107 protein-coding genes and 1 tRNA gene (2 of these 108 running past the window's edge) are annotated in these 113,603 nt (G+C 65.9%); 46 read left to right on the top strand and 62 right to left on the bottom strand.

Going from position 1 to position 113,603, the window contains the following annotated elements:
* From AC3WUF_RS08845 to AC3WUF_RS08855, 3 genes are all read right to left on the bottom strand, one after another.
* Nucleotides 1-696, bottom strand: the 5' end (the start) of a protein-coding gene (locus AC3WUF_RS08845; protein ID WP_492424584.1) for a flavin-containing monooxygenase. The gene continues 762 nt to the left of window position 1, outside the view; 696 of the gene's 1,458 nt are visible here — the first part of the coding sequence; its start codon is at nt 694-696; its stop codon lies beyond the left edge, outside the window.
* Between the two features lie 96 nt (nt 697-792).
* Nucleotides 793-869, bottom strand: a tRNA-Arg gene (locus AC3WUF_RS08850).
* A gap of 125 nt (nt 870-994) precedes the next feature.
* Nucleotides 995-4,327, bottom strand: a complete 3,333-nt coding sequence (locus AC3WUF_RS08855; protein ID WP_492424586.1) for a M36 family metallopeptidase — start codon at nt 4,325-4,327, stop codon at nt 995-997.
* Between the two features lie 202 nt (nt 4,328-4,529).
* Here AC3WUF_RS08855 and AC3WUF_RS08860 point away from each other — a divergent pair, with 202 nt between their 5' ends.
* On the top strand, nt 4,530-5,396 hold the full coding sequence (locus AC3WUF_RS08860; protein WP_492424588.1) for an AraC family transcriptional regulator: 867 nt from the start codon (nt 4,530-4,532) through the stop codon (nt 5,394-5,396).
* A 4-nt stretch (nt 5,397-5,400) separates the two neighbouring features.
* Here AC3WUF_RS08860 and AC3WUF_RS08865 read toward each other — a convergent pair whose 3' ends face one another.
* Nucleotides 5,401-6,423, bottom strand: a complete 1,023-nt coding sequence (locus AC3WUF_RS08865) for an AraC family transcriptional regulator (RefSeq protein WP_492424590.1) — start codon at nt 6,421-6,423, stop codon at nt 5,401-5,403.
* A gap of 119 nt (nt 6,424-6,542) precedes the next feature.
* On the opposite strand from AC3WUF_RS08865, the gene AC3WUF_RS08870 reads away from it, so the two are divergent.
* Both AC3WUF_RS08870 and AC3WUF_RS08875 read left to right on the top strand, forming a co-directional pair.
* On the top strand, nt 6,543-7,943 hold the full coding sequence (locus AC3WUF_RS08870; protein WP_492424592.1) for a fatty acid desaturase: 1,401 nt from the start codon (nt 6,543-6,545) through the stop codon (nt 7,941-7,943).
* Between the two features lie 5 nt (nt 7,944-7,948).
* Entirely contained in the window at nt 7,949-8,116 is a 168-nt protein-coding gene (locus AC3WUF_RS08875) for a rubredoxin (protein WP_492424594.1), read from the top strand.
* Here the strand turns inward: AC3WUF_RS08875 and AC3WUF_RS08880 are convergent, their stop codons facing one another.
* The 8 genes from AC3WUF_RS08880 to AC3WUF_RS08915 all read right to left on the bottom strand — a co-directional run bounded on the left by AC3WUF_RS08880 (nt 8,117) and on the right by AC3WUF_RS08915 (nt 12,855).
* Nucleotides 8,117-9,358, bottom strand: a complete 1,242-nt coding sequence (locus AC3WUF_RS08880; RefSeq protein WP_492424596.1) for an RNA polymerase sigma factor — start codon at nt 9,356-9,358, stop codon at nt 8,117-8,119. It lies immediately after the preceding gene.
* A 38-nt stretch (nt 9,359-9,396) separates the two neighbouring features.
* The gene (locus AC3WUF_RS08885) at nt 9,397-9,759 is read right to left on the bottom strand and encodes a DUF1428 domain-containing protein (RefSeq protein WP_492424597.1); all 363 of its coding nucleotides are present in this window, start codon (nt 9,757-9,759) and stop codon (nt 9,397-9,399) included.
* A 31-nt stretch (nt 9,760-9,790) separates the two neighbouring features.
* On the bottom strand, nt 9,791-10,195 hold the full coding sequence (locus AC3WUF_RS08890; RefSeq protein ID WP_492424599.1) for a VOC family protein: 405 nt from the start codon (nt 10,193-10,195) through the stop codon (nt 9,791-9,793).
* Between the two features lie 12 nt (nt 10,196-10,207).
* Nucleotides 10,208-10,612, bottom strand: coding sequence for a YciI family protein (locus AC3WUF_RS08895; RefSeq protein ID WP_492424601.1), 405 nt, complete (start codon nt 10,610-10,612; stop codon nt 10,208-10,210).
* A gap of 70 nt (nt 10,613-10,682) precedes the next feature.
* Nucleotides 10,683-11,051, bottom strand: a complete 369-nt coding sequence (locus tag AC3WUF_RS08900) for a YciI family protein (protein ID WP_492424603.1) — start codon at nt 11,049-11,051, stop codon at nt 10,683-10,685.
* Nucleotides 11,052-11,053: 2 nt separating this feature from the next.
* Nucleotides 11,054-11,386, bottom strand: coding sequence for a YciI family protein (locus AC3WUF_RS08905; RefSeq protein ID WP_492424605.1), 333 nt, complete (start codon nt 11,384-11,386; stop codon nt 11,054-11,056).
* Nucleotides 11,387-11,583: 197 nt separating this feature from the next.
* Nucleotides 11,584-12,216, bottom strand: a complete 633-nt coding sequence (locus AC3WUF_RS08910; RefSeq protein WP_492424607.1) for a Synuclein family protein — start codon at nt 12,214-12,216, stop codon at nt 11,584-11,586.
* Between the two features lie 144 nt (nt 12,217-12,360).
* Nucleotides 12,361-12,855, bottom strand: coding sequence for an Mpo1 family 2-hydroxy fatty acid dioxygenase (locus AC3WUF_RS08915; protein ID WP_492424609.1), 495 nt, complete (start codon nt 12,853-12,855; stop codon nt 12,361-12,363).
* A gap of 142 nt (nt 12,856-12,997) precedes the next feature.
* Between AC3WUF_RS08915 and AC3WUF_RS08920 the strand changes: the two genes are divergently transcribed.
* Nucleotides 12,998-13,819 carry a helix-turn-helix domain-containing protein gene (locus AC3WUF_RS08920; RefSeq protein WP_492424611.1) on the top strand — a complete coding sequence of 274 codons (822 nt, stop codon included), beginning with the start codon at nt 12,998-13,000 and terminating at the stop codon, nt 13,817-13,819.
* 36 nt (nt 13,820-13,855) lie between these two features.
* Here AC3WUF_RS08920 and AC3WUF_RS08925 read toward each other — a convergent pair whose 3' ends face one another.
* The 3 genes from AC3WUF_RS08925 to AC3WUF_RS08935 are packed head-to-tail and all read right to left on the bottom strand — an operon-like array spanning nt 13,856 to nt 17,048.
* A complete protein-coding gene (locus AC3WUF_RS08925; protein WP_492424613.1) occupies nt 13,856-15,094 on the bottom strand; it encodes a CaiB/BaiF CoA transferase family protein in 1,239 nt (412 codons plus the stop codon).
* A gap of 2 nt (nt 15,095-15,096) precedes the next feature.
* Nucleotides 15,097-15,897 carry an enoyl-CoA hydratase-related protein gene (locus AC3WUF_RS08930; RefSeq protein WP_492424615.1) on the bottom strand — a complete coding sequence of 267 codons (801 nt, stop codon included), beginning with the start codon at nt 15,895-15,897 and terminating at the stop codon, nt 15,097-15,099.
* Between the two features lie 11 nt (nt 15,898-15,908).
* A complete protein-coding gene (locus AC3WUF_RS08935; RefSeq protein ID WP_492424617.1) occupies nt 15,909-17,048 on the bottom strand; it encodes an acyl-CoA dehydrogenase family protein in 1,140 nt (379 codons plus the stop codon).
* Between the two features lie 219 nt (nt 17,049-17,267).
* Here AC3WUF_RS08935 and AC3WUF_RS08940 point away from each other — a divergent pair, with 219 nt between their 5' ends.
* From AC3WUF_RS08940 to AC3WUF_RS08950, 3 genes are read left to right on the top strand one after another with little or no spacing between them, the layout of a single operon-like run.
* Nucleotides 17,268-18,035 (top strand): 3-hydroxyacyl-CoA dehydrogenase, encoded by a 768-nt coding sequence (locus tag AC3WUF_RS08940; protein ID WP_492424619.1) that lies wholly within the window; start codon nt 17,268-17,270, stop codon nt 18,033-18,035.
* Nucleotides 18,036-18,076: 41 nt separating this feature from the next.
* Nucleotides 18,077-19,012: an NAD(P)H-dependent flavin oxidoreductase gene (locus AC3WUF_RS08945; protein ID WP_492424621.1), complete on the top strand. Its 936-nt coding sequence runs from the start codon at nt 18,077-18,079 to the stop codon at nt 19,010-19,012.
* The gene (locus AC3WUF_RS08950) at nt 19,012-19,515 is read left to right on the top strand and encodes an RDD family protein (protein WP_492424623.1); all 504 of its coding nucleotides are present in this window, start codon (nt 19,012-19,014) and stop codon (nt 19,513-19,515) included. Before AC3WUF_RS08945 ends, AC3WUF_RS08950 begins: the two co-directional genes overlap by 1 nt.
* Before the next feature lie 18 nt (nt 19,516-19,533).
* Here AC3WUF_RS08950 and AC3WUF_RS08955 read toward each other — a convergent pair whose 3' ends face one another.
* From AC3WUF_RS08955 to lptF, 3 genes are all read right to left on the bottom strand, one after another.
* Nucleotides 19,534-20,052: a CC0125/CC1285 family lipoprotein gene (locus AC3WUF_RS08955; RefSeq protein ID WP_492424625.1), complete on the bottom strand. Its 519-nt coding sequence runs from the start codon at nt 20,050-20,052 to the stop codon at nt 19,534-19,536.
* 119 nt (nt 20,053-20,171) lie between these two features.
* On the bottom strand, nt 20,172-21,236 hold the full coding sequence (lptG, locus tag AC3WUF_RS08960) for an LPS export ABC transporter permease LptG (protein WP_492424627.1): 1,065 nt from the start codon (nt 21,234-21,236) through the stop codon (nt 20,172-20,174).
* Nucleotides 21,233-22,336 carry an LPS export ABC transporter permease LptF gene (lptF, locus tag AC3WUF_RS08965; RefSeq protein ID WP_492424629.1) on the bottom strand — a complete coding sequence of 368 codons (1,104 nt, stop codon included), beginning with the start codon at nt 22,334-22,336 and terminating at the stop codon, nt 21,233-21,235. The genes lptG and lptF overlap by 4 nt, the downstream gene beginning before the upstream one ends.
* A 267-nt stretch (nt 22,337-22,603) precedes the next feature.
* Between lptF and AC3WUF_RS08970 the strand changes: the two genes are divergently transcribed.
* The 3 genes from AC3WUF_RS08970 to AC3WUF_RS08980 all read left to right on the top strand — a co-directional run bounded on the left by AC3WUF_RS08970 (nt 22,604) and on the right by AC3WUF_RS08980 (nt 27,516).
* Nucleotides 22,604-24,121, top strand: a complete 1,518-nt coding sequence (locus AC3WUF_RS08970; RefSeq protein ID WP_492424631.1) for a leucyl aminopeptidase — start codon at nt 22,604-22,606, stop codon at nt 24,119-24,121.
* Nucleotides 24,122-24,140: 19 nt separating this feature from the next.
* The gene (locus tag AC3WUF_RS08975) at nt 24,141-24,614 is read left to right on the top strand and encodes a DNA polymerase III subunit chi (protein WP_492424633.1); all 474 of its coding nucleotides are present in this window, start codon (nt 24,141-24,143) and stop codon (nt 24,612-24,614) included.
* Between the two features lie 85 nt (nt 24,615-24,699).
* Nucleotides 24,700-27,516: a valine--tRNA ligase gene (locus AC3WUF_RS08980; RefSeq protein ID WP_492424635.1), complete on the top strand. Its 2,817-nt coding sequence runs from the start codon at nt 24,700-24,702 to the stop codon at nt 27,514-27,516.
* A 48-nt stretch (nt 27,517-27,564) separates the two neighbouring features.
* Here the strand turns inward: AC3WUF_RS08980 and AC3WUF_RS08985 are convergent, their stop codons facing one another.
* From AC3WUF_RS08985 to AC3WUF_RS09010, 6 genes are all read right to left on the bottom strand, one after another.
* Nucleotides 27,565-28,635, bottom strand: coding sequence for an HD-GYP domain-containing protein (locus AC3WUF_RS08985; protein WP_492424637.1), 1,071 nt, complete (start codon nt 28,633-28,635; stop codon nt 27,565-27,567).
* A gap of 49 nt (nt 28,636-28,684) precedes the next feature.
* Nucleotides 28,685-32,605 carry a response regulator gene (locus AC3WUF_RS08990; protein ID WP_492425600.1) on the bottom strand — a complete coding sequence of 1,307 codons (3,921 nt, stop codon included), beginning with the start codon at nt 32,603-32,605 and terminating at the stop codon, nt 28,685-28,687.
* A 64-nt stretch (nt 32,606-32,669) separates the two neighbouring features.
* Nucleotides 32,670-33,518, bottom strand: coding sequence for an ADYC domain-containing protein (locus AC3WUF_RS08995; RefSeq protein ID WP_492424639.1), 849 nt, complete (start codon nt 33,516-33,518; stop codon nt 32,670-32,672).
* A gap of 9 nt (nt 33,519-33,527) precedes the next feature.
* Complete coding sequence (locus AC3WUF_RS09000; RefSeq protein ID WP_492424641.1) at nt 33,528-33,917, bottom strand: hypothetical protein; 390 nt, start codon at nt 33,915-33,917, stop codon at nt 33,528-33,530.
* A gap of 131 nt (nt 33,918-34,048) precedes the next feature.
* Nucleotides 34,049-34,783 (bottom strand): response regulator, encoded by a 735-nt coding sequence (locus AC3WUF_RS09005; protein ID WP_492424643.1) that lies wholly within the window; start codon nt 34,781-34,783, stop codon nt 34,049-34,051.
* Between the two features lie 61 nt (nt 34,784-34,844).
* Nucleotides 34,845-36,335, bottom strand: a complete 1,491-nt coding sequence (locus tag AC3WUF_RS09010; RefSeq protein WP_492424645.1) for a DUF3336 domain-containing protein — start codon at nt 36,333-36,335, stop codon at nt 34,845-34,847.
* 136 nt (nt 36,336-36,471) lie between these two features.
* Here AC3WUF_RS09010 and AC3WUF_RS09015 point away from each other — a divergent pair, with 136 nt between their 5' ends.
* The 3 genes from AC3WUF_RS09015 (at nt 36,472) to AC3WUF_RS09025 (ending at nt 40,359) form a co-directional block, all read left to right on the top strand.
* A complete protein-coding gene (locus AC3WUF_RS09015; RefSeq protein WP_492424647.1) occupies nt 36,472-37,383 on the top strand; it encodes an AAA family ATPase in 912 nt (303 codons plus the stop codon).
* 88 nt (nt 37,384-37,471) lie between these two features.
* Entirely contained in the window at nt 37,472-38,389 is a 918-nt protein-coding gene (locus tag AC3WUF_RS09020; protein ID WP_492424649.1) for a DUF58 domain-containing protein, read from the top strand.
* Complete coding sequence (locus AC3WUF_RS09025; RefSeq protein WP_492424651.1) at nt 38,386-40,359, top strand: transglutaminase TgpA family protein; 1,974 nt, start codon at nt 38,386-38,388, stop codon at nt 40,357-40,359. The genes AC3WUF_RS09020 and AC3WUF_RS09025 overlap by 4 nt, the downstream gene beginning before the upstream one ends.
* On the opposite strand, the gene AC3WUF_RS09030 is transcribed toward AC3WUF_RS09025, so the two are convergent.
* Nucleotides 40,354-41,112, bottom strand: coding sequence for a tryptophan 2,3-dioxygenase (locus tag AC3WUF_RS09030; protein WP_492424653.1), 759 nt, complete (start codon nt 41,110-41,112; stop codon nt 40,354-40,356). The genes AC3WUF_RS09025 and AC3WUF_RS09030 overlap by 6 nt on opposite strands.
* A 38-nt stretch (nt 41,113-41,150) precedes the next feature.
* Here AC3WUF_RS09030 and AC3WUF_RS09035 point away from each other — a divergent pair, with 38 nt between their 5' ends.
* Nucleotides 41,151-41,762, top strand: coding sequence for a lysophospholipid acyltransferase family protein (locus AC3WUF_RS09035; protein ID WP_492424655.1), 612 nt, complete (start codon nt 41,151-41,153; stop codon nt 41,760-41,762).
* On the opposite strand, the gene AC3WUF_RS09040 is transcribed toward AC3WUF_RS09035, so the two are convergent.
* The 3 genes from AC3WUF_RS09040 to AC3WUF_RS09050 are packed head-to-tail and all read right to left on the bottom strand — an operon-like array spanning nt 41,751 to nt 44,326.
* On the bottom strand, nt 41,751-42,995 hold the full coding sequence (locus AC3WUF_RS09040; protein WP_492424656.1) for an MFS transporter: 1,245 nt from the start codon (nt 42,993-42,995) through the stop codon (nt 41,751-41,753). The genes AC3WUF_RS09035 and AC3WUF_RS09040 overlap by 12 nt on opposite strands.
* A gap of 3 nt (nt 42,996-42,998) precedes the next feature.
* A complete protein-coding gene (gene rimI / locus AC3WUF_RS09045; RefSeq protein WP_492424658.1) occupies nt 42,999-43,463 on the bottom strand; it encodes a ribosomal protein S18-alanine N-acetyltransferase in 465 nt (154 codons plus the stop codon).
* Nucleotides 43,460-44,326 (bottom strand): uracil-DNA glycosylase, encoded by an 867-nt coding sequence (locus AC3WUF_RS09050; protein WP_492424660.1) that lies wholly within the window; start codon nt 44,324-44,326, stop codon nt 43,460-43,462. Before AC3WUF_RS09050 ends, rimI begins: the two co-directional genes overlap by 4 nt.
* 270 nt (nt 44,327-44,596) lie before the next feature.
* Between AC3WUF_RS09050 and AC3WUF_RS09055 the strand changes: the two genes are divergently transcribed.
* Both AC3WUF_RS09055 and AC3WUF_RS09060 read left to right on the top strand, forming a co-directional pair.
* Nucleotides 44,597-45,898, top strand: coding sequence for an ammonium transporter (locus AC3WUF_RS09055; protein ID WP_492424662.1), 1,302 nt, complete (start codon nt 44,597-44,599; stop codon nt 45,896-45,898).
* A gap of 43 nt (nt 45,899-45,941) precedes the next feature.
* Nucleotides 45,942-46,268 (top strand): hypothetical protein, encoded by a 327-nt coding sequence (locus AC3WUF_RS09060; protein ID WP_492424664.1) that lies wholly within the window; start codon nt 45,942-45,944, stop codon nt 46,266-46,268.
* A gap of 38 nt (nt 46,269-46,306) precedes the next feature.
* Here the strand turns inward: AC3WUF_RS09060 and leuA are convergent, their stop codons facing one another.
* The 4 genes from leuA to ilvN form a co-directional block, all read right to left on the bottom strand.
* Entirely contained in the window at nt 46,307-47,995 is a 1,689-nt protein-coding gene (gene leuA / locus AC3WUF_RS09065; RefSeq protein ID WP_492425602.1) for a 2-isopropylmalate synthase, read from the bottom strand.
* A gap of 262 nt (nt 47,996-48,257) precedes the next feature.
* On the bottom strand, nt 48,258-49,061 hold the full coding sequence (gene pssA / locus AC3WUF_RS09070) for a CDP-diacylglycerol--serine O-phosphatidyltransferase (RefSeq protein WP_492424666.1): 804 nt from the start codon (nt 49,059-49,061) through the stop codon (nt 48,258-48,260).
* Between the two features lie 95 nt (nt 49,062-49,156).
* Nucleotides 49,157-50,173 carry a ketol-acid reductoisomerase gene (gene ilvC / locus AC3WUF_RS09075; protein WP_492425603.1) on the bottom strand — a complete coding sequence of 339 codons (1,017 nt, stop codon included), beginning with the start codon at nt 50,171-50,173 and terminating at the stop codon, nt 49,157-49,159.
* Nucleotides 50,174-50,237: 64 nt separating this feature from the next.
* Complete coding sequence (gene ilvN, locus AC3WUF_RS09080; protein WP_492424668.1) at nt 50,238-50,747, bottom strand: acetolactate synthase small subunit; 510 nt, start codon at nt 50,745-50,747, stop codon at nt 50,238-50,240.
* Nucleotides 50,748-50,955: 208 nt separating this feature from the next.
* On the opposite strand from ilvN, the gene AC3WUF_RS09085 reads away from it, so the two are divergent.
* The 4 genes from AC3WUF_RS09085 (at nt 50,956) to AC3WUF_RS09100 (ending at nt 55,179) form a co-directional block, all read left to right on the top strand.
* On the top strand, nt 50,956-51,681 hold the full coding sequence (locus AC3WUF_RS09085; RefSeq protein WP_492424670.1) for a hypothetical protein: 726 nt from the start codon (nt 50,956-50,958) through the stop codon (nt 51,679-51,681).
* A 128-nt stretch (nt 51,682-51,809) separates the two neighbouring features.
* Nucleotides 51,810-53,639 carry a biosynthetic-type acetolactate synthase large subunit gene (gene ilvB, locus AC3WUF_RS09090; RefSeq protein WP_492424672.1) on the top strand — a complete coding sequence of 610 codons (1,830 nt, stop codon included), beginning with the start codon at nt 51,810-51,812 and terminating at the stop codon, nt 53,637-53,639.
* Nucleotides 53,640-53,744: 105 nt separating this feature from the next.
* A complete protein-coding gene (locus AC3WUF_RS09095) occupies nt 53,745-54,518 on the top strand; it encodes an enoyl-CoA hydratase (protein ID WP_492424674.1) in 774 nt (257 codons plus the stop codon).
* Between the two features lie 10 nt (nt 54,519-54,528).
* Entirely contained in the window at nt 54,529-55,179 is a 651-nt protein-coding gene (locus AC3WUF_RS09100; RefSeq protein WP_492424676.1) for a TetR/AcrR family transcriptional regulator, read from the top strand.
* Here AC3WUF_RS09100 and AC3WUF_RS09105 read toward each other — a convergent pair.
* The gene (locus AC3WUF_RS09105) at nt 55,176-55,742 is read right to left on the bottom strand and encodes an acyl-CoA thioesterase (protein WP_492424678.1); all 567 of its coding nucleotides are present in this window, start codon (nt 55,740-55,742) and stop codon (nt 55,176-55,178) included. The genes AC3WUF_RS09100 and AC3WUF_RS09105 overlap by 4 nt on opposite strands.
* Before the next feature lie 136 nt (nt 55,743-55,878).
* Between AC3WUF_RS09105 and AC3WUF_RS09110 the strand changes: the two genes are divergently transcribed.
* The 4 genes from AC3WUF_RS09110 to AC3WUF_RS09125 all read left to right on the top strand — a co-directional run bounded on the left by AC3WUF_RS09110 (nt 55,879) and on the right by AC3WUF_RS09125 (nt 58,741).
* Nucleotides 55,879-57,201, top strand: coding sequence for a dihydroorotase (locus AC3WUF_RS09110; protein WP_492424680.1), 1,323 nt, complete (start codon nt 55,879-55,881; stop codon nt 57,199-57,201).
* A gap of 2 nt (nt 57,202-57,203) precedes the next feature.
* A complete protein-coding gene (locus AC3WUF_RS09115; RefSeq protein WP_492424682.1) occupies nt 57,204-57,785 on the top strand; it encodes a DNA-3-methyladenine glycosylase I in 582 nt (193 codons plus the stop codon).
* A gap of 87 nt (nt 57,786-57,872) precedes the next feature.
* Nucleotides 57,873-58,532, top strand: a complete 660-nt coding sequence (locus AC3WUF_RS09120; RefSeq protein WP_492424684.1) for a class I SAM-dependent methyltransferase — start codon at nt 57,873-57,875, stop codon at nt 58,530-58,532.
* Between the two features lie 11 nt (nt 58,533-58,543).
* Entirely contained in the window at nt 58,544-58,741 is a 198-nt protein-coding gene (locus AC3WUF_RS09125; protein ID WP_492424686.1) for a DUF4169 family protein, read from the top strand.
* A gap of 47 nt (nt 58,742-58,788) precedes the next feature.
* Here the strand turns inward: AC3WUF_RS09125 and AC3WUF_RS09130 are convergent, their stop codons facing one another.
* From AC3WUF_RS09130 to AC3WUF_RS09150, 5 genes are all read right to left on the bottom strand, one after another.
* Nucleotides 58,789-59,538: a putative porin gene (locus AC3WUF_RS09130; protein ID WP_492424688.1), complete on the bottom strand. Its 750-nt coding sequence runs from the start codon at nt 59,536-59,538 to the stop codon at nt 58,789-58,791.
* 195 nt (nt 59,539-59,733) lie between these two features.
* The gene (cysS, locus tag AC3WUF_RS09135) at nt 59,734-61,107 is read right to left on the bottom strand and encodes a cysteine--tRNA ligase (RefSeq protein WP_492424690.1); all 1,374 of its coding nucleotides are present in this window, start codon (nt 61,105-61,107) and stop codon (nt 59,734-59,736) included.
* 83 nt (nt 61,108-61,190) lie between these two features.
* A complete protein-coding gene (locus tag AC3WUF_RS09140) occupies nt 61,191-62,567 on the bottom strand; it encodes an efflux transporter outer membrane subunit (protein ID WP_492424692.1) in 1,377 nt (458 codons plus the stop codon).
* Nucleotides 62,568-62,572: 5 nt separating this feature from the next.
* Nucleotides 62,573-64,519, bottom strand: coding sequence for a MacB family efflux pump subunit (locus tag AC3WUF_RS09145; protein ID WP_492424694.1), 1,947 nt, complete (start codon nt 64,517-64,519; stop codon nt 62,573-62,575).
* Complete coding sequence (locus AC3WUF_RS09150) at nt 64,516-65,691, bottom strand: efflux RND transporter periplasmic adaptor subunit (protein ID WP_492424696.1); 1,176 nt, start codon at nt 65,689-65,691, stop codon at nt 64,516-64,518. The genes AC3WUF_RS09145 and AC3WUF_RS09150 overlap by 4 nt, the downstream gene beginning before the upstream one ends.
* Before the next feature lie 173 nt (nt 65,692-65,864).
* Here AC3WUF_RS09150 and AC3WUF_RS09155 point away from each other — a divergent pair, with 173 nt between their 5' ends.
* Nucleotides 65,865-66,827: an MBL fold metallo-hydrolase gene (locus tag AC3WUF_RS09155; protein ID WP_492424698.1), complete on the top strand. Its 963-nt coding sequence runs from the start codon at nt 65,865-65,867 to the stop codon at nt 66,825-66,827.
* Here the strand turns inward: AC3WUF_RS09155 and AC3WUF_RS09160 are convergent.
* Nucleotides 66,821-67,882, bottom strand: coding sequence for an aminopeptidase (locus AC3WUF_RS09160; protein ID WP_492424700.1), 1,062 nt, complete (start codon nt 67,880-67,882; stop codon nt 66,821-66,823). The genes AC3WUF_RS09155 and AC3WUF_RS09160 overlap by 7 nt on opposite strands.
* 94 nt (nt 67,883-67,976) lie before the next feature.
* Between AC3WUF_RS09160 and AC3WUF_RS09165 the strand changes: the two genes are divergently transcribed.
* The gene (locus tag AC3WUF_RS09165) at nt 67,977-69,842 is read left to right on the top strand and encodes an alpha/beta fold hydrolase (RefSeq protein WP_492424702.1); all 1,866 of its coding nucleotides are present in this window, start codon (nt 67,977-67,979) and stop codon (nt 69,840-69,842) included.
* Between the two features lie 82 nt (nt 69,843-69,924).
* Here AC3WUF_RS09165 and AC3WUF_RS09170 read toward each other — a convergent pair whose 3' ends face one another.
* The 7 genes from AC3WUF_RS09170 to pilG all read right to left on the bottom strand — a co-directional run bounded on the left by AC3WUF_RS09170 (nt 69,925) and on the right by pilG (nt 80,084).
* On the bottom strand, nt 69,925-70,881 hold the full coding sequence (locus tag AC3WUF_RS09170; RefSeq protein ID WP_492424704.1) for a helix-turn-helix transcriptional regulator: 957 nt from the start codon (nt 70,879-70,881) through the stop codon (nt 69,925-69,927).
* Nucleotides 70,882-71,011: 130 nt separating this feature from the next.
* Nucleotides 71,012-71,524 (bottom strand): DUF1993 domain-containing protein, encoded by a 513-nt coding sequence (locus AC3WUF_RS09175; RefSeq protein WP_492424706.1) that lies wholly within the window; start codon nt 71,522-71,524, stop codon nt 71,012-71,014.
* A gap of 21 nt (nt 71,525-71,545) precedes the next feature.
* Nucleotides 71,546-71,998 carry a DUF2721 domain-containing protein gene (locus AC3WUF_RS09180; RefSeq protein ID WP_492424708.1) on the bottom strand — a complete coding sequence of 151 codons (453 nt, stop codon included), beginning with the start codon at nt 71,996-71,998 and terminating at the stop codon, nt 71,546-71,548.
* Nucleotides 71,999-72,030: 32 nt separating this feature from the next.
* Nucleotides 72,031-72,498 carry a chemotaxis protein CheW gene (locus AC3WUF_RS09185; protein WP_492424710.1) on the bottom strand — a complete coding sequence of 156 codons (468 nt, stop codon included), beginning with the start codon at nt 72,496-72,498 and terminating at the stop codon, nt 72,031-72,033.
* Complete coding sequence (locus tag AC3WUF_RS09190) at nt 72,495-78,896, bottom strand: hybrid sensor histidine kinase/response regulator (protein ID WP_492424712.1); 6,402 nt, start codon at nt 78,894-78,896, stop codon at nt 72,495-72,497. Before AC3WUF_RS09190 ends, AC3WUF_RS09185 begins: the two co-directional genes overlap by 4 nt.
* Nucleotides 78,893-79,435 (bottom strand): chemotaxis protein CheW, encoded by a 543-nt coding sequence (locus AC3WUF_RS09195; protein WP_492424714.1) that lies wholly within the window; start codon nt 79,433-79,435, stop codon nt 78,893-78,895. Before AC3WUF_RS09195 ends, AC3WUF_RS09190 begins: the two co-directional genes overlap by 4 nt.
* A gap of 295 nt (nt 79,436-79,730) precedes the next feature.
* Nucleotides 79,731-80,084, bottom strand: coding sequence for a twitching motility response regulator PilG (gene pilG / locus AC3WUF_RS09200; protein WP_492424716.1), 354 nt, complete (start codon nt 80,082-80,084; stop codon nt 79,731-79,733).
* A gap of 206 nt (nt 80,085-80,290) precedes the next feature.
* On the opposite strand from pilG, the gene gshA reads away from it, so the two are divergent.
* The 15 genes from gshA to AC3WUF_RS09275 all read left to right on the top strand — a co-directional run bounded on the left by gshA (nt 80,291) and on the right by AC3WUF_RS09275 (nt 95,117).
* The gene (gshA, locus tag AC3WUF_RS09205; RefSeq protein ID WP_492424718.1) at nt 80,291-81,598 is read left to right on the top strand and encodes a glutamate--cysteine ligase; all 1,308 of its coding nucleotides are present in this window, start codon (nt 80,291-80,293) and stop codon (nt 81,596-81,598) included.
* A gap of 3 nt (nt 81,599-81,601) precedes the next feature.
* Nucleotides 81,602-82,561 (top strand): glutathione synthase, encoded by a 960-nt coding sequence (gene gshB / locus AC3WUF_RS09210; protein ID WP_492424720.1) that lies wholly within the window; start codon nt 81,602-81,604, stop codon nt 82,559-82,561.
* Complete coding sequence (locus tag AC3WUF_RS09215) at nt 82,558-83,634, top strand: FAD:protein FMN transferase (protein ID WP_492424722.1); 1,077 nt, start codon at nt 82,558-82,560, stop codon at nt 83,632-83,634. The genes gshB and AC3WUF_RS09215 overlap by 4 nt, the downstream gene beginning before the upstream one ends.
* Entirely contained in the window at nt 83,631-83,993 is a 363-nt protein-coding gene (locus AC3WUF_RS09220; protein WP_492424724.1) for a NusG domain II-containing protein, read from the top strand. Before AC3WUF_RS09215 ends, AC3WUF_RS09220 begins: the two co-directional genes overlap by 4 nt.
* Nucleotides 83,994-83,995: 2 nt before the next feature.
* On the top strand, nt 83,996-84,535 hold the full coding sequence (locus AC3WUF_RS09225) for a Gx transporter family protein (protein WP_492424726.1): 540 nt from the start codon (nt 83,996-83,998) through the stop codon (nt 84,533-84,535).
* A gap of 30 nt (nt 84,536-84,565) precedes the next feature.
* Nucleotides 84,566-85,129, top strand: a complete 564-nt coding sequence (locus AC3WUF_RS09230; RefSeq protein WP_492424728.1) for a YqgE/AlgH family protein — start codon at nt 84,566-84,568, stop codon at nt 85,127-85,129.
* A gap of 26 nt (nt 85,130-85,155) precedes the next feature.
* Nucleotides 85,156-85,578, top strand: coding sequence for a Holliday junction resolvase RuvX (gene ruvX, locus AC3WUF_RS09235; RefSeq protein WP_492424730.1), 423 nt, complete (start codon nt 85,156-85,158; stop codon nt 85,576-85,578).
* An 80-nt stretch (nt 85,579-85,658) separates the two neighbouring features.
* The gene (locus tag AC3WUF_RS09240) at nt 85,659-86,684 is read left to right on the top strand and encodes an aspartate carbamoyltransferase catalytic subunit (protein ID WP_492424732.1); all 1,026 of its coding nucleotides are present in this window, start codon (nt 85,659-85,661) and stop codon (nt 86,682-86,684) included.
* Complete coding sequence (locus AC3WUF_RS09245; protein WP_492424734.1) at nt 86,681-88,087, top strand: dihydroorotase; 1,407 nt, start codon at nt 86,681-86,683, stop codon at nt 88,085-88,087. The genes AC3WUF_RS09240 and AC3WUF_RS09245 overlap by 4 nt, the downstream gene beginning before the upstream one ends.
* A gap of 221 nt (nt 88,088-88,308) precedes the next feature.
* On the top strand, nt 88,309-88,674 hold the full coding sequence (locus tag AC3WUF_RS09250) for a response regulator (RefSeq protein WP_492424736.1): 366 nt from the start codon (nt 88,309-88,311) through the stop codon (nt 88,672-88,674).
* A gap of 38 nt (nt 88,675-88,712) precedes the next feature.
* Entirely contained in the window at nt 88,713-90,713 is a 2,001-nt protein-coding gene (locus AC3WUF_RS09255; RefSeq protein WP_492424738.1) for a methyl-accepting chemotaxis protein, read from the top strand.
* Between the two features lie 177 nt (nt 90,714-90,890).
* On the top strand, nt 90,891-92,543 hold the full coding sequence (locus AC3WUF_RS09260; RefSeq protein ID WP_492424740.1) for a phosphoenolpyruvate carboxykinase (ATP): 1,653 nt from the start codon (nt 90,891-90,893) through the stop codon (nt 92,541-92,543).
* A 79-nt stretch (nt 92,544-92,622) separates the two neighbouring features.
* Complete coding sequence (locus tag AC3WUF_RS09265) at nt 92,623-93,249, top strand: fumarylacetoacetate hydrolase family protein (RefSeq protein ID WP_492424742.1); 627 nt, start codon at nt 92,623-92,625, stop codon at nt 93,247-93,249.
* On the top strand, nt 93,246-93,887 hold the full coding sequence (locus AC3WUF_RS09270; RefSeq protein WP_492424744.1) for a DUF502 domain-containing protein: 642 nt from the start codon (nt 93,246-93,248) through the stop codon (nt 93,885-93,887). Before AC3WUF_RS09265 ends, AC3WUF_RS09270 begins: the two co-directional genes overlap by 4 nt.
* A gap of 9 nt (nt 93,888-93,896) precedes the next feature.
* Entirely contained in the window at nt 93,897-95,117 is a 1,221-nt protein-coding gene (locus tag AC3WUF_RS09275) for an MFS transporter (RefSeq protein WP_492424746.1), read from the top strand.
* Here the strand turns inward: AC3WUF_RS09275 and der are convergent.
* From der to AC3WUF_RS09350, 15 genes are all read right to left on the bottom strand, one after another.
* A complete protein-coding gene (der, locus tag AC3WUF_RS09280; protein WP_492424748.1) occupies nt 95,114-96,523 on the bottom strand; it encodes a ribosome biogenesis GTPase Der in 1,410 nt (469 codons plus the stop codon). The two genes, AC3WUF_RS09275 and der, sit on opposite strands and share 4 nt — an antisense overlap.
* Before the next feature lie 79 nt (nt 96,524-96,602).
* On the bottom strand, nt 96,603-97,751 hold the full coding sequence (bamB, locus tag AC3WUF_RS09285) for an outer membrane protein assembly factor BamB (protein ID WP_492424749.1): 1,149 nt from the start codon (nt 97,749-97,751) through the stop codon (nt 96,603-96,605).
* Nucleotides 97,748-98,389, bottom strand: coding sequence for a YfgM family protein (locus tag AC3WUF_RS09290; protein WP_492424751.1), 642 nt, complete (start codon nt 98,387-98,389; stop codon nt 97,748-97,750). Before AC3WUF_RS09290 ends, bamB begins: the two co-directional genes overlap by 4 nt.
* A gap of 22 nt (nt 98,390-98,411) precedes the next feature.
* A complete protein-coding gene (gene hisS / locus AC3WUF_RS09295; protein WP_492424753.1) occupies nt 98,412-99,710 on the bottom strand; it encodes a histidine--tRNA ligase in 1,299 nt (432 codons plus the stop codon).
* A 3-nt stretch (nt 99,711-99,713) separates the two neighbouring features.
* Entirely contained in the window at nt 99,714-100,838 is a 1,125-nt protein-coding gene (ispG, locus tag AC3WUF_RS09300) for a flavodoxin-dependent (E)-4-hydroxy-3-methylbut-2-enyl-diphosphate synthase (protein ID WP_492425605.1), read from the bottom strand.
* Nucleotides 100,839-100,876: 38 nt separating this feature from the next.
* Entirely contained in the window at nt 100,877-101,797 is a 921-nt protein-coding gene (locus AC3WUF_RS09305) for a RodZ domain-containing protein (RefSeq protein WP_492424755.1), read from the bottom strand.
* A complete protein-coding gene (gene pilW / locus AC3WUF_RS09310) occupies nt 101,794-102,531 on the bottom strand; it encodes a type IV pilus biogenesis/stability protein PilW (protein ID WP_492424757.1) in 738 nt (245 codons plus the stop codon). Before pilW ends, AC3WUF_RS09305 begins: the two co-directional genes overlap by 4 nt.
* A 2-nt stretch (nt 102,532-102,533) precedes the next feature.
* Nucleotides 102,534-103,664: a dual-specificity RNA methyltransferase RlmN gene (gene rlmN, locus AC3WUF_RS09315; RefSeq protein ID WP_492425606.1), complete on the bottom strand. Its 1,131-nt coding sequence runs from the start codon at nt 103,662-103,664 to the stop codon at nt 102,534-102,536.
* Between the two features lie 51 nt (nt 103,665-103,715).
* Entirely contained in the window at nt 103,716-104,147 is a 432-nt protein-coding gene (gene ndk, locus AC3WUF_RS09320) for a nucleoside-diphosphate kinase (protein ID WP_492424759.1), read from the bottom strand.
* 138 nt (nt 104,148-104,285) lie between these two features.
* Nucleotides 104,286-104,609, bottom strand: coding sequence for a HesB/IscA family protein (locus AC3WUF_RS09325; RefSeq protein ID WP_492424761.1), 324 nt, complete (start codon nt 104,607-104,609; stop codon nt 104,286-104,288).
* Nucleotides 104,610-104,612: 3 nt separating this feature from the next.
* Nucleotides 104,613-104,993, bottom strand: coding sequence for an iron-sulfur cluster assembly scaffold protein (locus AC3WUF_RS09330; RefSeq protein WP_492424763.1), 381 nt, complete (start codon nt 104,991-104,993; stop codon nt 104,613-104,615).
* Entirely contained in the window at nt 104,990-106,144 is a 1,155-nt protein-coding gene (locus AC3WUF_RS09335) for a cysteine desulfurase family protein (RefSeq protein WP_492425608.1), read from the bottom strand. Before AC3WUF_RS09335 ends, AC3WUF_RS09330 begins: the two co-directional genes overlap by 4 nt.
* A gap of 8 nt (nt 106,145-106,152) precedes the next feature.
* Nucleotides 106,153-107,286: a cysteine desulfurase family protein gene (locus AC3WUF_RS09340; protein ID WP_492424765.1), complete on the bottom strand. Its 1,134-nt coding sequence runs from the start codon at nt 107,284-107,286 to the stop codon at nt 106,153-106,155.
* A 14-nt stretch (nt 107,287-107,300) separates the two neighbouring features.
* The gene (gene cysE, locus AC3WUF_RS09345; protein ID WP_492424767.1) at nt 107,301-108,041 is read right to left on the bottom strand and encodes a serine O-acetyltransferase; all 741 of its coding nucleotides are present in this window, start codon (nt 108,039-108,041) and stop codon (nt 107,301-107,303) included.
* Nucleotides 108,042-108,118: 77 nt separating this feature from the next.
* Complete coding sequence (locus AC3WUF_RS09350; RefSeq protein WP_492424769.1) at nt 108,119-108,949, bottom strand: RNA methyltransferase; 831 nt, start codon at nt 108,947-108,949, stop codon at nt 108,119-108,121.
* Nucleotides 108,950-109,010: 61 nt separating this feature from the next.
* On the opposite strand from AC3WUF_RS09350, the gene AC3WUF_RS09355 reads away from it, so the two are divergent.
* From AC3WUF_RS09355 to rfbD, 5 genes are read left to right on the top strand one after another with little or no spacing between them, the layout of a single operon-like run.
* On the top strand, nt 109,011-109,817 hold the full coding sequence (locus AC3WUF_RS09355; RefSeq protein WP_492424771.1) for an inositol monophosphatase family protein: 807 nt from the start codon (nt 109,011-109,013) through the stop codon (nt 109,815-109,817).
* A 30-nt stretch (nt 109,818-109,847) separates the two neighbouring features.
* Nucleotides 109,848-110,924 carry a dTDP-glucose 4,6-dehydratase gene (rfbB, locus tag AC3WUF_RS09360; RefSeq protein WP_492424773.1) on the top strand — a complete coding sequence of 359 codons (1,077 nt, stop codon included), beginning with the start codon at nt 109,848-109,850 and terminating at the stop codon, nt 110,922-110,924.
* Entirely contained in the window at nt 110,921-111,796 is an 876-nt protein-coding gene (gene rfbA / locus AC3WUF_RS09365; protein WP_492424775.1) for a glucose-1-phosphate thymidylyltransferase RfbA, read from the top strand. The genes rfbB and rfbA overlap by 4 nt, the downstream gene beginning before the upstream one ends.
* A gap of 9 nt (nt 111,797-111,805) precedes the next feature.
* Entirely contained in the window at nt 111,806-112,360 is a 555-nt protein-coding gene (gene rfbC, locus AC3WUF_RS09370) for a dTDP-4-dehydrorhamnose 3,5-epimerase (RefSeq protein ID WP_492424777.1), read from the top strand.
* Complete coding sequence (gene rfbD, locus AC3WUF_RS09375; protein ID WP_492424779.1) at nt 112,357-113,220, top strand: dTDP-4-dehydrorhamnose reductase; 864 nt, start codon at nt 112,357-112,359, stop codon at nt 113,218-113,220. The genes rfbC and rfbD overlap by 4 nt, the downstream gene beginning before the upstream one ends.
* 59 nt (nt 113,221-113,279) lie before the next feature.
* On the opposite strand, the gene secF is transcribed toward rfbD, so the two are convergent.
* A protein-coding gene (gene secF, locus AC3WUF_RS09380; RefSeq protein ID WP_492424781.1) for a protein translocase subunit SecF crosses the window boundary here: on the bottom strand, nt 113,280-113,603 show its 3' portion. The gene runs 606 nt beyond the window's last position; the window shows 324 of its 930 coding nt (coding positions 607-930); the start codon falls outside the window, past its right edge; it ends in the stop codon at nt 113,280-113,282.

A 113,603-nucleotide genomic window follows, 5' to 3' on the forward strand; every position in this document is an offset into this window, starting at 1 on the left:
GGGCAGAAAACGCTGCAGGCGCGACGACAGCGGATCGATCGCCGGCAGCGTCATGATGTAGGTCGGCGAACGCTGCAGCATCGTCACGTGCGCGGCCTTGCCGGCCATCGACGGCACCAGCGTGATGGCGGTTGCGCCGCTGCCGATGACGATCACGCGCTTGCCGGCATAGTCGAGATTCTCCGGCCAGTGCTGCGGGTGAATCAGCTGGCCCTTGAACTTTTCCTGGCCCGGGAATTCCGGCTGGAAGCCGGCGTCGTAGTTGTAATAGCCGGTGCAGCCCAGCAGGAAGCCACAAGTGAACTTCAGCGGCTTGCCGCCGCCTTCGCGCTGCGCGGTGACCGTCCAACGCGTCTCCGCGGTCGACCACGATGCGGCGGTCACCTTGATGCCGAACTGGATGTGCTTGTCGACGCCGTACTCGGCGGCGGTCTGCTCGACGTAACTCTTGATCGATGGCCCGTCGGCGAGAATCTTCGGCTCGGTCCATGGCTTGAAGTTGAAGCCGAAGGTGTACATGTCCGAGTCGGAGCGGATGCCCGGATACCGGAACAGATCCCAGGTGCCGCCGATCGCATTGCGCCGCTCGAGAATCGCGAAGGTCTTGCCGGGAACCATGCGCTTCATGTGGCAGGCGGCACCGATCCCGGAGATGCCGGCTCCGAGAATCAGTACGTCGTAGTGTTCGATGGTCATGTCGGAGTCCTGAAGACTGGCTTCCCGACGCAGCTTGCCAGATCGGACACCGGCGGCGCCGGTTGATGGCAAGCAAAGCCATGGCTGAAACTGAGTTGGCGCGCCCGACAGGAGTCGAACCTGTGACCCTCGGCTTAGAAGGCCGATGCTCTATCCAGCTGAGCTACGGGCGCGTTGCGCGGCATTCTAGGGCATGCGTCCGCGCAGGTCTCGTGCCGGTCAGGAAATGTTTGAGCACCTGAAACGAAAAAGCCCCGGACGAACCGGGGCTTTCCGCTTGCAGCGCAAGAAGTCCAGGCTAGGCGCTGCGCAGGCGCCGTGCGAACCCGAGCAGCCCCAGACCCAGCAGCATCAGCAGCGTGTTCAAGCCCAGGGCGCTGGCGCCGAAACGACCGGCGTCGGGCGTGCCGCCGCCATTGCCGCCGGTGGTGCCGCCGTTGTCCGTCTTGCAGACGAACTCCGAGTAGTCCTCGACGACACCGACGAGGTCGGTGCTCGAACGCGACGGCGCCACTGCATCACGGCCCATGCCGCGCTTGGCGAAGCCGTCCGAGCAGGCGCGGTAGTCCTCGAAGTCGGCGGCGAGCACGACCGACAGGATCGCATCGCGCGCCTCGGTGTAGGTCGCGTTGGCCGGCGTCATCTTCAGGCCGCCGATGACGTAGTCGCGCATCCGCGTACGCGCTTCGGTGAAGCTGTGGCGCGGCTCGTTGAGGATGCCGACGTAGCACTCGAACACGGCATTGGCCCAGACTTCACCGGCGTTGTGCACTTCGGAGTTGATCTGGCCGGGGCCGCCGTCGGGTGTCGGTTCGCCGTCGGAAATATGCTTGAACGTGAAGGCGTTCTTCGCGAAGTCCGTCGAATACGGCGCACGGCGGATGCCGTTGTAGAAGTTGTCGATGACATAGCCCGACAGGCCATACGCGCCCTGGTACTTGTCGTTACCCGGCAGGTCCTTGTCGCCTTCGCGCAGCGCCAGCATGAAGGCATCGATATCGCCCCAGCCTTCGCTCATCGCGCCGGACTGCTGGTTGCTCGAGTCGGTCAAGCGGTGATGGACGTAGTGGAAGTACTCGTGCGCGATGATCTGGTTGTCGAAGGTGCCGTCCAGATCGACGCTCGGCTGACGCTCCATGTGCAGCGAGACCGGGCCGCTCGCCAGCAGCGCCTTGATCGCCTCGCCATCGGCCTTGCGGATCATCACCGACGGCGGATACAGCGCATCGGTCGGCGAGATCGGCAGCGGCAGGCCGCTGACCGGGATGTCGGAATTGCTCATGCCGATCGGCTCGGCGTCGGTGTTGTTGACGACGATCATCGCCACCGCACCGGACAGCAATGCGAACTTGGCCTTGGCCGAGAAGTTGCAGCTGCCGCGATCGATCAGCGCGATCTTGCCGGCCAGCGAGGCCTGCGGCAGCGCCGGAATCGACGGCAGTGCGACGAGCGGCAACGGCAGCGCCGGCAGCGTCACGCCGCAGCCATCGGTGGTGAACTCGCCGTCGTTCTCGTCGGCCAGCACCACTTCCGCATCGAGGCTGTATTCCTTGGCGCCGAACGCAGCCGCAACGAACTTCAGCGGCGCACCTTCGGTCGGCAGGATCTGCCGGACGACGCCGCGCGTCGGGCCGTCGAACAGGTACTGCTGCATCGTCGGCGAAGCGCCGTCGGCCGGCGTGCCCATGTTGGCGTTGTTGCGGCCGGAAGCGTCCTGGCCCTGCGCGAGCAGACGATCGCCCTCTTCACCGCCACGACCGTAGTTGCTGGCCTGGGCGTTGCCGGCTTCTTCGTTGAAGCCGTGGTCGTACCAGATGTCGTGCAGCCAGTTGGTCATGAAGAAGATGTTGACCGCCGCGGCATAGCGGGCGTCTTCGGTGCTCGGATCGCTGTCGGCAACGATGGTGTAGTCGAAAGTGTTCGGGCCGGTCGGCACGGCGCGCGAGTCGCCGAGGATCGGCGTGCAGATGTTCAGCGGATTGGAAATGATGCCGCTGACCGGCGTGTCGAAGGTATCGATGCAGGCGTCGACATGGTTGCCGAGCGTCTCCGTCGCGTTGTCCGGCAGCCAGGGATCGCCGGTGCTGATGCCGGCATTCTCGAGCGTCACCAGATTGCTGGTGCCCGGCACGCGCTGCAGCGTCTCCAGCGGATCGGTGCCCGGGAACGGCGTGTAGCCGTTGCCCAGCGGCGAATCCTCGGGCTCGAAGTCGCCGTCGGTCTGCGCATAAGCGCGATACGTGTACGCGGCGTAGGACTTGAGGTTCTTGCGCGCGAGGATCAGGCCATCGCTGGCCGACATGACGAAGCCATAGGCAATCAGCTGGCCGTTGGCGCGTGCACGCGCGAACAGCTCAACGTAGTAGGCCGGCACCAGCTTGCCGGCGCGCGGGTAGTACAGCGCCTTGACGCGCGGTTCGCGCTCGAACACATGGCTGCCGTCCAGATCGGCGACCGCGAAGTGTTCATAGGCGCCCTTGAGCAGCGAGCGGGTTAGCTGACCAACCTGGAGGACGCCGCCGAGGTTGCGCCAGGCTGCAACCACCGCCTGCTTCGGCGTCTGCAGGAAGGCCTGCGCGGCATCGGTCTGCGTGTCGTAGTCGGTGGCGAAGTAGCCGGACACCGCAACCGGCCGGTTGGCGCGATCCAGCAGCACGTTGAGCGAGCGCTGATAGACGTCGCGACCGTTGAAGCGCTGACGGAAGCGCACGACGGCCGGACCCTTGCCGTTGTACTGCGCGTCGAAGGCGACGGCGTCGTCGATCATGGCGTGGCTCAGGCCCAGCTGCTTGGCCTCGCTGCGCAGATGCGCGCGGGCGCGTTCGACCAGCAGTTCGCGCGCATTGAGCGCGCCGACCGCGGCGACCGGCGCGTTGTCGCGCGCCCACAGGAAGCTGGTCTTGCCCAAGGCGCGATCGAACAGCGAATCGCCGCGCCGGCCCTGCAGGTTCAGCGGCAGCGGGCTGAGCTGGTCGAGCGTATCGACCGCATGACGATCGAAGTTCGCCAGGCCCGGCAGCTCGCGGTCCTTCAGCCCGCTCTGCGAAGCGGCCGTCGAATGCGTGAGCGCCTTGCTCGGGCCGCTGATGCATTCGGTGCCGCCGACGGCGGTCAGCGTCAGCTTGCCGGTATACGCGGTCGGCGTGCTTGCGAGGTACGGGCAGACGATCGCCTTGTAGGCGCCGCTCTGCGGATTGGTCAGGCCGACGCTTTCGGTCGGCGTGCCGCCGTCGCTGTAGGCCAGCGTCGTTGCGCCCTGCGCGACGGTGAGCACCAGGTCCGGATCGGTGCCGACGCCGGGAATCTCGGTGCCCTGCGCCCATTCGATCGTGATGTCGGCGGTGATGCTGATGTCTTCGTAGGTGCCTTCCGGCACGGTCAGGTTGATCGTATGCGCGTCGTCGATGCCCAGCGGCAGGCAGGGAATTGCCGCGGCGGGATCGGCAATGCCGCCGGTGGTGCCGGCGCCGCTCGCGCCCGGCAACGCGGTGCCGGTCCACTCGATGACAACCGTCTCGCCGGCCGTCGTTGGCACGGTGACGTCATGCGAGGCGGGCTCGGAAGCCTGCGCCAACGCAAAGGGTGCCAGCAGCAGTGCCGGCAGAAAATGCAGACAAGACGAACGCTTCATTGCGAGAAATCCCCAGGATCGGAACCGAAACCCGACTGGCTGTGCACACCCCGTACCAGGCCAGCGGTATGTCGATAATCTTACGCAATGTAGGATGATTCCGATGCAGGGAAAAATCCCCTAGCTTGTCGGCGCGCGCCTGACGCCAGCCGGCGCCACAATGCGACTCGACCCGATCCCCGCCCAGGCCCCGCAAACCGCAATGCAACCGTCCCGCGACGATGTCCTGGAAGCCGTGCTCAGCGCGCACCAGCTGCAGGCATCGATCATCGATGCGCCCGAGTATTGCGGCACCTGGTTCGAGGACGAGAAACCGACCCCGGAAGGCAGCTTTCACCTGATCGGCAGCGGCGCCTGCATCGTCCGCGGGACGATGTTCGAAACGCCGATGCATCTGCGGACCGGCGACCTGGTGGTTTTCCCGCGCGGCGCCGCCCACACCCTGAGCAACGATCCGGCGCAGGCGGCCATCGACCGCGGCTTCAGCACGATGATCTGTGGCGTCCTGGAGTTCCCGGACGCCCACCGCAACCCGGTATTGCGAGCCCTGCCGGACGCCTTCGTGATCCGCGCCGAAACCGCCGGCACGGCCTTCCGCGACCTGGCCAATGTGCTGATCTTCGCCGCGCGCCAGGGCATGCCCGGTCAGCGCGTCATCCTCAACAAGCTCGCCGACAGCCTGTTCGTCATGGCGGTCTGCGTGTTTGCCGCGCAGGAGAAGAGCCCGGCCGGTCTGTTCGCCGCGCTCAGCGACGTGCGCCTGGCGCGCGTGCTCGCGGCGATTCACAGCGAGCCCGGCAAGCCCTGGCGGCTCGACAGCATGGCGGCGCTGGCCGGCATGTCGCGCACCGCCTTTGCCGATGCGTTCACCGGCCTGCTCGGCATCGGCCCATTCCAATACCTCACCGAATGGCGCGTCACCGAGGCGCAGCGCCTGCTGCGCGACCGGCAGATCTCAGTGGCGACGGTGGCCGAGCGGCTCGGCTATCAAAGCGAGGCGGCCTTCCGGCGAACCTACAAGCGCGTCACCGGCGTGGGGCCCGGACAGACGCGGCGCCTGTCGCATTGAGCGTTCACTGACTCTGGTAAACGCTCGGACTCACGCCGGCCTCGCGGCGGAACGCCCGGGTGAAGTTGGCCGCGTCGGTGTACCCGAGTTCGTAGGCGATCTGCGAGACATTCAGGTCACCGGCCTTGAGCAGGCTGCAGGCACGCTCGTGGCGGATCTTTCCCGACAGCTCGCGAAAGCGCACGCCCTCGCGCAGCAGGTAGCGATCCAGCGTGCGCGGCGACAGGTTCAAGGTGTGCGCGAGTTCGACCATCGTCGGCATGCCGTCGCCCGCCCCGCGCAGCATCATGCCGACCCAGTCGGCCACCGTGCCGCCGGCGACCGCGCTGCGCACCAGACTCGCGCAACGCATCTCCGCCATCTTCAGCGAGGTCGGGTCCGACATGGCCAGCGGCCGCGCGTTGAAATCGGCGGCGAACTTCATGCGCAGGCCCGGCGTCGTCTCCCAGCCGAAATGGCAGCGCGCCTCCGGAAATTCGCGGTAACGCGCGGCGTGCGGCGGCTGCGGAATCGAATAGTAGAGATCGTAGTCCGGCAGACGGCCATCGAGCAGTTCGCGCACTTCGCAATGCGCGGCGATCGCGACCGTCTCAACGTGAAACTGGAAGCACAAATCGCTCATCGTCACGGTCGGCTGGAACAGCAGTTCCGCCTGCTGCGCATTGGCGCGGTAGCGCATGCGGAACGTCGGCATCACCAGCGGAAAGAAGCGCGACACCAGCCGCAGCGCATAGTCCGCATTGGGGCTGGTCAACATGCCGTAGCCGACCAGGCTGTGCGAGCTGAGCTTAAGCACCTTGCCGACGTCGATCGCCAGATCGCTGCGACCGGTCAGCTGCGCGACTTCCGCCAGCATCGCCTCGACCTGGCCCAGACGCAGCGTCGCGTCCGGATGGCTGATGCGCTCCAAGCTGATGCGCGCCGCCTTCAGCACCCGGCCGATATCGACGCCCTGGCGGATCAGGACTTCGGCGGCGCGCGCGTAGTAGCGCGCCGGCACTTCGAGATTGGCGGAGGAAATGGCCATGAGGCACTGTCCATAAATGACAAGTCGATGTCAAGAAATGACAATGCAGCGGCGGATGGCGAGGATAAGAATGCGCTCAGCCCGAACCTGACCTGATATCGGACGCCGGAGAACCGCAGATGAACACCCAAGTCCTCAACACCGCCGACACCCCCTGGACCGATGGCAAGCGCTACCTGTGGCTGCTCAGCCCGCTGGTCCCCGCGCTCGCCCTCGCCGGCCTTGGCCTGTATCTGCTGACCGGCATCGGCCTGTGGGCCTGGTCCGGCCCGATCCTGCTGTACGGGATCATCCCGCTGCTCGACTGGCTGATCGGCGTCGATCGCAACAATCCGCCGGACAGCGCCGTCGCCGGCCTGGAGAACGACCGCTACTATCGCGCCATTGTCTATGCCTACCTGCCCTCGCAGTACGCGTTGACGGTGCTCGGCGCCTGGATCGCGGTGACCGCGAATCCGTCGATCCTCGAATACGCCGGCCTGATCCTCACCGTCGGCGCGATCAACGGCATCGGCATCAACACCGCGCACGAACTCGGCCACAAGAAGGAGACCCTCGACCGCTGGCTCGCCAAGTTCACGCTGGCGCCGGTCGCCTACGGTCATTTCTTCATCGAGCACAACAAGGGCCACCATAAGAACGTCGCGACGCCGGACGATCCGGCGAGTTCGAAGATGGGCGAAACCTTCTGGGCCTTCCTGCCGCGCACCGTCATCGGCAGCCTGCGCTCTGGCTGGCATCTGGAGAAGGCGCGCCTCGACAAGCTCGGCAAGAGCGTCTGGAGCGCGGAGAACGAGAATCTGCAGGCCTGGGCCCTGACGGTCATCTTCTTCGGCGCGATCACTGTCTGGCTCGGCTGGGCGGCACTGCCCTTCCTGCTGCTGCAGGCCGCGTATGGCGCTTCGCTGCTTGAAGTGATCAATTATGTCGAGCACTACGGCCTGCTGCGCCAGAAGCTGCCGGACGGCCGCTATGAGCGCTGCCAGCCGCGTCATTCCTGGAACAGCAACCACATCGTCACCAACCTGTTCCTGTACCAGCTGCAGCGTCACTCGGACCACCACGCCAATCCGACGCGCCGCTTCCAGGCCCTGCGCCACTTCGATGACAGCCCGCAGCTGCCGTCCGGCTACGCCTCGATGCTGATCCTCGCGTACATCCCCTGGCTGTGGTTCCGCCAGATGGACCCGCTCGTCGTCAAGCACTTCAAGGGCGACATCAGCACCGCCAACCTGTATCCGCCGAAGCGCGCCGCATTGCTCGCACGCTGGAACAACGCGCTGATCGACGACGGCCACCCGTCGCTGTACACGACGGACCAGACCGCCGCTTCAACGATGAACGCAGCCATCAGCTCGCGCTATCAGTGCACCGACTGCGGCTACATCTACGACGAGGCGATCGGTTGCGCACGCGAGGGCTACGCACCCGGCACGCGCTGGGCGCAGATCCCGGACGACTGGGCCTGCCCGGATTGCGCGGTACGCGACAAGGTCGACTTCCGCAGCCTCGCGGCCTGAAGCCGATGAGCACGCGCAAGTGGCACTGCACGACCTGCGATCACATCTACGACGAAGCGCTGGGCGCACCCGACGACGGCATTGCTCCCGGCACGCGCTGGGAGGATGTGCCGGACAGCTGGACCTGCCCGGACTGCGGTGCGCCGAAATCGGATTTCGTGTTGCTGGACTGATCAGCCCAGAGTATCGAGCCGCTGTTGCAGCAGGCGCCGCTCCGGCGCCTGCTGCGCCCGTTTCAGGGCTTCGCCGAAATCGCGGCGCGCCGGTTCGATCTGACCGAGCCTGCGATGCAGCTCGCCACGCGCCGAATACGCCAAGTGGTAATCCAGCAGCTCGCGCCGCTCGAACAATTCATCGATCAGCGCGATGCCCGCCGCCGCACCGTCGCGCATCGCCACCGCGACCGCGCGGTTGAGCGCGATCACCGGCGATGCATCGGCGCGCAGCAGCAGATCGTAGAAGCCGACGATCTGTGCCCAGTCAGTCTCCGCGGCGCTCGCCGCATCGGCATGCACGGCGGCGATCGCCGCCTGGATCGTATAGACGCCAAACCGGCGCGTACGCAGCGCGCGTTCGACCAGCGCGCCACCTTCGGCAATCTGCGCGCGATTCCACAGCGCGCGATCCTGATCCTCGAGCAACACCAGATTGCCGGCCGCGTCGCTGCGCGCGGATCGCCGCGATTCCTGCAGCAGCATCAGTGCAAGCAGGCCGGCGACTTCCGGATCGGGCAGCAGCTCCAGCAGCAGACGCCCCAGGCGGATCGCCTCGGCGGACAGGTCGGCGCGCGTCAGGCTCTCGCCGGAAGACGCCGAATAGCCTTCGTTGAAGACCAGATAGATCACCCGCAACACGCTGTCGATGCGCTCCGGCAGCTGGTCGCGCGCGGGCACTTCGTAGGGAATCCTGGCGTCGCGGATCTTGCCCTTGGCGCGCACGATGCGTTGCGCGAGCGTCGAGGCCGGCGTCAGGAAGGCGCGCGCGATCTCCTCGGTCGTCAGGCCGCAAACCTCGCGCAGCGTCAGCGCGATCTGCGCCTCCGCCGGCAGCGCCGGATGGCAGCAGGTGAAGATCAGCCGCAGGCTGTCGTCCTCGAGGTCTTCGGTGTCGGCATCGGTCGGCTTGCCTTCGGCATGGATCTGCTCGGCGATGTCGAGCAGCGAGGCATCGAAGCGCGCGCGGCGGCGGATCGTGTCGATCGCCTTGAAGCGGCCGGCCGACACCAGCCAGGCGCGCGGATTGGCCGGCACGCCTTCGCGCGGCCACTGCTCCGCGGCCGCAATGAAGGCGTCGTGCACGGCTTCCTCCGCCAGCTCGAAATCGCCGAGCAGGCGGATCAGTGTCGCCAGTACACGCCGCGACTCCTTGCGGTAGACCTCATCGATCAGCGAGCGCGCCGCTGCCATCCCATCCATTGCACTGCCGTCTGCCATGGCCAGGACCGCAGCTTAACTCAGCCGCCGAGCGTGACGATGGGCTTGAAGCCGCCGAAGATCATGCGCTTGCCGTCGAAGGGCATCGCGCCGGTTGCCATGCCGGCCAGGCGAGGATCGGCCATGACCTTCTTGTTGACGCGATCGCGGTCCTTGCGCGACTTGTAGACGATCCACGAGAACAATACGACCTCGTCGGACTTGAGCTTCACCGCCTGCGGGAACGAGGTCCACTTGCCGGGTTTGACGTCGTCTTCCAGACACTCCTGGAAGAACAGCGCGCCGTGCTCGATCCAGATCTTGCCGCTCTTGCGCGCCAGCTTGCGATACGCGGCGACGCTCTTCTTCGGCACCGGAACGATGAATCCATCGATGTAAGCCATCAGCTGTTCTCCTGCGTGGTTGAAAAGCGGATCAGCCGCCGGTGGCTGCTGGATCCATCCAGAACACTTCCCAGATATGACCGTCCGGGTCCTGAAAGCCGTGCTGGAACATGAAGCCGTGATCCTGCGGCTCACTGTAAGTGTTGCCACCGGCGGCGACCGCCTTGCGAACGACCGCCTCGACCTCGGCACGGCTGTCGAAGTTCAGCGCGATCAGCACTTCGGTCGTCTTGCGTGCATCGGCAATCGCATTGGGGATGAAGCCCTTGAACTTCGCATGCGTCAGCAGCATCGCGTAGATGTCCTCGCTGATGACCATGCAGGCTGCCGTTTCGTCGGTGAACTGCGGATTGAAGGTGTAGCCGAGCGCCTTGAAGAAGGTCATCGACTTGTCGAGATCGGCGACCGGCAGATTGACGAAAATTTTCTTGGACATGCTGAACTCCGCTTATGACATCAGATCGTTGAAATCCTTGACGGCGGCCTGCAGGTCGCTCGGGAACTCCTCGAACTCCTGCACCTGGCGCACTTCGATGATCTCGTTGGCAGAACCCGGGCAGCGCTTGGCCCACTCGATCGCCTCTTCGCGCGAGTTGACGCGGATCATCCAGTAGCCGCCGAGCACTTCCTTGGCTTCGGCAAACGGACCGTCGGTGACCACCGGCTTGCCGCCGGCAAAGCTGACGCGCGCACCCGCCGCCGGCGGATGCAGGCCGTCGAGGGCAATCAGCACGCCGGCCTCTTTCAGTTCGGTGTTGTAACGCATCATCGCCTCGACGGCGCTGGCGTCCGGCATCGTTCCCGCCGGTGCCGACTCGTAACCCTTGGGAATCATCAACATCATGAATCGCATCGCTCTCTCCGGATTTGCAGTGTTGTCCTGAGTAGTCGACCGGCCGCTGCGGATTTCGACAGCCGGCGCATCAGTAGCGCGACTCTTCCCGCAGGCTGTCGCCGAGCGGCCGGACTTCAATGCTGCCGAAGCGTGCCGACGGCCAGCGCGCGGCAATCTGGATCGCCTCGTTGAGATCGCGCGCCTCGATCATGAAAAAGCCACCGAGGGTTTCCTTGGTTTCCGCAAACGGACCGTCGGTGGTCGCCAGGCGGCCGTTGCGAACGCGCACCGTCGTCGCGGTGCGCACCGATTCCAGCGGCGCCGACGCGAGGTGCTGACCGCTGCGCTGCAACTCATCGACGTAGTTGAGCGTCTCCTGCCGCAGCGCGGCCCACTGCTCGCGCGTCAGGGCATCGAGCTTGCTCTCTTCTTCATAGGCGAGGCAGATGTAGCGCATGATCAGGCCTTCAGGGTGCGGATCGGGCGGACTTCGATGCTGCCGACGCGCGCCGGCGGGATCGTCGCGGCGAGCTTCAGCGCCTCGTCGAGATTGTCGGCATCGACCAGATAGAAACCGGCGAGCTGTTCCTTGGTTTCGGCGAACGGACCGTCGGTGATCGTCACCTTGCCTTCGCGCACGCGCAGCGTCGTCGCGGTATGCACCGGCTGCAGTGCCTCGGCCGAGACCAGATGGCCGCTGGTCTGCATCGACGTCCCGCAGGCCATGCATTCGCGATCGTCCCAGCCTTCCAGGCGGGCTTCGTCGCTGTAGACCAGACACAGATACTTCATGGCGTGCTCCTGAGATTGATGAGGTACCGGCAAAATCTACTGCGCCCGCCGGCGGCGGTCACCCGGAATTGCCGGTCATTTGCCCATAGTCGAACCGGCCACGGGGATTTCGACAAGCCGCGCGACAAAAGTTTCGGGCAACAAAAAACCCCGTGCGTCGCCGCACGGGGCTTGTTCTGAACCGCCTTGCTCGCCGTTTAGTGGGCGTGGTGGGCTTCACCGTGTGCTTCCACATCGGCTTCAGCACCCGCCTTGGCGTCGACACCGGCATCGGCGTTCACCTTGACGGCCGCTTCCGTGCCAGTCACCGCACCGACCGTACCGGACAGCAGGCCGCCGACCGCACTGACGCCGCTCTTGGTCTTGTCGGCAACCACACCGCCGCCCTTGACCGCCGCTTCCTTGGTGGCGACCGCCGCCTTGACGGTGGCGTCCTTTGCCTTGCCGCCGAGCTCGACGCTCTTGTCCTTGGTGGCCACTGCCGCCTTGACGGTTGCGTCCTTGGCCTTGCCGCCGAGTTCGACGGCCTTGTCCTTGACTGCGACGCCGGCGTCGACCGAGACATCCTTGGCCTTGACCGCGCCGTTGACCGTGGCGTCCTTGGCCTTGCCGCCAAGCTCGACGGTCTTGTCCAGCGCCGCGCCGCCGACGGCCTTCGCCTTGCCGCCCGCTGCCTTGGCCGCGTCGACCGTGGCATCGACGATGCCGGTATCCGCGCTGGCGTTGGCGTCGACTTCAACCGCGACCTTGGCATCGGCACCGGCTTCAGCAGCCAGCGCGTTGTACGACGAAAGACCGGCAACCGTTGCAGCGATCAAAACAAGTTTCATGTTCTTCATGGTTCCTTCCCTGTATCTGTTCTGTGAATACGCGCCGCGGGCCAAACTCCCGGGCGGCGCGGTTGGCAATTACCGTGCCCGACAAAGACTACGGCAGCAATCTGAATTGAGCGTGAATAATCCGCGACAGCAGGATCAGGCGTGTTGGCTGGCGCCGGCGTCCGCGAGCAAGGGCACGCCGAACTCTTCCATAACGAACAGCGGACCGATCAGCAGGAACACCAGGTCATCGATGAAGCTCGGCTTCGCACCCTCGATATTGTGTCCGACCAGCTGCACCAGCCAGGCGGCGATCCAGACCGCCGCGGCGACCGCCCACAGCGGCAGCGGCGAAGCCTCCACGGCGAGAATCAGCGCGACCGAGATCGCGAACCAGACGATCATCAGCCCGGACGCGCGCCAGCCGAGGCGCGAGTAGAAGAACATCAGGATCAGCGCGCCCCCGACGGTCGCCGCATTAACCCAGCGTGCCCAGGGGGCCTCGACGCCGAGCAGCTGCAAATTCAGCAACCAGCCCAGCGCCAGCGTGCTCGCGAAGATCGCCGGCACGCAGATGAAATGAATGATCTGATTGGTCGGATTGCGGTGGGTCTTGCCGTATTCGATCAGATACTGCTTGAGGCTCAACATGGCTCTCTCCTCTTTCATGTTTACGATGGCCGTTATCCTGCGCGCCGGCAAGCCTGCCGCGCTTGCACGTAGCGACGGCGCTGCTTGTACCTAGCGACTGACCTTGCGCTGGCGCGGCCGGCCCAGATGTTAAATTGGGCCCATGGCGCTGAACCCACCTACCGCAAGCCCGCCGGCAACGCATCCCGCGCCGCAGGGCATGACGATCTATACCTGGCCCAGCGGGCTGCTGACATTGGCGCCGACGCTGATCGTCGAGCGCCCGTCGAGTCCGCTCGGCGCCACGCTGCGGATCGCCTGCGCCGAGCCTTACACGATCGAGACCGACGAGGGCACGCTGCGCACGCGGGCCTCGCTGCTCGGCCCCAAATCCGGCCGCCGGCGTGTCGTCGCCGTCGACAGCGACATTGCGGTGTTCTACCTGCCGGTCGAGGCGCCCGAACATGCGGGCCTGACCCAGGTTCTGGGCGATGCCAACCTGATCGAACTCGATTTCAGCCGCTTCGAACCGATGCTGCCCGAACTTCGCGCGGCGCTGGCCGGCGAGCTGGACGCCGGCCGCGTGAAGCCGCTCGTCGACCGCGTCGTCCATGCCGCAACCGGGCATGAGCCGGTGCCGCGCCAGCTGGACGCACGCATCGTCAAGGTGATTGAACTGCTGCAGGATCTGCCGCTCTGCGACTTCAGCCTCGAACAGCTGGGCGCCCAGGTTCATCTGTCGCCGTCGCGCCTGCGCGAGCTGTTCCGCGTGCAGACCGGCTACTCGATCAGCCAGTTCGCGCGCTGGCAGGCGGTCTGGCACGCCGTGCGGCTGTGGCAGGAAGGGCGGCTGCTGACCGACATCGCGCAGGAAGCCGGCTTCCACGACATGGCGCACATGAACCGCGCCTTCGTCGAGATGTTCGGCATCAATCCGGTCGCAGCGATCGATCCGCGCTATGTACGGCTGATCCGGTGCGGGTAAGTGGCGGTCTCTCGATACGCCGCCACAAACCTTGAATCAACGCCCCGCCCTTGCTCGCTTCGCAGGTTTCAGCACCGCTTCGCTGTCCGCACCCAACTCCGGCGCCGCAGACAGCGGCGCAAGCGCGTGATCGAAGCGGATCGGCAGCGCGAATGCCGGTTTGCCGTTGTCGTCCTCGATCATGCCGCGCGCGCGGACGTGCTCGTTGTCCAAGGCTTCGGCCAGTGACAGCACCGGCGTCACGCAGGCGTCGCGATGCGCAAGCAGCGCGGTCCATTGATCGCGCGTGCGGGTCAGGAACAAGCCGGACAGCGCGAACCGTGCGACCGCCATGATGCGCCTGGCGCGGCGTTCGTTGCCGAACAGCTTTTCCAGCTCGCCGAACTGATCCTTGCTCGCGGCCTTGGGCTTGCCGCCAGCGCCCGCGCCCGCGGACTTCTTGCCCGGCTTGCGCGCGATCAGCGCGCGCAGCGGCTTGGGCAGTTCGTCGCCGATCACCGACAGCAGACGCATGAAGAACTTGGGCTCCAGCGCACCGACAGCGAGATACTTACCGTCGCGGCAGCGATAGACGCTGTAGTTTGGCAGCGCACCGGTCAGCATCGCCGTGCCGCGCGCCGGAACGCTCTTGCCTTCGCGCAGGCTCGACAGTGCAATCGGCATCATCGCCATCGCACCATCCATCATCGACACGTCGACCATCGTGCCCTGCCCGGACTGACGGGCGCCGAACACCGCGGCAACGATGCCCAGCGCGCAGGTCAGCGCGCCGCCGGCAAGATCGGCGATCTGCAGGTTCGACTGCGCCGGCGCACCGCCGGCGATGCCGATCTGATCGAGCACCCCGGACAGTGCCAGATAGTTCATGTCGTGACCGGCCCAGTCGCTGTACGGCCCGGTCTGGCCGTAGCCGGTCAGCGCAGCGAACACCAGACGCGGGTTGCGCGCACGCAAGGTCTCGTAGCCACAGCCAAGCTTGTCCATGACGCCGGGACGGAACGATTCGATGACGACGTCCGCCGTGTCGACCAGCTTGAAAAACTGCTCGCGGTCGTCATCGACGCGCAGGTCGAGCGTGATCGATTGCTTGCCCCGATTGACCTGCGCAAACATCTCCGGCATGCCGCGCGCATAGTCGCCGCCGTTGGGCTCCTCGATCTTGATGACCTCGGCGCCGAGCTGCGCAAGGTACAGCGTGCAGAACGGCCCCGGCAGCAGGCGCGAAAGGTCGAGCACGCGGACGCCGGCCAGCAAGGTGTTTTGGGCTGCGGTCACGATTACTTCCCCTGGAAGTTGGCTTTGCGCTTCTGCAAAAAGGCCTGCACGCCTTCCATGAAATCCTGTGCGCGCCCGGCCTCGCGCTGCAGTTCGCGCTCGACCTTGAGCTGCGTCTCCAGATCGTTCTGCGCGGCGGCGTGGATACTCTGCTTGATCCGCGCGATCGCCAGCGTCGGACCGTCGGCGAGCCGCACCGCCAGATTCATCGCGGTCTCCATCAGCGCCTCGTCGTCGACGACGTCCCAGATCAGCCCCCACTGCAGCGCCTTCTCGGCCGGCAGACGCTCGCCGAGCAGCGACATGCCCATCGCCCGCTGCGGGCCGGCGAGGCGCGGCAGGATCCAGGTGCCGCCGGCATCCGGAATCAGCGCGATGTTGACGAAGGCCTGCAGGAAGTACGCCGAGCGGCCGGCGATGGTCAGGTCGGCGAGCAGCGCGACGTTCGCCGCCGCACCGGCCGCCAGGCCGTTGACGGCAGCGACGATCGGCTTGGGCAGCGCGCGCATCTTGGTGATGATCGGGTTGTAGCTGGTCTCCAGCGCAAGGCCGAGATCGAGCTTGCCGTCGTCGCCCAGCGGCGGGTTGGTCATGTTGGCGACCAGGTCGGCGCCGGACGAGAACGCGCGCCCTTCGCCGGTCAGCAGGATCGCGCGCACGCCGTCATCGGCGGCGGCACGGTCGAGCGCGGCGGCCAGCGCATCGAGCAGTTCGGGCACAAAGGCATTGAGCGCCTTCGGGCGGTTGAGGCGGATGACGGCGACGCGGCGGTCGACGCTGTACAGCACGGTGGAGTCGGTCATGGTGATCTGAGTCAGTCGAGGATCGAACGCGCGATGATTTCCTTCATGATCTCCGAGGTGCCGGCGAGGATGCGATGGATGCGCTCGTCCTCGTACATGCGGCAGATCTCGTACTCTTCCATGTAGCCGGCACCGCCGTGCAGCTGCACGCCGGCATCGACCATGCGTCCGGCCACCTCGCTGGTGAAGAGTTTGGCGCGCGCGGCGTCTTCGGCGCTGAGCTTGCGTTCGTTGTGGACCTCGACGCAGCGATCGACGAAGCACTGCGCCATCTCGATCTCGGTATCGAGCGCCGCCAGCACGAAGCGCGTGTTCTGCATCTTCGACAGTGGCTTGCCGAACACCTTGCGATTGCGGACGAATTCCTTCGTCACTTCCATCGCCCGGCGCGCGCCGGCAATGTTGCCGCTGGCGCCGATCAGGCGCTCCTCGGCGAGGCCCTTCATCAGGTGGATGAAACCGCCATGGACCTGACCAAGCACGTTGGTCTTCGGCACCTTCACGTCGCGGAAGAACAGCTCGGCGGTGTCCTGCGACTTCATGCCCATTTTCTTGAGCAGCTTGCCGCGTTCGAAACCTTCCATGCCGCGCTCGACGATGAACAGCGTCACGCCGTGCGGATTGTCCGGATGGGTCTTCGCCGCGACGATGACGACATCCGCATTGATGCCGTTGGAGATGTAGGTCTTGGCGCCATTGAGCAGCCAGTGATCGCCCTTGTCTTCGGCGCGCGCCTTCATGCCGGCCAGGTCGGAACCGGCATCCGGCTCGGTCATTGCGATCGCGAGAATCTTCTCGCCGCTGATGAAGCCCGGCAGCAGGCGTGCCTTCTGCTCATCCGTGCCGAAGTGCTGGATGTACGGCGCGACGAGACGGTTGTGCAGCGTGATGAAGTAGCCGCTGTCGCCGTGGAAGGCGTTCTCCTCGATCAGGATCTGCTCGTAGCGGAAATCCTTGAGACCGAGGCCGCCATAGGACTCGTCGGCCCAGATGCACAGCAAGCCGGCATCGCCCGCCTTCTTATAGGCCTCGCGATCGATGATGCCGGCTTCGCGCCAGCGCTCGCGATGCGGACGGATTTCCTGCTGAAAGAACTTGCGCGCGGCATCGCGGAACAAGTCCATCTCTGGCTCAAACGCCTTGCGTTGCATGGATGGCAATCCTGATTGCGGTGAGGGTCAATTCGGGAAGAGCGGCGGCGGTAACGATGAATACCGGTCAAAACCCTTGGGGAACTCATTATCTACAGTTTCCAGCGCGGATAGAAACAACTGCCATTACCCTCGTGCCAACCGCAGGACCTCCCTATAATCCCTGCCCTGTCATCGCGGCCCCGGCCGCCCCTCCGGAACAGCTTTAGGAGTCGATTCGTGGAAATGAAAGATCTGGTCGCGATCGTGACCGGCGGTGCATCGGGCCTCGGCGAAGCAACGGTCCGGCGGTTTGTCGGCGCTGGCGCCAAGGTCGTCATCGCGGACATGAACGTCCAGCGCGGCGAAGCCCTGGCCAAGGAACTCGGCGCCAACGTGCGCTTCGTCCGCTGCGATGTCAGCCAGGACGCCGATGCGCGCGCGGCAGTCGCCACCACGACCGAAACCTTCGGCAAGATCACCGGCCTGATCAACTGCGCCGGCGTTGGCGTGCCGGCCAAGGCAGTCGGCAAGGACGGCCCGCTGCCGCTGGAAACCTTCGAGAAGATCATCAAGATCAACCTGGTCGGCAGCTTCAACATGATCCGCATCGCCGCCGCCGCGATGCAGGCGCAGGCGCCACTGGCCGGCGGCGAGCGCGGCGTGATCGTCAACACCGCTTCGGTCGCCGCTTTCGATGGCCAGATCGGCCAGCCGGCCTACGCCGCCTCCAAGGCGGGCGTCGTCGGCATGACCCTGCCGCTGGCGCGTGAATTCGCGCGCACCGGCATCCGCGTCATGACCATCGCGCCGGGCCTGTTCCTGACGCCGATGATGGAGAGCCTGCCGAAGGAAGCACAGGATTCGCTCGGTCAGCAGGTGCCGTTCCCGCCGCGTCTCGGCCAGCCGGCCGAGTTCGCCCACATGGCGCAGTCCATCGTCGAGAACACGATGCTCAACGGCGAGACGATCCGCCTCGACGGCGCGATTCGCATGGCGCCGAAGTAAGGCCAGGCGTCCGCACCGCAACCCCCGACGAAGAAAAGCCAATGAGACTCCCCGACAGCTGGCGCGGCCGCGTTCGCATTCCGGCAATCGCGGCACCGATGTTCCTGGTATCCAATCCGGCGCTGGTCAGCGCCTGCTGTCGCAGCGGCATCGTCGGCACCTTCCCGGCGCTGAACCAGCGCACGACCGCGGGCTTCGTCGAATGGCTGGAAGAACTGCAGGGCCAATTGACGCCGAAAGATGCTCCTTTCGGCGTCAACCTGATCGTGCACAAGACCAACCCGCGTCTCAACGCGGACCTCGAGCAGGTCGTCAAGCACAAGGTACCGCTGGTCATCACTTCGCTCGGCGCGGTCACTGAAGTCGTCGACGCGGTGCACAGCTACGGCGGCCTGGTGTTCCACGACATCGTCAGTCAGCGTCATGCCGAGAAGGCCGCCAAGGCCGGTGTCGACGGCCTGATTCCGGTCGCCGCCGGCGCCGGCGGTCATGCGGGCACGATCAATCCTTTCGCGCTCGTCGCGGAAATCCGCAACGTGTTCGCCGGCTACATCGCGCTGTCCGGTTGCATCTCGACCGGTCGCGAGATCGCCGCCGCCCGTGCGCTGGGCGCGGACTTCGGCTACATCGGCACCCGCTTCATCGCGACGCAGGAAGGCAACGCGCCGGAACGCTACAAGGACATGTTGTTGAGCTCCACCGCCGCGGACATCCAGTACACGGCGGCGATCAGCGGCATCCCGGCCAATTTCTTGCGGCCGTCGATCGTCGCCGCCGGCCTGGACCCGGAGAACCTGAAGCCGAAGACCGAGATTGATCTCGGTGAGGAGCTCAGCAGCGCCAAGGCCTGGAAGGATGTCTGGTCCGCCGGCCAGGGCACGACGCAGATCAAGGATATTCCGCCGGCTGCCGAACTTTGTGCGCGCTTGATTCAGGAATATCAGGACACCTGCCGACGGCTCGGAACCGAGGCTTGATGCTTCCCGCTCCACTGCTGCGCCGCGTGATCGCGGCGATCTACGACGGCCTGCTGCTGCTCGGCATCTGGATGACGGCGCTGCTGATCGACATCGTCATCCGCGACCAGTTCGGCGCCGCCCGCGACTGGGCCGCGCTGCGCGCGTATCTGTTCCTGATCGGGGCCGCATTCTTCGGCTGGTTCTGGACCCATGGCGGCCAGACGCTGGGCATGCGTGTCTGGCGCCTGCAGGTCACGACAACGGATGGCGCGCCACTGCGCTGGCTCGACGCCAGCCTGCGCTATGCGCTGACCATGCTGTGCTGGGGCATCGTGCTGACACCGGCGATGGCGCAGCTGCCGCATCTGGCCGAGCATCCCTACGCCGGGATCACCGGCATCGCCTGCGGCGTTGCTGGTGCCATCGCGCTGCTGCTGCGCTGGCGCGATCCGCAGCGCCGCGTGCCGCAGGACTATTTCAGCCGCACGCGGATGATCCTGCTGCCGGCTGCGCCGAAATAGCGCAGCCGGCGCGGGACGTCATTTCGGCTGTGGCCTGACGATCAGCGCCTGCAGGTTCTGCTGGACCTCGAGCGCATCGTAGGCACCGGCGTCGTCCGCCGGCTTGGCGCCCTTGAACATCAGGATCATCGCCTGCGCTTCGTACTGCGTCTCGGCGGTGCTGGTCGTCGCGCCGACATCGAACACCGGCCCCCAGCGATAGAAGCCGCCGTACAGACCGCCATAGCCGCCGCTGAAGCTGTGGCGGTATTCGGTGTTGCGGTCGGTGTCCTGCTGGGCAACCTTGAAGTAGTTGTAGCCATGCCGCAGCGTCAGTTCGGCCGAGCGGAACAGCAGATAGTTCTCGACTGTCTCGCGCGGCGTCGAGCTGTTGCCCGTGTAGTTCACTCGGTAACGGTTGGATTCGAGCATCTGCTCGCTGTAACCGTAGCCGCGCTTGCCCTCGCGAGCCTGATACGGCGTCGTCGTCGCGCATGCCGCCAGCAGCAACGCCACGCCGGCAATGGCGCAAACCTTGTATCGGTGCTTGTAGCTCATGGTTTTCATCCTGACCTCCCGGCGTCTGTTTGCGCCTGTGATACCGCATGCCTGAACGCTCAATATACGTCCGTCGCGACCGCATGGATGCGGCATGGATGTAGGGACATCCCCGACAACTAGCGTGCGCGCCTGAGCCTTGTGACCGCGATCGCCGCCAGAAGTGCCGTCGGCGCCGCGGCCGCCAGCGCCGGCGGCCAGGCGTACAGCTGGCCCATGCTGGCGCCGACCTCATTGACGACATAGAACACCAGACCGACGAGGATGCCGATCAGCAGGCGCTGGCCGGCGCCGCCGCTGCGCTGCGAGCCGAGAATAAAGGGCACCGCGAACAGCATCATCACCATCACGGTCAGCGGTGCGATCAGCTTGCGCCACAGCGATAGCCGGTAGGCGCGGGCGTCGAGGCCGTTGTCGTCCATGTAGTCGATCAGGCGCAGCAGACCCGGGGTCGACAGGCTGTTCGCCTCGAGCACGAAGAGGCGCAGCACCTCGGGCGACAGCGTGCCCTGCCAGTCCATTTTCTCGATGCGCTCGGAACGGATGCCGTCCGCCTCGAAATGGCTGATCGCCACGCCCTCCAGCGCCCAGCGGCCGCCGCTGTAACGGGCAGTGCTGATGTGCATCGCCTGCTCGACGCTCAGGTCCGCAGCGAGCGTGTAGACGTCGACGTCGGCAATTTCAGCCTCGGACCGCAGCGCGCGGATGTGCAGGATGTTCGGCCCGTTGCGCAGCCACACCGGCTTGGCGGTGACGCCGCCGACCGCGGAATAACGCGACTCCGTCTTGAACGCGCGAGCCGCCAAGGTCCCCTTGGGCGCCAGCCAGTCGCCGAGAAACAGGGCGAGCAAACCCAGCAGGGCGCCGGCAACTAGCGTCGCGCCGCCCAGCCGCAGCAGCGTCACACCGGACGCGCGCATCGCGTTGATCTCGTTCTGCGCAGCAAGCGCGCCGAGCCCCATCAGCGTGCCAAGCAGCGCGATGATCGGCATCAGGGTGTACAGACCCGCCGGCACCATCATCAGCGTGTACAGCATCAGCTGCAGCATGCCGAAGCCGCCCTGGCCCACCTCATCGATTTCGGAAACGAAGCTGATGAAGGTATAGATCGCCACGAGCGCAATGCCGGCGACGGCGGTGAAGCCGAGAATGACGCGCACCAGATAGCGGGTGATCAGATTCATGCCGCCACCGCCTGCGGCGCGCGCAGGCGCTGCCAGACATTCAGCCGGCGACCGATCAGCCAGGCCGCCCACAGCAACATCAGCGCATGGACCCACCAGAGGCCGATCTCGGGCGCGATCTTGCCCTTGGCGATCCAGGCCTGGCCCAGACCGAGCAGCTGCGAGTACAGCAGGTACGCGCCGATACCGACGACGACCTTGCCGTAGCGGCCCTTGCGCGGCGCGATATGCGCAAGAGGCACCGCGAGCAAGGTCAGGATCAGCACCGAGAACGGCGCCGAGGTGCGCCAGGCGAGCTCCGCACGATCGCCGAGATCGTCCGACGCCATCAATGCCGCCGTGGGCTTGAGCTTGCGCTTGGAACTGACATACATGAATTCCGGCGGCGATACCCGCGTCGTCAGCGCATCGAAGTGCATGACATCGTAGTTCGCATCGCCCGGCTTGCCGCGATAACGCACGCCGTTGTGCAGGCTGATCGTGCGCTCGCCGCTGACCGGATCGCTGTTCTGCTCGCCGCGCTGGGCGGTGACGAAACTGATGCCGGCATCCTCCTCGACCTGCGCAATGACGTCTTCGAGGCGGCTGCCGTCGGTGCTCATGCTGCCGGTGTAGAACACCGCGCGGCCGCCCATCACCGAATTGAAGCGACCTTCCTCGAAGGGGTTGAACTGGATCACCCGCGCCGCGTTCTTGACCAGGTAATCGACCGTGCGGCCGGCCCAGGGGCCGAGCTGGAACGACAGCGCCGCGGTGAATACCGCCAGCGCGACGCCGAGGACGACGAAGGGCCGGTACAGGGCGCCAAGGCCGACGCCGCAGCCCATCATCGCGGCGATTTCGCTGTCGCGGTACAGGCGGCCGAGCGACAGCATGATCGCCAGCATCATCGACACCGGCACCAGGATCACCAGATATTGCAGGCTCGACAGCGCCGCGATCTGGAACAACAGCTCCTTCGGCAACTCGCCGGCGGCGGCCTGGGCGAGGAATCGCGCAAAGCGCGTCGACAGCATGATCGCCAGCAGGACGAAGGTCACAGCCACCCAGGACACCGCCGCTTCGCGCAACAGGTAGCGGTCGAGAATGGTCTGCTTCATAGGCTTTGGAAACCGGACATGGGGAGGATTATGCCTTTAGCGCCGCCGCGGCGGCGCCGGGCAGTTCCGCCACCGGCAATTTTCACGCCCGCCCGCCCCTACGCGGGAGGCCGAATGGCCGGCCGCATACTGTTAGAATGCCAGACCGCCCGCAGCACCCGCCGCGCGCCGAATCCCTTGGCGTGCGCCGCGGCCATCGCCGCGCCGGGCACCCGCACAATTGAAGTTTCCGTGCCATCGGCGGGAACCATCTGGAAAGAGACTGTTATGGAATATTTCGTCAAAAGCGGCAATCCGGAAAAGCAACGCGTCGCCTGCATCGTCGTCGGCATCTTCGATCGCCGCACACCGTCAGAAGCCGCCGCGACGGTCGACACCGTCAGCGACGGCGCGATCGGCAGCGTCATGCGCCGCGGCGACATGGACGGCAAGCTCGGCACGACGCTGGTGCTGCACAACGTGCCCGGCACCTTTGCCGACCGCGTCATGCTGGTCGGCCTGGGCAAGGAGCGCTCGTTCGGCGAAGCGGCCTTCCGCAAGGCGATCGCCGCGTCGTCGCGCGCATTGCGCGCCACCGGCGCGATCGATGCCGCGTCCTACCTGACCCATCTCAGCGTCAAGGGCCGCGATTACCACTGGAACATCGCGCAGGCGATTCTCGCGACCGAAGACACGTACTACCGCTTCGACGAATGCCGCGGCGAACAGGCGCGCGCCGATCTGCCGAGCTACAAGCTCGAGCGCTACACTTTCGATGTGCCGCGCCGCTCGGACCTGCCGGAAGGCGAACGCGGTCTCGCCGAAGCACTGGCGATCAGTCACGGCGTCGGCATCGCCAAGGATCTGGGCAATCTGCCCGGCAACATCTGCACGCCGAGCTATCTGGCCGAAAAGGCCAAGGCCATGGGTGGCGCGAAGTCGGCGCTCAAGACCAAGATTCTCGAAGAAGCCGACATGGAAGCGCTCGGCATGGGCGCGCTGCTGTCGGTCGCCAAGGGTTCGCGCCAGCCGGCGAAGCTGATCGTCATCGAGCATCTGAAGGGGCCGAAGGGCGAAAAGCCCGTCGTGCTCGTCGGCAAGGGGCTGACCTTCGACGCCGGCGGCATCTCGATCAAGCCTTCCGCGAAGATGGACGAGATGAAGTTCGACATGTGCGGCGGTGCCGCCGTGTTCGGCACCATGTCGGCGATTGCCGAACTCAAGCTGCCGCTCAATGTCGTCGGCATCGTGCCGGCGTCGGAAAACCTGCCAGACGGCCAGGCGGTGAAGCCCGGCGACATCGTCACCAGCATGGCCGGCATCACGATCGAAGTCCTCAACACCGATGCCGAAGGCCGCCTGATTCTCTGCGACGCGCTGACCTACGCCGAGAAGACCTACGACCCGGCGCTGTGCATCGATCTCGCGACGCTGACCGGCGCCTGCGTCGTCGCGCTCGGCAGCGTCGCCAGCGGCCTGTTCAGCAATACGCCGGCGCTCAGCCGCGCGCTGCTGACCGCCGGCGAGCAGATCGGCGACAAGGCCTGGGAACTGCCGTTATGGCCGGAGTACGACGAGAACATCGGCAGCGAGTTCGCCGACATCGCCAACATCGCGACGCGCGGCGCGGGTGAAGCCGGCGCGATCATCGGCGCCACCTTCCTGCACCGCTTCACCAAGCGCATGAAATGGGCGCATCTCGACATCGCCGGCACCGCCTGGACCGGCCGCAAGTCCAGCGGCCGCCCGGTACCGCTGCTGGTCCAGTACCTGCTCAATCTCGCCGCCAAGCGCACCGACGAGTAAGCGCGCCAGGGCCTGTCAGATGACGCGCATCGATTTCTACATCCTGCCGGAAGGCGCGGCGGCTGCCGATGGCGGCAGCATCATGGCGGCCTGCAAGCTGTGCGACAAAGCGGTGGCCGCCGGCATGATGATCTACGTGCGCACCGGCGACGGCGCGCGCGCCAGCGACTTCGATGGCGCGCTGTGGAGCTTTCGCCAGAACAGCTTCATCGCGCACGAGCGTTACGTCGGCCAGGGTCTTGAAGCGCCGCTGCCGCCAGTACTGATTGGCGCGCAGGAGCCGCCGGACAGCCATCACGGCGTGCTGATCAATCTCGATGCCGACATTCCGGATTTCTTCAGCCGCTTCGATCGCGTGCTGGAGATCGTCGGCGGCACGGCCGATCAACGCAAGAGTTCGCGCGAACGCTTCAAGTTCTACCGCGATCGCGGCTACGAGTTGAATACCTACGAACAGAACGACACGGGCGGCTGGAGTCAGCGCGCAAAATAGGCGCAACGCCAGCGCGACATCCGTCAACCCGACACCGGCGGCAGCCATGCCGCTGCAAAAAATCTAGCTGAAGCAAACCCGAACGATGGACAAGACCTACGACCCGAAGAGCATCGAATCCCGCTGGTGTGAGACCTGGGAGAAGGGCGGCTATTACACGCCCGAAACGGTTGCGCAGCTGCGCGGCGGCGACCGCGCCGCGATGGCGCCGTACAGCATCATGATTCCGCCGCCGAACGTCACCGGCACGCTGCACATGGGCCACGCGTTCCAGCACGCCGTGATGGACGCACTGACCCGCTACCACCGCATGCTCGGCGACGACACGCTGTGGCTGCCGGGGACCGATCACGCCGGCATCGCGACGCAGATGGTCGTCGAGCGCCAGCTTGCCGCGCAGGGCATCAAGCGCACCGACCTGGGCCGCGAAGCCTTTCTCGAAAAGGTCTGGGAGTGGAAGGAATATTCGGGCGGCACGATCACGCACCAGATGCGCCGCATGGGCAGCTCGGTGGACTGGACGCGCGAGCGCTTCACGATGGACGAAGGCCTGTCGGCCGCGGTCAGCGAAGAATTCGTCAAGCTCTATGAAGACGGCCTGATCTATCGCGGCAAGCGCCTGGTCAATTGGGATCCGGTGCTGCTGACCGCGATCTCCGATCTGGAAGTCGAGAGCAAGGAAGAAGCCGGCAAGCTGTGGCACTTCCGCTATCCGCTGGTCGACGGCGCCCTCGCCCACGGCAGCAAATACCTGATCGTCGCGACGACGCGCCCGGAGACGATGCTCGGCGATACCGCCGTCGCCGTGCATCCGGAAGACGAGCGCTATCGTCACCTGATCGGCAAGCGCGTCAAGCTGCCGCTGTGCGATCGCGAGATTCCGGTCGTCGGCGATACCTACGTCGACCGCGAGTTCGGCACCGGCGTCGTCAAGATCACGCCGGCGCACGACTTCAACGACTATGCGGTCGGCCAGCGCCACAACCTGCCGATCATCAATGTCTTCACGCCGACCGCGCACATCAACGACGAAGCGCCGGCCGCCTACCGCGGTCTCGATCGCTTCGACGCGCGCACGCGGGTCGTCGCCGCCCTGCAGGCGCTCGGCCTGGTCGACAAGATCGCCGATCACACGCTGATGGTGCCGCGCGGCGATCGCACCGGCGTCGCGATCGAGCCGTACCTGACCGATCAGTGGTTCGTCGACATGAAACAGCTCGCCGCCAAGGCGCTCGCCGCCGCACAGGACGGCCGCATGCGCTTCGTGCCGGAAGGCTGGATCAACACCTACAACCAGTGGCTGGGCAACATCCAGGACTGGTGCATCTCGCGCAATCTGTGGTGGGGCCACCGCATTCCGGCCTGGTACGACGAGGCCGGCAACCACTACGTCGGACGCACGGAAGACGAGGTGCGCGCCAAGTACGCCGACAAGCTGCCGGCCGGCACCCCGCTGACACGCGACGACGATACCTTCGACACCTGGTTCTCGTCGGCGCTGTGGCCGTTCTCGACGCTGGGCTGGCCGGATAAAACCGCAGACCTCGCGCGCTGGTATCCGAGCTCGGTGCTCGTCACCGGCTTCGACATCATCTTCTTCTGGGTCGCCCGCATGGCGATGATGGGCCTGCACTTCATGGACGATGTGCCGTTCCGTGAGGTGTACATCACCGGCCTGGTGCGCGACTCCGAAGGCAACAAGATGTCGAAGTCGAAGGGCAATGTCCTCGACCCGCTCGATCTGGTCGACGGCATTACGCTCGAAGACCTGCTCGAGAAGCGTACGACCGGCCTGATGCAGCCGCAGCTCGCGGCGAAGATCGAAGCTGCCACCAAGCGCCAGTTCCCGAACGGCATCGAGGCGGTCGGCGTCGACGCGCTGCGCTTCACTTTCCTTGCGCTCGCCTCGACCGGTCGCGACATCCGCTTCGACGCCAGCCGCGCCGCCGGCTATCGCAACTTCTGCAACAAGATCTGGAACGCCGCGCGCTTCGTCCTGATGCAGTGCGAGGACAAGGACTGCGGCCAAGGCGACGAGGCCGTCGAGCTGTCGGTGGCCGATCGCTGGATCATCTCGCGCCTGCAGAAGCTCGAGGCCGAGGCCGCCGAACTGTTCCGCACCTATCGTTTCGATCTGCTCGCACAGGCGATGTACCAGTTCATCTGGAACGAGTACTGCGACTGGTATCTGGAACTGTCGAAGCCGGCCCTGCAGAACGGCAGCGAAGCTGCCCAGCGCGGTACGCGTCGCACGCTGGTGCGCGTCCTCGATACCGCACTGAAGTTGCTGCATCCGCTGATGCCGTTCATCACCGAGGAAGTCTGGCAGCGCATCGCGCCGCTGTCGGCCAAGCCCGGCTGTGCGACACAGAGCATCATGCTGCAGCCCTACCCGATCGCGGTGCCCGAGAAGATCGACGAGGCGGCGGAAGCCGACATCCAGTGGCTCAAGGATTTCATCCTCGGCGTGCGGCAGATTCGCGGCGAGATGGACATCTCGCCGGGCAAGCCCTTGCCGCTGCTGCTGCAGAACGCATCAAGCAGCGATCGCGAACGCGTGTCGCGCATGCAGGCGAGCATCGAGTTCCTCGCGCGCATCGAATCCCTGCGCATCCTTGAAGACGGCGAAGCTGCGCCGCAGTCCGCCGCCGCGCTGCTCGGCGCGATGAAGCTGCTGGTGCCGATGGCCGGCCTGATCGACAAGCAGGCTGAGCTGGATCGTCTGACCAAGCAGATCGCCAAGATCGAAGGCGACTACGCCAAGACCCGCGTGCGCATCGACAATCCGAACTTCGCGAAGGCACCGGAAAACGTCCAGCAGCAGGCACGCGACATGGCGGCGAAGCAGGAACAGGACATCGCCGCGCTGAAGGCGCAGCTGGTCAAGGTCGAGCAGCTGTAGGCCAGCGCCGGATGAGGGGTCTCGCGGCCCCTCATCCGATCTTGCCGACTACGGCCCGCTGACGATCTCGAGCGTGGTGTCCTGTACTTCGACGATCTGCGGCAGCACGCGCAGGAAGGACTCGACGATGTACGGATCGAAGTGCTTGCCTGACTGCTCGCGGATGTAGGCGACGGCTTTTTCGTTGGTCCAGGCCGGCTTGTACGGCCGTTGCGAGGTCAAGGCGTCGAAGACGTCGCACAGCGCGACGATGCGGCCGACGATCGGAATCTGCTCACCCTTGAGTCCCCGCGGATACCCGCTGCCGTCCCATTTCTCATGGTGCGTCAGGGCAATGATGCGGGCGGTCTCGAGCAATTCGTTGTCATGCTTGCCGATGATCGAAGCACCGATCACCGAATGCTGGCGCATGATCTTCCACTCGTCCTCATCGAGCGGACCCGACTTCTGCAGGATGCGGTCGGGAATGCCGATCTTGCCGACGTCATGCATCGGCGCCGCATTGAGCAGCAGATCGGCCTGACGTTCGCCCCAACCCAGATCGAGCGCGATGAGCTTGGAAAACTGGCTCATGCGGATGACATGCGTGCCGGTCTCGTCGTCGCGATACTCGGCGGCGCGGCCGAGGCGGCGAATGATCTGCAGGCGGGTTTCCTCGACCTCGCGCGTGCGTTGCGAGACCAGCGCCGCCAGATGGCGCTCCTGGTCGTACAGCGCCAGCTGGGTGCGGACGCGCGCAAGCACGATCGGCGGGCTGACCGGCTTGGTGATGTAGTCGACACCGCCGACCGCGAAACCATGTGCCTCGTCTTCGACCTCGCCCATCGCGGTGACGAAGATCACCGGAATGCGCCGGGTGCGCGGATTCGCCTTCAGGCGCCGGCAGACTTCGTAGCCGTTCATCTCCGGCATCATCACGTCGAGCAGGATCAGGTCCGGCGGCGCCGGCCCTTCGGCAATCGACAGTGCACGCTCGCCGCTGAGCGCTGCCTTCATCTGGTACTGCTCGCCGAGGATGCCGCGCAGCACCTCGAGATTCGACGGCGTATCGTCGACCAGCAGCAGGCTGGCACGCGGCGGCGCGCCGGCTGTTTCCTTTGTCTCTGTTGCAGTTGCCATAGCCTGATTCCAGCTCTCGTTTCGTTGATTGCGTCGGGACTTCGATGGTTCAGTTTGCCCAGCCCAGCTTGCCGAGCGCAGCGGTGAGCAGCTCGCGCGCACCGGCGAAGTCGTAGCTCGCCACGCGCTTCAGCGTCGGCGCGAGTACAGCGCCCTCGCTACGCGCCAGCAGCACCCGGCCGATGCGTTCGGCGAATTCCAGGGCTTCGGTATCGTCGCTGCCGAGCAGGCGATCGAGTTCCTTCAACCAGGCGCGCAGCTCCAGCTCAGTCGTGATCACGTCCTCGGCCGGTGCCGCCTCGACCGAGCGCTGCAGCTGGCCGATCGCCAGCAGCAGGCGATCGAGTTCGTTGCAGACGCTGTCGACCAGCGCTTCGGGTGCCTGCTGCGCCTGCACCGAACGCTCAAGCGTCTCCACCGTCTGCGCCAGTGCGCGGGCACCAAGATTACCGGCGACGCCGCGCAGCGCGTGGGCCTGCTCGCGCACCGCCTGGCGATCGTCCTTGCCCGCAGCAACGCGCAGGCCGGCGCCGGCGCCGGCGTGATCGGTGACGAAGCGCTGCAGCAGGCGCCGGTACAGTTCGGCGTTGCCGCCGGTGCGGCGGCAACCGGCGGCAAAATCGATGCCGTCGATCTGCGGCCACTGCACGTCAACGCCGCCAGCTTTGGTTTCGGCAGGCGCGACCGGCCGCTCGGCGATCTGCGATTCGCCGCCCAGCGCGCGCAGGATCGCGGTGAACAGCGCATCGACGTCGACCGGCTTGCTGACGTGGTCGTTCATGCCGACCTCAAGGCAGCGCTCGCGGTCGCCGCTCATCGCATTGGCCGTCATCGCGATGACCGGCAAGCTGGCAAAACGCGCGTCGGCACGAATGCGCCGGGTCGCTTCCAGGCCGTCCATCTCCGGCATCTGGATGTCCATCAGCACCAGGTCGAAGCTGGCCTCGTCGAGCGCACGCAGCGCCTCGACGCCATTGCCGGCAAGGCTGACGCTGAGCCCCGCCGATTCGAGCAGCTCGCGCGCGACCTGCTGGTTGATCTCGTTGTCCTCGACCAGCAGTACGCGGCGGCCAGCCAGTTCGACCCGTGCCGCGGCACCGGCGCCGTGACGATCATGCTCGATCGCCTCGACGCCGAACACCTGCAGCACCGTGTCGAGCAGCAATGAAGGATTCACCGGCTTGAGCAGCAGCCCAGCCAGCTCAAGCTCGTCGACCTGGCGGGTCAGCTCCTCGCGGCCGTAGGCGGAAACCATGACGATGGAGGTCTCGCCGCGACTGTCGATCTCGCGCAGACGGCGCGCACAGTCGAGTCCGTTGACGTCGGGCATCTGCCAGTCGATCAGCGCCAGACGATACCGGCGGCCTGCCTTGGCGGCCTCTTCGTAGACCTCCAGCGCCTCAGCCGCGGAGGCGACAGCCCTTGCCTCGAAGCCAAAGCTTTCGAGATAGCTGCGCAGGATGTCGCGCGCCGCGAGGTTGTCGTCGACAACAAGCACCGGCAGATGCGCCAGCTTCTCCGCGCGTCGCGCGAAACCGTGCTGGCGCGCCGCAGACAGTGCAAAGCGTGCGTCGAACGCGAAACGGCTGCCGACACCCGGCGTGCTTTCGACGCTGATGTCGCCGCCCATCAGGGCAACGAGCCGCTTGCAGATCGACAGCCCCAGGCCGGTGCCGCCGTAACGACGCGTCGTCGAGGCATCGGCCTGCGCAAAGGATTCGAACAGCCGCGAGATCTGCTCCGGCTGCAAGCCGATGCCGGTGTCGCTGACTGCAAACGTCAACCGGCAGCTGTCGTCGTCGCCGCCGAGACGGCGCACGCGCAGCAGCACCTGCCCGCTTTCGGTGAACTTCACTGCATTGCTGCACAGGTTGAGCAACACCTGACCGAGCCGCAGCGGATCGCCGACCAGCGCCGGCGGCACGTCGGGCGCCACATCGATCAGCAGCTCCAGGCCCTTTTCCTGAGCACGGATCGCGACCAGGCCCGACAGATTGTCGAGCACATCGTAGAGATCGAAATGCGTCTGTTCGAGATGCAGCTTGCCGGCCTCGATCTTCGAGAAGTCGAGAATGTCGTTGATGATGCCGAGCAGCGACTGCGCCGAGCCGTGGATCTTGCCGAGATAGTCGCGCTGGCGGTCGCTGAGTTCGGTGCGCAGCGCCAGGTGCGACAGGCCGATGATCGCGTTCATCGGCGTGCGGATCTCATGGCTCATGTTGGCGAGGAATTCGCTCTTCGCGCGGTTGGCGCTCTCGGCAACCCGCTGCGCGCGCGCCAGCTCCTGATCGATCTGCTTGCGCTCGGTCACGTCCATCGTGTGACCGATCCACTGGAAGGCATTCGGGCCGAGGCGCCGGCGGGTTGCGTTGGTGCGCAGCCAGCGTTCGCTGCCATCCGGCCGGCGTACGCGGAAATCGGTCGTCACCGGCGCCATGTCCTTCTCGGGCGCGCGGACGAATTCCTGCAGCAGGCGCATGCGGTCTTCGTTGGGAATCACCGCGCTCAGCGCTTCGGCATTGCTCAGCGCCTGCTCGCGCGAGATGCCGTACAGCGCCTGCACGCCGTCGGTGATGTACGCGTAGCTCGAGCGCGGCTCGGGACCGTAGCGCATCTCGTAGACCATGCCGGGCAGCGATTCGGTGATGTCGCGCAAGCGTGCCTCGGCCTCCTGCAGGCGCTGCGCGCTGTCCTTCTGCGCGGTGATCTCGATCGTGAAACCGTTCCAGACGATGCTGCCGTCCTCGCGTCGCTCCGGAGTCGCCGAGCCGCGCATCCAGCGCGCCGTGCCATCGACACTGCGGATGCGGTATTCGATCTCGTAAGGCGAGAGCGTCCTGGCGGATTCTTCGACGGTGGCGCGCACGAGCTCGCGGTCTTCTTCGACCAGTTGCGCGACGAAGTTGTCGAAGTTCGCCAACGCGGCATCGCGCTCAAGCCCGTACAGGCTGGTGACACCGGCGCTGACGAACAGGAACTGCAAGCCGCCGTGACGCCCGCGGCGCAGCTGGAAGACCACGCCATTGATGCGATCGGTGACTTCGCGAACCAGCTTCTCGGCCGCGGCGAGCTTGGCTTCCGCGAGCTTGCGGCTGGCAATCTCGCGCCGCAGCCGGCTCAGCCACAGCAGCAGCAGGCCGGCACCGATCGCGACGCTGACGATGGCAATCAGCACATAGCGCCAGACCTCGTCGGGATCGAGTCCCTGCGCGTCGACACGGTACCAGCGGTCCTTGATCGCCTCGCGCTCATCGTCGCTGATGCTGTCCAGCGCCTTGTTGAGGATCGCCGTCAGCTCTGGCCAGTCCTTGCGCACGGCCAGATGCACCGAGCGCTCCTCGCGGCTGTACAGCGCGGCGATACGCAGGTTGGTCAGTGCCTTGCTCTGGATTGCCCAGTTGACGACCGCGAGGTTGCCCACCGTCGCATCGGCCTGCCCGGTCGCGACGGCGGTCAGGGCTTCGTCGAGCGATGCCGCCGGCAGCGTTGCGTGCTGCGGATAGCGCGCGGTGAAGTCGGCCGTCTCGGCATAGCCCGGCACCATCGCGATCCGCAGCGCCGCGAGATCGTCGGGGCCGGAAATGAACGGCTGGTCGTCGCGCACGACGATGACCGAGCGGAACGACAGGTACGGCGGTTCGGTGTAGTCGAGAAATTCCTGGCGCTCGGCGGTCTTGCCGGCAGTCGGCACCAGATCGATCTCGCGCTGGCGCGCCGCATCGAGCACCTGCGGCCAGGGCAGCGAGCGCCATTCGAAGCGCAGACCGGCGCGCTCCTCGATCAGGCGCAGGTAGTCGGCCGTCATGCCGACATGCTGGTTGCCTTCGAGAAAATCCACCGGCGCCCAGACCGGATCGCTGGCCACGCGGATCACCGGATGCGCCTGTATCCAGGCTTGCTCTTCGGTCGTCCACTGCGGCGGTTGCGCCTGCACGGCGAACGCCGCCAGGACGAGCAGTGCGCCCAGCATTCTGATCAAACGGCTATCCCCCACACCCACGCGCATGCCTCCCCGCCGCGCCCCAGCGCAGACTCTAGTGCCGCTGCGAGCGATTGAACAGCAGCCCCCCTGCCGTTCGCGCCGCCGTTTCATCGCAATTCCCCGCGAAGCGATCCGGATACCGCTCGCGCAGCGTGTCCATGCCGAGCAGCTCCGGCCAGCGCGTGCGCGCAACGCAGACCGCGCCGTGCGGACCCCAGCCGGCCTCGAACGCGAACGCCGGGTCGGCGCCGGTCTCCGAGCGCTGGATGCCGAGACGATCCTCGATGTCGATCGCGGTGCCGTCGCGGGTTGCGGCCTGACCGTCACCCGCATAGTCAGCACGCACCATGTGCACGCAGGCGGCGTGATAGGGCAACAGATCCTCGCCACCCGGCCCGCGGGCCCAGGGCTTGTAGCCGAAGCGCGCACATTTGCCGACCGCGCCGGACACGCAGGTCAGCGTGATCGCATGTTCGCGGCCGGGATGCCCTTCCGGCAGCGCAACCGGGAATCCCCAGGTCTCGCCGGCAACGTTCGGCGTGCACAGCGGCACCCATGCGCCGGCCGGGTTCTGTGCGCGGAAATCATGCCGCAGCAGGTCGGGCGACTGCGGATCGGGCGCAATGCGGTCGAGGCGCACCGGAATCACCGCCTCGCCGCCGGCGGCGAGGTACAGCGTCGCGCCCTGCAGTTCGGTGCCGCGCAGCTCGCGGCCATCATCGGTCTTCAGCACGAAGGCCGAGCCGTCGACGCTCAGGGCCGGCGCGGGTGCCGCTGCCGGCGGCGGTTGCGCCGCCTCCTTGCAGCCGGCCATTGCCAGCAGCGCGAGGAACAGCACAACCCCCGGCACCGGAAACCGGTGTCGGGGGTTGCGGGCAATCGACGAAGGCTTCGCGCTCATCGGTGCCGCTTACCAGGCCGCGACTTCGCAGCGGCGCAGCGTGTCGGTCGGCAGCGACACCGCGACGATCTGGCCGGCCTTGGCGCCGGTCATCTCGGCACCGTTGAAGCCGATGCCGTTCCAAGCCGTGCCGTTCCAGGCATAGCCGTTGTAGCCGAGACCGTTGAAACCCAGACCGTTGAAACCCAAGCCGTTGTAGCCCAGGCCGTTCAGCGAGATGCCGTTGATGGAGATGCCATTGATGGAGATGCCGTTGATGGAGATGCCATTGAGCGAAAAGCCGTTCAGAGACAGGCCATTCAGCGACAGGCCATTGGCTTCGGTGGCAGCCTGGGCCGGGACGGCGAAGGCGGCGGCAACGGCGATCAGGGCGGCGGCGAGGTTCTTAGCGTTCTTCATGGTGTGTCTCCTTGAGGTTCCGGGCCGGAGCAGTTCCGTGCCTTCGATGGGTCCCAAGTTACGCCGCGTCCGTATCAAGCGTTGTTCGATCCGGTGTCAGGCGCTGAAACATGATGTCAGCTGGTCCGCGCTCAGCGCCCGTAATTCGGGCCGTCGCCCGGCAGGTATTCGTAACCACCACCGTGGCCGCGCACGGTGCGGATCACGGTCGGATCGCCCGGCACCGGCTCGATCTTCTTGCGCAGGCGTGTGATGCGCAGGTCGATCGCCCGATCGAACACCTCGGCCGGATCGGTGCCCGACAATTCCAGCAGCTTCTCGCGCGACAGCACGACGCGCGGATGTGCGGCGAATACGCACAGCAGCGCGTAATCCTGGCCGGTGATCGGCAGCTCGATGCCGGCTTCGTCGACCAGCCGACGACGCTCGCGATCCAGCCGCCAGCGCCCGAACCAGCTGCCCGGTGGTGCGGGCGGCGGCGTGCTCACCGGTGATGCAACCGGCGCATGACGACGCAACACCGTGCGAATGCGCGCGAGCAGTTCGCGGGTGTCGAAAGGCTTGGGCAGGTAGTCGTCGGCGCCGAGTTCGAGACCGATGACGCGATCGGCGGTCGAATCCGCCGAAGTCAGCATGATCACCGGCACCTGCGAGAAACCGCGCAACCAGCGCAGCACCGAGAGTCCGTCCTCGCCTGGCATGTAGAGGTCGAGCAGGATGAGCTGCGGCGGACGTCCTGCAACATTGGCGCGCAGGGCTGCGGCATCGGCATAGCCGTCGGCCTCAAACCCGACGCTGGCCAGATAGGCCAGCAGCATCTCCCGCGAGATCGACTCGTCCTCTACAACGGCAATTCTTGCTGTCATCAGCGAAGCCCCCCGGCAAATCCCCGACCGCCTCTACCCCTGGCCTGTCACGGTGCCGTCGTCAGGACCTCCCCTTGCGCACGACCTTGAGCTCCAGCCGGCGCGCCGCATCCTTGGCGATGGCGCTGCCCGGTCGCTCGAGCCGCTGGATGCACTGCTCCAGCGTCTGCGAAATCAGCGTCTGGTTGCGGATCATCTCGATGCGCGGCCAGCTGGCGCGTTCTCCTTCGAGCATGAAGCGCTTGACCGCGTCCATCGACGGATTCGCCGTCACGTTGGCATACCGCCAGACGCTGATGTCCGGAACGATGTTGATGTTGCCGCGATACTCCTGATCGAGAATCGACGAGGCGGCATCGAGGCTGCGGCGCGCAAAGCCGTCCGGCAGATTGTCGCGCGCCAGGCCCATCAGGCTCTTGGCCTGGTCGCTGACGGTCGAGTACGCGTAGTTGCGCGCCGTGTGCAGCAGGCCGCCGCTGCCCTTCTCGCGCTTGGACATGAACGGCAGCACATGCGGATTGGTCTGGCTGACGATGAAATGGTTGACGTTGTGCAGGCGCCGCATGCGCAGGATCGGCAGGTCCGACTTCAGCGAACCGTCGTTCCAGCGCAGCAACGGCATGTACGGCACACGCTCGCCGCGCTCGTCCTGCGTCATCAGCATGACCGGCGGGAACAGGATCGGCACCGCGCACGAGGCCAGCACCGCCTCGCGCAGATAGAGATACGGGAACGTCAGATAGTTCAGCAGTCGCGGCGGCTGGTTGACGCCGGCCGGCGACACGGTGATGTTGATGATGCGACCCGAGCGGCGATAAGCCTCCTCGAAGGTCATATCCGGCACGTTGGCGGCGATCGCCTGACGCAGCTGGTTCTGATCCATGATCGCGCGGTTCCGCAGCATGTCGCGCCACGGCAGGATGCGCCAGAAATCGTAATAGGCCGAATCGGGATCCAGCAGCGCTTCGACCTCATCCGGCGCGCGCGTACCGACGGTCGCGCAGATCACCGAACCGGCGCTGGAGCCGGACATCACCTTGGGCACGATGCCTTCGCGGTACAGCGCCTTGACCACGCCGACATGGAACAGGCCGAGCGTCGCACCGCCGGAGAGCAGCAACGAGGACTCGCCGTAGCTCTGCACCAGATTGCGAAAGAAGGTCAGCTTGGCCGGTTTCGGCAGCTCGGGGATATCGGTCTCGAGCACGTAGATCAGTGCCGTCGCGATCTCCTGGATGTAATCGTGGATCAGCTTCTTGGTGCCGACCCGGGCCTTGCCGTACAGCAGCGGATTGCCGGTGTTGCCGAGATTCCAGTGCAGGCCCTGACGCAGGTGATGCACCAATTTGGACAGCTGCCCTTCTTCACGGTACTGGCGCACCTGACGCAGGCGCGCACGGATCAGGCGCCAGTCGTAGTCGTCGCTGCGTTCGTCCGCCGCCCAGGCGTCGCGCCCCTCGAACCGGTCGAGCGCTTCAGCCGCCTCGCGCCAACCGTTGTAATCAACGGCGGCAGCCATCTCGCGACTCAATTCACGCGCAGTCCGATTCACTCAAGTTTCTCGACAGTCACAGTGCTGGCCCGTATGGTGCGGTGCGGGGCGCCGCCGCTGCAAGCTCCGCCGGACAATTTTCATTCCTTTCAATACACTGCGGCCTACCATTGGTCTTTCGACGAGCGCCAGTAACATGAATTCGCCGCTGCAACAGGCTTTGCAGAGCCTAGATCGCATCATCCTTGGCAAACCCGACCAGCTGCGGCTGGCGGTGACCTGCGTACTCGCCCGCGGCCATCTGCTGATCGAAGACATTCCCGGCGTCGGCAAGACCACGCTGGCGCTCGCGCTGGCGCGCGTGCTCGGCCTGCAGGCGCAGCGCGTGCAGTTCACGTCGGACCTGCTGCCGGCGGACATCCTCGGCGTCTCGGTCTACGAATCGCGCGACGGCGGCTTCCGCTTTCATCCGGGCCCGATCTTCTCGCAACTGGTGCTAGCGGACGAAGTGAACCGTGCAAGCCCGAAGACGCAGTCGGCCTTGCTCGAGGCGATGGAAGAACGCCAGGTGACGATCGAAGGCAGCACGCGCAGCCTGCCGGAACCGTTCTTCGTCATCGCGACGCAGAATCCCGCGCAGCAGATCGGCACCTTCCCGCTGCCGGAGTCGCAGCTCGATCGCTTCCTGATGCGCATGTCGATGGGCTATCCGCCGCCGCAAGCCGAGCGCGCGCTGCTGCAGGAACGCGAACGCCGCGATCTGCTGCTCGAGATTGCACCGGCGATGACGCCGACCGAGCTCATCGCGCTGCAGGCGCAGGTGCAGAGCGTGCGCACCTCGCCGGCGCTGATCGACTACCTGATGGCGCTGATCCAGCGCACCCGTGACATGCCCGGCCTGAGTCAGGGCCTCTCGCCGCGAGCCGGTCTCGCCTTGCGCCGCGCGGCGCAGGCCTGGGCGCTGCTCGAAGGCCGCAGCGGTGTCGTCCCGGAGGACGTGCAGGCGGTGTTCGCCGCGGTCGTCAATCATCGTCTGGTCGCCGCGACACAGCGCGACGGCGCCGTCATCGATGCGGCGCGCATCCTCGCCGACGTCGCGATTCCCTGAACTCATGCGCTGGTGGCTGCTGCTCAAGATCCTGTTTCATCCGTTGCGCTTTGTGCAGGACCGCATTGATCAATGGATTATGACGCGCGTGAAACGTCAGCCGGGACCGATCACGATCGGTCGCGGCCGCGTGTACATCCTGCCGACGCGCTTCGGCTATCTGTTCGCCGTGATGCTGCTCGTCATGCTGCTCGGCGCGATGAACTACTCGAACAGCATGGCGTTCCTGCTGACTTTCCTGCTCAGCGGTCTTGGCTTGATCTGCATGCATCACACCCACGCCAACCTGGCGAACCTGCAGATGCGCGCCGGCGACTGCCCGCCGGTGTTCGCCGGTGAGCCTGCGCGTTTCCAGGTGCAGATCGACAACAGCGCCGCCAATGGCCGTTACTCGCTGGCGCTGAGCTGGCCGAAGGAAGAGGCGCTGGCGATCCCCGGCGACGTTGCCGCACTGAGCAGCACGCCGCTGCATCTCAGCACCGCCACCAAGCGCCGCGGCTGGCACGAGGCGCGTGTATTCAGTCTGTCGACCGACTACCCGCTCGGCCTGTTTCACGCATGGACCTGGGCGGAACTCGACATGCATTGCCTGGTGTTCCCCAAGCCCATCGACCTGGTCGGCACACCGCCATCGAGCGCCGGTCACGGCGGTGTCGCCAGCACCGATCGCAGCGGACAGGACGAGTTCTCCGGCCTGCGCAGCTATCGCCGCGGCGATCCGCCACGCTCGATCCACTGGAAGAGCTTTCCGAAACTGCAGCGGCCGATGGTCAAGCAGTTCGCCGAGTCGCTGGATCAGGAACTGTGGCTCGACTGGGCCGCGCTCACGCAGCTCAACACCGAAGACCGCCTGTCGCAGCTGGCGCGCTGGGTGCTCGATGCGGAAATCGCCCAGCGCGCTTACGGCCTGCGCCTGCCCGGCCTGCAGATCGATCCGGCGCGCGGCGAGGTGCATCGCTACAACTGCCTCAAGGCGCTCGCGCTGTACGAAATTCCAAACGCTTGAACGAATACCTGCCACTGACGAGTCTGCTGCGCCTGCTGGCCGTCCTGGCGCTGGCCATGGCGCCGCATGCGGTGCGCCTGCCGCTGTGGGAAACCGCACTCATCGTTGCGCTGCTGGTCTGGCGCGGCGTCGCCGCCCACCGCCAGTGGCGCCTGCCGCCGACCTGGCTGAAGCTGACACTGACCGGGCTGGCAGTCGTCGGCATCGTCGCCAGCCTTGGCGGCATCAAGGGCCAGACCGGCGGCACCGCGATGCTGTGCCTGATGGCCGCGCTCAAGTTGCTGGAGTTCAAGGGCCGGCGCGACGTCATGGTCGTCGTGTTTCTCATGTACTTCATGCTGCTTACCCACTTCCTGTATTCGCAGGAACTGTGGACGGTGGCCTACCTGATGATCTGCGTGCTGGCGATCACCACGGTGCTGATCGAATGCCAGCACCGCGGCGCGCTGCCGATCCGCGAAACCCTGCGCAAGGGCGGGACGATGGCGCTGCAGGCCGTGCCGCTGATGCTGCTGATGTTCGTCCTGTTCCCACGCATTCCGGGGCCGCTGTGGGGCCTGCCGACCGATGCCGGCGCCTCGCGCAGCGGGCTCGACGATCAGATGTCTCCGGGCGACATCTCCAATCTGATCTCCTCGGGCGAAGTCGCCTTCCGCGTCTCGTTCTCGGATCCGATCCCCGCGCCGCAATACCGTTACTGGCGCGGCCCGGTGTTCGATCGCTTCGACGGCCGCGCCTGGAAGGCCGGCTTCGGCGAGACTTCGCCACGCGCACCGGCGCCCGACGTTCGCTTTGACAACGAAGCGATCGAGTACGAGATCACGCTCGAACCGCAGCGCTCGGACTGGCTGTTCGCACTGGACATGCCGGAAGCGGACTCGATTCCGGCCGACGCCGCCTTCGGACGCGACGCGCAGCTGCTCGCCAACAAGCCCGTCACCGAGCGCCGGCGCTACACGCTGCGCTCGCACACCCGTTACCTGCTGACACCGCAGCTCGACGAGAAAAGCCGGGAGCGCTATCTGCAGCTGCCGCGCACTTTCAATCCGCGGTCCCTGGCGCTGGCGCAGAAGCTGCGCGGCGAACACGCCGACGATCGCGATCTGATCCGCAGCGTTCTGCGCATGTTCAATCAGCAGGAGTACATCTACACGCTGCAGCCGCCGAAACTCGGGCGCGACAGCGTCGACGAATTCCTGTTCGACACGCGGCGTGGTTTCTGCGAGCACTACTCAAGCGCATTCGCCACGCTGATGCGCGCCGCCGGCATTCCGACGCGCGTCGTCACCGGCTACCAGGGCGGCCAGCTCAACGACATCGGCAACTATTACGTCGTGCGCCAGTCGGACGCGCATGCCTGGGTCGAGGTCTGGCTCGCCGACGAAGGCTGGGTGCGCGCGGATCCGACGGCCGCCGTCGCGCCCGAACGCATCGAGCAGAACCTCGAAGCCGCGCTCGATGCGGCCGAAGGCGTCTCGGGTTATCTGGGCGATCGCACGCGGCTGCGCTACTACCTCGAAGCACGCTGGGACTGGGTCAATGCCCAGTGGAACGGCCTGGTGCTCGGCTACGGCCCGGAGCTGCAGCAGCAGTTGCTGAAGCGCTTCGGCCTCGCCGAGATGCGCGAGATGATCCTCGCGCTGACGATCGGCATCACCACTTTGCTCGCGATCTTCGGTGCGCTGACGATGCGCAAGTTCGCACCGGCGCACAGTCGCGATCCGCTGCTGCGCGAATGGTTGCGGCTGACCCGCCGCCTCGCTCGCCACGGCCTGCCGCAGCATCCGCATGAGGGTCCGCTCGACTACGCCCGCCGCGTCGCCGCTGCACGGCCGGAGTGGGCGGCACAGATCAACGCGATCAGCCAGCTGTATGCGCAGGCGCGGTACATCGACAGCGCCGGGCACCCGCAGCACAAGGCGCTGGCGCTGGCCATTCGTGCATTCAAAGGATCGAAGGCCTCGTCATAGCTGCGCACGGATGGCCCACAGCGCCGGAAAGAACGGCTTGAACAAAGTGCCGCGCAGATAGTCCGCACCGCTCGACCCACCGCTGCCGGGTTTGATGCCGATCGTGCGCTCGACCATCTTGACGTGCCGGTAGCGCCACTCCTGCAGACCTTCGTCGAGATCGACAAAGCGCTCGCAGACCTGCATGGCGAGCCCGCCCTCGCGGTAGACCTCGATCAGCAGGCCCTGCACCGCGGCATCGCCGGCAGCATCCGCGATCGATCGCCCCTGAGTCTGCAGATACTTCAACAACAGACCAAACAGATCCGGCCGCGCCTGCCAGCGGTCGAGCAATTCGCGTCCGGCGCTGCCCGGCGGATGCGCAGCGAGCACCGTCTCGCGCCGGTAGCCGAGTGCAAACTCGATGGCCCGGAATTGTGCCGACTGGAAGCCGCTCGCCGCCTCCAGCCGCGCGCGGAACGCATTGAAGGACAGCGGCGTCATCGTCTCCAGCACGTCGACCTGCGCGACAAGGGTCTTGAGCACCGTCAGCATGCGCTTGAAGCCGGCCAGCACACGCGAAGTGTCGCCCGCCGGCAGCGCGACCTGCAGCGCCTCGAGTTCATGCAGCAGCTGCTTGAACCACAGCTCGTAGACCTGATGGATAATGATGAACAGGGTTTCGTCGTGCTCCGGACCTGCTGACAGCGGCTGCTGCAACTGCAGCAGTTCGTCGATCTTCAGGTAGCGGGCATAGGTCAGCGGCTTGGCCATGCGGCGATTTCCAGGGGGAGCGTTCACACGATTAGAGCATGAGCCACATTATCGACATCGGCGCCGGCGTGCCGCGCTGGCATAACCGTTTCCTGCACTGGCTGGGGCGCAGCATTCTCGATCTGAACGGCTGGCGCGTGAACGTGCGCATCGCGGACCTGTCGAAGGCCGTCGTGATCCTCGCGCCGCATACCTCGAACTGGGATTTCGTCTACGGCATGGCCGCGGCGCTGACGGTGCAGATCCGCATCAACTATTTCGGCAAGCACACGCTGTTCGAAGGCCCGCTGGGCTGGCTGTTCCGCGGCCTAGGCGGCTATCCGGTGCGCCGCGACGCGCCGGGCGGCATGGTGCAGCAGGCAATCGACACCTTTCATGCCCAGCCAAGCCTGATGCTGGCGCTGGCGCCGGAAGGCACGCGCTCGCGGCGCTGGCCGTGGAAGCGCGGGTTCTATCACATGGCGGTCGGCGCCGGCGTGCCGATCGCCGTCGCCTACATCGACTACCGGCGCAAGGAAGTCGGCATCCATAGTGTGTTCCAGCCCAGCGGCGATTGGGATCGCGACATGGCACCGGTGTTTGCGTTCTATCGCGGCACGACGCCGAAGATCCCACGGAATTTCGCGACCGAAGCGGACTCAGCGAACTGAGCGGACGTCGGGATCGCGCACGCGGCTCAGCAGCAAGGCACCGATCACGAAGAACGGCAGCAGCGCGAGGATCGACAGGCGCTGGTTGTCCGGGAACGCCGCAGCCGTGAAGCCGACCGCGATCGGGCCGAACACGGCGGCAAACTTGCCGAGCATGTTGTAGAAGCCGAAGAACTGACCGGCGCGCTCGGGCGGGATCAGCTTGGCGTAGTACGAACGCGACAGCGACTGCACGCCGCCCTGCACCAGACCGATCGACCCGGCCATCAGATAGAACTGGGTTTCGGTCTGCAGCGTGTAGGCCCAGCAGGTCACGGCGATGTACGCCGCGAGCGCGACGTAGAGCATCGTCTTGGTGCCGAAGCGATCGGCGAGCCAGCCGTAGGCGATCGCCGCCGGGAAACCGATGAACTGCACGAGCAGCAGCGCCTTGATCAGCGCCCCGGGCTCGAAGCCGAGCTTGATGCCGTAGTCGACCGCCATGCGGATGATGGTGTCGACACCGTCGATGTACAGCCAGTACGCGAGCAGGAACATCCACACCGGCTTGTTGCGCAGCACCTCAAAGAAGGTCGCGCGCAGTTCCGACCAATCGCTGGCACCGCTGCTCTGCCCCGGCATTTCGGGCACCCAGCGGAACAGCGGCAGCGCGAACAGCACCCACCAGATGCCGACCATCAGGAACGACCACAGCACCGCCTGTGCGCCATCGGCGAGACCGAATCTGGCCGGGCTCTGGAACATGAAGACGTTCAGCGCGAACAGCAGGCCGCCGCCGAGATAACCGAGGCCATACCCGCGCGCCGACACGCGATCCATTTCCTCGGGGCCGGCGACCGACACGATCAGCGAGTCGTAGAACGAGGTGCCGGCGAAGAAACCGATCGATGCGAGCGTGAAGAGAATCAGCGCCAGCGACCAGTTGCCCTTGGCAACCAGGAACATCGCGGCTGTCGAGATTGCACCCAGCAAGGTGGCGACCAGCAGAAAACGCTTCTTGTAGCCGCGCCGATCGGCGATACCGCCGAGCAGCGGCGCGATCAGCATCACGACGATGCTCGAGATCGACCCCGCCCAGCCGAGCCAGTAGGTGCGCTCGCCGGGCGCCAGATCGCCAGCCCAGTACTGCGCGAAGAACAGCGGGAAGAAGCCCGCCATCACCGTCGTCGCGAACGCGGAGTTGGCCCAGTCGTAGAACGCCCAGGACCACTGGGTGCGCCGAGGTGAGGTCATTGATCAGGCCAGCAGGGTGAGAACGAGCGCATCTTCACGACCGTCGCGCGCCGGATAGTAAGCGCGACGCAGGCCGATATTGACGAAGCCGTGATTGAAGTACAGCTGCTGCGCAGCGGTGTTGGAAACACGCACTTCGAGGAAGATCTGATCGATGCTGCCGGCACGCGCCATCATCAGCAGATGCTTGAGCAGGAACTGTGCGAGGCCCTGACGCCGGTGCTGCGGCGACACGCAGATGTTGAGGATGTGCGCCTCGCCGGCGGCCATGCTCATCAAGGCATAGGCGAGCACCTGTTCGCGCGCATCGCAGACGACCCAGGCGCTGTAACCGACGCGCAGGCAGTCGCCCATCACGGATTCGGTCCAGGGAAATTCGTACGCCGCATTCTCGATCGCCAGCACCTGCTGCAGATGCGACATGTCCATCGCATGCAGGCGCCACAGCGCTTCGGGCTGCGCGCTCACGCAGGCGCCCGCAACAGACGATCGACCTGCTTGAGATCTTCCCAGCTCTTCGCCTTCTCGCGCGGGCTGCGCAGCAGATAGGCCGGGTGATAGGTGACGAGCACCGGCGTCTTTGTCGGCTGGTATTGCTGCAGCGGCCCGCGCAGGCGCGCGAGCGGCTCGTCGGTCTCGAGCAGTCGCTGCGCGGCGATGCGGCCGAGCGCGACGATCAGTTTCGGCCGCACCAGTTCGATCTGGCGATCGAGGTAGCGGCGGCAGGCTTCGACTTCGTCGGGCTGCGGATCGCGGTTGCCGGGCGGGCGGCACTTGACGACATTGGCGATGAAGACCGCCTTCGCGGGATCGTTCTGCGTGCGCGAACGGCCGATCGCCTTGAGCATTTCATCGAGCAGCTTGCCGGCGCGCCCGACAAAAGGCTCGCCGCTCGCATCCTCGTCCGCACCCGGGCCTTCACCGACGATCATCAGCGGCGATTGCTCGCTGCCGATACCGAACACGGTCTGGGTCCGCGTCTCGCAGAGCTTGCAGGCCTGGCAATCCTTGACGACCGCGCGCAAGCCGGTCCAGTCGCTCGGGACTTCGGCCAATACCGGTCGTGCGGCCGGCTCGACGGCACGCTCCGCCGGAGCCTTGGGTGCCGCGGGTGCTGTTTTGGGCCTGTCGGCGGTCGGCACTGCCGGGCTGGCGATGGCGGCCGCCGTGGGCGCGGACGGCGCCGGCACGGCTTTGCGACGGGGGGCGGGCTCAGCAATACCGAGGGGCGCGGCAACGGTCTCGGCAGCGGCTGCGCCGGCAGCCGCACGCGGCTCCCAGGCTTCGATGCCCAGTCGTTTCAGATATCGCTTGCGTCGCGCCGCATCCATGATCGGGGTGTTCCGAAACCGGGCTCACTGGGTCGTTGATAAGGACCGGCATCTTATTCGATGGCCGACCCGCTGCGCTGCACCATATTGACCGCTTCGCTTCGCCGCCGTGCAAAAAAATCCAATGAAACCAATGTCAATCGGGTTTGGCACCTAAATTGCACATCAATCGGCATCACGGCGTCCAACGGCGGCCGCCGGAGCATACAAGGAATTATCGTGAAAGCATCATTTGTGATTTGGCACAAGGACGTGCGCCAACCCACCCCGATGAGTTCCCGACTATTTACGGCACTTGCCCTGCTGTGCCTCGGCACGCCGGCCAACGCGGCTTCAGGCCCGTTCCTGACCGGCTTCGATGCGATCAGCTCTGGCGACACCGCCTGGATGATGACCTCGACCGCGCTGGTGCTGCTGATGACCATCCCCGGCCTCGCGCTGTTCTACGCCGGCATGGTGCGCAAGAAGAATGTGCTCGCCACCGCGCTGCAAAGCTTCGCGATCTGCAGCCTGATCACGGTGCTATGGGTGCTGCTCGGCTACAGCCTGGCGTTTACGCCCGGCAACGAATGGATCGGCGGCGTCGACCGCCTGCTGCTGAACGGCATGGGCTATTTCAAGGAAACCAGCGAAGTCACCGTCAGCCATATCGCGCCGACAATTCCGGAACCGGTCTTCGTGATGTTCCAGCTGACCTTCGCGATCATCACCCCGGCGCTGATCACCGGCGCCTTCGCCGAACGCATGCGCTTCGGCTCGATGATGGCCTTCATGATGCTGTGGTCGATCCTGGTCTACGTGCCGGTCGCCCACTGGGTCTGGGAACCGGGCGGCTGGCTCGCCAGCATGGGTGCGCTGGATTTCGCCGGCGGCACCGTGGTCCACATCAACGCCGGCGCCGCCGGTCTGGTGTGCGCCTGGATGCTCGGCCCGCGCGACGGCTACGGCCGCCAGCCCTTCCTGCCGCACAACCTCGTCTACACGCTGATCGGCGCGTCGCTGCTGTGGGTCGGCTGGTTCGGCTTCAACGCCGGCTCGGCAGTCGCCGCCGACGGTCGCGCCGGCATGGCGATGCTGGTCACGCAGATCGCCGCCGCCGTCGCCACGCTGGTCTGGATGTTCATGGAATGGATGACGCGCGAACGCGTCACCCTGCTCGGCGCCGCATCGGGCGCGGTCGCCGGACTTGTCGCAATCACGCCGGCCTCCGGCTTCGTCGGCGTACCGGGCGCACTGATCATCGGTGTGGCTGCCGGCGCCGGCTGCTTCTGGGGTGCGACCGGCCTCAAGCGCCTGCTGCGCGCCGACGACTCGCTCGATGTCTTCGGCATCCACGGCATCGGCGGACTGCTCGGCGCTCTGCTGACCGGCCTGTTCGCCGACAAGGACATCGGCGGCGTCACGGGCAATGTCGCCACGCAGGCGATCGGCGCCTTCGGCACGCTGATCTACAGCGGCGTCGTCTCCTTCATCATTCTCGCCGTCATCAACTTCATCATGGGCCTCAGGGTTGAGCACGAGGATGAGCATCTGGGTCTTGATCTGGCCCTGCACAGCGAACAGATCAACTGACCATTGTTAATCACTGGGGCCTGAGACCATGGGAGCACATGCCATGAACAATCCGGACAAATTTGCGATCGGCACGCAACTCTACCTGCGCCTTAAACGCAATCCTGGCCGCGTCATTGATGTGGCCTGGATGATGCAGAACGAGGTCTACGAGCGCGAAATTCTGCGCATCGCAACCGCTGCGGACCCCGAGTCCGCTGCACTGGCGGCGCGCTACGAAACCTTCATGGACGCCAGGCCGGCGAAGGCCTCTCGAGTTCCCGGATCGATCACGGGCAACTACACCGCGGCGGCGATCGCTTCCGAGGCCGAGGGCGAAACACCTGCGAACCCCGGCAGCGAACGCCACTACGTCGGCGGTCTGCGTTAGAAAATCCCCGCGGCAGCAGCCGCGGGGACTAGGCTACTTCAGGCAACGCGGCGCTGCTCGCCCGTCTGCGCCAGGGCACGATTGACGCCCGACAGGATTGCCTTCAGCGACGCCGTCACGATATTCGCGTCGCGCCCGACACCGTGCAGCGCACGGCCATCGCCCAGCTTCAGCTCGATGTAGGTCGCCGCGGCGGCATCGGCACCGCCACTCATCGAATGCTCGTGATAGTCGACAACCGCAATCGTCTGCCCGACCACCTTCGACATCGCCGAAATGAACGCATCGATCGGACCGTTGCCGGTACCCTTGATCTTCTGCGCACGGCCATCGATCTCGATCTCGGTCGCCAGCTCGACGCGCTGCTGCGTCGAGTCCTCGACCAGATGATGCGATACGTAGCGGTATGAACCTGCCGCCTGCAGATACTCGCCGTCGAAGATGCGCCAGATGTCCTCGGCGGTCATCTCCTTGCCGGATTCATCCATCGCCGCCTGCACGACCTGGCTGAACTCGATCTGCAGCCGGCGCGGCAGCGCATAGCCGTACTCGGCCTCGAGCAGATACGTGATGCCGCCCTTGCCGGACTGCGAGTTGACGCGGATCACCGCCTCGTACGAACGGCCCAGATCCTTCGGATCGATCGGCAGGTATGGCATGACCCAGACATCGTCGTCCTTGCGCGCCGAGAACGCCTTCTTGATCGCATCCTGGTGCGAGCCGGAGAACGAGGTGAATACCAGGTCGCCGACATACGGATGGCGCGGATGCACCGGGATCTGGTTGCAGTACTCGACCGTGCGACGCACCGCGTCGATGTCGGAGAAGTCCAGGCCCGGATCGACGCCCTGCGTGTAGAGGTTCAGCGCCAGATTGACGACATCGAAATTGCCGGTGCGCTCACCGTTGCCAAACAGGCAGCCTTCGATGCGATCCGCGCCCGCCATCAGCGCAAATTCGCCGGCGGCGATGCCGGTGCCGCGGTCGTTGTGCGGATGGATCGACATGATGATCGCCTCGCGCTTGGCGAGATTGCGATGCATCCACTCGACCATGTCGGCAAAGATGTTCGGCGTCGAATGCTCGACCGTCGACGGCAGGTTGATGATGATCGGGCGCTCTTTCGTCGCACCGGAGGCTTCGACGACCGCATCGACGACGCGCTTGGAAAATTCCAGCTCGGTGCCGGAGAACATTTCCGGCGAGTACTCGAAGCGCCAGTCGGTCTCCGGCTGCTGGGCCGCCAGCTCGCGCGCCAGCTTGATGTGCGACACAGCCAGCTCGACGACCTCGTCCTGGCTCATGTTGAACACGACCTTGCGCATGACCGGCGCGACCGCGTTGTAGACATGCACGATCGCGCGCTTGGCACCCTTGAGCGCCTCGAAGCTGCGACGGATCAGCGCCTCGCGCGCCGGCGTCAGCACCTGGATCGTCACGTCGTCAGGGATCTCGCCCTTCTCGATCAGCATGCGGTGGAAATCGAACTCGGTCTGCGAGGCACTCGGGAAACCGACTTCGATTTCCTTGAAACCGATGCGCACGAGTTCGCGGAACATGCGCAGCTTGCGCTCGGCGTTCATCGGCTCGATCAACGACTGGTTGCCGTCGCGCAGATCGGTCGACAGCCAGATCGGCGCCGTCGTCAGCACGGCATCCGGCCAGGTGCGGTCGCGCAGATGGACCGGCTTGAATGAAGCGTATTTCTTGAAGGGATCTTTCAACATCGTCATGGCGTCTTCCTCGCCTGATGCGCTACGCGGACGCGCGTCCTGGCGGAGCGGTGTACTGGATTGGGTTTGTCACGGTTTTGGCCCCGTGCCGGGCGCGGCTCATGGTCTGCCTTACGGCAGAAGGAGCAGGCTAAGCAGCAGCGGCAGACCGCGGCTGGAGGCCGCAGTTGCTACAGGAGAATGGCTGCTGAAGGAACGCATGTGGCGATTATGGCCGAGGTCCGGCGCTGCTGACAATGCCTCGGCCAGCGCCGATTCAGGCGGCCTTGCCCGCCGCCGGCCGGAAGCGCCGCCAGATGACCGCGGCCGGCCCCGACAGCGCATACGCGAGGAAGCCGAGGAACATGATGCGCGGCGGATCGATCATCAGCAGCGCGAACACGCCGACGACCATCGCAAACGACACGAAGCGCATGCGGCCGGTCAGGTTCAGCTTCTTGAAGCTGTTGTAGCGGAAACTGGACACCATCGACAGCGCCGTCGCGAGGGTCAGCGGCGCCGCGAGCCAGAGCACCTGATCGCCGCTGAACGGTACGTGGCCGGAGACCCAGGCGAACAGCGAATGACTGTCGTCGATGCAACTCCAGACGAAGAACGTCACGACCGCCGCCGCGCCCGGACTCGGCACGCCGTAGAAATCCTTGTTGGAGCTGGCAATCGCCGCGAGCACGTTGAAACGCGCCAGACGCATGGCCGCACAGGCGGTATAGGTGAACGCGATGACCCAGCCGAGCTTGCCGCCGATCCACTTGTAATCGGCCAGATAGTGCAGCGAGAACGCGTAGACCAGGATCGCCGGCGCGACGCCGAAGGCGACCATGTCGCACAGCGAATCGTATTCCTTGCCGAAGTCGCTCTGGGTGTTGGTCAGGCGCGCGATGCGGCCGTCGAGCCCGTCGGCGATCATCGCGACGAGGATGCCGAACACCGCCGGCTCGAAGCGTCCGGACATTGACATGACAATCGAGTAGAACCCGCCGAACAGCGTGCCGGTCGTAAACAGATTCGGCAGCAGGTAGATGCCCTTGCGGCGTTTCCTTGGCGGATTGATCTGATCCATCGTCGCTGTCTTGCCGAATGAGTGGCCCATCTTACTGAGCGGACCCCAAAAACATAAGGGCACCCGAAGGTGCCCTCATGATCATGAACAAGCGCTTAGTTCTTGCTCTTGTCGACCAGCTTGTTCTTGCCGATCCACGGCATCATCGCGCGCAACTGGCCGCCGACGACTTCGATCGGGTGCGCGGCGTTGAGGCGGCGCATCGCGGTCATTTCCGGATAGCCGGTCTTGCCTTCGGAGACGAAAGCCTTGGCGTACTTGCCGGTCTGGATGTCTTCCAGGCACTGCTTCATCGCCTTGCGCGATTCGGCATTGATGACCTTCGGGCCCGTCACGTACTCGCCATATTCAGCGTTGTTCGAGATCGAGTAGTTCATCGTCGCGATGCCGCCTTCGTACATCAGGTCGACGATCAGCTTGAGCTCGTGCAGGCACTCGAAATAGGCCATTTCCGGCTCGTAGCCGGCATCGACCAGCGTCTCGAAGCCGGCCTTAACCAGCTCGACGGCGCCGCCGCACAGCACGGCCTGCTCACCGAACAGGTCGGTTTCACACTCGTCCTTGAACGTCGTCTCGATGATGCCCGAACGGCCACCGCCGATCGCCGACGCATACGACAGCGCGACCTTCTTGGCCGAACCGCTGGCGTCCTGGTAGACCGCGATGAGGTCGGGAATGCCGCCGCCCTTGGTGTATTCGTTGCGCACCGTGTGGCCCGGGGCCTTGGGCGCGATCATGATGACGTCGAGGTCGGCGCGCGGCACGACCTGATTGAAGTGGATCGCGAAGCCGTGCGCGAAGGCCAGCGCCGCGCCCTTCTTGATGTTCGGCTCGATCTCGTTCTTGTACAGCTCGGACTGGAACTCGTCCGGCGTCAGGATCATGACGACGTCGGCCCAGGCGCAGGCATCCGGCACGCTCTTGACCTTGAGGCCGCCGGCCTCGACCTTCTTCGCGGTGGCCGAACCCGGGCGCAGCGCTACGACGACATCAACGCCGCTGTCCTTGAGGTTTAGCGCATGGGCATGGCCCTGCGAACCGTAGCCAACGATGGCAACCTTCTTCGACTGGATGATCGAAAGGTCGGCGTCTTTGTCGTAGTAAACGTTAATGCTCACGGAAAACTCCAGTCTTGCTTGTGGCCCCGAACAGTGCGGGTGCTTGCGGGTACTGCGTTTAAAGGGGTTCGGCGCCGGCCGTCACGACCTGGTGGCCGATGGCCACCGCGGCGACGCCGCTGCGCACCAGTTCGAGCACGGTCGAGAACTTCGACAGCGCGGCGACGAAGGCCTCGATCTGCGCCGCGTTGCCGGCGAGCTGCACGGTGCGCGTGTTGTCGGTGCCGTCGAGCGCCATCGCGTGATGGTCGCGGACGCAGCGGATGAAGGCATTGGCCTGCTGCGGCGGCAGATCGACCTTGACGATGACCAGTTCGGACTCGATGTGGTCGGCGCTCGACAGGTCGGCGATCTCGACGACATCGATCAGCTTGCGGGTCTGCTTGATGATCTGTTCGATCACGTCGTCCGACCCGTTGGTGACCAGGGTCAGGCGCGATACCGCCGGGTCGAGCGTCGGCGCGACCGACAGCGAATCGATGTTGTAGCCACGCGAGGAAAACATGCCAGCCACGCGGGCCAGGGCACCGGCTTCGTTCTGCAGCAGGATCGAAATGATGTGACGCATGGACGCGCAGCGACTGGGTAGAAACCTTCAGGGGCGCGCATGATGGCTTTGCTGCGCCGCAAAATCAATGATTAAGACCTACTTCCAGGACTCGTCCGGGACCCGTTCGGGCCTCGCTCCGGGTGAGCCGGACGCCGCTGAATTATCATCGGATCACATTCAGAGCCCCACCCACGATGGTGCGGGCCGGACAAGGGAAGGATTTCCGATGAAGGGCAAAACTGCCGGGCCAATGGCCCCGCCGATGCGCACGGGCGTTGCTGTCCTCGGCAATCCGGACGCCGGCGCCGAAACAACACCGGCGATCACCGCCTCCGAACGACAACTCTGGATCACCGGCCTTGGCCTGTTCGCCATGATCGCCCTCCTCGTCGCCTTGCTGGCCTGGCGCGCCGGACATCATCTGCCCGCCAACCCGCTGGCCGCCGCCCTGTTCTGGCCCCTGGTCTTCGGCGTGCTGTTCGCCAGCCTGGTCGCGCTGATCCGCATTCTGCCCCTGGTGCCGAAGTTCCAGCGCTCCAACCGGGCGTGCGCCGCCCGCCACTTGCAGTTATGGACGCCCGGTCTGGCAAGCCTGCTGGACAGCGACGAGCGGGTCATCGGCGCCGTTTACGCGCCCTGCTTCAACCCGGACGGTCGCGGCCACGGCTGGATCAACGCCCTGCTGGTGTGGACCAGCCGGCGTCTGCTGCTGGTGCCCGCCTACCCGAGCCGGCCCGCAGTGCCGATCTGGAGCCTATGGCTGACGGAGATCGCCCTGATCCGCGTCAGCCGCTTACGCCGCGGCTGGCTGCGCTGGCTGCAGGGACCGGTCGATCAAATCGAGATCGTCGAAGAAACCGGCTTGCGCACCTGCATTGTCGCCGGCGTTCCCGGCGACAGCAGCGCCATCGTCGGCGATCTGATCAAGACGGCCACGTACAGCGCTTGGTGATGCGGTTGGTGATGCACCTGCCCACCCGCCCCGGCCGCTCGAACATCCATACGCGGCGCGGCGGCGCTTTGCCGCACTGCGGAATCGGGCTAACATCGCGCCCCCTAAAAGCTTTGATGTAGTTCGCCATGACCGCCGCCAAAACCTCCGCTCACCCCCTTTCCGGCCAGTCCCTGACGGGCGCGGAAATGGTCGTCCAGATTCTGGCCGACGAGGGCGCGGACGTCGTATTCGGCTATTCGGGCGGCGCGATCCTGCCGACCTACGACGCGATCTTCCGCTACAACGCGGCAAACAATGAGCGCATGCCGCTGATCGTGCCGGCCAACGAGCAGTCCGCCGGCTTCATGGCCGCCGGTTACGCCCGCGCGTCCGGCAAGGTCGGCGTCTGCATGGTCACCAGCGGCCCGGGCGCGACGAACACCGTCACGCCGGTGCGCGACTGCATGTCCGACTCGATTCCGATGGTCGTGATCTGCGGCCAGGTGCCGACCTCGGCGGTCGGCTCCGACGCGTTCCAGGAAGCGCCGATCAGCTCGATCATGGGCGCGGCCGCCAAGCACGTGTTCCTCGTCACCGACGCCACGCAGCTCGAAGCGACCGTGCGCACCGCCTTCGAGATCGCCCGCACCGGCCGCCCCGGCCCGGTCGTCGTCGACATCCCGAAGGACGTGCAGAACTGGACCGGCGCCTTCCGCGGCGAAGGCGTGCTGCCGATCCCGGGCTTCCGCGCGCGCGTCAAGGCGGTGCAGAACAACCGCATCGGCGCCGAGAGCCTCGCGCGCTTCCAGGACATCCTCGGCCAGGCCAAGCGCCCGCTGATCTATGCCGGCGGCGGCGTGATTCACGGCGAAGCCTCGGCGGCGCTGCGCGAGTTCGCCGCGGCCTACGGCATCCCGGTGACGACGACGCTGATGGGCATCGGCGCCGCCGACACGACCGATCCGCTGTGCCTGCAGATGCTCGGCATGCACGGCACCGCGTTCGCGAACTACGCGACCGACGACTGCGATTTCCTGATCGCGGTCGGCGCGCGCTTCGACGACCGCGTCGCCGGCGTGCCGGCCAAGTTCGCACGCAATGCGAAGTGGATCGCGCACCTCGACATCGACCCGTCCGAGATCAACAAGGTCAAGCGCGTGCAGTGGCATCACGTCGGTGAGCTGGTGCCGACGCTCAAGGCGCTGCACGACCACGCCAAGGCCAGCGGCTTCAAGCCTGACTACAACGAGTGGCACGCGCACATCGCCGCGCTGCGCAGCAAGCATGCGATGAACTACGAGCGTGGCGGCACCTACATCCAGCCGCATGCGGTCATCGAAGAGATCAACAAGCTCACCAAGGGCGAAGCCGTCGTCGCGACCGGCGTCGGCCAGCACCAGATGTGGGCGGCGCAGTACTTCGACTTCAAGCAGCCGCGCCTGTGGCTGACCTCGGGTTCGATGGGCACGATGGGCTTCGGCCTGCCGGCGGCGATCGGCGCGCAGTTCGCGCATCCCGGCAAGATCGTCATCGACATCGACGGCGACGCCAGCATCCGCATGAACTTCGGCGAGCTGGAGACCGTCACGACCTACAACCTGCCGGTCAAGGTCGTCGTGCTGAACAACTTCGGCGACGGCATGGTCAAGCAGTGGCAGCGCCTGTTCTTCGACTCGCGCTACGCCGGCTCCGACAAGAGCTTGCACCAGAAGGACTTCGTCAAGGCTGCCGAGGCTGATGGCTATCGCTTCGCGCGCCGCGTGTCGAAGAAGGAAGAGCTGGCGACGGTCATCAAGGAATTCATCGAGTTCAAGGGTCCCGCGTTCCTTGAAGTGATCATCGACCCGATGGCCTCGGTCTACCCGATGGTCGGTCCGGGCATGACCTACGAGCAGATGATCACCGGCGACTGGATTGCCTCGCGCAACCCGGTGGTGCCGGTCAAGGTCGACCCGAACTCGACGCAGATGTTCTGATGAACGCCCGACCTGCCGCAGGCGCCGAGCCTGTGGCAGGTCGATGCACCCTGCAGCCGAATCGCTAGAATTGGCCGCCCAACTTTCCCTTTCCGGATTTCCGCAATGAGCAGCGAACTGGTTGCCACCGAGATTGCCGACGGCGTGATGCGCATCCGCCTCAACCGCGCCGACAAGAAGAACGCGCTGCTGCAGGCGATGTACGTCGACCTCGCAGAAGCCTTCGCCGAAGCCGACCGCAATCCGGCCGTGCGCAGCGTGCTGCTGCACGGCACCGACGGCGTGTTCTGCGCCGGCAACGACATCGTCGACTTCCTGAAGTCGCCGCGTTTCGACAAGGAAGCGCCGGTGCTGCGCTTCATGCACGGCATGGCCGCCTGCGTGAAGCCGATCGTCGTCGCCGTCGCAGGCCCCGCGATCGGCGTCGGCGCCACGCTGCTGGCGCACGCCGACCTGGCGTATGCCGCGCCGTCGGCGCGCTTCCAGTTCCCGTTCGTCAACATCGGCATCTGCCCGGAGTTCGCGTCGACCTATCTGCTGCCGCGCGCGATCGGCCACGTGCAGGCGGCCGAGCTGCTGCTGCTCGGCGAGCCGTTCACCGCCGAACGCGCGCTCGACGCGCGCCTGATCAACGCGGTGATTCCGGAAGCTGAACTCGAAGCGCATGCGCTCAAGCAGGCGCAGAAGCTCGCCGCGCAGCCGCCGACGTCGATGCGCACCTCCAAGGCGCTGCTCAAGCGCTGGCGCAAGGATTTCCTCGACGAGGTGATCGACATCGAAGCCAACCACTTCGGCCCGATGCTGGACCAGCCGGAAGCCAAGGAAGCCATGTCGGCCTTCGTCGAGAAGCGCAAGCCGGATTTCTCGCGCTTCCAATAAGCTGCGCGGAATGATCAAGGCACCGGGCAAGCGGGAACGCAACAAGGAAGCCAATCGCGCAGCGATCCTCGAGGCTGCGCGGCGCTGCTTCCTCGACCAGGGCTACGACAGCGTCACGATCCGCGATGTGATTCGCCTGTCCGGCCTCGCTGCCGGCACCTTCTACAACTACTTCCCGGACAAGGAATCGGTCTTCCGCGCGCTGGTCGAGTGTCGCCTCGGCACGCTGCAGGAACGCGTGCATCAGGCGCGCGCGCAGGCGACCGATATCCGCTCGTTCTTCTACCAGTCGTATCTCGGTGCAATGCTCGAAGCGCGCGCCGATCCGGACTTCTTCGAGCTGATGTTCCGCAACGAAGCCGTGGTGCGCTCGTTCTACAACGACAACCTGTTCGGCCTGCTGATGCAGTCGCTGCAGACCGACCTGCAGGACGCGATCAGCCGCGGACTGGTGCCGGAACTCGATGTTGAAGTGCTGACGGCGGTGTCCTTCGGTGCCGGCTACGAGCTGACCCGCCTCGTCGCCCAGCAGCCCAAGCGCAACGTCGAAGAGACCGCGGCCTTCGTCACCCAGTTGCTGCTGCGCGGCCTGCCGGAAATCACCGAGCAGCCGAAGCTGATCCGCCTCGGCTCGCGCCTGCTCAAGGGCGCGGCGCGCTAGGAGCCGCCCGGCTGCTTCTTCGCAATCTCCTGCTCTTCCTGCAGGACCATGTCGAGCACCAGCTTCTGCCGCGCCTGCACTTCGCGGCGCAGCTCGCGACGCAGCTCCGCGCCGCGGAACCAGCGCCGTTCCTCGCGGTTGCGCGGCACGACCTGGGCCACTTCCACCGGCTTGCGCTGTTCGTCCATCGCCACCATCGTGAAATAACAGGTGTTGGTGTGGCGGGCGATGCGGTCGCGGATGTTCTCGGCCGTGACCTTGATGCCAACCTCCATCGACGTGCGACCCACGTAGTTGACCGCGGCGTAGAACGTCACCAGGTCGCCGACCTGAATCGGCTGCTTGAACATGACCTGATCGACCGACAGGGTCACGACATAGGTTCCCGCGTAACGGCTGCCGCAGGCGTAGGCCACCTGATCGGCCAGCTTGAGCAGGCTGCCGCCGTGCACGTTGCCGGAGAAGTTCGCCATGTCCGGTGTCATCAGCACCGTCATCGACAGGGTCCGGCCGGAATCGTCGCCGACGTGGGTGAACGGAACCGCGGTTTCGGTGGGGCTCATCGCGCTGACATCCTGCCGGTCGAGAACGCCAACATACTGCAAAGCCGGGCGCTTGTGAGGAGATCGAGGCGGCCGACCTACCGCCGGCCCAGTCAAGCGGCGTACCATCAATGGGATAACACTGCCGGAGGCGCCCATGCTGATCACCAACGCCCACATCATCAACGAAGAGCACGAGATCGCCGCGGACATCCTGATCCGCAACGGCCGGATCGAGAAGATCGCCAAGCAGATCACCGCCCCGGCCGGCACGGTCGTCTACGACGCCAAGGGGCAATGGTTGCTGCCCGGCCTGATCGACGACCAGGTGCATTTCCGCGAGCCCGGCCTGACCCATAAGGGCGATCTCTACACCGAGTCGCGCTCGGCGGTCGCCGGCGGCGTCACCAGCTACTTCGACATGCCGAACAACAAGCCGGCCATCACGACGCGCGCGTTGCAGGCCGAGAAGTATGCGAATGCCGCGGGCCGCAGCTTCGCGAACTATGCGTTCTATTTCGGCGGCGCGAACGACAATCTTGATGAAGTCGCGGCGCTGCAGCGCGACGACGCCTGCGCGCTGAAGGTGTTCATGGGCGCCTCGACCGGCAACATGCTGGTCGACGATCCGAAGACGCTCGAAGGCATCTTCCAGCGCTCGCCGCTGATGGTCGTGACCCATTGCGAGGACACGCCGATGATCCTCGCCAACGAAGCCGCCGCGCGCGCGAAGTACGGCGAGGACGTGCCGTCCTGGGAGCATCCGAACATCCGCTCGGTCGAGGCCTGCTACAAATCGACCGAGCTCGCGGTGGGCCTGGCGAAGAAATACCAGGCGCAGCTGCACGTGCTGCACATGACGACGGCGCGCGAGCTGGCGTTCTTCACGCCCGGGCCCATGAAGGGCAAGAAGATCACGCTCGAAGCCTGCGTGCATCACCTGTACTTCGACGACCGCGACTACGCCGCGCTCGGCAACCTGATCAAGTGCAATCCGGCGATCAAGACGCCAGCTGACCGCAAGGCGCTGCTGCGTGCGGTGATGGAAGATCGCGTCGACATCATCGCGACCGACCATGCGCCGCACACGGCGGAAGAAAAAGCCAATACCTACTTCAAGGCGCCGTCGGGCCTGCCGCTCGTGCAGCACTCGCTGCTGATGCTGATCGACCTCGTCAAGAAGGGCGAGCTGAACATGCGCACCGTCGTCCACAAGGCCTGCCATGCCACCGCCGACCGCTTCGGCATCAAGGACCGCGGCTATGTGCGCGAGGGTTACTGGGCCGATCTGGTGCTGGTCGATCCGCATGGCGAAACGAAGATCCACAAGTCGAACCTGCTGTACAAGGTCGGCTGGTCGCCGCTGGAAGGCCGCACGATGCCGGCGAAGGTGCTGGCGACCTGGGTCAATGGCGAGCTGGCCTACAACGACGGCGTCATCGACGCCAAGCCGCACGGCCAGCGCATCCGTTTCGACTGAGCATGGCCAAGACCGCAAAGATCGAGCGCTGTCCCTGGTCGGTTTCGACGCCGGAGTATCAGGCGTATCACGATCTGGAATGGGGCGTGCCGCAGCATGACGATCGCGTGCTGTTCGAGTTCCTGATTCTCGAAGGCGCGCAGGCCGGTCTGTCCTGGCGGACGATCCTCGAAAAGCGCGCCGGCTATCGCAAGGCTTTCGCCGACTTCGATCCGGTCAAGCTCACCCGCTACAGCGACGAGAAGCTGGAGAAGCTGATGCTCGATCCCGGCATCGTGCGCAATCGCCTGAAGATCTGGTCGGTGCGTACCAATGCCGTCGCCTTTCTGAAGGTACAGAAGGAGTTCGGCAGTTTCGACGCTTATCTGTGGGGCTTTGTCGGCGGCAAGACCATCGACAATCGCGTGCAGTCGATGGGAGACGTGCCGGCACGCACTGAGCTGTCCGACAGGATCAGCAAAGACATGCTCAAGCGCGGCTTCAAGTTCGTCGGCAGCACGATCGTCTACGCCTATCTGCAGGCAATGGGCCTGGTCAACGATCATCTGGTGGCTTGCCCCCGGCATCGCGCCGTTGCCGCGTAGGCCGATTCTCCCAGCTGCGGTGCCGGCCCACGTGCCGCGCAGGGATTAGCATTGCGTGGGCAAGCCCACGAACCGATCTCGATCGCGATGAGTACCGAATCTGGCCGCTACATCCCCGCCCTCGGCTATCACTGGCTGACCGGGCTCTACGATCCGGTCGTCGCGCTGACAACGCGCGAGCAAAGCTTCAAGTCAGGCCTGCTGAAACAGCTCCAGCCCGTCGCCGGCCAGCATGTGCTCGATCTGGGCTGCGGCAGCGGCACGCTGGCGCTGATGCTGTTGGCGGCGACGCCGGGTCTGCGCGTCACGGGCATCGACGGCGATCCGGCGATGCTCGCGCAGGCCCGGCGCAAGGCCGACAAGACCGGTCTCAGCGCGCAGTTTGACCAGGCCCTCGCGCAGGAACTCCCGTATGCCGCCGCCAGCTTCGACGCTGCGACGTCGAGCCTGTTTTTCCATCATCTGGACCGCAACACCAAGATTGCGGCGATGCGTGAAGTCCAGCGCGTGCTCAAGCCGGGCGGCAGCTTTCATGTCGCCGACTGGGGCCGCGCCGCGAATCCACTGATGCGCCTGGCTTTCCACGGTATCCAGATCCTCGATGGCTATCCGACGACCGCGGACAATGTCGCCGGCCGTCTGCCGGAGTTCCTGCGCGAAGCCGGCTTTGCGTCGGCACAGGAGACCCGGCGCTACAGCACGATGTTCGGCACGATGAGCCTGTACCGCGCCGACAAACCGGCGTAGGTTCGGCACGCATGAGCAAGGTCACCAACCTCCGCCAGTTCCGCAAGCGCAAGGCGCGCGAGGACGAAGCCGCCCACGCCGCGGAGAATCGCGTGCGCTTTGGGCGCACCAAGGCGCAGAAGGAGCAGGACGAGCTGGAAGCAGCGCAGGCCAGGCTGCGGATGGACCAGCTCAGACGCGAGGCGCCCGACGATTCGAGCGGGCAATAAAAAAGGGCGGGAATATCCCGCCCTTTTTGTCTGCAACTCAGCCCGGCTTAGAAGCGCAACGCCGCCGAAACGCGGATGCTGTCGTCGTCGCCGTCATTGACCGTCACGTACTGCAGCTGGCCGCTGATCACCGGCGTGAAGAAGTAGCGCGCGTTGACGCCGTAGTTCGTGTCATCGTCGGCGAATGAGGCGCCGGCACCGACGCTCAGCGCATGATTGAAGTAGTAGTCGCCGCTGATGCCGATGACATCGTCGTCGGCCTCGTCGAGCATCGTCAGCGACGCTTCGAGGTTGACGGCGGTCTCGCCGGCCAGCTTGGTGACGTACTTGCCTTCGATGACGACGTCGTTGCTTTCCTCGGCGCCCGGGAGATCAACGTCCACGCGATCGACACCGGCGGCGATGCGCAGACCCGGCAGCACGATGTAGCCGATGCGGCCGCTGATCGTGTCGGAGTCGGTGCCGTCGAAATCGGTCGAGCTATAGCCTGCACGGAAGTAGAACTTGTCGAAGTAGAACTCGCCCTGCACGCCGATCGTGTCGACATCGGCATCGTCGAAGGTCGCATAGCCGAGGCCGATATTGCTGGCATAGGTCAGGAACGCCGCTTCAGCCAGCGGCAGACCCGCGGTGGCAACCGGGGCCAGGTAATAGGTCGCGCTCGCATCAAAGATGGAGTCGTCGTTGATATCGGTATCGGTGTAGCCGACTTCCGCTTCAACCTGGTAATTCTGTGCTTGGGCATTCCCGAAACTGGTTGCGGCCAACATCGCCAACAGCAATGCAGTCTTCTTCATCCTGGTGAGCTCCTTGCTTTCTTATTGATGGGACCAACGCGTGGCTGCAGGTGCGCCACTGCGGTGCAGTGTAGCGCCGTCAGGGCACTCGTGACGCATCAATACCGGGCACCAGTAGGGTCGAAGCGATTCAAATATCGGAATTACCCGCATCGCTGGTGCATCGACGCCCGCTTTCCGGGCGCCCGCCCCAGCCTACAGATACCGCCAGCGCTGGCCGTCCTTGCCGTCCTCGACGAGCACGCCGCGCGCCTTGAGATCGTCGCGGATGCGATCCGACTCGGTCCACTGCTTGTTCCTGCGCGCATCGAGCCGCTGCGCGAGCAGCACCTCGATCTCGTCGGCAGTCGGGGCGCCGGCCACCGAGGCGCCTTGCGCAAACCAGGCCGCCGGATCCTGCTGAATCAGGCCGAGCAGCACGCCGGCATCGAGCATCTGCGCCTTGATCCGCGCCTTGTCGGCCGCGTCCGTCGCCTTGTTCGCCGCGCGCGCCAGCTCGAACAGCTCGGCCAGCGCCATTGGCGTGTTCAGATCGTCTTCGAGCGCGGCGATGAATGCAGCCGAAGCCTGGTCGGCGCTCGGCCTCACGTCGCCCAGTTCACGCAGCGCGCCATACAGACGATCGAGCTTCTTGCGCGCCTCACCGACCACCTCGTCGTTCCAGTCCACCGGCTGCCGGTAATGGCCGGTCAGCAGCACCAGGCGGATCACCTCGCCCGGCACGGTCTTCAGCAGCTCGTGGACCAGCAGCACGTTGCCGATCGACTTCGACATCTTCTGGCTGTCGACGTTGAGAAAACCGTTATGCAGCCAGTAGCGCGCGAAAGTCTTGCCGCCGTGCGCGCAGGTGCTCTGCGCAATCTCGTTCTCGTGGTGCGGGAAGATCAGATCGTGCCCGCCGCCGTGGATGTCGATCGTCTCGCCGAGCAGCGCCTCGGCCATCGCCGAGCACTCGATGTGCCAGCCCGGCCGGCCACGGCCCCACGGCGAATCCCAGCCCGGCTGATCAATGGTCGACGGCTTCCACAGCACGAAGTCGCCGGCGTGCTTCTTGTACGGCGCAACCTCGACGCGGGCGCCGGCCATCAGCGCCTGCTCGTCGCGGCCGGACAGCTGGCCGTACTCCTTGAAGCTCAGCGTGTGGAACAGCACATGGCCCTTGCCTTCGTAAGCGTGGCCGCTGGCGATCAGGCGCTCGATCATCGAGATGATCTGCGGCAGGTGCTCGGTCACGCGCGGCGCGTGATCCGGCGGCAGCACGCCGACCGCCGCCATGTCCTCGTGGTAGATCGCCGCATAGCGGTCGGTGATCACGCGGATGTCCACGCCTTCCTTGGCCGCCGCCGCGTTGATCTTGTCGTCGATGTCGGTGATGTTGCGGACGTAGGTCACCTGAGGGAACTTGCGCCGCAGCAGGCGCGCCAGCACGTCGAACACCACCGCCGGCCGCGCATTGCCGATGTGCGCGTAGCTGTAGACCGTCGGCCCGCAGACATACATCGTCACGCGCTGCGGATCGAGCGGTTTGAAGGCTTCTTTCTGGCCGGTCAGGGTGTTGTGCAGTTGCATCGGGATCGCGCGCCTATCACGGTTGCGGTGGGGGTGGACGGAAAACTGGCGCGAAGGATACCCGCAGACCGGGCTGAAGTCCCCTAGCCTCCTGCGGCTTCCCAACCACCCCCCAGCGCCTTCACCAGATCGACGCTGGTCTGATAGCGCGCCAGCCGGGCCTGGACCAGGCTGTCGTCGGCCGACAGCCGCGAACGCAGGCTGTCGAGCACCGTCAGCAGGTCCTGCGCACCGGAGTCGTAGCGCACCGAGGCCAGCCGGTAGGCCTCGCGCGCCTGCTCGGCGGTCTGCGCCAGCAGGGTTTCGCGCTGCGCACCGGTGTCGACCGCCGACAGCGCGTTCTCGACTTCCTGCAGGCTGGTCAGGATCGCCTGTGCGTAGTTTTCGACCAGCTCGGCCCGGGCTGCTTCGCTCAGCGCGACCTGGCTGCGCAGCCGGCCACCGGCAAACAGGGTCTGCGCGAGCGACGCGGCGATCGAGCTCAAAGTCGAGCTGCCGCCGTCGAGCAGGCCCAGCGCCGTCGTCGACGCCGACAGCTCCACCGACGGCAGCAGCGCCGCGCGGGCCGCGCCGATGTCCGCATTGGCGGCGATCAGGTCGGCCTCCGCGCCGCGCAGGTCCGGACGGCGCAGCAGCAGCTGCGCAGGCTGGCCGGCGCTGATCTGCGGCAGTGCCAGAGCAGCGAGCTCACCGTCCGGCACCACGAAGGATTGCGGCGTCTGGCCGAGCAGCACGGCCAGCGCGTTGCGGGTCTCGGTGCGGCTCTGTTGCAGCGCCGGAATCTGCGCTTTGATGTTCAGCAAGGTCGTCCGCTGCTGGGCAACGTCGAGCGCGCTGACCGCGCCGTTGTCGAAGCGCACCGTGACCAGGCGCAACAACTCCTCGGCAGCGCGCTCGTTCTCTCGTGCGATCTCGAGGCGGTCGTTCAGCGCCAGCCACTGGAACCAGGTGTTGGCGACATCGGCCTGCAGCACCAGCTGCACCTGGTCGCGACCGAACTGGCGCGAGGCCAACCGCGCCCGCGCCGCTTCGGCGCCGGCCGCATTGCCACCGAACAGATCCAGTTCGTAGCTGACCGAGACACCGGCGCGACCGTCTTCGCTGAAGCTGCTGTCACCGTCCTCGCTTCGACGGTCGCGGCCCGCGGATGCCGACGCGCTGACGGTCGGCAGCAGCGCCGCCCGCGCGCTGCGCATCGACGCCCGCGCCTGCTCGATGCGGGCGACCGCAGCGGCTAGATCGTGGTTCGCGATCAGCGCCGTGTCGATCAGCTGATCGAGCGCGGGACTTTGGTACGCGCGCCACCACTGCGGCGCCGGCATGCTGGCATCGGCGGCGGCGTCCGCCGACCATTGTTCGGGCATCTGCACGTCCGGCGCGGGCAACGCCGGCGTGAGACTGCAGCCGCCGATGCTCAGCATCAGCACGACGAGCAGGACTTTGCGAGAGGACGGGAGCATGGTGTTCATTCCGAAGCCAGCGCGACGACCGGATCCATGTAGGCGGCCTTGCGCGCCGGCAGATAACCGAACAGCAGGCCAGTGCCGAAGGCCGAGCTGAACGCGAGGATCGGCGGGCCGGCGGTGAACGCGACGCTGCTGCCGAAGGCTTCGACGATGAAGCCGGCGACGAAGCCGAGCACGACACCGATCGCGCCGCCGATGCCGCAGACCACCAGTGCCTCGGTATTGAACTGCAGCAGGATGTTGCTGCGCCGCGCGCCGGTCGCCATGCGCAGACCGATCTCGCGCGTTCGTTCGGTGACGTTGACGAGCATGATGTTCATCACGCCGATGCCGCCGACGATCAGCGAGATGGCCGCGACCGCGCCGAGCAGCAGGGTCAGCGTGTTCTGCGTTGTCTCGACGGTTTCCATCAACGAGGTCGTGCTGCGCACCTGCACGTCCTCGGTGCCGTGACGCTGCAGCAGCAGCTGCTCGATGGCCGACTGTGTCGCGTCGGCCTCGTCGCTGGCTTCGATCTTGACGTTGAGCGAACTCAGATAGCGCTTGCCGAACAGGCGCACGAAACCGGTCGACAGCGGCACCAGCGCGACATCGTCCATGTCGGAACCGAAGGCGTTCGCACCCTTGGGCGCGAGCACGCCGATGATCTCGAACGGCACGCTGCCGATCAGCATGTATTTTCCGATCGGCTCCGTGCCGTCGGGGAATAGCGTGTCGGCAACGGTCTTGCCGATCACCGTCACCGCCGCATAGCGATCGACATCGTCCTGGTTGACGAAGCTGCCACTGCGCATCTGCCAGTCCTGCGTCTGCTGGTAGCCCGGCCAGACGCCGATGACATTGCTGCGGTAGTCGACGCTGCCAAAGCGCAGCGTCTGCGAGCCGCGCCGCTCCGGCGAGACGAAGGCAACATTCGGCAGTTCGGCAATCGCGGTCGCGTCTTCCGGTACCAGCGTCGCCAGTTCACCGCTGGGACGCTGTCCCGGCACGCCGGGGCGCACCAGCAGCAGGTTGCTGCCCATCGCCTCGATCTGCTTGAGGATGTTCTGCTTGCTGCCGTTGCCGATCGCCAGCATCGTCACGACCGCGGCGACGCCGATGATGACGCCGAGCAGCGTCAGCGCGCTGCGGAACAGGTTCGCGCGCAGCGAGCGCAGCGCCATCTTCACCGCCTCGCTCAGGTCCGGCAGCCAGTGCGGATGGCGCGCGCCGGTATCGGTCGGCGCCGGCACCGCCACGTGCTGCGCCGGCCGGCCGCTGTCGGCAATCAGATGGCCGTCGCTGAACTGGATCGTGCGCGCGGCGTGGGCCGCGACCGAAGCATCGTGCGTGATCAGGATGATTGTGCGGCCCTGCGCGTGCAGGTTCTTCAGCAGCTCCAGCACCTCGGCACCGCTGCGGCTGTCGAGCGCGCCGGTCGGCTCGTCGGCGAGGATCACCTCGGCGCCGTTCATCAGCGCCCGCGCGATCGACACGCGCTGCTGCTGGCCGCCGGACAGCTGGTTCGGCTTGTGGCCGCTGCGCGTGCCCAGGCCAAGCTGGCCGAGCAACTCCACCGCGCGCGCGCTGCGCTCCTGCTTGCTGCGCCCGGCGTAGATCGCCGGCAGTTCGACGTTCTCGGCGGCGCTGATCGACGCCAGCAGGTTGTAGCGCTGGAACACGAAACCGAAGGTGTCGCGGCGCAGCGCGGCCAGATCGTCCGGCGTCAGGCTCGCGACGTTGGTGCCACGCACCGCGTATTCGCCGCTGCTCGGTACGTCGAGACAGCCGAGGATGTTCATCAGCGTCGACTTGCCGGAACCGGACGCGCCCATGATCGCGACGAACTCGCCGGCCTCGATGTCGAGGCTGATGTCGTCGAGCGCACGGACTTCAGTCTCGCCGCTCGCATAGACCTTGCTGATGCCGCGCAGGCGGATCAGCGGTGGCGTGGCATCGGACTTCATAGCCGCGGCATCATCGGCCGGCGCTGGCCGCCCTGCTTCGGTGCCGCACCGTCGGCGGCCGGCGCCGCACGCGGCACGATGACCTCGTCGCCCGGCTCCAGGCCGCTGACGACCTGCGCCATCGTCCGGTTGCTGACGCCGGTCTTCACTTCGCGCGGCTGCGGACCCTGCGGCGTGCGCACGGTCGCCTCGTAGGTATCCGGCTTGCCAGTCGGCTTCAAGGCGCTGAGCGCGACCAGCGGCACGTCCTTCGCTTCGCCGAGCACGAAGAACACCTGCACCGTCATCGACGGCAGCAGCGCGCGGTCGCTGTTGTCGATGTCGATCAGCACGTTGTAGAGCACGACGTCGTTGGTCGTCTCCGGCGTCGGCTGCACCTGGCGCACGGTGCCGACCAGGCGCTTGCCGGGCATGCCCAGCGTCGTGAAGTACGCCGGCATGCCCGGCGTGACGCGACCGACATCGGCTTCGGCGACCTTGGCCCACACCGTCATCACGTCGAGGTTGGCGATCTGGACGATCACCGGCGCCTGCTGGTTGGCATTGAGCGTCTGGCCTTCGAGGCTGGTCTGCGACACGACCGTGCCGTCCATCGGCGCGACGATGCGCGTGTAGCTGAGGTTGGCGAGGTCGCCGGCCAGCGTCGCCTCCGCCGCGGTGATCTGCGCCTTGAGCGCGGCGACCGCCGCCTTGGCGACGCGCGCCGCGGCAATCGACTGGTCCGCGGCGTCCTGGCTGATCGCGCGCTCGGCGAGCATGCGGCTGTTACGCGCGCTCTGCTGGTTCGCGAGTTCGAGTTCCGCCTCGCGCTGGCTGAGCTGGGCCTTGAGGCTGTCAAGGCCGGCGCGGTCGTTGCGCACCGTCGATTCGTAGCGGGTCGGATCGATCTGCGCGATCGGATCGCCCTTGGCCACACGATCGCCAATCGCCACATGCACCTTCTGCAGCTGGCCCGAGACCTGGGTGCCGACGTCGACGTAGTCACGTGCCTTCAGAGAGCCGACTGCGGTGACGGTTTTCTCGATATCGCCGCGCTCGACCTTCAGCGTCGTCATGGCCGCATCGGGCTTGGCCGCCATCAGGCGCCAGACGCCGAAGCCGCTGGCCAGCAGGGCGAGGACGACGACGGCAAAGATGATCTTGCGGGGCATTGAATGCGGCATGAGGCTCATGGTCGGATCGTTTCGGTGAACGCCTGCATCATGCCGCAGGAATGCGGTCGGCTTGCGTGGCAAATGTGGAGACATCGTGCAGTCGCGGCAGTTCCCTTCCTGGCCGGATCACTGTCACCCTTGAGAAACCGAAAGCCCGCCCCCAGCAAGCTGCGAGTCCCTGCGAGCACGCCATGTCCGAGCGCATTCCACCGAAGCACCACCGCCCCGGCGGCTTCCGCAACAACCAGCGCACGGCGCCGCATGGCGGTACCGATGCGCTGCGCTGGCTGCCCGGCTTCCTGCTCAAGTCCTACCGGAAGATCGAGCTGCCGCGCCGCCAGCCGGATGTGGCCCTGCTGCGCGAAAACCGCAGCCGGAACCTGCTGACCTGGATCGGCCACTCCAGCTTCCTGCTGCAGTTCGCCGGCCGCAACCTGATCACCGATCCGCACTTGTCGGCGCGCGCGTCGCCATTCACGTTCGCTGGCCCCAAGCGCTACACGGACCCGGCGATGAGCTATGCCGAGCTGCCATCACTGGACATTGCGCTGATCTCGCACAATCACTACGACCATCTGGACGAGCCGACGGTGCGTCGCCTGGCGCGCGAGCATCCGCGGCTGCATTTCGTCGTGCCGCTCGGCGTCAAGGCCTGGTTCCTGAAGCGTGGCATCGACAGGGTCACCGAACTCGATTGGTGGGACAGCGCCGACATCGGCGGCCTCAAGGTCCATGCCGTGCCGGCCCAGCATTTCTCCGGTCGCGGCGCGCACGACGGCAATGCAACGCTGTGGTGCGGCTTCGTCGTCGAGTCAGCCGACCAACGCTGCTACTTCGCCGGAGACACCGGCTATTCACCGGACTTCGCCGACATCGGCCAGCGCTTCGCGCCAATCGATCTCGCACTGATCCCGATCGGCGCCTATGCGCCACGCTGGTTCATGCAGGCGATGCACATCAACCCCGACGAAGCGGTGCAGATTCACCAGGACATCGGCGCGAAACAGTCCGTCGCGATGCACTGGGGCACGTTCCGTCTCACCGAGGAACCGCTGGACGAGCCGCCGCAGCATCTCAACGCGGCGCTCGACCGCGCCGGCATCGCGCGCGAGCGGTTCTGGGTGCTCGAACACGGCGAGACGCGCAGCTACTGAAGCTCCGGCCGGCCACGGCGCATCAGGCTTTCCAGCCGCGCCCTGCGCTCAGGCTCGTCCAGCTTCGCCAAGGCCTTCGCAGCGGCGTGGAAGCGCGCCCAGTCGCGGCCGTTCTGCTCAAACAGTGCTTCGAAGGCAGGCACGTCCTCGTCGTAGAGTCCGAACGGCAGCAGCCTCGCATTGTTCAGCGGCGCCCGCGTGAACCACTGGTCATAGCTGCGATCGCCGCCCCAGGCCTCGTCGCGCAGGCGTGCGTAATCGGCTTGCAGGCGCTCGAACTCCTCTGCCTTGCGCTGGCGCTTCTCGGCATCGCCGATCGGCAGCGCGTACAGATCTTCAAGGCGCTGACGCGCGGCCAGCATCAGGCGCACGAACTGGGTGCGCCGGCCACGCGCCGCGGGGTCACCCTGAATTGTCTGCGGATGCTCGCTCAGGTACTGGGCCAGACCCTGCTGCTCGACAAACGCCGCGTACGATTCGTTGAAGCGGCTGTCGTTCTTGACGTACAGCCGCTGATGCGCGAGCTCGTGGAACACCGTGCCGATCAGCACCGCATCGCTCCACTGCATCATCGTGTTGAGCACCGGGTCGTCGAGCCAGCCCAGCGTCGAATACGCCGCAACGCCGCCGACGTAGACATCGTCGCCGCGTTCGCTGTAATCGGCCGCGCGTTCGTCCGCCTCGGCTTCGGAATAGAACCCCTGATAGGCCAGACAGCCGGCAAACAGGAAGCACTCCTCGCGCGGCTCCAGCGACAACTCAGGTGTCGCGAAGACGTTCCAGACCGCGTTGCTGCGGCCAAGGTCCGCATATTCGGTGTAGCTGTCGTTGTCCGGCAGGCCGAGGGCACCGACCGCCCAGCGCCGCGCGGCCAGCACCTGGCTCAGGCGCTGCTTGAGCTGGGGGTCCGCAACCGGATCGGCCAGCAGTCGCTCGATCGGCTGGCGCGCGCTCATCAGCTCGATATGGCCCTGGGCCATGTCGACGTAGTACAGCAGGCGGCTGCAGCCCGTCAGCGTCAGCGCAGCCCCTACAGCAAGAGCGATCCTTACCATGCGCATAGGCTGTCACAAATGCATAATGTTGCGCGTCCCGGGGGTCGGGGCCGACCAAGCGCACCATAGTGCTGCGTAACGAGGAGATGGTTCCATGTTGAGCTTGAGACTGTGCCTGACGGCGCTTGTGCTGTCCCTGGCGGCCTGCGGCAGTTCCGAAGAGGTCAATGGCGGCGGTGCTGGCGGTGGCGGCGGCAGCGCCCTGTCCCTGGGCGACACGCCGCCGACGGTGGCGGTCGCCGCAAGCCGCGAAGGCACCAATTACCGCCAGGAGATCGTTTCGCCGGTCACCGGCGACACGACCGTCGTGCAGGTCTTCGAGCCGACGCAGCTGGAAGCCGGCAAGACTTACCCGCTGGTGCTCGAAGGCCATGGCTACGGCGGTTCGCGGCAGACCAGCGCCGGCGACGGCAGCTTCATCCGCCGCCTCAACGATGCTGGCTACTACGTGATCTCGATCGACCAGCGCGGTTTCGGCGAATCGAGCGGCACGGTCCGCGTCATGGACCCGGACTACGAAGGCCAGAACCTGGTCGCCGTGCTCGACTGGGCGGAGAACCTCGAAGGTCTGCGCCGCCGCAGCAACGGCGAGATGTACGTCGGCAGCTACGGCGGCTCCTACGGCGGCATGTACCAGTTCCTGCTGTATGGCGCGGACCCGAAGCACCGCCTGCGCGTCATCGCGCCGAACGTCACCCCGCACGACCTGACGTTTGCGCTCAACCCGAATGGCGTCATCAAGTCCGGCTGGGCACTGCTGCTCAGCGTCGGCGGCGAAGCATCGGTCACCCAGATCCTCGACCCGACCGATCCGGCCGGCACGCTGGGCGAAGTGATCGAGCAGCTGGGCGAAGGCGGCACGCGCCAGGACACGGCCATCGTCGAGACGCTGATCACCGGCGCGCTGACCAACACCTTCCCGGAAGCCGGCCTGAATTTCTTCCGCTATCACAGCGTCCGCTACTTCTGCGACGGCGTGCCGCCGGGTCCGCAGGACTTCCTGCTCGGCACCGGTGACAGCTTCCTCGTACCGCCCGGCCCGATTCCGGCGGTCGATGCGCTGATCATGCAGGGCTTCCGCGACACGCTGTTCAACTTCAACGACGGCTTCAACAACTACAACTGCATGAAGGCGCGCGGCGGCGACGTGCGCCTGCTGACGCACGAGTCCGGTCACATCCTGCCGCTCAGCACCGAAGCGCTGGAAGGCCCGCTCGACCCGTTCTATGCCGCGCTGACGCTGCCGAACTTCCAGGATGCCGGTACCAGCGGCGACTGCGGCAACATCAAGCTGGGCGACGCCCAGTTCGCCTGGTTTGAAGAGAAGCTGCGCAGCCAGCCGGGCCGCGTCGCCTCGGTGCTGACCAGCGGCCGCAACGTCTGTCTGAGCCTCGGCGAAGGCGATGCGATTGCGGTACGCGAGGTCAAGACCGGTGGCGAGGCCTTCGAGATCGATGCATCGACGCCGCAGCTCAATTCCGCGCTGGGCATCGTCGGCTCGGTACTCGGCAACGCGGCGCGCGAAGCCCTGCTTGCGACCCAGCCGCTGACCACGATCGGCGCCGGCGGCGGCGTCATCGCCGGCCTGCCGACGCTCGACATCAACATCGCGGGCCTGACCGGCGTCGAGATGGAGACCTGCGCCACGCCGGTCGTGCAGCTCGGCTGCGATCCGATCCTGTTCCTGGCGATCGGCCACCGCGCGGCGGGCACCGAGCGCTGGGACATCATCGACGACCAGCTGACGCCGGTGCGCGGCTTCGGCGCGCATCAGCTGAAGATGACCGGCATCGCCGAACGTCTCAGCGAGGGCGACGAGCTGGCCCTGCTCGTCTATGGCTTCCACGCCCAGTACCCGATCAGCTGGTCACGCGATCTGCTGGTGCCAGCGCTGACGCTGTCCGGCAGCGTGCAGCTGCCGCTGCTGACACCGCGCGAGATTGTCCGCGAAGGCCTCTAAGCGACACCGCGCACAAACGCGAAAGGCGCGGTTCCATCGGGAACCGCGCCTTTTTGCTGCTCGCAATAAACCAGCTTGCGCCTCAGGCGGGCGGCTTCGGCCTTTGACTCACGGTCCGCAGCAGGCGCACCAGATCCTCGCGGCCACGCAGACCCAGCTTCAGATAGATCCGCGACGCGTGGTTGGCGACGGTGCTGACCGCGATGTGATTCTCGTTGGCGACGCTCTTGAACGACTTGCCTTGTGCAAGCGCCAACGCCACTTCCTGCTCACGCGGCGACAACACATCGAGCGGATGCGGGCGGCGGGCGTGAATCAGGTGCAGATTGCCTTCGGGCAGCACGCGGAAATGCAGGGTGCCGATATCGAACGCACCGCGACCGTCGCGCACGACGTCGTCCGGCAACGGGAACGGCAAGCTGCTGTCGCCTGGCTGCTCGAAGTGATCCTGCAACAACTCGCGGAAACGTTCGCTGGCGACATACAAGCCGCCACGCAGATCGATCAGCGCCGCGGAACCGCGCGACGGACGGCCCAGCGCCTGCAGCCATTCATCGCGCTGGACGAACTGCGACAGCGCCAGCGTCCCGGACTGCACGAGGTGGTCGACCGCGCGCTCAAGCACTTCCTGCGGCAGCTTCTTGGCACGCGCAAAAACCAGGCATACGGTGCTGTTCAACGGCGCGTCGCGATGCTTCATGCGCAGGGCCAGCGCATTGGCGCCCTTGAGCTCGAACTGGGCTAGCCAGTCTTTCGGAATCGCCCGCAAATGCAGGACCGTGCTGTCCGGCGCAAAAGTCATCGTGGCGATGTCGGCCTGCGCGATATCGGCATCGATCGGCCACACGGCGTACTCACCGGGCAGCTCCGAGACGTTGCGGGTCAACCACACCGCGGCGGCAGCGCCGCAGAACTCCGCCAGAGCCTGCAACGAGCGCTCGCGGAATTGCTGCCAAGGCGCATGAAAAGCTGCGGAATAGAACTGCTGTACGAGGACATCCAGCTCAGCCTCGGTCCCTGCTCGCGGGTTCAATGTCACGCCGGTATTCCCTTCGCCGCCATTCGATTCAGGGCGCAATCCTCCGGAGCCTCCAGTGGAGTTTCCATTTGATGGCGTCTCTGTCCGAACTCGTGATGACGACTATCTTGTCGTCAATGGCAGCTTGGATTTACGGTTTCCCCAGGAAATCCGCCTTGCCCAGCTGCACTCCGTTGTGCCTCAGAATCGCATAAGCCGTGGTGCAGTGAAAGTAAACATTCGGTAACACAAAGTAGTGCAGATACTGCAGTCCAACAAAGGTCTGCGGCTCGCCACGCAGCTTGATCGTGACCGGGCGCGACTCGGAACCGTCGATCTTCGCCGCATCGACGCTGCCGATGTATTCCAGCGTACGCGCGATCCGCTGCTGCAGCTGTTCGAAAGTCGTCTCCGTATCTTCATAGGCCGGCGGCTCGGCGCCGGACAGTCGCGCGGCGCAGCCCTTGCTCATGTCGGACGCAATCTGCACCTGCTTGGACAGCGGCAGCATGTCGGGCGCCAGACGCGCGCCGATCAACTCCGCGGGATCGATGCCCTTCTCCGAGCAATGCGCGGCGGCCTTCTCCAGCAGATGCGCCAGATTGCTCAGCGCCCTGCTCACGACCGGAATCGAGATTTCGTACATCGAAAGAACCTTGGACATGAATGAATCCCGTTGATGCCGCTAGTTGGAACCGATACGCAAGCTACCGGTGGCGACGAATACTTCGCGCAGGAAATACATCAGGCCGACGATCAGCGACAGCATCGCGGCGATGAACAGGCAGGCAATGACCGTGGCCACCGGAACCGGGGTCACCGCGCCGATGAACATGACGATGATGACATTGGCGACGATCAGCGCCGCGCAGGTGCACAGCGTGATGGCGCGACCGATCAGGTGCGCGCGCTGCGCCAGGATGCCGAGCGCACGGCGGATGCGGTCGCGCTCATCGCCGCGGGCAGCGTCCAGATCCTTCTCCAGGACCCTTGCGCGATCGACGATGCGCGAAAGCCGGTTTGCGGTCACCGCCAGCGTCGCGCCGACACCGGTCAGCAGGAATGCCGGCGCCACAGCCAGCTGGATCGCCTGCGCGATCGTGCGAATGCCTTCGCCACCAATCAGATCAAAAGTCATGCAAGCACAATCGGCGGCGGCGAGAGCTGCCGCTACTGACCGACAATCTCGGCGCGGGAAACCTCGGCTTCCACCGTCTCGAGATTCGGGATGAAAGCCTGCTGGCTGGCGATGCGCACGCGGCCCAGCACAAGATCGTTGCGATCGCCTTCGCGCAGCGCCAGCGGCCGCATCGCGGCGCGATTGAGCGTCACCAGATGCGGATAGCCCTGCGCAACGAAGGCGACGTTGCCGCCGGTCAGGTGCTTGCCCAGGGAATTGATGACGACGACACGCTCGCGCTTCGGATCGCCCGAGCCGCTGCCGCCGTTGAGCGCTTCCAGGCGCACGACCGGAACCACGCGGTTGTTCCACTCGCAGTGCCCGAGCAGCCAGTCCGGCCCGCCATCGCTGCGCTTCAGCGCATCGCGCGAGAGCACTTCCGCGACTGCGGCGTTCGGCAGCAGCACGATGTCCTCATGAACGGTCATCAGGACCGCATAGAGTTCGTCGGCATTCATGCTGCACGCTCCTTGAGTACGCCGTTGAGCTCGGCAAGCAACAGGTCTTCCTGGTATGGCTTGATCAGGTAACGCTGCACGCCGATCGATGCCGCGCGTTCACGATGCTTGTCGCCCGAACGCGATGTGATCATCAGGATCGGCGTGTGCTGGATCGCGCCGGTGTTGCGTACAAAGGCTGCCACTTCGAACCCGTCCGCGCGCGGCATTTCGATGTCGAGCAGGATCGCCGCCGGACGCAGGGTCTGCAGTTGCGCCATCGCATCGAGACCGTCCTTGGCGGTGACGGTGTCGAAACCATGCTTCGACAGCAGACGCTCGGTGACGCGTCGGATGGTGATCGAATCGTCGACGATCATGATCAGGTTGCGTTGCGCCTCGACCGGAGCCTCGTCGCCGTGCGCCACCGCGGCCAGCGTATGCAGCGAGCGCCGCGTGCGGTCCTGTACCAATGCCGCGATGTCGAGAATCATCACGACGCGACCGTCGGCGAGAATCGTCGCGCCGTTGACGCCGGGGATCGCGCTGATCTGCGTACCGACCGACTTCGACACGATCTGACGACTGCCGATCAGCTGGTCGACGACCACCGCGACGCGACGTTCCGCACCGCCGATACCTTCCGGCATACGCACCAGGATCGCGTGGACCGTGCGTTGATCGGTCAACGCTTCGCGCGGCATGCCGACCAGATCGGCCAGATGGCGCACGCGGTACTGCTGACCGCCGTATTCGTATTCCGGACCGCCTTCTGCGAGCAGGCCGTCAAGTTCCTCGCGGCCGATGCGGGCGATGCCTTCGACGCTCGGCAGCGGCGTGGCGAACAGCTCGTGTCCGACGCCGACCAGCAGCGACTGCGACATCGCCAGCGTCAGCGGCAGACGGATCTTGAAGCGCGCGCCCTTGCCGGTTTCCGAAGCCAGTTCCAAGCTGCCGCCGAGCTGCTTGACCTCGGCAGCGACAACGTCCATGCCGACGCCGCGGCCGGCGTCCTGGGTCAGCTTCTGCGCGGTGGAGAAACCCGGCATGAAGATGTACTGCGCGGCTTCGTCGTCGGTCACCGTCGCGTCGGCGGGCATCAGGCCGCGACGGATCGCGGTCTGGCGGATGGCATCGAGATCGAGGCCACGGCCATCGTCCTTGAGCTCCATGAACAGCTGCGTGCCTTCGCGCCACAGCGCCAGGTTCAGGCGGCCGCTGGCCGGCTTGCCGACGGCGGCGCGATCGTCAGGCCGTTCGATGCCATGAATCACGGCATTGCGCAGCAGATGTTCCAGCGGCGCGGTCATGCGCTCGAGCACGTTGCGATCGAGTTCCGCCTCGACGCCTTCGAAGCTGATTTCAGCGCGCTTGTCGTTGTCGCTCGCGGTCTGCTGGACCACGCGCTGCAGGCGGCCGACCTGGCGCGAGAACGGCACCATCAGCGTGCGCATCAGGCCCTGCTGCACTTCGGTCGTGATGCGTCCCTGCTGCAGCAGGATCGTCGTCGCTTCGCTGGCGAGCTGGTCGATCGACGCATGAACCGCCGACAAGTCGCCGATCGATTCGTTGAGCGCGCGCGACAGCTCCTGCATGCGCGTGAAGCGATCCATTTCCAGCGGATCGAATTCCTCGCCGTAGCGATCGGCGCCGTCGGACTTGATCAGGCCGCGCGCCGCAATCTGCGCCTCGGTCTCGATCTCCAGCTGGCGCAGCTGATCGCGCACACGGTGGATCGCCTGCTCCATGTCGCTGAGCTGGGCTTGAATGGCGGCGTTGTGCTCATCCATACGCGAGCGGTAGATCGAGATCTCACCGGCTTCGTTGAGCATGCTGTCGAGCACGCCGACCGGCACACGCGCGGTCTCGCGGCGCTGCGCCGCCAGGCCTTCGCCGTCGTCCTCCGGCCGCCAGAACAGCTGCGGATCCCACATGCCGACCGGTCTGGCTTCGAGTGGCTCCGTCGGCTCGATCAGCGGCGCGAGCACGACATCGGCCATCGTCTCGACCACCGCCTCGGGCGTATCCGGCAAAGCTTCGGTCGGCGCCGCGAAAGAGAGATTTGCATCGACGAACGGCTCCGGCGCCGCCAGTTCGATCGCAGCCTCCGGCTCGGCAACATCGCCAAAGCCCGTGTACTCGCCTTCGTCGGCGCTCTCGCCGGCATGCGGCAACACCAGTGCGGCGTAGTCGCCGCGCTGCAGACGATCGGTCAGATGCCGCAGCTCGGCGACCGCCGCGGCAACCACGCGCAAGGCATCACTGTTGAGTTCGCGCGCGTACTCCAGCCCCTCGATCAGGGACTCCAGTTCGTGCGAGGCGTCGCCCATCGCAACCAGACCGGCCATGCGTGCGCCACCCTTGTAGGTGTGCAACGCACGCAGCATGTCGCGGGCCGGCGTGAAATCGCCCGGCAGCGCCTGCCAGCGTGGCAGCGCTTCCTCGAGGACTTCCATCAACTCCTCGGCTTCGGCCGAGAAGGTCTGCGCCACTTCGAGATCGAAACCTTCCGGCAGCTCAGCGGCAGCGCTGAAGGTCGGTGCGGCGACCGGCGGCGCCCAGGCCGTGTTGTAGACCGGTGCCGGCGCAGACTCGATCAGCGGCGCCAGCGCCGGCTCGTCGAAGGCTTCCAGGGACGGCAACTCGAACGCCGGCGCCTGTACAGGATCGACCGGCGGCGCAACGAACGCCGGCTCGGCGAGCTCGTCCGCGTCATCGATGACGAGCGGATGCGACAACTCATCGATCAGCGCCAGCGGCTCGGGAATGATGTTGCGCTTGAGGTCATCGATCGCCAGATGCAGGCCGTCTAGCGCGTTGTGGACACGCGCGAAGAAATGCGTGCCCGCCGGTACTTCGCCGGATTCGAGGCGTTCGAACAGGGATTCAAGCAGATGCGCGACGTCGCCGAGCGCGTTGAGCCCGGTGACGCGAGCGCTGCCCTTGAAGGTGTGCAGCAGACGCATGATCTCGCCGAGCGGCGCGAGGTTTCCCGGGCTGCGTTCGAGCGCGGCGGCGCTCTGGTCGAGACCTTCGAGCAACTCCTCCGCTTCGCCGCGGAAGATGGCCAGCATCTCCGGATCGATGGCGTCGACGTCCACCATGTCTTCGGCTGCGGGCACCGGCATCTCGATCGGCGCTTCCGGTTCCGATACCGTCGGCGCCGCCGCAGGCATGTCGATCGGCTCGTCGAAACCACCGAGATCGAACTTGATCGTTTCATGCGACAGCGAAACCGCGGCCTGCTCGCTGCTGGCCGGTTCCGGCTGCAGCGCCGGCAGCTCGAACGCCGGCTTGTCGGACAGCGTGAAGGCGATGCTGTTGTCCGCCGCATCGGCGGGCACCGCCTCATCGGTCTCCGGCGTGTCGTCGAGTACCAGCTCAAAGGATTCGACCGAATTCTGCTCGACAGATGCCGGCGCAGCGACTGGCGCCGCTTCGGCGGCCGTCGGCGCAACTTCGACCGTCGCCCATGCGAGTGCTTCGACCTGCGTGGCAAGCCCCTGGTCGTCATCGTCCAGGCGGCCATCGCGATAGCGATCGAGATACTGATACAGGCCTTCGCAGACACCGAGCAGAACCTTCATCGCATCCGCATCGACGACGATGGAGCGCGCCGCGGCGCCGTCGAACGCGCGATTCATCGCACGCGCTACGGTGCCGACCGCCGGGCAACCAGACATCTGCGCCGCGCCAAGCAGCGTGTGGGTCAGCGACTTGAGTTCCTGCGCGGCACGGCGGCTGTCCGGCGAGGCCGACCAGCCGCGCAGCTGATCTTCGATGCCGGAGATCAGTTCGAACGCTTCCGACGCAAAAATTTCGGCAAGCTGGCGGTCTGCGTTGTTGCTTTCGCCCAGCTCCGGCACGCTGCTGCGCAGCTCGTCGATGCGGGCAATCCAGGCACTCGCATCCTGCTGGGCGACCGCAGCGCTGCCGACTTCGCCGATCCACTGACGCAGCGTCGCCGTCGCTTCGCCAAGCACTGTCAGGCTGCTGGCCGGCAGGTAGTAATGCGCCTCGGCGGCGGCATCGAGCAGATCTTCGATCGTGCCGGCAAGCTCGCTGATCGCCGGCGCATCGACGACGCGCGCCGAGCCGCGCACGGTGTGGTACGCGCGAATCGCTTCGGCATCGGCCTGGGCACCGCTTTCCTCGGCATGCGCCTTGAGCCAGCCGTCCGCCACCGCGAGCCGCTCGTTGGCGTCCTCGCGGAAAATCTGCGCCATGTCCGGTTCGGCTGCCATGCCCGGCGTGCGGCCGTCGGCATAGGCCTGCGCATGCTCGATGATGCCGGCGATCTCTTCCGACGGCGGCCGGCGATCGCGGAAGGCTTCGATCAGCGTCGGCAGCTGGGCCAATGCGCGACTGACCGTTTCGACAACACCGGGGCCGGCGCTGATCGAGCCATCGAGGCAGCGGTTGAGCATGCTCTCCAGCGCAAAGCCGAAGTCGCCGATCTGCAATGCGCCGACCGTGCGGCCGCTGCCTTTCAGCGTATGGAACGCGCGACGGATCGTCGTCATCGCTTCACGATCCTGCGGATCGCGGCTCCAGACTGCGTAGCCGTTCTGCAGCGTGGCGGCGACTTCCGCGGCCTCTTCGAGGAAGATCTCGCGGATTTCGGGATCGTCGCCGGCGGAGAATTCTTCGGCGACCGAAGCCGAAGTCGGCGATGCCGCCGGCGCCGGTTCTGGCGCCGCGACGGGTTCGATATCGAGTTCGATGGCCGGATGGCTCAGCGTCGCGTCGATGCTGTCCATCGCCCGCGCCAGCTCGGCCAGATGGGTTGCAGCCGTCGGCAGGCCGGCGCGCATCGCTTCGACGTAATACTCGGCAGCGGCAATGGCATCGGCAAAGCGCTCGGCCTGCACGCTGCCGGCACTGAGCTGGGCGAAGACCGGCCCGGCGGCAAAGTGCCGCAGCCGCTCGCAGAGCTGCGCGGCCTGCGGCAGCGCCAGCATGTCGAGGCCGGAAGCCAGCTCGCCGATCAGCTGCGCCGTATCGGTGGTTTCGCGCACGCTGCCGCCGCGCAGCTGGCTGTCGACCGCGGTCTGCACGCGCGCCAGATTGACGAGGAATTCGCGGTACAGCGCTTCACGGCCTTCGGCGAGATCGCGCGAGGCCGGAACATCGTCGGTGATCTCCTCGGAACCGCCGTCGTCGCGGCGGTGCATCTGGCGGAACAGAGCTTCTTCGAGATCGTTCTCGACGCGCAGGATCGAGGCCGCCAGATCCATCCAGATCGGCGCCGCGACATCCTGATGCGCCGCCTCGACCAGCGAGGAGGCCTGGGCCTGCACAACCTGTTGCAGGCGACCGAGGCCGAGCGCCGACAGCGTGTCGCCGATGCGGCGCAGGCTATCCGCGGTCGCGACCGTTTCGCCGCCGCCCGAGCGCACGATTAGGTCGATCTGATCCTTGACGCGGTTGAATTCGGCGCGCACCTCTGCGGACACCGTCGCCAGCAGCGAAGTACTCGGTCCATGAATACGGCGGCGCTGGTGATCCAGCACTTCCGGCGTCGGCAACAGCGCCTTGAGGCGGAAATCCTCGCGCAAAGATCTGACGCGGCTGCCGCGCGAGGTCGAACGGCCGACCAGGAACAGCAGCTGCAGCGTCAGGTCTTCAGCATGCGCGCCCTTGGCGAGCTCGCCGCCTTCGGCCAGACCGCGCAGCGGCGCGGACAGGCGTCCATACAGGCGCTTGAGTTCCAGCGCATTGACGATGCCCTTGGTCAGATAGGCCTCGATCGCCGCCGCGGCAATCCGCCACAGCTGATGAACGCCGGCTTCGGTCGCATGCGTGGAAATCAGTTCGGCGACCTTGCCGACGCGCGCCGCCGCGGTCTGCCCATCGGCACCGCCGCGAATCCAGGCCAGCAGCGAGCTCTGGAACACCGGTCGCAGGCGCCGCGCCTGCTGCTGCGCCGTCGTGCCATCCGGCGGGGTCGGTACAACAAGCAGAGTCTGCCCCTGGGCCTGCATCTGCTGGGTGAAGATATCTGCCTCGGTCAGCACCGGCTGGCCACGCGCGAGGCGCAGCTCGTTGATCGTCGGCTGCATGATCAGCGCGCAGTCCGGCGTGCCTTCGGTCAGTGCCTGCACGTAATCGGTGAGCTGGATCGTCGCGCCGAGCAGCGCCGAGTACAGCGGCTCGGGATCGTCGATCTTGCTCTGGATGACGTCATGCAGTGCCGCCGCCATCTCCGAGGCGACCGCCGCCATGCCGAAGCACTGGATCATCGCCGCCGTTCCGCGGACCTGATGCAGTTCGAGATAGGCCTGCTGCAGCTGCAGCGGATTGCCGCCGCTTTCCGCGTAATGATCGATCAGCGTGCGCGCACGCGTAATGCTCTGTTCAATCTCTCCGCGCACCCAATGGATGCCCGCGGAGACCTGCAATTCCTGGCGTCTTTTCATAGCGCGGCGGATCGGAAACTTTCATCGAGCGCGAGCTTGTGCAGCGAGAAAGCCAGCCAGGGCTGACCTTCGCGCACGAAAGCGCCGAGTAGATAACGGGCATAAGGCTGGCCCTGCGTGGCGATTTCGCCGCGCTGCTCGCCCGGAGTGAACTGGCGGTATCCGGCGACTTCGTCGACCAGGAAGCCCGCCGGCACACGCTTGGAATTGAGCACCAGCACGCGCTGCGCGCGCTGGGCGCTGGACTCTTCGAGGCCGAGCACACCGGCCAGGTCGACGATGGCGAGCAGTTCGCCGCGCACATTGGCGAGGCCGCGCACCCAGCTGCGGGCATTCGGCACCCGCGTCGTTGCCGGCGGCGTGATCACTTCGCGGACATCGTCGCGCGGCGCGACGAACCAGGTGGTGCCAAGGCGAAACCCCAGCCCGGTCCAGGCTTGGGCGGCGCCGGCGGTGGCATCCAGGCGCGCCGCGCGTACCTGCCCCTCCAACGCCTGCAGTAGCGCAAACGGATCGTTGCGCAAGCTCGTCAAATCCATTGACATCGCGTCCCCCTAGGGCCTGCTAACGCTATGGCGATCGCTGCGACGGAGACCGTTTTGGCGCAGCGCAAGGAATGAGGAGCGCGGTGTACTTGACGTACATGAGCGACGAATGACGCGGCGATGCGCCAAAACGGTCCCGCCCCTTCGGGGTGCCACGGGATTTGCGGCCATGCAGCGTTCCGACCTCCTCATTTGGAATCACCAAACCTCGTCGGCCGGGCCTTACCTGGCCGCAAATCTCGTGGCATCGCAGTGATCGCCATAGCGTTAACAGGCCCTGATCCGCGAATCAGGATTGGGTATGGGCGCGCACCGCGCCGAGCAGCTCGTCCTTGGTGAACGGCTTGGTCAGATATTCATCCGAGCCCACCATGCGCCCGCGCGCCCGGTCGAACAGGCCGTCTTTCGACGACAGCATGATCACCGGTGTATTGGAAAAGCGCGGGTTGCCCTTAATAAGGGCGCAGGCCTGATAGCCATCCAGGCGCGGCATCATGATGTCGACAAAGATAATGTCGGGTGCGTGATCGGCGATCTTGGCCAGGGCTTCAAAGCCATCCTGGGCAGTAATGACTTGGTAACCCTCGCGGGCCAACAAGGTTTCGGCGGTGCGCCGGATGGTCTGACTGTCGTCAATGACCATGACTTTAGCAGTCGACTGCGTGGCCACTCACTCCCCCAATAGGTAGAAAAAATGCTTACTAGCAAACGCGTTTAGCGTTGTAGCACAGTCCCCTAGGGACTTAACAGCAAAGCCCGTATGGACTGCATTGGCGGGCACGCCAGACACGGTCCTTGCGTTACCATGCCAACCCCTTGCGGCGCGCGCCGCAGCGAACCGGAACCGACATGCACAGCCCTGTCCCGCGCCTGACCACCGCCCTCACCGGCCCCCTCCTGCAGCTCGAGTCGAGCCTGCTGCAACGCTCGGCCGACATCGAGGCCTGGTTCCGTGAACAATGGGTGGCAACGACCCCGCCGTTCTACAGCTCGGTCGATCTGCGCAACGCCGGCTTCAAGCTGGCGCCGGTCGACACCAACCTGTTTCCGGGTGGCTTCAACAACCTCAACCCGGCCTTCGCGCCGCTGTCGATCCATGCCTTGCAGATTGCCATCCAGCGCATCTGTCCGACCGCGAAGAAGCTGCTGCTGGTGCCGGAAAACCACACCCGCAACCGCTTCTATCTGGAAAACGTCGCGACCCTGGTCGAACTGATCGGCAAGGCCGGCTTCCATGTGCGGGTCGGCTCGCTGATCCCGGACCTGCACGAAACCACCGAAATGCAGCTGGATTCAGGCCGCATCCTGCGTCTCGAGCCGCTGCAGCGCCACGGCAACCGGGTTGGCGTCGCCGGCTTCGACCCCTGCGCCGTGCTGCTGAACAACGACCTGACGGTCGGCATTCCGGACATCCTCAAGCAGCTCGACCAGCAGGTCATCCCGCCGATGGACCTCGGCTGGCACGCCCGCCAGAAGTCCAACCATTTCGGTTTCTACCGTGAAGTGTCGAAGGAATTCGGCAGCCTGCTCGGCCTCGACCCCTGGCTGGTCGATCCGCTGTTCCGCAACTGCGGCCAGATCAACTTCGCCAAGCGCGAGGGCGAGGAATGCCTGGAGGCCAATGTCGCCCTGCTGCTGGAAGACATCACCGCCAAGTACAAGGAATACGGCATCAGCGACGAGCCGTTCGTCATCATCAAGTCCGACGCCGGCACCTACGGCATGGGCGTCATGACCGCCCGCAGCGTCGACGATGTGCGCAACATGAACCGCAAGGCGCGCACCCACATGTCGAGCGCCAAGGAAGGCAGCGAGGTCACCGGTGCGATCATCCAGGAAGGCGTCTACACCTTCGAGAAGATCGGCGACGACGGCGCCACGGCCGAGCCGGTGGTCTACATGATCGACCAGTTCGTCGTCGGCGGTTTCTATCGCCTGAATTCGACCCGCGGCAACCAGGAAAACCTCAACGCGCCCGGCATGCGCTTCGAGCCGCTGGCCTTCGAGGAATGCTGCAGTCATCCGGATCCGGCCTTCGGTCCGGACGAGCGACCGAACCGCTTCTATGCGTATGGCGTCGTCGCGCGCCTCGCCGCCCTCGCCGCCGCGCGCGAAATCGAGGCAACCGAGCAGCTGGCCGAACCGCAGGCGGCGTAAGTAATGTCCAGAACCCTCGCTGTGGTGATGGACCCCATCGCCACGATCAAGCCGTACAAGGACACGACGCTGGCACTGATGCTCGCCGCGCAGCAGCGCGGCTGGCAGCTTCACTATCTAGAAATGCAGGACCTCTGGCTGCGCGACGGCATCGCAATGGGTCGCGCGCGGCCGCTCAAGGTGTTCGACGACAACAAGCACTGGTTCGAATTCACGGCTGAAGCGCAGACCGTCAAGCTCGGCGGCTTCGATGCGATCCTGATGCGCAAGGATCCGCCTTTCGATCTCGAATACGTTGCCGCGACCTATATCCTCGAACGCGCCGAGGAACAGGGCGCGCTGGTCGCCAACAAGCCGCGCAGCCTGCGCGACTGCAACGAGAAGATCTTCACCGCCTGGTTTTCGCAGTGCACGCCGCCGACGCTGTTCTCGCGCGACATGGCCACGCTGCGCGCCTTCCACGCCGAGCATGGCGATGTGATCTACAAGCCGGTCGACGGCATGGGCGGCCAGGGCATTTTCCGTGTCGGCAGCGACGGCATGAACCTGGGCGCCGTGCTCGAAGCACTGACCAACAACGGTCAGACGACGATCGTCGCGCAGCGCTACCTGCCGGCGATCAAGGACGGCGACAAGCGCATCCTGATGGTCGATGGCGAGCCGGTGCCGTACTGTCTCGCCCGCGTGCCGATGGCCGGCGAAACCCGCGGCAATCTCGCTGCCGGCGGCAGCGGTCGCCCGCAGCCCTTGACCGAGCGCGATCGCTGGATCGCCGCGCAGGTCGGCCCGCGGCTGAAGGAACTCGGCCTGCTGTTCGTCGGACTCGACGTGATTGGCGAGCATTTGACCGAGATCAACGTCACCTCGCCGACCTGCGCGCGCGAAATCGACAAGGCTTACGGAACCGACATCGGCGGCGAGCTGATCCAGGCACTCGAACGACGCCTCGCAGCAAAAACGTGAAGCGGCTGCTCAAGCTGGCCGTCGGCCTGGGTCTCGCCGCGCTGATCGCGTGGCTGGCGCTGCGCCCGCAGGCCGGCCCCGATCCGCGCCTGGTGGAGCGCGAGTTCCTTGCGATGGGCACGATCCTGTCGGTATCGCTGTATCTGGACGAGCAGCAGGACCGCGCCGCGGCGGAACAGGCGCTGCGCGAACTGGAAAAGCATCTCTACACCTATGCCCAGCGCTGGACCGCCTGGGGCAACGGTGCATTGGGCGATATCAACCGGCAGCTTGCGAGCGGCGCCGCCATCAAGATTCCGGCCGACATGCAGCCGCTGTTCTCGCTCGCCGCGCGGCGCAGCCGGCTCAGCGGCCAGCGCTTCGATATCCGCGTCGGCAGGCTGGTCGAACTGTGGGGCTTCAACGACGAGACCCGGTTTCACAGCGCGCCACCGGATGCTGCGCAGATCGCCGAGGCGGTTCGCGCGCTGGCCGCGGCGCCTGCCCTGGACGAAACCGCAGACAGCTATGGCCCGGCGAACGGCATCTGGTTCGATTTCGGCGCCATTGCCAAGGGCGATGCCCTCGATCTGGCGATCGACGAACTGCGCCGCAAGGGCTACCCGAACGCGATCGTCAATGCCGGTGGCAATCTGCGCACCAGCGGCCAGCGCGGCACGCGGCCCTGGCGCATCGGCGTACGCCACCCGCGCCCGGAAGGACGTCATGACGGTCAAAGCAGCGTGCTGGCATCGATGGACGCCGCGGACGACGAGGCCGTCGTCACCAGCGGCGACTACGAACGCTACTTCGAAGCCGCAGGCCAGCGCTATCACCACCTGCTCGATCCGCACAGCGGCATGCCCGCACGCGGCATGCAGGCGGTGACGGTCGTCGCGCCACTCGGTGCGCTGGCCGATGCGACGACGACGGCGCTGTTCGTCGCCGGGCCCGCGCAGTGGCGGCAGGTCGCGCGCGACATGGACACGCCGCTGGCCTTCGTCGTGCTCGAAGACGGCCGCGTCCAGGTCACCGAGGCGCTGGCGTCGCGCGTGAAGTTTGCCGACGACGTGAAGGTCGAGATCCTGCCGTGACGCGCGGCGATCTGCTCGCGATCGCCGGCGCAGCAGTGCTCGTCGGCGCGCTGTTCGCGCGCTACTGGCAGCCGCCCGTTGCAGCCACCCAGTTCGAAGTCCGCATCGCCGGCGAGTCGCAGGCACGCTACGCGCTGGATATCGACCGCGAGATTCGCGTCGACGGGCGCGCCGGCATCTCGGTGCTCAAGGTCGAGAACGGGCGCGTGCGCTTCGTCTCCAGCCCCTGCCGCAACAAGGTCTGCGTCCACGGCGGCTGGCTCAGCCACAGTGGCGACGCCGCGGCCTGCCTGCCGAACCGGGTCAGCATCGCGCTCAGCGGCACCGGCGGCGACGGCCTCGATGCGATCAGCTTCTGAGCATGACCAGCCTGACGCCCAGCCATGAAGATCGCCTGGTCGCCGGCTTCGCCGCGCTGGCCATCGTCATCCATGTGCTCGAGGCCGGCTTTCCGACGCTGGTGCCGGGCATCAAGCCGGGCCTCGCCAACGTCGTGACCCTGATCGTCCTGTTGCGCTATTCCTGGCGCATGGCGCTGTGGGTTTCGCTGCTGCGCGTGCTGGTCGGCAGCCTGCTGGTCGGCAGCTTCATGGCGCCGGGATTCTGGCTCTCGCTCGGCGGCGCGGTCGCCAGCTTGGCAGTCCTCGGGCTCGGCCATGCCTGGAGTCGCGCGGTGCCGGCGCTGCGGCTGTCGCCGGTCGGGCTGTCGGTCATGTCCGCGCTGGCCCACATGGCCGGGCAATTTGCATTGGCGTATCAGGTCTTCGTGCCGCATCCGGGCCTGCTGCGCCTGCTGCCGGTCCTGATGGGCGTTGCCCTGCTGTTCGGGCTCGCGACCGGCCTGGCCGCTCAGGCCCTGCTTCAGCGCCTGCCGTCGCGCGCGGCCACAGTCGCGGCTTGACTCCGCGCAGCAGGCGCCGATACTGGTTCCATGAGCCAGACCGACGCCTCCCTGAAGAATCAGTTCCTCGTCGCCATGCCCAGCCTGGACGACGAAAACTTCAATCACACGGTTTCGCTGCTGTGCGAGCACTCCGACAGCGGCGCGATTGGGCTGGTCATCAACCGGCCGACCGAGCTCAAGCTGGTCGAAATGATGGATCAGATGGGCCTCGAGCACGATCAGGTCGACGCCGACCGCATCGTCTACTGGGGCGGCCCGGTGCAGCCGGAGCGCGGCTTTGTCATCCATCGCGACCCGAGCGGCTGGGAATCGTCGATGGCGATCGACAACGGCCTGTACATCACGACCTCGCGCGACATCCTGCATGCCATCGGCAAGGGCGACGGCCCGACCGACTACTTCGTCGTGCTCGGCTACGCCGGCTGGAGCGCCGGACAGCTTGAAACCGAGATCATGCATAACTCCTGGCTCAACGCCCCGCTCAGCGAACAGATCCTGTTCCGCACGCCGCCGCGCGACCGCTGGCAGGCGGCAACCAAGCTGCTCGGCGTCGATGTCACGCAGTTCACCGGTGAAGCTGGCCACGCCTGAATCCTGAGGGTCCGCGGAAACCGACGATGCCGCTTTATCTGGCCTTCGACTACGGCGAAAAACGCATCGGCACGGCGGTCGGCGACGACGTCATGAAAACTGCCCGCGCGCTGTCCACGTTGCCGACCGGCGACTGGGCCGCGATTGCCAGGCTGATCGCCGAATGGCGCCCCGGTGCCCTGATCGTCGGCCTGCCCTTGCTCGACGACGGCAATGACCAGGCCATCACGACCGCGGCGCGCAAGTTCGCCAACAGCCTGGGTGAACGCAGCAAACTGCCGGTACATCTGGCTGACGAGCGTTTCAGCTCGCGCGCCGCCGACGATTTCCTGCGCGATGCCCGCGCCAGCGGCCAGATGAGCCGCCGCGTGCGCAAGGGCGACCGCGATGCTCAGGCAGCGCGGGTCATCCTCCAGCAATGGCTGGATGACAGTCGCCCCGCAAACTGACATCCTTCGCGCCGCTCGCGCGCGATCGCCCTTGGCGACTTTGAACTGCGCGCTACGAAAGCTCACAATACGCGCCCAGGATGAGTCCAGAACTACAGCTCGACAGCAAAGGCCGCCTGCGCCACCTTCTGACGCTTGAAGGTTTGAGCGCGAAGCTGCTGACGGAAATCCTCGATACCGCCGAGGCCCTCGATCAATCGCTGCGAGGCCCCGAGAAGAAGCTGCCGCTGCTGAGCGGCCGCACGATCGTCAATCTGTTCTTCGAGCCGAGCACCCGCACCCGCACGACCTTCGAGCTGGCCGCCAAGCGCCTGTCGGCGGATGTGCTGAACCTGCAGATGTCGGCGTCGAGCACGTCCAAGGGCGAGACCCTGTTCGACACGCTCAAGACACTGGAAGCGATGCAGGCCGACATGTTCGTCGTCCGCCACGAATCCTCCGGCGCCGCGCATTTCTTTGCTCAGCATGCCGCGCCCGGCGTCGCGATTCTCAACGCCGGCGACGGCCGCCACGCGCATCCGACGCAGGGCCTGCTCGATCTGTTCACGATCCGCCGCTACAAGGGTCCGGGCGTCGACTGCTTCAAGAAGCTGCGCGTCGCGATCGTCGGCGACGTGCTGCATTCGCGCGTCGCACGCTCGAACATTCACGGCCTGCGCGCACTGGGCACGACCGACATCCGCGTCGTCGCGCCGCCAACCCTGGTGCCGGCCGGCATCGAGGAGATGGGCGTGCGCGTCTGCCACAACCTCGACGAAGGCCTCGACAATGCCGATGTGGTGATCCTGCTGCGTCTGCAGAAGGAACGCATGCTCGGCGCCTATCTGCCTTCGATGGGCGAGTTCCATCGCGACTTCGGCTTGACCAAGGCGCGGATGAAGAACATGCGCCACGACGCGATCATCATGCATCCCGGCCCGATCAACCGCGGTGTCGAGATCGAAGGCGACCTCGCCTACGGTCCGCAATCGCTGATTCTCCAGCAGGTCCAGCACGGAATCGCGGTGCGGATGGCCGTGATGGCGATGATCCTCGGCCAGACGCCGGCCGCCGCGCCCAAGCCCAAAGGCGCCGGCGGCCTGCTGCGCCGCCGGAGCCGCCCATGAGCCGCGCCATGAAACCCGCGAGCACCAAGAAGCCGCCGTCCAAGCCGCAGGAGTGGTCGGCGGCGGCACGCTCGGCGGCAAACAGCGCCGTCGCCGGCAGCAGCCTGCTGATCCGTGGCGCCCGCGTTATCGATCCGGCCAGCGGCTTCGACCGCAACGCGCAGGTCCTGATCGAGAACGGCCGCATCGCGGCTATCGACGTCAAGGCCAGCGCGCAGAAGGCGGATCGCGAGATCGACGCGCGCGGTCTGTGGCTGATTCCCGGCCTCGTCGACCTCAGCGCACGCTTCCGCGAGCCCGGCCAGACCCACAAGGCCAGTTTCGCGACCGAAACCGCGGCGGCGCAGGCCAGCGGCATCGCCCACATCCTCATTCCGCCGGATACCGCGCCGGTCATCGACACGCCGGCGATGCTGATCCGCCTGCAGCGCATCGCCCAGCAGCGCGGCGGCCTGCACGTCCATGCCCTGGGCGCGCTGACCAAGCAGCTCGGCGGCGAAGCGCTGGCCGAACTGTCGGCGCTGCGCAGCGCCGGCGCGGTCGGCGTCAGCAACGGGTATGCGCCGATCCCCGACTCGCGCATCGCGCGCCGCGCGCTGGAATACGCACAGGGCCTGGGCCTGCCGGTGCACATTTTCGCGCAGGACGCCGCGCTGGCCGCCGGCGGCTGCGCGCACGAAGGCCCGGTCGCGACGCGCCTCGGCCTCGGCCCGATCCCGGCCGCTGCCGAAGTGGCGGCACTGCGCTTCTGGATTTCATTGATCGAGGACACCGGCGCGCGCGTGCACTTCTGCCGCCTCTCGACCGCACGCGGCGTACGCCTGATTGAATCGGCCCGCGCGCTCAAGCTGCCGGTGTCGGCCGACGTCGCCGCCCACCAGCTGCATCTGAGCGATATCGACGTCGACGGCTTCAACGCCCAATGCCATGTCTGGCCGCCGCTGCGGTCCGCCGCGGACCGCGAAGCCCTGCGCGCGGCGGTTGCCAGCGGGGTGATCGAGGCGGTGTGCTCGGACCATCAGCCGCATGAGGCGGATGCCAAGGTCAACCCGTTTCCGCTGACCGAACCCGGTATTTCCGCGCTCGAAACCCTGCTGCCGCTGACGCTGGCGCTCGCCCATGAAGGCCTGCTGACGCCGCTGCAGGCGATCGCACGCATCACCAGCGGCCCGGCCGCGATTGCCGGTGCGGCGCTGGGTGCGGCCGCGGGCCGTCTGCAGCCGGGCGAATCGGCGGATCTGGCGCTAATCGATCCCGACCGCGCCTGGACCCTGCATAGCGACCGCATGCTCAGCGCCGGACGCAACTCGCCGTTCCTGGGCAAACCCCTGCGTGGCCGCGTGGTACGGATGCTGCATGCCGGCAACGAGGTTTTCCGGCTCGGCGCCCACGATCCGGGGTGAGGTCCGACCGTCGTTTGGCCGGCAGCAACAAGAACCGGCCCCGCGGCGGTTTAATGGCAACCCAGCGCTTGGTATAAAGTCGGCGCTTGTCGCGCCGTAGTATCTAGACGGCTTGAGAATTGCTTGCTCCATGCAGCCCGGGGCAGACAGGCTGAAGGCCGCGTTTCAAGTTTGGGACCATGTTTGCTGACAGTTCCGCCACTGGCGGGGGGAAGATTTCGATGGCACACGTAATGATCGTGGACGACTCACCGACCGATGTTGAGCATCTGCGTGCGCAGCTGCAGCGCGCCGGCCACACGGTTTCCGACGCTGGCTCCGGCGAAGACGCCATCCCACGCGTCCGCAGCGAAAAACCCGACGTGGTGATCATGGATGTCGTCATGCCCGGCGTGAACGGCTTCCAGGCGACGCGCACGCTGTCGAAGGATCCGGCCACCTCGCACATCCCCGTGATCGTGGTCAGCAGCAAGAACCAGGAAACCGACCGGGTCTGGGCGTTGCGCCAGGGCGCCAAGGAATACCTGGTCAAGCCGGTCAAGGAATCCGACCTGCTGTCGAAGATCAATACGGTGCTCGGCAAGTAAGCACGCCTCAAACACCGCAGCTTCTCTAGGGGGAGAACATGGCCGGTAAAAACACCATTCGAGGCACGCGCCGCGAATTGTCGACGCTGATCCTCGCCGTCATCCTGATTGCGATCTCGATGGGTGGGTTCTACTACCTGCAGCGCGTCGACACGCGCGACGAGACCTGGGTCGTGCTGGCGCGTTCGATCTCCTCGGATGTCGGCGAAGTCGTCGACGTCGGCGAAGCGGCGACTCGCGGCACGACGCCCGACTTCCTGACTCTGCTGGCCCGCGTCGAAGATCTTGATCTCAACGTCGTCGCCCTCGCCCAGGGCGATGTCGAAGCCGGCATCGAAGCGGCGCCTGACGCCGTGCAGGACGACGTCGCTCAAGTCGCCAACGCCTGGAATCAGCTGAAGACCACTGCACAGAGCCTGCTCGCCGGTGAAGACGCCTGGCGCACATCGGCGGCCAGCACCGAAGCGATCGTCGGCGCCGTTCACAGCCCCGCGGGCAACAGCGACATCTTCACCAACTACGAAGACATCGCCGAACGCCTCGGCGAACGCAGCGGCAAGAACCCGGCGATCTCGCAGCTGGTGCGTCTTGAGCGCATCACGACCGAAGCGCGCGGCGTGCTCGGCCGCGGCCGCGATGCCCTCGCGACCGCGCAGGCACTGGAAGCCGAAGTTCGCAACTTCATCGATACCAACGAAGCATTGATCATCGACCCCGCGGTCAGTGCCCAGGCCAAAGCCGCCAAGGAGCGCTTCACCGCGGTGACCCGCGCCAGCGCGAGCCTGCTCGAGAACGCCGCCGCCGTCGACAAGCTGCAGATCGCCGCCGGTCAGTTGCAGGGCGCAGCCGCGAACGTCATCGCAACCTCGAAAGCACTCGAGCAGAAGCTGCTCGATACCCGCGTGCGCCAGGTCGTGCTGCCGATCGTGGTCGCCGTCTCCGGCGGTCTCGCGATCATCCTGCTCGTCGTCTACATTGCCGTCACGATCCGCGGCACCCGCAGCCGCCTGCGCGTTGCCGAAGATCGCGATGCCAAGCAGCAGCAGGCGATTCTGTCGCTGCTCGACGAAATCACCAACCTCGCCGACGGCGACCTGACGGTAGACGTCACGGTGACGGAGGACTTCACCGGCGCGATCGCCGACTCCATCAACTACACCGTGCAGAACATGCGCAACCTGGTCGGTACGATCACGTCGACCTCGTCCGAGATCGCCAGCGCCGCATCGAACACGAAGCAGACCGCGCTGACGATGAACCAGGCCTCGGAACGCCAGGCGCGCGAAATCACCGCGGTGGCGACGACGATCGCCGCCACGTCGGACTCGATGCAACAGGTGGCCGCCAGCGCCGAAAAGCTCGCCGGTCAGGCGCAGGCTTCGGTGCAGGTCGCGCACAACGGCGCCGAGACGGTGAACCGCACGATCCAGGGCATGAGCGCGCTGCGCGAGCAGATCCAGGATACGTCCAAGCGCATCAAGCGCCTGGGCGAGTCGTCGCAGGAAATCGGCAACATCATCGAGTTCATCAACGACATCGCCGAACAGACCAACACGCTGGCGCTCAACGCATCGATCCAGGCCGCGATGGCCGGCGACGCGGGCCGCGGCTTCGCGGTGGTTGCCGACGAAGTGCAGCGGCTCGCCGAACGCGCCGCCAACGCAACGCGTCAGGTCGAAACCCTGGTCAAGACGATTCAGGCCGACACCAACGAGGCGATCGTCTCGATGGAGCGCTCGACGCAGAACGTGGTGGTCGGCGCGAAGAGCGCCGAAGAAGCCGGTCAGGCACTGACCAAGGTCGAAAGCTCGTCGCAGGAACTGTCGCAGCTGATCGCGCACATCTCCTCCTCGGCGCGCAACCAGTCGGCGCAGGCGACCAAGATCGCCGGCACGATGCAGGTCATCCGCGACATCGCCGTGCAGACCTCGGGCTCGGCCAACCAGACCGCCAACGCGGTCGAGGAACTCAACCTGCTGTCGCAGAAGCTGCGCGAATCGGTTGCCGGCTTCAAGCTGCCCGAGGATGCAATGGGCTGATACGCCCCGCGCAGCCTGGCGCGGATTTTCCGATGACCCCGGAATCGCCGGGGTCATTGGCCGTAGCGCCGCGAAGCTGCTTCGTTATGCAGCTTGCCTAGTGGTTCCCCCCTCCTTACCATTTGCGCTCTTTCGCGCCCCGCTCACGTTTGGGACGCTCGCCACTGAGGTATTTGCATGACTTTTCAGGCCGATCTTGAAGCGCTCTTTGGTTTAAAAACAGTCAGTTATAAATACAACCTCAGTAAAGAAGAGCTGTTTCACGAAGCGATCGCCAACGATCGCGGCCGCGTCACCCGCGGCGGTCCGTCGGACGCACAGAAGGCATTTCCGACCAAATTGGGCGTCAAGGGTCCTCTCGTCTACTACACCGACCCGGACTGCACCGGCCGCCGCACCAAGGACACCTTCGCGGTCAAGTGGCCGGAAGTCGCCGACGAACTGTGGTTCAAGGCCGACCTCAGCCCCTACGATCCCGACAAGTACCAGGGCCTGCTCAAGCGCGTCATTGCCCATCTGAACGACAAGAAGGGCCAGCTGTACGTCAAGGACCTGTTCATGGGTTCCGACCCGGACTTCGCAGTCCCCTACCGCTTCGTCGGCGAATACGCGACGCACGCGATGTTCTGCCACAACATGTTCCCGAAGGATTTGCCGGGCGTGAAGGATGTCGATTCGCGCCGCTGGACGATGCTCAACGTGCCGAGCTTCGTCTGCGAGCCGGAACGTGACGGCAGCCGCGCCGAAGCCGCGGTGATCATCGACGCGCGCAATCGCATCTGCCTCGTTGCCGGTCGCGCCGACTACTGCGGCGTCAACAAGAAGACCATCTTCACGGTCGGCAACTACCTGCTGCCCAAGCAGGGCCGCCTGTCGATGCACTGCTCGGCCAACGTCGGCAAGAACAACGACGCGGCGATCCTGTTCGGCCTGTCCGGCACCGGCAAGACGACGCTGTCGGCCGACGCCTCGCGCCGCCTGATCGGCGACGACGAGACGATCTGGTCCGACAACGGCCTGTGCAATCTCGAAGACGGTTGCTACGCCAAGCTGATCGACCTCGACAAGAACAACGAACCGGTCATCGCCCAGGCACTGTCCAAGCCGGGCACGATCATCGAGAACGTGCCGCCGCTGCCGGGCAAGAAGATGGAAGAGTGCCATCCGGACGAGCTCGACCTGTTCGACAGCTCGATCGCCGAGAACACCCGCTTCTCGTATCCGCTCGACGCCAACCCGAACGTGATGCCGAACGGCCAGGGTCCGCATCCGCAGACGATCGTGCTGCTGACCGCCGATGCGTTCGGCGTACTGCCGCCGATCTCGATCCTCGAGCCGAAGGACGTCATGTACCACTTCGTCTCCGGCTTCACCGCCCGCGTCGCCGGCACCGAAGTCGGCGTCACCGAACCGCAGCCGACGTTCTCGGCCTGCTTCGGCGGTCCGTTCATGGCGCACAAGCCGAACGTCTACGCCAAACTGCTCGCCGAGAAAATGCAGAAGCACAAGGCGCGCTGCATCCTGCTCAACACCGGCTGGAGCGGCGGCCCGCACGGCACCGGCAAGCGCATGTCGCTGAAGGTCACCCGCGCGCTGCTCAATGCCGCGCTCAACGGTGAACTCGACAACGTCGAGACCGAAGTGCAGCCGACGCTGAAGCTGAAGATGCCCAAGTCCTGCCCGGGCGTCGACAGCAGCATCCTCAACCCGCGCAACACCTGGGCCGACAAGGCCGCCTACGATGCGACCGCGGAAAAGCTGCGCGACATGTTCCGCGAGAACTTCAAGAAGAAGGGCTTCGCCGAGTTCGGTATCGAAGAGCGCATCTAAGCTGCAGATCATGATTCGAACAACGGCTGCTTCGGCAGCCGTTTGTTTTTGTAAGCTTGGCAGCCCTCAGGAGTAGCGCATGAGCGTCAACCGCATCTTCTGCATCGGCAAGAACTACGCCGAACACGTCGCCGAACTCGCCCACCTCGGGCATCAGGCCGACGGCGAATGCGTGATCTTCCTCAAGCCGGCTTCCGCGGTCGTCGAGGAAGGCCAGCCGATCGTGTTGCCGAAGAAGCGTGGCAGCATCCATCACGAGGCCGAACTGGTCGTGCAGCTCACCGGCGGCGGCCGCGACATTCCGCTCAAGCATGCACTCGACAGCGTCGCCGGCATCACGCTGGGCCTCGATCTCACGCTGCGCGACCTGCAGACCGAGCTGAAAGCCAAGGGCAAACCCTGGGAACTGGCGAAGGCCTTCGACGGCGCCGCACCGCTCGGCGATTTCCGTCCGTATCTCGATCAGAATCTGCAGGACATCGAGTTCACCTGCCACGTCAACGGCGAACTGCGCCAGCGCGGGCATACGCGCGACATGCTGTACACGGTGCAAAGGCAGATTCACATCCTGTCGCAGACCTGGTCGCTGGAACCGGGCGACGTGATCTACACCGGCACACCCAAGGGCGTCGGTCCGCTGGTGCCGGGCGATCGTGTCGCCCTCGAGAGCGCGCTAACCGGCCGCATCGAGTGGCGCTGCCGATGAACAGCCTCGCCAGCCGCCTGCGTCATCAGCTGGGACGCTTCGCACGCATTTTCCTGACCGGACTGCTGGCGATGCTGCCGATCCTCGTCACGGTCGCGATCGTGATGTGGCTGATCCGGCTCGCCGAGTCGATCTTCGGCAAGCTGTTCGACGCACTGCTGCCGAATTCGCTGTATCTGCCGGGCATGGGGCTGGCGCTCGCGGTCGTCGTGATCTTCCTGATCGGACTCGGCCTGCAGGGCGTGTTCATGAACCAGATCCTCGGCACCTTCGAGAGCATCCTGAACCGCATTCCGCTGGTGAAGACGGTCTATGGCGCGGTGCGCGACCTGACCGGCATGCTCGGCAACAAGGGCGGGCGCAAGTTCAGCCAGGTGGTGATGGTGCAGATTCCGAACATGCCGATGCGCCTGGTCGGGTTCGTCACGATCGAAAATCTGGAAGCGCTGGGCTTGTCCGGCGGCGATGACGAGGTCGCGGTCTATCTGCCGATGAGCTACCAGATCGGCGGCTATACGCTGCTGCTGCCGCGCCGTTACCTGACACCGCTGAACATGAGCTTCGAAGACGCGATGCGCTTCGTCATCACCGCCGGCGTCTCGCGCCCCGGCAGCGAAGACGGCAACCACAAGACCTGATCGATCCTCATGCGGCTCTCGTACAAGATCTGGCTGCTGGGCAGCCTTTATCTCGCGCAAGGCATTCCCTACGGATTCTTCACGCAGGCCCTGCCGGTGCTGCTGCGCGAACAGGGTCTGTCGCTCAAGGCGATCAGCGCGACGAGCATCCTGTTCCTGCCCTGGATGCTGCGCTTCCTGTGGGCCCCGCTGGTCGATCACTACGGCACGCGGCGGCTGTGGCTGCTGCCCTTGCAGCTCGCTACCGTCGTCCTCGCGCTGTCGCTTGCCGGCACCGATCCACTCGACAGCCTGTGGCCGATCCTGATCGGCCTGTTCATCTTCAACCTGATTTGCGCCACGCAGGACATCGCGACCGACGGCCTCGCCGTGAACATGCTGAGTCCGCGCGAGCGCGGCCTCGGCAACGGCATCCAGGTTGGCGGCTATCGCGTCGGCATGGTCTTCGGCGGCGGACTGCTGCTGTGGATTTCCGCGATGTACGGCTGGGAGGCGATGTACTTCGGCATGGCCGGCCTGCTCGCGCTGACCGTGCTGCCGGTGCTGTTCCTGCGTGAAGCGCCGAAAGCCCTGTCGGCGACACCCGCGCGGCCGGACTGGAGCGCGGCGTTCAAGCGCCTGGGCCAACCCGGCATGCTCGGCTTCATCGGCCTGATCTGGCTCTACAAGTTCGGCGACACGATGGGCGCTGCGCCGATCGGGCCGTTCATGCACGACGTCGGCATCAGCAAGACCGACATCGCGCTGATCAAGGGCGCGCTCGGCTCGACCTCGTCGCTGATCGGTGCCGCTGCTGGCGGCTGGCTCGCCTGGCGCATCGGCCGGCGCAGCACCTTGCTGGCCGGTGGTCTGCTGCAGACCGCGGCGCTCGCGCTCTATGCGCTGTTCGCGGCCGGCATCGGTGGCACCGCGCTGTTGTATGCGGCCTGCATCGCCGAGCACGTACTCGGCGGCATCGCGACCGTCGCGCTGTTCACGCTGATGATGGACGCCAGCGATCCCGAACACGCCGGCACCGACTACAGCCTGCTCGCCTGCGCGGTCGTGCTGTGCCAGGGCCTCGCGAGCTTCGCCGGGGCGAGCGTCGCCGATGCGCTGGGCTACCAGGCGTTGTTCTGGACGAGCATCGTGCTGTCCGGCGCGGGGTGTCTGGTGCTGGTGGTCGCGATCGATCGCGGTGCCGGGCCGGCGCGCCTGGCCAGCATCTGGCCGCGACGCGCGACGCCTTAGCGCGACTTGACCTTCGCCATCAGGCGCCGCTTCTTCTTGATCTGACGCTGCGTCAGCTCGTTCTTCTTGTCCTTGTACGGGTTGTCGCCGGTCTTGAAGCTCATCAGCAGCGGCACGCCCACCAGCTTGAACGCCGAGCGGAAGTAGTTGGCGAGATAACGCTTGTAGCTCAGCGGCAGCCGGTCAGTCTGGTTGCCGTGGACGACGATCGCCGGCGGATTGCGGCCACCCTGGTGCGCGTAACGCAGCTTGATGCGGCGCCCCAGAACGGCGGGCGGCTGATGCGCTTCGACCGCTTCTTCGAGCACGCGGTTGACCTCGCCGGTCGACATCACGCGCATCGTCGCTTCGTAGGCTGACTGCACCGCTTCCATCAGCTCGCCGAAACCGGAGCCATGCTTGGCGGCGATGTAGACGACGGGCGCATAGTCGAGAAACGGCAGCTTGAGATCGACCTGGTAACGCACCTGGTCGCGGATATCCGGCGACAGGCCATCCCACTTGTTGACCGCGAGCACCATCGCGCGGCCGCGCTGGGCGACGAGCCCCATCAGCTTGGCATCCTGCTCGCCGATGTCGGACTGCGCATCGACGACGGAGATCACGACATGCGCGCGCTCGATCGCCTGCAGGGTCTTGACGATCGACAGCTTCTCGACACCCTCCCAGACCTTGTTGCGGCGCCGTACGCCGGCGGTATCGATCAGCTCGTAGGGACGACCGCCGTATTCGAAAGGCACGCTGATCGCGTCGCGCGTCGTGCCCGGCACATTGGCCGCCAGCACGCGCTCCTCGCCGATCAGGCGGTTGACCAGCGTCGACTTGCCGACATTCGGGCGGCCGATGATGGCGACGCGCACGGTGCCGTCGCTCGCCTCTTCCTCGGCGTCCATCTCGGGCACGTACGGCAAGGTCGCCAGCACCTGCTTCATCAGCGCCGGCACGCCCTGGCCGTGTTCGGCCGAGATGGCCACCGGCTCGCCGAGGCCGAGCTTGAAGAAGTCGGCCGCGGCATGCGCGTGGGTGCGGCCCTCGGCCTTGTTGATGACCAGGGTCATCGGCTTACCGAACTTGCGCAGGCTGCGCGTGATCGCTTCGTCGGCCGCCACACGTCCGGCTGCCGCATCGACGAGGAACAGAATGTGGTCCGCTTCCTCAAGCGCCATCTTGGCCTGGCCTTCGGCCATCGCCGCGAGCGGATCCTTGGACTCGGGCATCAGACCGCCGGTATCGACGACGACAAATGCCGCGCCGTCGTGCACGCCGGTGCCGTACTGGCGATCGCGGGTCAGGCCCGGCAGGTCTGCCACCAGCGCATCGCGCGTATCGGTCAGACGATTGAACAGCGTCGACTTGCCGACATTGGGTCGGCCGACCAGGACGATGGTAGGAAGTGCGACGCTCATTGCAGCATTCTCAACAAGTCACGAGAAATAAAAAAGGCGGGCCCAGCGCAGGCCCGCCCCGAGTTCTGTAGCCGGCCGCTCAGTTGACCTTGAGCGCCGTGATGCGACCGCTGGTATTGAGGACATACAGCAGGCCGTTGCTGACGACCGGCGCGGTACGGATCGGGTCGCTGCCGGCGCGGCTGCGCGCGAGCAGGCGGCCGTCCTTGGCATCGAGCCAGTGCAGGTAGCCTTCGAAGTCGCCAACGACGACGCGGCCGTCGAGGAACGCCGGCGGCGACAGCTTGCGGTACTTGAGGTCTTCGTTCTTCCACGCGGCGGCGCCGGTGTTGATGTCCAGGCCCCAGACAACGCCGGCTTCGTCGGCAACGACGATCAGGTTGTCGGCCAGCGTCAGGCCGGCATAGCTCTTGACCTCGCGGCGCCACAGCACCTGGCCGGTGTCGCCGTCGACACGCGCCACTTCACCGCCGTAGCTGGCGGCAAACAGATCGCCGCCATCGAGGACGAGCGCGGCATCGACGTCGGTCAGACGCTCGAGTTCGTTGCGACCGGTCGGCGCGGCGATCAGCTGTTCCCACAGCGGCTGGCCGTCGAGCATGCGCAGCGCAACGACGCGGCCGTTATCCATGCCGACGAAAGCAAGGCTGCCGGCAATCACCGGTTCACCCAGGCCACGCAGCGTCAGGTTCGGCACGCTGCGGTCGAACATCCAGACGTTCTTGCCGCTGACGGCGGACATCGCGTAGATGCGGCCATCGCCGGCGCGGGCGACGACGAGCGTGCCGTCGCTGACCGGCGGCGCCAGCGCTTCGCTCGACACGCTGGTGGTCCAGTAGCTGCCGCCGTCGGCGCGCTTGAGCGCGATGATCTGGCCTTCCATGCTGCCGACCAGCACCGCGTTGCCGGCGACCGTGGGGCCGGAAATCACGCGGGCATCGGTATCGGTCTGCCAGATGCGCTTGCCGCTGGCCGGCTCGAACGCGAAGACGCGCCCTTTGATGTCCGCCGCGAAGATCGCATCCTCACCGACCGCGAGCTGCAGCATGCCGGTGTAATCGCCGCTGCCGTCGCCTGCATGGGCAGTCCAGACCGTGTCAGCCTTGACCTGCGGATTGACGATATCCGTCAGTTCCGCCGGTTCGCGGACCTTGCCGTCCTTGCTGCAGGCGGCCAGGGCGACCACCGCAACCAGCAGGGCCGCACGCGACAGCGCAGCGCGTGTCATGAAGGCACCACGTCGGACAGGTCGTCGATCTTGCGCTCGAGATCGCCCTTGGCGGCCGGGTCTTCGGAATCGACGCCCGACAGCGCCTTCTCGTAGGCGGCACGTGCGCCGGCGCGATCGCCCTGCGACAGGTGGATATCGCCGCGCAGTTCCTGGCTGACCGCGGAGAAGTTGTCATCGCCATCGTCGAGCAGCTTGAGGGCGGCATCGGCCTGCCCCTGCTGCCACAGCACGCGCGCTTCGCGCAGGCGTGCAACTTCACGCAGGCCGTCGTCAGAGCCGTTCTCGCGAACCCAGCGCAGGCGCGTCAGCGCGACATCCAGCTGGCCGGCCTTGACCGCCTCGGCCGCGAGGTACATCGCGGCGCCGGTGGCGTACGGGCTTTTCGTGTGGTCCTTGATCAGGGTGTCGCCGATCTGCGTCGCCGCGTCGGTGTTGCTGCTGCTGATCGCCTGGCGCATGTCTTCGTACATGCGCGAGGCCTCGCTGGCACGGCCGGCCTGATGCGACTGCCAGCCCTCCCAGCCAAAAATACCTGCCAGACCGATGACCAGACCGCCAGCCAGCGCCATCCAGTTGTCCTTCCACCACTGCTTGAGGCGTTCGGCCTGGGCTTCGTCTTCGTAATGCGTTGTCACGGTTTTCGTTCTCTAGTGTCGTTTAGCTGTTGAGCAGACCGGCAATCCGTCCGGACAGTTCCGTCCAGGGGAGGGTCTGCTGCTGTGTGGAACCGGTCTCCACGCCCTGCCCGACGGCAGCGCGGAGCGATTTTACTTGAATGCTGCGATTGGCAATTTCCTCGTCGCCGAGGATCAGGGCCAAAGCCGCCCCGCTGCGGTCGGCGCGCTTGAGCTGGGCGGCAAGCTTGCCGCCGCCGGCATTGGTGACCAAACGCAGCGCCGGCAGACTGTCGCGCAGCTGTTCGGCCAGTACGCTGGCCTGGCGCTGGGCGGCATCGCCCAAGGCGCAGAGGTAGACGTCGGCGCTGGCGACCCGGCCGGCGACGCCCTGGGCCTTCATCAGCAGAATCAGACGCTCGACGCCGCTGGCCCAGCCGACGGCTGGGGTCGGCGAACCGCCGAGCTGCTCGACCAGGCCGTCATAACGGCCGCCGGCACAGACCGTGCCCTGGGCGCCGAGCTGATCGGTGATCCACTCGAATACGGTACGGCCGTAGTAATCGATGCCGCGCACCAGGCGCTGGTTGATCGTGTAGCCGATATTCAGATCGGACAGCCCCTGCAGCAGGGCATCGAAGTGCGTCCGCGATTCGCTGTCCAGCGCATCCATCAGCGCCGGAGCGTCACGGAGGATTTCCTGGGTCTGCGCGACCTTGGAATCCAGCACGCGCAGCGGATTGCTATGCATGCGGCGCTGCGAATCGGCGTCCAGCGAACTCGCATGCTTTTCAAGGAAGGCCAGCAAGGCGGCGCGGTAGGCGGCACGCGCCTCGCTGCTGCCCAGCGAGTTGATCTCGAGCTTCAGGCCCTGCAGACCAAGGCCGCGCAGCAGGCGTGCCGACAGCGCGATCACTTCGAGGTCAGCTTCCGGCCCGACGATGCCGTAGGTCTCGGCACCGAGCTGGTGGAACTGCCGATAGCGGCCAGCCTGCGGACGCTCGTGGCGGAACATCGGCCCTGCATACCAGAGACGCTGCTGCTGATTGTGCAGCAGGCCATGCTCAAGGCCGGCGCGCACGCAGCTGGCGGTGCCTTCCGGACGCAGCGTCAGGCTGTCGCCTTCGCGGTCCTGGAAGGTAAACATCTCCTTCTCGACGATGTCGGTGACTTCGCCGATCGAGCGCGAGAACAACGTCGTGTGCTCCAGCAGCGGCATCTTGATCTCGCCGTAGCCGTAAGCCGCAAAACTCTGCGCGGCAACCGCGTGCAGGCGCTGCCAGAGCACGGTATCCGGCGGCAACACATCATTGAATCCGCGAACGGACTGGATCTTCTTCATGGCTCAGGCAGCGTCGGCGGCGTCGGCGGAAACGGCAAGCTTCGCTGCCTTGCGCGCCGCGATCTTCTCGCGCACCAGCTTCTCGAGCAGATCGACCAGCTCGTCGTTGTGCGCCTTGTGCTGGATCTTGCCGTCAACGTAGATCGAATTCGGATAGCCGCCGGCGACGCCGATCGCCGCTTCGCGCGCTTCGCCGGGGCCGTTGACGACGCAGCCGATGACCGCGAGATCGAGCGGCTCGTCGATCTCGTCGAAGCGCGACTCGAGCTCCTGCACCGCCTTGATGACATCGAAATTCTGCCGCGAGCACGATGGACAGGCGACGAGGTTGATGCCGCGCGAACGCAGGTGCAGCGACTTCAGCAGATCCCAGCCGACCTTGATCTCCTCGATCGGGTCGGCAGCGAGCGAGATGCGGATCGTGTCGCCGATGCCGTCGGCGAGCAGCATCCCCAGGCCGACGGCGGACTTCACCGCACCGGCGCGAGCGCCGCCCGCCTCGGTGATGCCGAGATGCAGCGGCTGGTCGATCAGTGTCGCCAGCTTGCGGTAGGCAAACACGGTCATGAAGACTTCGCTCGCCTTCAGCGAAACCTTGAAGTCCTCGAAATTGTGGCGCTTGAGGATATTGATGTGGCGCAGCGCGGATTCGACCAGCGCGTCGGCATTCGGCTCGCCGTACTTTTCCTGCAGATCGGCTTCGAGCGAACCGGCGTTGACGCCGATGCGGATCGGAATGCCGTGATGCTTCGCGCAGGCAACGACTTCGGCGACCTTGCGGTCGTTGCCGATATTGCCCGGGTTGATGCGCAGGCAATCGGCGCCAGCTTCGGCCGCGGCGAGCGCGCACTTATAGTTGAAATGGATGTCCGCAACCAGCGGCACGTAGCCGACTTCCTTCTTGATCAGACCGAAGGCTTCGGCCGCCTTGATCGTCGGCACCGAGACGCGAACGATGTCCGCCCCCGCCTTCACCACCGCGCGGATCTGCGCGACGGTCGCGGCAACGTCCTCGGTGTCCGAGTTCGTCATCGTCTGCACCGCGATCGGCGCAGTGCCGCCAACCGTCACGCGACCGACGCGCACGGCGCGCGAAACGCGCCGCGTGATCTGGTGATGACTGGTCATGGCCACGGTGACGGCTCCGGAATTCTGGCGCGCTCGCCTTACTGAGCGGCCGGCTGGGCGGCGGGTGCAGCGGGCAAGGTGAAGCGCGCGGTATTGTTGCCGCGCGCATATGCGCCGATGTCGACGCGCTTGCCCTCGAACTCGACTTCCACGCCCGGCGCGTAACCGAGGAACACGCTCAAAGGCAGCTGGCCGTTGACGGTGTCCTCGTTGCCTTCCGGACGCGTCTCGTTGATCAGGGTGGCGCCGGTGGCGTCATCGACGCGCACCCACGAGGTCTTCTGATAACGCAGGTGCAAGGTTCCCGGCGCAACGGTCGCGGCGACCGCCGTGGCGGTGTCGGTCACGGTAGCTGCCGGCTCGACGGCCGTCGACGGCGCAACGCCAGTGCCGGGATCGCCGGCCGTCAGTGCGCTCGGATCGGTGGGCGCCTGCGGCATCTCCAGCGAGGTCTCGTCGGCCGGCGTCGGCGTCGCAACGGCGACCGGCGCGTCGGCGAGGCTGCCGGGCATCGGATAGTTGATCTTCTGGTCGCGCGCAAACCACAGGAATGCGCAACCGACGACCGCGATCACCGCGAAGATCAGGCCGATCGAGACCGGCAAGCGGCTGCTGGAACCCAGTTCGGTACCGGAGGCGAGCCGCAGCTTGGCCGGCGCTTCGGGCTCCTTCGGCGCGACGCGGGCCTGGTAGGCCGCGATCAGACGCTCCTCGTTGAGGTCCAGCACCTTCGCGCACTTGCGGAAATAACCGCGGATGTACACCGGCTCGAGCGCCTGGGCGTCATCGCGCTCCAGCGCCTGCAGCGTCGCGCGCGACAGCTTGGTGTGCGCGACCATGTCGTCGATCGAGTAATGAACGCGCTCGCGGGCTTCGCGAATCATTGCGCCCGGGCTGGGCAGAGCGGCAGGGGCGTTGCTGTCCGGGCTGGAGCTGGGGTCCGAGGTTTCGGTATTCATCGGCTGTTCGGTGTGTTGTTGACGGCTTCGTCGGACTCGGGAAACTCACGCCTCAGACGCAGCCGGTAGGCTGCGGCGGCATCTGGATTGTTCAAGGCATCTTCGGTGAGCGCGGCGAGCGACAGCAGCTCCGGCGTCGACTGCTTGGACAGGTTGTAGCGCTGCAGGAACGCCCGCGTGCGCATGTAATCGCCGTTGCGGAAACTGACGATGGCCATCTGCGCCAGCGCGTCCGGGGCATCCGGATTGATCTTCAGGGCTTCGCGCAGATAGGTCTCGGCCTTGGCGAGATCGTAGTCCTTCAGGCACCGGCCCGCGTTGGACCATGCCGCTTCCGGCGTTGCGTACTGCGGATTGGTCGCCGCGGTCAGAAAGTAGCTCTCCGCTTCGGGACCACGGCCACGCTCGCACAGGAACACGGCGAAGTTGTTGTTCAGCGACGGCTCTTCCTTGTCGAGCCTCAACGCGCGGCGGTAATGCTTCTCCGCGAGCTCCATGTCACCCATGTTCTGGTAGACGTAGGCGATCGCCGCGTGCGTGTTCGACTGACTGTCGTCGGCCTTGAGCGCGCGCTTGAGCTTGTCGAGCGCCGTCGGAAACTGGCCGCGCTGGGCGTAGCTGATGCCGAGCTGCGTGTTGACGCGGGCGATGTTCGCCGTTTCGCGGCGCGACTCCGTCGTGCTGCAAGCCGCCATGACGGCGACGAGGACCAGCAGCAGCGCGCGTGTCGTCATCGTCATTGCCTCACCACGGGAATCCCGCTAAGGCGGTTCTTCTGCTTCGACTGCACGCGGCCCACCAGCTGGCCGCATGCCGCGTCGATGTCGTCGCCACGCGTCTTGCGTGTTGTCGCGACGATGCGGCGGTCGCGAAGAATCTTCGCGAAAGCCTGGATCACTTCCGGCTTCGAGCGCTTGTACTGCGCCTGCGGAAAGGGATTGAAGGGAATCAGATTGACCTTGGCCGGCATGTCGCCGAGCAACTTGGCCAGCGCCCGCGCGTGCTCGGGCTTGTCGTTGATGCCGTCGAGCATCACGTATTCGTAGACGATGTGCGTCTTGCGGTCCTTGCCTTCGGTGTAGCGCCGGCAGGCTTCGAGCAGATCGGCAATCGGATACTTGCGGTTGATCGGTACGAGTTGATTGCGCAGCTCGTCGTTCGGCGCATGCAGCGACACCGCCAGCGCGGTATCGACATCGCCGCGCAGACGATCCATGAACGGCACCAGGCCGGACGTCGAGACGGTGACGCGCCGCTTCGACAGGCCGAAGCCGAAATCGTCGAGCAGGATGCGGATCGCCGGCAGCACTGCGTTGTAATTCGCCAGCGGCTCGCCCATGCCCATGAAGACGATGTTCGAGATCACCCGCTCGTTCTGGAAATCGCCGCCCAGCGTGCGCGCGGCGAACCAGACCTGGGCGATGATCTCCGCCGTCGTCATGTTGCGGTTGAGGCCCTGTTGCGCGGTCGAGCAGAAGCTGCAGTCCATCGCGCAGCCGACCTGCGAGCTGATGCACAGCGTCGCGCGGCCTTCCTCGGGAATGTAGACCGTCTCGATCGCGTTGCCGCCGTCGAGACGCAGCACCCACTTGCGCGTGCCGTCGGCCGAGACCTGTTCGGTGACCAGCTCCGGCGTGCGGATGAAGAAGTGCTGCGCCATGCGCTGGCGCAGCTCCTTCGAGATATTGGTCATGTCGTCGAAGCTGTCGCTGCCCCGACGGTAGATCCACTGCATGACCTGATCCGCGCGGAAGGGCTTTTCGCCCATCTGCGCAAAGCTCTCGCGCAGCTGCGCGCGATCGAGGCCGAACAGGTTGATCAGGCGCGGAGCTGCCGCAGGGACGCGCTGCGTTGCGTCCCCCGGCATTGCTTCCTGCACTGGTTCAACCGTGGTCAAGAGGCCTCTGCTGATCGTGCTTCAGCGGGTGCGCGGGCAGAGTTCGGTCGTGCGGAAGAAGTAGGCAATCTCGTTCTTCGCGTTCTCGAGGCTGTCCGAACCGTGGCAGGCGTTCTCGTCGATCGACGAGGCGAAATCGGCGCGGATCGTGCCGGCAGCGGCCTTCTTCGGATCGGTCGCACCCATGATGTCGCGGTAGGTCGCGACGGCATTCTCGCCTTCCAGCGCCATGACGACGACCGGGCCGCTGGTCATGAACTTGACGAGGTCGCCGAAGAACGGGCGCGCGCTGTGCACAGCGTAGAAACCTTCGGCTTCAGCCTGCGTCAGGTGCTGCATGCGGGCGGCGATGACCTTGAGGCCGGCCTTCTCGATGTACGAGATGACACCGCCCACCTGGTTCTTGGAAACGACATCCGGCTTGAGAATCGACAGCGTACGTTCAACCGACACAGCGGAACTCCTTCAAATACAAAAGGAAAATGGCATCCGCCGGTCTCTCCGGCAGATTCAATGAAATCAGGCAATTATAGCTGCCGTTGCTGCAGCGCGGCAATGCGGGAGCGGCATTTACTGCCGCCCTGTCACCCGTCAGGTGGTGAAACTTTCACCACAACCGCAATACGCCTTGGCATTCGGATTGACGAACTTGAAGGCCTCGTTGAGCCCCTGCTTCTGGAAATCCAGCACCATGCCGTCCAGCAGGGCCAGATCCGCGCTCTTGACGACCACCGTCGCACCGAACTGCTGGTAGACCTGATCCTCGGCAGCGATCTGGTCGACGTAGTCCATCGTGTACGCATGGCCGGAGCAGCCGGTTTTCTTGACGCCGACGCGCAGGCCCAGGCCGCTGCCGCGCTTGGCGATCTGCTGCTGGATGCGCTGTGCAGCGCTTTCGGTCAACTGGATGCTCATGATTTATGCCGCCTGCAATTTGGAACTCAGGGCGCGAATCAGATCCTCGCCCATCAACGCACAATGGGCCCGGTCCTCGGGAATTTCAAGCGCTGCACGAATCGCCTGTGCATCGATCAGCCGCAGGCCCGCCAGTCCATCCCGCTCCAGCGTCTCGGCCAGCCACTGGCCCACCGCCAGGGTGTACGGACAGCCGTAAGCGCGGAAGCGCGCACGCAACGGCGGCCCCGGATCCACGCTCAATTCGAGGCGGCCTTTCGACGCCGGACTGCCGACCTGCGCCTGCACGATGCCGGCGCCAGACAGCACGCCAGCCTGGCCCGGCGCGCTGAATCGCGCCCATACGGGCGCCGGATAGGCGAAAACGTTGTCGGTCGCGCTCATGCCGGCCAGTCCGGATTGAGGCTGCGCAGCCGGGCGATCGCTGCGCGGGTCTGCGCCGCCGCGGCGTCGATCTGCGCGCGCGTCGTCGGCCGGCCGAATGAAAAGCGCAGCGTCGCGCCGGCCAGCTCGTCGTTGCGGCCCAGCGCGCGCAGCACGTACGACGGCTCGCGCGTCGCCGACGAGCAGGCCGAGCCACTGGACAGCGCGATTCCCGCCAGCGCGGCACGCAGGCTTTCGCCTTCGACGCCTTCGACGCTGAAATTGAGGATGTGCGGCGAAGCAGCGTCGTCGCCGTTGCGCAGCAGGCCGTGCACGTCGCGCAGCTGGCTCCACAAGGCTTCGCGCAAGCCGCTCAGATGCGTGAAATCCGCGGACCTGCGTCCGCCAGCCAGCGCGAAGGCGGCGCCCATGCCAACCAGCTGATGGGTCGCCAGGGTTCCCGAACGCATGCCCTGCTCATGCCCGCCGCCGTGCACCTGCGGCGCCAGGCGCACGCGCGGCCGCTTGCGCACGAACAGCGCGCCGACGCCCTTCGGCCCGTAGCACTTGTGCGCGGACAGCGAGAGCAGATCGATCGGCACGGTTGCCAGGTCCATCTCGACCTTGCCGGCCGCCTGCACGGCGTCCACATGCAGCAGCACGCCGCGCTCGCGCAGCAGCGGCGCCAGCTCGACGATCGGATTGATGACGCCGGTTTCGTTGTTGACCCACATCAGCGAGACCAGCACGGTCTGCGGGCGCAGCGCGGCGAGCACCTGATCAACCGCGATGCGGCCGTCGCTGCCCGGCGTCAGCCAGCTGACGGCAACACCGCCGGCTTCCAGATGACGGCAGGTGTCGATGACCGACTTGTGCTCGACGCGGCTGGTGACCAGATGCGCACCCTGGCGGCCGCGGAATTCCAGCGCCCCCTTGATCGCCAGATTGGTCGCTTCGGTCGCGCCGGAGGTCCAGATGATTTCTTCCGCCTGCGCGCCGATCAGACCGGCAACCTGCGCACGCGCGGCCTCGACCGCGACCCGCGCACGCCGACCCCAGCCGTGGTCGGAAGACGGATTGCCGAAGCCCTCGCTGTCATCCAGCCAGTCGAGCATGGCCGCGCGCGCCTCCGGCGCCAGCGGCGTCGAGGCGGCGTAGTCGAGATAGATCATGCTGCCGCTCATGGGCGCATGCCGCCGGCGGTCAACGCCGCGAGCGTTTCGAGGAAGCGATCGATCTCGGCCGGCGTGTTGTGCACGCCCAGGCTGACGCGGATCGCGCCGAAGGCGACATCGCGCGGAATGCCCATCGCCAGCAGGACGTGGCTGGGCTCGCCCTTGCCGCTGGCGCAGGCCGAACCGCTGGACACCGCGAAGCCCTTGCGATCGAGCTGCATCAGCAATGCCTCGCCTTCATAGCCGGGCACGCAGAACTGGATCGTGTTGGCGAGCCGTGCCACGCCCTCGCCAAAGATGCGCACGCCGGGCAGCGCATGCAGGCCCGCCGTCAGTCGTTCGGTGAGTGCGGCCAGCTGGCGCGTGCGCACTTCCAGCTCGGCGGTCGCCAGCTCGGCGGCGGCGCCGAATCCGACGATGGCCGCGACGTTCTCGGTGCCCCCGCGCAGCCCGCGTTCCTGCGGCCCGCCGTGTTGTTGCGCGCTCAGATCGACTTCGCGGCGCCGAACCAATGCGCCGATGCCTTTTGGTCCATAAAGCTTATGGCTGGACAGGCTCATCAGATCGGCGCCGGTCTCGGCGAAGTTCAGCGCGAGCTTGCCGAGCGTCTGCACGGCATCGACGTGAAACAGCGCCCCCTGCGCATGCACCAGCTTCGCGGCGCGCGCGACGTCCTGCAGCACGCCGGTCTCGTTGTTGACGCGCATCAGCGACGCCAGCCGCAGCGGCGCGCGCGCCAGCTGCCGCTCGAAGGCCGCCCAATCGACAATGCCGAGTCCATCGACCGCCACCGGCTCGACCGTCCAGCCGGTGGCGCGCAGCGATTCGGCCGCTTCCATGACTGCCGGGTGTTCGGTAGCGCCGTACAGCACCCGCGTCGGCGGCTGGCCGGCGGTGCTGCCCTTGATCGCCAGGTTGTTGGACTCGGTGCCGCCGGAGGTCCAGACGATCTCGCCGGGCTGGCAGCTCACCGCCTGCGCGAGCTGATCGCGCGCGCGTTCGACCGCATCGCGTGCGGCGCGGCCCTGCCGATGCAGCGACGAGGCGTTGGCGTAGGGGCCGGTCAGATACGGCATCATCGCTTCGAGCACCCGCGGGTCCAGCGGGGTCGTCGCGTTGTGATCGAAGTAGACCGGCATCGTAATGACCGCGCTCAGAGCTTGGCGGCTTCTTCCTTGCAGAAGTCCGGCATTTCGAGCTTGTTGAGCTCGAGCTCCGGCATGCGGCTGTCCAGTTCACGGACGATCTTGCACAGGCGCACCAGCTGCTCGTCCTGCTTGTGGATGTGCTCGAGCATCTTCGCGATCGCGTTGGCGACTGGATCCGACATGCCGTCGTCGGTGATGCCGTAGGCGTGGAATTCGGTCTTGCGCCCGGCATCGGCGCCGACCAGCCGCGCCGGGATGCCGACCGCCGTCGCGCCCGCGGGCACCGCACGCACAACGACCGCATTGCTGCCGATGTTGGCGCCCTCGCCGACCGTGAACGGCCCCAGCACCTTGGCGCCGGCACCGACGACGACGTTGTTGCCCAGCGTCGGATGGCGCTTGGCACCGCGCGTCAGCGACGTGCCGCCCAGCGTCACGCCCTGGTAGATCGTGCAGTCGTCGCCGACTTCGGCGGTCTCGCCGATGACGACGCCGATGCCGTGATCGATGAACACGCGCCGCCCGAGCCTGGCGCCCGGATGAATCTCGATCGCCGTCAACCAGCGCGTCAGGTGCGAGTTGTAGCGCGCCAGCCAGCGGAAGCCCTGCGTCCACAACCAGTGCGAGACGCGGTGCCCCCAGATGGCGTGCAGGCCCGGATAGCAGGTGACGACTTCCCACCACGACTGCGCGGCAGGGTCGCGCTCGCGGATCGAGCGGATGTCTTCACGGATGCGGGCGAACATGGGGGCGTCTGGCTCGGACGGATGAAGCGCCATTTTAGACTCCATCGGTCCTGATTGCTGCGCGTCGCGCCGATTCGCTACTCCTGAGACCCTTCTGGCTCCGGATTCAGCGGCGTGCGGCGCGTCTTCGGCTTTTCCAGCGAGGTCAGGATGCCGCGCAGGATATTGAGCTCGTTGCGGTCCGGCGCAGCGCGGTTGTAGAAGGTCCGCAGACGCCGCATCAGCTTGCGCGGGTTGGCCGGATCGATGAAGCCGGTCGACAGCAGGATCCGCTCCAGATGTTCGAAATAGCGCTCGAGATCGGCGGCGGCCGGCGGCGCATACAGGGGATTCTGCTTCTTGGTCGCATGCTCGGCATCGTCAGGCACCGCACCGCGCCGCAGCTCGTAGGCAATGATCTGCACCGCCTGCGACAGGTTCAGCGAACTGAACTGCGGATTGGTCGGAATCAGTGTCGTCGCGTGGCAGAGTTCGATCTGCTGGTTGGTCAGGCCGGTCCGCTCGCAACCGAACACGAAGGCCACCGTCGCACCGCCCGCGGCAAGGCTCAAGGCACGCCCCGCGCTCTGCGCCGGCCGCAGCGGTTCGTCGCCGAGCGTGCGCTGGCGCGCCGACAGCGCGACCACCCAGCCGCAGTCGGCGATCGCCTCTTCGAGGCTGTCGACCACGCGCGCAGCGTCGAGCACTTCGCCGGCATGGGTCGCCGTTGCCCGCGCCTGCGGATGCGGATAGCGGTCCGGACTGACAAGCACAAGATCGCGCAGGCCCATCGTCAGCATCGCGCGCGCGGCGGAGCCGATGTTGCCCGGATGCTGGGTCGCGACGAGCACGATGCGGATGCGCAGGAGGGGGTCGACGGCGTCCGATTGCGGATTCGCGGCCGTTGGATGGGGAAGATCGGAAGTCATGCGTGATATTCTATGCGTTCGCTGCACCGCTCCTTTCCCCTCCCTACCGATACGGCCTGCCATGCACCCGCTGGTCAACATTGCTGTCATGGCCGCCCGCGCGGCTGGCAACTCCATCATGCGCAACTTCGACCGGGCCGATCAGCTCCAGGTCGAGCGCAAGAGCCGTAACGACTTCGTTACCCAGGTCGACCGTGGCGCGGAGGCGGAAATCATCCGCACGATCCGCAAGGCCTACCCCGATCACGCCATCCTCGCCGAGGAAAGCGGCGAGTCCGAGGGCGCGTCGGGCGGCGGCGGCGTCAACGAAGTCACCTGGATCATCGATCCGCTCGACGGCACCACCAATTTCCTCCATCGCCTGCCGCATTTCGCGGTGTCGATCGGCGTTCAGGTCAAGGGCCGGCTCGAGCATGGCGTGATCTACGCGCCCTGCACCCAGGACCTCTACTGCGCATCGCGCGGTGCCGGCGCGGTGCTCAACAACCGCCGCATCCGTGTCAGCGCCTGCAAGGAGCTGAACTCGGCGCTGATCGGCACCGGCGTGCCGCTGCGCGAGGAGCATCTGGACCGCTATCTGCCGATGCTGCGCAATGTCGCCGCCGAAACCTCTGGCGTCCGTCGCGCCGGCGCGGCCGCGCTGGATCTGGCCTATGTCGCCGCCGGCCGCCTCGAAGCGTTCTGGGAACTCAATCTGCAGCCCTGGGATATGGCGGCCGGTATCGTGCTGGTCCAGGAAGCCGGCGGCGTCGTCCGCGAACTGGATGGCGGCTCCGACGTCCTGGCAACCGGCAACATCCTGGCGAGCAACATGCAGCTCGCCGACGCCGTGCACGAACTGCTGCCCCAGCGCCGCACCCCGACCTGACCAGGTCCGACGTCACAGATTGCATCCGCGATGACTCACACGATCCTGATCACCGGCGGTGCCGGCTTCATCGGCTCGGCATTGATCCGTCACCTGCTGCGTGAAACCGATGTCCGCATCGTCAACCTCGACAAGCTGACCTATGCGGCCAGCCCCGAGGCGCTGGAGAACGCGGCGGACAAGTACGGCCCGCGCTACCAGTTCGTCGAGCAGGACATCTGCGATCCGGCAGGCCTTGCGAAAGCCTTCGCGACGCATCAGCCGGACGGCGTGATCCATCTGGCCGCCGAGTCGCATGTCGATCGCTCGATCGACGGCCCCGGCGATTTCATCCAGACCAACATCGTCGGCACCTTCCGCCTGCTCGATGCCACCCTCGCCTACTGGCAAGGGCTCGGCGGCGAGCGCCGCGAGCGTTTCCGCTTTCATCATGTCTCGACCGACGAGGTCTATGGCACGCTTGGCGCCGAGGGCATGTTCACCGAACAGACCGCCTATGCGCCGAATTCTCCGTACTCGGCGAGCAAGGCCAGCTCCGATCATCTGGTTCGCGCCTGGCACCACACGTACAAGCTGCCGGTCGTCATCACCAACTGCTCGAACAACTACGGGCCGTATCAGTTCCCCGAGAAGCTGATCCCGCTGATGATCCTCAATGCGCTCGAAGGCAAGCCCCTGCCGGTCTACGGCAGCGGCCAGAACGTTCGCGACTGGCTGTATGTCGAAGACCATGCGCGCGCGCTGCAGGTCGTCTACGAGCGCGGCGTCATCGGCGAGCAGTACAACATCGGCGGCCACAACGAGATGCGCAATATCGACCTCGTCGAGCAGCTCTGCGCATTGCTCGACGAGCTGGTGCCGCAGTCGGCGCACAAGCCGCACGGCCGGCTGATCACTTTCGTCGAAGATCGCAAGGGCCACGACCTGCGCTATGCGATCGACGCTTCGAAGATTCTCCGCGACCTCGGCTGGACGCCGCGCGAAACCTTCGCGACCGGCATCCGCAAGACGGTGAGCTGGTATCTGCAGAACGAGGCCTGGTGCCGTCAGGTGCAGTCGCGCAACGGCGATGCGCGCCAGCGTCTCGGCCTCGGGAAGAACTCATGAAGGGCATCATCCTCGCTGGCGGATCGGGCACCCGGCTTTACCCGGTGACGCAGGCTGTCTCGAAGCAGCTGCTGCCGGTCTACGACAAGCCGATGATCTATCACCCGCTGACGACGCTGATGCTCGCCGGCATCCGCGAGATCCTGGTGATCTCGACGCCGTCCGACACGCCGCGTTTCGAAGCATTGCTCGGCAACGGCGCGCAGTGGGGCTTGAGCCTGAGCTATGCGGTCCAGCAGAGTCCGGACGGGCTGGCACAGGCCTTCCTGATCGGCGAGGAATTCATTGGCGACGATGCCTGCGCGCTGATTCTCGGCGACAACCTGTTCTACGGCCACGATCTGGCGCCGGCGCTGAAGCGCGCCGCGAGCAGCCGCAATGGCGCCACGGTATTCGCCTATCCGGTCACCGATCCCGAACGCTACGGCGTCGTCGAGTTCGACCAGGGCGGCCACGCCGTCTCGATCGAGGAAAAGCCGCAGCATCCGAAGTCGCGCTACGCGATCACCGGCCTCTATTTCTACGACGCGCAAGTCGTTGCGCGCGCCAAGAAGGTCGAGCCTTCGCCGCGCGGCGAACTGGAGATCACCGATCTCAACCAGAGCTATCTGAGCGATGGCGCGCTGCGCGTCGAGAAGCTCGGCCGCGGCATGGCCTGGCTCGACACCGGCACTCATGACTCGCTGCTCGAAGCCGGCACCTTCATCCAGACGCTGGAAAAGCGCCAGGGCCTGAAGATCGCCTGCCCCGAGGAAGTCGCCTACCGCGAAGGCTTCATCGACGCGGCGCAGCTGCGCACGCTGGCGGCACCGCTGATGAAGAGCGGCTATGGCGCGTACCTGATGCGTGTTGTCGACGAACAGATTTTCTAGCCACGAACCATGCAAGCGATCGCCACCGAACTGCCCGGCGTCCTGATCCTCGAACCAAAGGTGTTCGGCGACGACCGCGGCTTCTTCGCCGAAACCTGGAATGCGCGGACCTTCCGCGAATTGACCGGCTGCAGCGACGACTTCGTGCAGGACAATCACTCGCGCTCGGCGCAGGGCGTGCTGCGCGGTCTGCACTATCAGTTGCCGCCGCAGGCACAGGGCAAGTTGGTGCGCGCGATTGTCGGCGAGATCTACGACGTCGCCGTCGACATCCGGCGCGGCTCGAAGACCTTCGGACGCTGGGTCGGCGTGCTGCTGTCGGCCGACAACAAGCGCCAGCTGTGGGTGCCGCCCGGCTTCGCACATGGCTTCTACGTGACCACGCCGGTCGCAGAGGTGGCCTACAAGGTCACCGCCTACTATTCCCCCGAGCACGATCGCGGCATCCGCTGGGACGATCCGGCCATCGGCATTGCCTGGCCGCTGGTCAACGCTGGCGCACCGCTGCTGTCCGGCAAGGACAACGCGGCGATCGCACTCGCGCAAGCGGAGACTTTTCCATGAGCAAGGTGCTGGTCACCGGCGCCAACGGCCAGCTTGGCCTGGAACTGCGCGCCACCTTGCCCGCCGGTTTCGAGTTTCACGGCGCCGACCTGCCGGAACTGGACATCACGAAGGCCGAAGCCGTGCTGCGCCATGTCGAACAGCTCAAGCCCTCGATCATCGTCAATTGCGCGGCTTACACGGCCGTGGACAAGGCCGAGTCGGACAGCACGCTCGCCTACGCCGTGAATCGCGATGGCGCCCAGCATCTGGCCGCCGCGGCGAAGCGCATCGGCGCGCGCATGGTGCAGGTCTCGACCGATTTCGTTTTCGATGGACGCCAGTCGACGCCCTATCAGGTCAGCGACCGCGCCGCACCGCTCGGCGTCTACGGACAGAGCAAGCTCGAAGGCGAACAGGCCGTCGCGGCCGCCAGCGTCGGCGATGCGTTGATCGTCCGCACCGCCTGGCTGTACTCGGCGCACGGGCAGAACTTCGTCAAGACGATGCTGCGCCTCATGCGCGAGAAGCCGCAGCTGAATGTCGTCGCCGACCAGATCGGCACGCCGACTTCGGCGACGACATTGGCTCAGACCATCTGGTCGCTGCTCGCTTGCAAGGCACCGGGCGGCATCTATCACTACACCGATTCCGGTGCGGCAAGCTGGTACGACTTTGCCTGCGCAATCCGCGAGCTGGCCCTCGCGCAGGGCGAGCCAAAGCTGGCCCCGGTGTCGCCGATCCCGACCAGCGCCTATCCCACGCCCGCACAGCGCCCGGCTTACAGCGTGCTCGACAAGTCGGCAACCACGGCATTGATCGGCACCGCGCCGCATTGGCGCGAGCCATTGAAGACTGTGCTCGACAAACTGCTGGCCTGACCGGTCTGCAGGACACAAAAAAGCCGGCTTGCGCCGGCTTTTTCATTGCGAGACGCCGCTTACGGCGTCTCGTCGATTTCCTTGTCTTCCGGCGGCAACAGGTCTTCGCGGCTGACGCCGAGCGCAACCGCGAGGTTGGTCGAGACGTAGATCGACGAATACGTCGCAACGATCACGCCGAAGATCAGCGAAGCCGAGAAGCTGTGCACGCTCGTGCCGCCAAGTGTCAGCAGCGCGATCAATACCAGCAAGGTCGTCAAGTGCGTGATGATTGAGCGCAGCAGGGTCTGGTTGACCGACAGGTTGACGACATCGAGGATGTCGCCCTTGCGCTGGTTGATCAGGTTCTCGCGAACACGGTCGAAGATGACGACGGTCTCGTT

The sequence above is a fragment of the Fontimonas sp. FW305-C-3 genome (assembly GCF_058783185.1).

Coding starts and splice junctions, on each gene's coding strand:
- AC3WUF_RS08855 (WP_492424586.1), bottom strand. CDS start 4,327: ATGAAGCGTTCGTCTTGTCTGCATTTTCTGCCGGCACTGCTGCTGGCA.
- AC3WUF_RS08860 (WP_492424588.1), top strand. CDS start 4,530: ATGCAACCGTCCCGCGACGATGTCCTGGAAGCCGTGCTCAGCGCGCAC.
- AC3WUF_RS08865 (WP_492424590.1), bottom strand. CDS start 6,423: ATGGCCATTTCCTCCGCCAATCTCGAAGTGCCGGCGCGCTACTACGCG.
- AC3WUF_RS08870 (WP_492424592.1), top strand. CDS start 6,543: ATGAACACCCAAGTCCTCAACACCGCCGACACCCCCTGGACCGATGGC.
- AC3WUF_RS08875 (WP_492424594.1), top strand. CDS start 7,949: ATGAGCACGCGCAAGTGGCACTGCACGACCTGCGATCACATCTACGAC.
- AC3WUF_RS08880 (WP_492424596.1), bottom strand. CDS start 9,358: ATGGATGGGATGGCAGCGGCGCGCTCGCTGATCGATGAGGTCTACCGC.
- AC3WUF_RS08885 (WP_492424597.1), bottom strand. CDS start 9,759: ATGGCTTACATCGATGGATTCATCGTTCCGGTGCCGAAGAAGAGCGTC.
- AC3WUF_RS08890 (WP_492424599.1), bottom strand. CDS start 10,195: ATGTCCAAGAAAATTTTCGTCAATCTGCCGGTCGCCGATCTCGACAAG.
- AC3WUF_RS08895 (WP_492424601.1), bottom strand. CDS start 10,612: ATGCGATTCATGATGTTGATGATTCCCAAGGGTTACGAGTCGGCACCG.
- AC3WUF_RS08900 (WP_492424603.1), bottom strand. CDS start 11,051: ATGCGCTACATCTGCCTCGCCTATGAAGAAGAGAGCAAGCTCGATGCC.
- AC3WUF_RS08905 (WP_492424605.1), bottom strand. CDS start 11,386: ATGAAGTATCTGTGTCTGGTCTACAGCGACGAAGCCCGCCTGGAAGGC.
- AC3WUF_RS08910 (WP_492424607.1), bottom strand. CDS start 12,216: ATGAAACTTGTTTTGATCGCTGCAACGGTTGCCGGTCTTTCGTCGTAC.
- AC3WUF_RS08915 (WP_492424609.1), bottom strand. CDS start 12,855: ATGTTGAGCCTCAAGCAGTATCTGATCGAATACGGCAAGACCCACCGC.
- AC3WUF_RS08920 (WP_492424611.1), top strand. CDS start 12,998: ATGGCGCTGAACCCACCTACCGCAAGCCCGCCGGCAACGCATCCCGCG.
- AC3WUF_RS08930 (WP_492424615.1), bottom strand. CDS start 15,897: ATGACCGACTCCACCGTGCTGTACAGCGTCGACCGCCGCGTCGCCGTC.
- AC3WUF_RS08935 (WP_492424617.1), bottom strand. CDS start 17,048: ATGCAACGCAAGGCGTTTGAGCCAGAGATGGACTTGTTCCGCGATGCC.
- AC3WUF_RS08945 (WP_492424621.1), top strand. CDS start 18,077: ATGAGACTCCCCGACAGCTGGCGCGGCCGCGTTCGCATTCCGGCAATC.
- AC3WUF_RS08950 (WP_492424623.1), top strand. CDS start 19,012: ATGCTTCCCGCTCCACTGCTGCGCCGCGTGATCGCGGCGATCTACGAC.
- AC3WUF_RS08955 (WP_492424625.1), bottom strand. CDS start 20,052: ATGAGCTACAAGCACCGATACAAGGTTTGCGCCATTGCCGGCGTGGCG.
- lptG (WP_492424627.1), bottom strand. CDS start 21,236: ATGAATCTGATCACCCGCTATCTGGTGCGCGTCATTCTCGGCTTCACC.
- lptF (WP_492424629.1), bottom strand. CDS start 22,336: ATGAAGCAGACCATTCTCGACCGCTACCTGTTGCGCGAAGCGGCGGTG.
- AC3WUF_RS08970 (WP_492424631.1), top strand. CDS start 22,604: ATGGAATATTTCGTCAAAAGCGGCAATCCGGAAAAGCAACGCGTCGCC.
- AC3WUF_RS08975 (WP_492424633.1), top strand. CDS start 24,141: ATGACGCGCATCGATTTCTACATCCTGCCGGAAGGCGCGGCGGCTGCC.
- AC3WUF_RS08980 (WP_492424635.1), top strand. CDS start 24,700: ATGGACAAGACCTACGACCCGAAGAGCATCGAATCCCGCTGGTGTGAG.
- AC3WUF_RS08985 (WP_492424637.1), bottom strand. CDS start 28,635: ATGGCAACTGCAACAGAGACAAAGGAAACAGCCGGCGCGCCGCCGCGT.
- AC3WUF_RS08990 (WP_492425600.1), bottom strand. CDS start 32,605: ATGCTGGGCGCACTGCTCGTCCTGGCGGCGTTCGCCGTGCAGGCGCAA.
- AC3WUF_RS08995 (WP_492424639.1), bottom strand. CDS start 33,518: ATGAGCGCGAAGCCTTCGTCGATTGCCCGCAACCCCCGACACCGGTTT.
- AC3WUF_RS09000 (WP_492424641.1), bottom strand. CDS start 33,917: ATGAAGAACGCTAAGAACCTCGCCGCCGCCCTGATCGCCGTTGCCGCC.
- AC3WUF_RS09005 (WP_492424643.1), bottom strand. CDS start 34,783: ATGACAGCAAGAATTGCCGTTGTAGAGGACGAGTCGATCTCGCGGGAG.
- AC3WUF_RS09015 (WP_492424647.1), top strand. CDS start 36,472: ATGAATTCGCCGCTGCAACAGGCTTTGCAGAGCCTAGATCGCATCATC.
- AC3WUF_RS09030 (WP_492424653.1), bottom strand. CDS start 41,112: ATGGCCAAGCCGCTGACCTATGCCCGCTACCTGAAGATCGACGAACTG.
- AC3WUF_RS09035 (WP_492424655.1), top strand. CDS start 41,151: ATGAGCCACATTATCGACATCGGCGCCGGCGTGCCGCGCTGGCATAAC.
- AC3WUF_RS09040 (WP_492424656.1), bottom strand. CDS start 42,995: ATGACCTCACCTCGGCGCACCCAGTGGTCCTGGGCGTTCTACGACTGG.
- AC3WUF_RS09050 (WP_492424660.1), bottom strand. CDS start 44,326: ATGGATGCGGCGCGACGCAAGCGATATCTGAAACGACTGGGCATCGAA.
- AC3WUF_RS09055 (WP_492424662.1), top strand. CDS start 44,597: ATGAGTTCCCGACTATTTACGGCACTTGCCCTGCTGTGCCTCGGCACG.
- AC3WUF_RS09060 (WP_492424664.1), top strand. CDS start 45,942: ATGAACAATCCGGACAAATTTGCGATCGGCACGCAACTCTACCTGCGC.
- leuA (WP_492425602.1), bottom strand. CDS start 47,995: ATGTTGAAAGATCCCTTCAAGAAATACGCTTCATTCAAGCCGGTCCAT.
- pssA (WP_492424666.1), bottom strand. CDS start 49,061: ATGGATCAGATCAATCCGCCAAGGAAACGCCGCAAGGGCATCTACCTG.
- ilvN (WP_492424668.1), bottom strand. CDS start 50,747: ATGCGTCACATCATTTCGATCCTGCTGCAGAACGAAGCCGGTGCCCTG.
- AC3WUF_RS09085 (WP_492424670.1), top strand. CDS start 50,956: ATGAAGGGCAAAACTGCCGGGCCAATGGCCCCGCCGATGCGCACGGGC.
- ilvB (WP_492424672.1), top strand. CDS start 51,810: ATGACCGCCGCCAAAACCTCCGCTCACCCCCTTTCCGGCCAGTCCCTG.
- AC3WUF_RS09095 (WP_492424674.1), top strand. CDS start 53,745: ATGAGCAGCGAACTGGTTGCCACCGAGATTGCCGACGGCGTGATGCGC.
- AC3WUF_RS09100 (WP_492424676.1), top strand. CDS start 54,529: ATGATCAAGGCACCGGGCAAGCGGGAACGCAACAAGGAAGCCAATCGC.
- AC3WUF_RS09105 (WP_492424678.1), bottom strand. CDS start 55,742: ATGAGCCCCACCGAAACCGCGGTTCCGTTCACCCACGTCGGCGACGAT.
- AC3WUF_RS09110 (WP_492424680.1), top strand. CDS start 55,879: ATGCTGATCACCAACGCCCACATCATCAACGAAGAGCACGAGATCGCC.
- AC3WUF_RS09115 (WP_492424682.1), top strand. CDS start 57,204: ATGGCCAAGACCGCAAAGATCGAGCGCTGTCCCTGGTCGGTTTCGACG.
- AC3WUF_RS09120 (WP_492424684.1), top strand. CDS start 57,873: ATGAGTACCGAATCTGGCCGCTACATCCCCGCCCTCGGCTATCACTGG.
- AC3WUF_RS09125 (WP_492424686.1), top strand. CDS start 58,544: ATGAGCAAGGTCACCAACCTCCGCCAGTTCCGCAAGCGCAAGGCGCGC.
- AC3WUF_RS09130 (WP_492424688.1), bottom strand. CDS start 59,538: ATGAAGAAGACTGCATTGCTGTTGGCGATGTTGGCCGCAACCAGTTTC.
- cysS (WP_492424690.1), bottom strand. CDS start 61,107: ATGCAACTGCACAACACCCTGACCGGCCAGAAAGAAGCCTTCAAACCG.
- AC3WUF_RS09140 (WP_492424692.1), bottom strand. CDS start 62,567: ATGCTCCCGTCCTCTCGCAAAGTCCTGCTCGTCGTGCTGATGCTGAGC.
- AC3WUF_RS09145 (WP_492424694.1), bottom strand. CDS start 64,519: ATGAAGTCCGATGCCACGCCACCGCTGATCCGCCTGCGCGGCATCAGC.
- AC3WUF_RS09150 (WP_492424696.1), bottom strand. CDS start 65,691: ATGAGCCTCATGCCGCATTCAATGCCCCGCAAGATCATCTTTGCCGTC.
- AC3WUF_RS09155 (WP_492424698.1), top strand. CDS start 65,865: ATGTCCGAGCGCATTCCACCGAAGCACCACCGCCCCGGCGGCTTCCGC.
- AC3WUF_RS09160 (WP_492424700.1), bottom strand. CDS start 67,882: ATGGTAAGGATCGCTCTTGCTGTAGGGGCTGCGCTGACGCTGACGGGC.
- AC3WUF_RS09165 (WP_492424702.1), top strand. CDS start 67,977: ATGTTGAGCTTGAGACTGTGCCTGACGGCGCTTGTGCTGTCCCTGGCG.
- AC3WUF_RS09175 (WP_492424706.1), bottom strand. CDS start 71,524: ATGTCCAAGGTTCTTTCGATGTACGAAATCTCGATTCCGGTCGTGAGC.
- AC3WUF_RS09180 (WP_492424708.1), bottom strand. CDS start 71,998: ATGACTTTTGATCTGATTGGTGGCGAAGGCATTCGCACGATCGCGCAG.
- AC3WUF_RS09185 (WP_492424710.1), bottom strand. CDS start 72,498: ATGAATGCCGACGAACTCTATGCGGTCCTGATGACCGTTCATGAGGAC.
- AC3WUF_RS09190 (WP_492424712.1), bottom strand. CDS start 78,896: ATGAAAAGACGCCAGGAATTGCAGGTCTCCGCGGGCATCCATTGGGTG.
- AC3WUF_RS09195 (WP_492424714.1), bottom strand. CDS start 79,435: ATGGATTTGACGAGCTTGCGCAACGATCCGTTTGCGCTACTGCAGGCG.
- pilG (WP_492424716.1), bottom strand. CDS start 80,084: ATGGTCATTGACGACAGTCAGACCATCCGGCGCACCGCCGAAACCTTG.
- gshA (WP_492424718.1), top strand. CDS start 80,291: ATGCACAGCCCTGTCCCGCGCCTGACCACCGCCCTCACCGGCCCCCTC.
- gshB (WP_492424720.1), top strand. CDS start 81,602: ATGTCCAGAACCCTCGCTGTGGTGATGGACCCCATCGCCACGATCAAG.
- AC3WUF_RS09225 (WP_492424726.1), top strand. CDS start 83,996: ATGACCAGCCTGACGCCCAGCCATGAAGATCGCCTGGTCGCCGGCTTC.
- AC3WUF_RS09230 (WP_492424728.1), top strand. CDS start 84,566: ATGAGCCAGACCGACGCCTCCCTGAAGAATCAGTTCCTCGTCGCCATG.
- ruvX (WP_492424730.1), top strand. CDS start 85,156: ATGCCGCTTTATCTGGCCTTCGACTACGGCGAAAAACGCATCGGCACG.
- AC3WUF_RS09240 (WP_492424732.1), top strand. CDS start 85,659: ATGAGTCCAGAACTACAGCTCGACAGCAAAGGCCGCCTGCGCCACCTT.
- AC3WUF_RS09245 (WP_492424734.1), top strand. CDS start 86,681: ATGAGCCGCGCCATGAAACCCGCGAGCACCAAGAAGCCGCCGTCCAAG.
- AC3WUF_RS09250 (WP_492424736.1), top strand. CDS start 88,309: ATGGCACACGTAATGATCGTGGACGACTCACCGACCGATGTTGAGCAT.
- AC3WUF_RS09255 (WP_492424738.1), top strand. CDS start 88,713: ATGGCCGGTAAAAACACCATTCGAGGCACGCGCCGCGAATTGTCGACG.
- AC3WUF_RS09260 (WP_492424740.1), top strand. CDS start 90,891: ATGACTTTTCAGGCCGATCTTGAAGCGCTCTTTGGTTTAAAAACAGTC.
- AC3WUF_RS09265 (WP_492424742.1), top strand. CDS start 92,623: ATGAGCGTCAACCGCATCTTCTGCATCGGCAAGAACTACGCCGAACAC.
- AC3WUF_RS09270 (WP_492424744.1), top strand. CDS start 93,246: ATGAACAGCCTCGCCAGCCGCCTGCGTCATCAGCTGGGACGCTTCGCA.
- AC3WUF_RS09275 (WP_492424746.1), top strand. CDS start 93,897: ATGCGGCTCTCGTACAAGATCTGGCTGCTGGGCAGCCTTTATCTCGCG.
- der (WP_492424748.1), bottom strand. CDS start 96,523: ATGAGCGTCGCACTTCCTACCATCGTCCTGGTCGGCCGACCCAATGTC.
- bamB (WP_492424749.1), bottom strand. CDS start 97,751: ATGACACGCGCTGCGCTGTCGCGTGCGGCCCTGCTGGTTGCGGTGGTC.
- hisS (WP_492424753.1), bottom strand. CDS start 99,710: ATGAAGAAGATCCAGTCCGTTCGCGGATTCAATGATGTGTTGCCGCCG.
- ispG (WP_492425605.1), bottom strand. CDS start 100,838: ATGACCAGTCATCACCAGATCACGCGGCGCGTTTCGCGCGCCGTGCGC.
- AC3WUF_RS09305 (WP_492424755.1), bottom strand. CDS start 101,797: ATGAATACCGAAACCTCGGACCCCAGCTCCAGCCCGGACAGCAACGCC.
- pilW (WP_492424757.1), bottom strand. CDS start 102,531: ATGACGACACGCGCGCTGCTGCTGGTCCTCGTCGCCGTCATGGCGGCT.
- rlmN (WP_492425606.1), bottom strand. CDS start 103,664: ATGCCGGGGGACGCAACGCAGCGCGTCCCTGCGGCAGCTCCGCGCCTG.
- AC3WUF_RS09325 (WP_492424761.1), bottom strand. CDS start 104,609: ATGAGCATCCAGTTGACCGAAAGCGCTGCACAGCGCATCCAGCAGCAG.
- AC3WUF_RS09330 (WP_492424763.1), bottom strand. CDS start 104,993: ATGAGCGCGACCGACAACGTTTTCGCCTATCCGGCGCCCGTATGGGCG.
- AC3WUF_RS09335 (WP_492425608.1), bottom strand. CDS start 106,144: ATGATCTATCTCGACTACGCCGCCTCGACGCCGCTGGCGCCGGAGGCG.
- AC3WUF_RS09340 (WP_492424765.1), bottom strand. CDS start 107,286: ATGCCGGTCTACTTCGATCACAACGCGACGACCCCGCTGGACCCGCGG.
- cysE (WP_492424767.1), bottom strand. CDS start 108,041: ATGTTCGCCCGCATCCGTGAAGACATCCGCTCGATCCGCGAGCGCGAC.
- AC3WUF_RS09350 (WP_492424769.1), bottom strand. CDS start 108,949: ATGACTTCCGATCTTCCCCATCCAACGGCCGCGAATCCGCAATCGGAC.
- AC3WUF_RS09355 (WP_492424771.1), top strand. CDS start 109,011: ATGCACCCGCTGGTCAACATTGCTGTCATGGCCGCCCGCGCGGCTGGC.
- rfbB (WP_492424773.1), top strand. CDS start 109,848: ATGACTCACACGATCCTGATCACCGGCGGTGCCGGCTTCATCGGCTCG.
- rfbA (WP_492424775.1), top strand. CDS start 110,921: ATGAAGGGCATCATCCTCGCTGGCGGATCGGGCACCCGGCTTTACCCG.
- rfbC (WP_492424777.1), top strand. CDS start 111,806: ATGCAAGCGATCGCCACCGAACTGCCCGGCGTCCTGATCCTCGAACCA.
- rfbD (WP_492424779.1), top strand. CDS start 112,357: ATGAGCAAGGTGCTGGTCACCGGCGCCAACGGCCAGCTTGGCCTGGAA.